At 36.0% G+C, this 89067-nt stretch carries 89 protein-coding genes, 1 tRNA gene and 1 pseudogene (1 of these 91 cut by a window edge); 16 read left to right on the forward strand and 75 right to left on the reverse strand.

The genetic code is table 11. The features are described 5' to 3' along the window. Nucleotides 1-1615 carry the 5' portion of an SH3-like domain-containing protein gene (locus tag B5E95_RS00710; RefSeq protein WP_087235405.1) on the reverse strand. The gene continues 11 nt to the left of window position 1, outside the view, so only the first 1615 of its 1626 coding nucleotides appear in the window; it begins with the start codon at nt 1613-1615; its stop codon lies beyond the left edge, outside the window. A gap of 187 nt (nt 1616-1802) precedes the next feature. Here B5E95_RS00710 and clpP point away from each other — a divergent pair, with 187 nt between their 5' ends. Then, nucleotides 1803-2387, forward strand: a complete 585-nt coding sequence (clpP, locus tag B5E95_RS00715) for an ATP-dependent Clp endopeptidase proteolytic subunit ClpP (RefSeq protein WP_005718663.1) — start codon at nt 1803-1805, stop codon at nt 2385-2387. Between the two features lie 48 nt (nt 2388-2435). Here the strand turns inward: clpP and whiA are convergent, their stop codons facing one another. From whiA to B5E95_RS00795, 16 genes are all read right to left on the reverse strand, one after another. Continuing rightward, entirely contained in the window at nt 2436-3371 is a 936-nt protein-coding gene (whiA, locus tag B5E95_RS00720; protein WP_025005150.1) for a DNA-binding protein WhiA, read from the reverse strand. Next, nucleotides 3364-4407, reverse strand: a complete 1044-nt coding sequence (locus B5E95_RS00725; RefSeq protein ID WP_025005151.1) for a gluconeogenesis factor YvcK family protein — start codon at nt 4405-4407, stop codon at nt 3364-3366. The genes whiA and B5E95_RS00725 overlap by 8 nt, the downstream gene beginning before the upstream one ends. Before the next feature lie 10 nt (nt 4408-4417). After that, nucleotides 4418-5299 carry an RNase adapter RapZ gene (rapZ, locus tag B5E95_RS00730; protein WP_025005152.1) on the reverse strand — a complete coding sequence of 294 codons (882 nt, stop codon included), beginning with the start codon at nt 5297-5299 and terminating at the stop codon, nt 4418-4420. Nucleotides 5300-5390: 91 nt separating this feature from the next. Then, on the reverse strand, nt 5391-5933 hold the full coding sequence (locus B5E95_RS00735; protein ID WP_025005153.1) for an HdeD family acid-resistance protein: 543 nt from the start codon (nt 5931-5933) through the stop codon (nt 5391-5393). A gap of 57 nt (nt 5934-5990) precedes the next feature. Further along, the gene (uvrA, locus tag B5E95_RS00740; RefSeq protein ID WP_087235406.1) at nt 5991-8837 is read right to left on the reverse strand and encodes an excinuclease ABC subunit UvrA; all 2847 of its coding nucleotides are present in this window, start codon (nt 8835-8837) and stop codon (nt 5991-5993) included. Continuing rightward, nucleotides 8827-10875 carry an excinuclease ABC subunit UvrB gene (gene uvrB / locus B5E95_RS00745; RefSeq protein ID WP_056945509.1) on the reverse strand — a complete coding sequence of 683 codons (2049 nt, stop codon included), beginning with the start codon at nt 10873-10875 and terminating at the stop codon, nt 8827-8829. The genes uvrA and uvrB overlap by 11 nt, the downstream gene beginning before the upstream one ends. Nucleotides 10876-10980: 105 nt before the next feature. Next, nucleotides 10981-12705 carry a phospho-sugar mutase gene (locus B5E95_RS00750; RefSeq protein ID WP_087175645.1) on the reverse strand — a complete coding sequence of 575 codons (1725 nt, stop codon included), beginning with the start codon at nt 12703-12705 and terminating at the stop codon, nt 10981-10983. A gap of 236 nt (nt 12706-12941) precedes the next feature. Then, nucleotides 12942-13961 carry an NAD(P)H-dependent glycerol-3-phosphate dehydrogenase gene (locus B5E95_RS00755; protein WP_025005155.1) on the reverse strand — a complete coding sequence of 340 codons (1020 nt, stop codon included), beginning with the start codon at nt 13959-13961 and terminating at the stop codon, nt 12942-12944. Between the two features lie 40 nt (nt 13962-14001). Beyond that, nucleotides 14002-14841: a prolipoprotein diacylglyceryl transferase gene (gene lgt / locus B5E95_RS00760; protein ID WP_162606860.1), complete on the reverse strand. Its 840-nt coding sequence runs from the start codon at nt 14839-14841 to the stop codon at nt 14002-14004. Continuing rightward, complete coding sequence (gene hprK / locus B5E95_RS00765; RefSeq protein ID WP_087175643.1) at nt 14834-15805, reverse strand: HPr(Ser) kinase/phosphatase; 972 nt, start codon at nt 15803-15805, stop codon at nt 14834-14836. The genes lgt and hprK overlap by 8 nt, the downstream gene beginning before the upstream one ends. A 17-nt stretch (nt 15806-15822) precedes the next feature. Continuing rightward, a complete protein-coding gene (locus tag B5E95_RS00770) occupies nt 15823-16098 on the reverse strand; it encodes a hypothetical protein (protein ID WP_025005157.1) in 276 nt (91 codons plus the stop codon). Between the two features lie 7 nt (nt 16099-16105). Then, nucleotides 16106-17222, reverse strand: a protein-coding gene (prfB, locus tag B5E95_RS00775; protein ID WP_164477382.1) for a peptide chain release factor 2 whose coding sequence is annotated in 2 segments (ribosomal slippage) — nt 16106-17149 and nt 17151-17222 — 1116 coding nt in all. Because the reading frame shifts where the segments join, the coding sequence is not laid out codon by codon here. Nucleotides 17223-17288: 66 nt separating this feature from the next. Then, nucleotides 17289-19688: a preprotein translocase subunit SecA gene (secA, locus tag B5E95_RS00780; RefSeq protein ID WP_087235407.1), complete on the reverse strand. Its 2400-nt coding sequence runs from the start codon at nt 19686-19688 to the stop codon at nt 17289-17291. 139 nt (nt 19689-19827) lie between these two features. Beyond that, nucleotides 19828-20370, reverse strand: coding sequence for a ribosome hibernation-promoting factor, HPF/YfiA family (gene hpf / locus B5E95_RS00785; RefSeq protein ID WP_087175641.1), 543 nt, complete (start codon nt 20368-20370; stop codon nt 19828-19830). 80 nt (nt 20371-20450) lie between these two features. Further along, a complete protein-coding gene (locus tag B5E95_RS00790) occupies nt 20451-21146 on the reverse strand; it encodes a ComF family protein (RefSeq protein WP_025005161.1) in 696 nt (231 codons plus the stop codon). Beyond that, nucleotides 21143-22429, reverse strand: a complete 1287-nt coding sequence (locus tag B5E95_RS00795) for an ATP-dependent helicase ComFA (RefSeq protein WP_087235408.1) — start codon at nt 22427-22429, stop codon at nt 21143-21145. Before B5E95_RS00795 ends, B5E95_RS00790 begins: the two co-directional genes overlap by 4 nt. 44 nt (nt 22430-22473) lie before the next feature. Between B5E95_RS00795 and B5E95_RS00800 the strand changes: the two genes are divergently transcribed. Continuing rightward, the gene (locus tag B5E95_RS00800) at nt 22474-23136 is read left to right on the forward strand and encodes a YigZ family protein (RefSeq protein WP_056945512.1); all 663 of its coding nucleotides are present in this window, start codon (nt 22474-22476) and stop codon (nt 23134-23136) included. Between the two features lie 25 nt (nt 23137-23161). On the opposite strand, the gene B5E95_RS00805 is transcribed toward B5E95_RS00800, so the two are convergent. The 15 genes and pseudogenes from B5E95_RS00805 to B5E95_RS00875 form a co-directional block, all read right to left on the reverse strand. Continuing rightward, a complete protein-coding gene (locus B5E95_RS00805; RefSeq protein WP_056945578.1) occupies nt 23162-24319 on the reverse strand; it encodes a glycosyltransferase family 4 protein in 1158 nt (385 codons plus the stop codon). Nucleotides 24320-24424: 105 nt separating this feature from the next. Next, a complete protein-coding gene (gene rny, locus B5E95_RS00810; RefSeq protein WP_087175639.1) occupies nt 24425-26056 on the reverse strand; it encodes a ribonuclease Y in 1632 nt (543 codons plus the stop codon). A 118-nt stretch (nt 26057-26174) separates the two neighbouring features. Beyond that, a complete protein-coding gene (recA, locus tag B5E95_RS00815) occupies nt 26175-27272 on the reverse strand; it encodes a recombinase RecA (protein WP_087175638.1) in 1098 nt (365 codons plus the stop codon). Nucleotides 27273-27456: 184 nt separating this feature from the next. Next, on the reverse strand, nt 27457-28017 hold the full coding sequence (pgsA, locus tag B5E95_RS00820) for a CDP-diacylglycerol--glycerol-3-phosphate 3-phosphatidyltransferase (protein ID WP_025005498.1): 561 nt from the start codon (nt 28015-28017) through the stop codon (nt 27457-27459). A 22-nt stretch (nt 28018-28039) separates the two neighbouring features. After that, nucleotides 28040-29155 (reverse strand): helix-turn-helix domain-containing protein, encoded by a 1116-nt coding sequence (locus B5E95_RS00825; protein ID WP_087175637.1) that lies wholly within the window; start codon nt 29153-29155, stop codon nt 28040-28042. Nucleotides 29156-29222: 67 nt separating this feature from the next. Then, nucleotides 29223-29951: an elongation factor P 5-aminopentanone reductase gene (gene ymfI / locus B5E95_RS00830; protein WP_025005496.1), complete on the reverse strand. Its 729-nt coding sequence runs from the start codon at nt 29949-29951 to the stop codon at nt 29223-29225. Further along, entirely contained in the window at nt 29952-31208 is a 1257-nt protein-coding gene (locus B5E95_RS00835) for a M16 family metallopeptidase (protein WP_087175636.1), read from the reverse strand. Further along, a complete protein-coding gene (locus B5E95_RS00840) occupies nt 31205-32419 on the reverse strand; it encodes a M16 family metallopeptidase (protein ID WP_025005495.1) in 1215 nt (404 codons plus the stop codon). Before B5E95_RS00840 ends, B5E95_RS00835 begins: the two co-directional genes overlap by 4 nt. Beyond that, nucleotides 32406-34817 (reverse strand): DNA translocase FtsK, encoded by a 2412-nt coding sequence (locus B5E95_RS00845; protein WP_087235409.1) that lies wholly within the window; start codon nt 34815-34817, stop codon nt 32406-32408. Before B5E95_RS00845 ends, B5E95_RS00840 begins: the two co-directional genes overlap by 14 nt. A 20-nt stretch (nt 34818-34837) precedes the next feature. Further along, nucleotides 34838-35227 (reverse strand): DUF1149 family protein, encoded by a 390-nt coding sequence (locus tag B5E95_RS00850; RefSeq protein ID WP_025005494.1) that lies wholly within the window; start codon nt 35225-35227, stop codon nt 34838-34840. Beyond that, nucleotides 35227-35787 carry a tRNA (cytidine(34)-2'-O)-methyltransferase gene (locus tag B5E95_RS00855; RefSeq protein ID WP_025005493.1) on the reverse strand — a complete coding sequence of 187 codons (561 nt, stop codon included), beginning with the start codon at nt 35785-35787 and terminating at the stop codon, nt 35227-35229. Before B5E95_RS00855 ends, B5E95_RS00850 begins: the two co-directional genes overlap by 1 nt. A 51-nt stretch (nt 35788-35838) precedes the next feature. Next, nucleotides 35839-37038, reverse strand: coding sequence for an AI-2E family transporter (locus tag B5E95_RS00860; protein ID WP_087175633.1), 1200 nt, complete (start codon nt 37036-37038; stop codon nt 35839-35841). A gap of 16 nt (nt 37039-37054) precedes the next feature. Next, the gene (locus tag B5E95_RS00865; RefSeq protein WP_025005491.1) at nt 37055-37435 is read right to left on the reverse strand and encodes a PTS glucitol/sorbitol transporter subunit IIA; all 381 of its coding nucleotides are present in this window, start codon (nt 37433-37435) and stop codon (nt 37055-37057) included. Nucleotides 37436-37505: 70 nt separating this feature from the next. Beyond that, nucleotides 37506-38948 (reverse strand): annotated as a pseudogene (locus tag B5E95_RS00870) (cation-translocating P-type ATPase); the annotation flags it as partial. Then, complete coding sequence (locus B5E95_RS00875; RefSeq protein WP_087175632.1) at nt 38935-39201, reverse strand: cation-transporting P-type ATPase; 267 nt, start codon at nt 39199-39201, stop codon at nt 38935-38937. The gene B5E95_RS00875 and the pseudogene B5E95_RS00870, both read right to left, overlap by 14 nt. 152 nt (nt 39202-39353) lie before the next feature. On the opposite strand from B5E95_RS00875, the gene B5E95_RS00880 reads away from it, so the two are divergent. After that, entirely contained in the window at nt 39354-40382 is a 1029-nt protein-coding gene (locus tag B5E95_RS00880; RefSeq protein WP_087175631.1) for a lactonase family protein, read from the forward strand. Between the two features lie 105 nt (nt 40383-40487). Continuing rightward, nucleotides 40488-41180, forward strand: a complete 693-nt coding sequence (locus B5E95_RS00885) for a TVP38/TMEM64 family protein (RefSeq protein WP_087175630.1) — start codon at nt 40488-40490, stop codon at nt 41178-41180. 33 nt (nt 41181-41213) lie between these two features. Here B5E95_RS00885 and B5E95_RS00890 read toward each other — a convergent pair whose 3' ends face one another. The 4 genes from B5E95_RS00890 to yjbM form a co-directional block, all read right to left on the reverse strand. After that, on the reverse strand, nt 41214-42989 hold the full coding sequence (locus tag B5E95_RS00890; RefSeq protein ID WP_087175629.1) for an oleate hydratase: 1776 nt from the start codon (nt 42987-42989) through the stop codon (nt 41214-41216). Nucleotides 42990-43106: 117 nt separating this feature from the next. After that, nucleotides 43107-44003 carry an RluA family pseudouridine synthase gene (locus tag B5E95_RS00895; RefSeq protein WP_087175628.1) on the reverse strand — a complete coding sequence of 299 codons (897 nt, stop codon included), beginning with the start codon at nt 44001-44003 and terminating at the stop codon, nt 43107-43109. Continuing rightward, nucleotides 43987-44799, reverse strand: coding sequence for an NAD kinase (locus B5E95_RS00900; protein ID WP_025005485.1), 813 nt, complete (start codon nt 44797-44799; stop codon nt 43987-43989). The genes B5E95_RS00895 and B5E95_RS00900 overlap by 17 nt, the downstream gene beginning before the upstream one ends. Next, nucleotides 44796-45428, reverse strand: a complete 633-nt coding sequence (gene yjbM / locus B5E95_RS00905) for a GTP diphosphokinase (protein ID WP_056945575.1) — start codon at nt 45426-45428, stop codon at nt 44796-44798. The genes B5E95_RS00900 and yjbM overlap by 4 nt, the downstream gene beginning before the upstream one ends. Before the next feature lie 122 nt (nt 45429-45550). Between yjbM and B5E95_RS00910 the strand changes: the two genes are divergently transcribed. Both B5E95_RS00910 and B5E95_RS00915 read left to right on the forward strand, forming a co-directional pair. Further along, entirely contained in the window at nt 45551-46159 is a 609-nt protein-coding gene (locus B5E95_RS00910; protein ID WP_087175627.1) for a CYTH domain-containing protein, read from the forward strand. 85 nt (nt 46160-46244) lie between these two features. Next, complete coding sequence (locus B5E95_RS00915) at nt 46245-46862, forward strand: DsbA family protein (protein WP_087175626.1); 618 nt, start codon at nt 46245-46247, stop codon at nt 46860-46862. 8 nt (nt 46863-46870) lie between these two features. Here the strand turns inward: B5E95_RS00915 and B5E95_RS00920 are convergent, their stop codons facing one another. The 6 genes from B5E95_RS00920 to B5E95_RS00945 form a co-directional block, all read right to left on the reverse strand. Further along, nucleotides 46871-47719: a competence protein CoiA gene (locus B5E95_RS00920; RefSeq protein ID WP_087175625.1), complete on the reverse strand. Its 849-nt coding sequence runs from the start codon at nt 47717-47719 to the stop codon at nt 46871-46873. Between the two features lie 76 nt (nt 47720-47795). Continuing rightward, nucleotides 47796-48536: an adaptor protein MecA gene (locus B5E95_RS00925; protein WP_087175624.1), complete on the reverse strand. Its 741-nt coding sequence runs from the start codon at nt 48534-48536 to the stop codon at nt 47796-47798. A 91-nt stretch (nt 48537-48627) separates the two neighbouring features. Continuing rightward, complete coding sequence (gene spx, locus B5E95_RS00930; RefSeq protein WP_012211591.1) at nt 48628-49026, reverse strand: transcriptional regulator Spx; 399 nt, start codon at nt 49024-49026, stop codon at nt 48628-48630. A gap of 230 nt (nt 49027-49256) precedes the next feature. After that, a complete protein-coding gene (gene ptsP, locus B5E95_RS00935) occupies nt 49257-50990 on the reverse strand; it encodes a phosphoenolpyruvate--protein phosphotransferase (RefSeq protein ID WP_087175623.1) in 1734 nt (577 codons plus the stop codon). Next, nucleotides 50990-51256: a phosphocarrier protein HPr gene (locus tag B5E95_RS00940; RefSeq protein WP_005718606.1), complete on the reverse strand. Its 267-nt coding sequence runs from the start codon at nt 51254-51256 to the stop codon at nt 50990-50992. Before B5E95_RS00940 ends, ptsP begins: the two co-directional genes overlap by 1 nt. A 113-nt stretch (nt 51257-51369) precedes the next feature. Beyond that, nucleotides 51370-51552, reverse strand: a complete 183-nt coding sequence (locus B5E95_RS00945) for a hypothetical protein (protein ID WP_014919161.1) — start codon at nt 51550-51552, stop codon at nt 51370-51372. Between the two features lie 191 nt (nt 51553-51743). Here B5E95_RS00945 and B5E95_RS00950 point away from each other — a divergent pair, with 191 nt between their 5' ends. Both B5E95_RS00950 and B5E95_RS00955 read left to right on the forward strand, forming a co-directional pair. Beyond that, nucleotides 51744-53930 (forward strand): ATP-dependent Clp protease ATP-binding subunit, encoded by a 2187-nt coding sequence (locus tag B5E95_RS00950; RefSeq protein ID WP_087175622.1) that lies wholly within the window; start codon nt 51744-51746, stop codon nt 53928-53930. Between the two features lie 146 nt (nt 53931-54076). Then, nucleotides 54077-54358, forward strand: coding sequence for a DUF1827 family protein (locus B5E95_RS00955; RefSeq protein ID WP_014563970.1), 282 nt, complete (start codon nt 54077-54079; stop codon nt 54356-54358). A 65-nt stretch (nt 54359-54423) separates the two neighbouring features. Here B5E95_RS00955 and B5E95_RS00960 read toward each other — a convergent pair whose 3' ends face one another. Together B5E95_RS00960 and B5E95_RS00965 are read right to left on the reverse strand one after the other, a co-directional pair. Continuing rightward, nucleotides 54424-55995 (reverse strand): peptide chain release factor 3, encoded by a 1572-nt coding sequence (locus tag B5E95_RS00960; protein ID WP_087175621.1) that lies wholly within the window; start codon nt 55993-55995, stop codon nt 54424-54426. Further along, a complete protein-coding gene (locus B5E95_RS00965) occupies nt 55995-56867 on the reverse strand; it encodes a hemolysin family protein (protein WP_087235410.1) in 873 nt (290 codons plus the stop codon). The genes B5E95_RS00960 and B5E95_RS00965 overlap by 1 nt, the downstream gene beginning before the upstream one ends. 106 nt (nt 56868-56973) lie before the next feature. Between B5E95_RS00965 and B5E95_RS00970 the strand changes: the two genes are divergently transcribed. Continuing rightward, the gene (locus tag B5E95_RS00970) at nt 56974-57435 is read left to right on the forward strand and encodes a hypothetical protein (RefSeq protein ID WP_087175619.1); all 462 of its coding nucleotides are present in this window, start codon (nt 56974-56976) and stop codon (nt 57433-57435) included. On the opposite strand, the gene B5E95_RS00975 is transcribed toward B5E95_RS00970, so the two are convergent. Further along, entirely contained in the window at nt 57436-57918 is a 483-nt protein-coding gene (locus B5E95_RS00975; protein ID WP_087175618.1) for a hypothetical protein, read from the reverse strand. Nucleotides 57919-57927: 9 nt separating this feature from the next. Beyond that, nucleotides 57928-58740 (reverse strand): recombination regulator RecX, encoded by an 813-nt coding sequence (gene recX, locus B5E95_RS00980; protein ID WP_087235411.1) that lies wholly within the window; start codon nt 58738-58740, stop codon nt 57928-57930. A 121-nt stretch (nt 58741-58861) separates the two neighbouring features. Between recX and rlmD the strand changes: the two genes are divergently transcribed. Beyond that, entirely contained in the window at nt 58862-60244 is a 1383-nt protein-coding gene (gene rlmD / locus B5E95_RS00985; protein ID WP_087175616.1) for a 23S rRNA (uracil(1939)-C(5))-methyltransferase RlmD, read from the forward strand. Between the two features lie 406 nt (nt 60245-60650). On the opposite strand, the gene B5E95_RS00990 is transcribed toward rlmD, so the two are convergent. Next, on the reverse strand, nt 60651-61571 hold the full coding sequence (locus tag B5E95_RS00990) for an alpha/beta hydrolase (RefSeq protein WP_087175615.1): 921 nt from the start codon (nt 61569-61571) through the stop codon (nt 60651-60653). Nucleotides 61572-61653: 82 nt separating this feature from the next. On the opposite strand from B5E95_RS00990, the gene B5E95_RS00995 reads away from it, so the two are divergent. Continuing rightward, complete coding sequence (locus B5E95_RS00995; protein WP_087175945.1) at nt 61654-61938, forward strand: hypothetical protein; 285 nt, start codon at nt 61654-61656, stop codon at nt 61936-61938. A gap of 37 nt (nt 61939-61975) precedes the next feature. Here the strand turns inward: B5E95_RS00995 and B5E95_RS01000 are convergent, their stop codons facing one another. The 8 genes from B5E95_RS01000 to B5E95_RS01035 form a co-directional block, all read right to left on the reverse strand. Continuing rightward, complete coding sequence (locus tag B5E95_RS01000; protein ID WP_087235412.1) at nt 61976-63139, reverse strand: hydroxymethylglutaryl-CoA synthase; 1164 nt, start codon at nt 63137-63139, stop codon at nt 61976-61978. After that, nucleotides 63139-64350 (reverse strand): hydroxymethylglutaryl-CoA reductase, degradative, encoded by a 1212-nt coding sequence (locus B5E95_RS01005; RefSeq protein WP_087235413.1) that lies wholly within the window; start codon nt 64348-64350, stop codon nt 63139-63141. The genes B5E95_RS01000 and B5E95_RS01005 overlap by 1 nt, the downstream gene beginning before the upstream one ends. Beyond that, nucleotides 64350-65510, reverse strand: coding sequence for a thiolase family protein (locus B5E95_RS01010; RefSeq protein ID WP_025005471.1), 1161 nt, complete (start codon nt 65508-65510; stop codon nt 64350-64352). The genes B5E95_RS01005 and B5E95_RS01010 overlap by 1 nt, the downstream gene beginning before the upstream one ends. Before the next feature lie 107 nt (nt 65511-65617). Continuing rightward, a complete protein-coding gene (gene galU, locus B5E95_RS01015) occupies nt 65618-66517 on the reverse strand; it encodes a UTP--glucose-1-phosphate uridylyltransferase GalU (protein ID WP_025005470.1) in 900 nt (299 codons plus the stop codon). A 62-nt stretch (nt 66518-66579) separates the two neighbouring features. Further along, entirely contained in the window at nt 66580-67503 is a 924-nt protein-coding gene (locus B5E95_RS01020; protein WP_087235414.1) for a YihY/virulence factor BrkB family protein, read from the reverse strand. Between the two features lie 8 nt (nt 67504-67511). After that, nucleotides 67512-68339 carry a type I methionyl aminopeptidase gene (gene map / locus B5E95_RS01025; protein ID WP_003633294.1) on the reverse strand — a complete coding sequence of 276 codons (828 nt, stop codon included), beginning with the start codon at nt 68337-68339 and terminating at the stop codon, nt 67512-67514. An 81-nt stretch (nt 68340-68420) separates the two neighbouring features. After that, nucleotides 68421-68939 carry a hypothetical protein gene (locus tag B5E95_RS01030; protein WP_241146301.1) on the reverse strand — a complete coding sequence of 173 codons (519 nt, stop codon included), beginning with the start codon at nt 68937-68939 and terminating at the stop codon, nt 68421-68423. 25 nt (nt 68940-68964) lie between these two features. Beyond that, nucleotides 68965-69321 carry a hypothetical protein gene (locus tag B5E95_RS01035; RefSeq protein WP_087175942.1) on the reverse strand — a complete coding sequence of 119 codons (357 nt, stop codon included), beginning with the start codon at nt 69319-69321 and terminating at the stop codon, nt 68965-68967. Nucleotides 69322-69525: 204 nt separating this feature from the next. Between B5E95_RS01035 and B5E95_RS01040 the strand changes: the two genes are divergently transcribed. Together B5E95_RS01040 and B5E95_RS01045 are read left to right on the forward strand one after the other, a co-directional pair. Continuing rightward, on the forward strand, nt 69526-69972 hold the full coding sequence (locus B5E95_RS01040; RefSeq protein ID WP_087175941.1) for a flavodoxin: 447 nt from the start codon (nt 69526-69528) through the stop codon (nt 69970-69972). Beyond that, nucleotides 69965-70504: a GtrA family protein gene (locus B5E95_RS01045; RefSeq protein WP_087175940.1), complete on the forward strand. Its 540-nt coding sequence runs from the start codon at nt 69965-69967 to the stop codon at nt 70502-70504. The genes B5E95_RS01040 and B5E95_RS01045 overlap by 8 nt, the downstream gene beginning before the upstream one ends. 24 nt (nt 70505-70528) lie before the next feature. On the opposite strand, the gene wecB is transcribed toward B5E95_RS01045, so the two are convergent. Beyond that, nucleotides 70529-71671 carry a non-hydrolyzing UDP-N-acetylglucosamine 2-epimerase gene (gene wecB / locus B5E95_RS01050; protein ID WP_087175939.1) on the reverse strand — a complete coding sequence of 381 codons (1143 nt, stop codon included), beginning with the start codon at nt 71669-71671 and terminating at the stop codon, nt 70529-70531. A 107-nt stretch (nt 71672-71778) separates the two neighbouring features. On the opposite strand from wecB, the gene B5E95_RS01055 reads away from it, so the two are divergent. Beyond that, nucleotides 71779-71967, forward strand: coding sequence for a hypothetical protein (locus B5E95_RS01055; protein WP_025005464.1), 189 nt, complete (start codon nt 71779-71781; stop codon nt 71965-71967). A 43-nt stretch (nt 71968-72010) separates the two neighbouring features. Here B5E95_RS01055 and B5E95_RS01060 read toward each other — a convergent pair. The 4 genes from B5E95_RS01060 to B5E95_RS01075 all read right to left on the reverse strand — a co-directional run bounded on the left by B5E95_RS01060 (nt 72011) and on the right by B5E95_RS01075 (nt 75399). Beyond that, a tRNA-Arg gene (locus B5E95_RS01060) sits at nt 72011-72083 on the reverse strand. Nucleotides 72084-72134: 51 nt separating this feature from the next. After that, a complete protein-coding gene (locus B5E95_RS01065) occupies nt 72135-73463 on the reverse strand; it encodes a PTS sugar transporter subunit IIC (RefSeq protein ID WP_025005463.1) in 1329 nt (442 codons plus the stop codon). Next, complete coding sequence (locus B5E95_RS01070) at nt 73460-74695, reverse strand: DEAD/DEAH box helicase (protein WP_087175938.1); 1236 nt, start codon at nt 74693-74695, stop codon at nt 73460-73462. The genes B5E95_RS01065 and B5E95_RS01070 overlap by 4 nt, the downstream gene beginning before the upstream one ends. After that, on the reverse strand, nt 74695-75399 hold the full coding sequence (locus B5E95_RS01075) for a GH25 family lysozyme (RefSeq protein WP_087175937.1): 705 nt from the start codon (nt 75397-75399) through the stop codon (nt 74695-74697). The genes B5E95_RS01070 and B5E95_RS01075 overlap by 1 nt, the downstream gene beginning before the upstream one ends. A 109-nt stretch (nt 75400-75508) precedes the next feature. Here B5E95_RS01075 and B5E95_RS01080 point away from each other — a divergent pair, with 109 nt between their 5' ends. After that, nucleotides 75509-76819, forward strand: a complete 1311-nt coding sequence (locus B5E95_RS01080; protein ID WP_025005460.1) for an APC family permease — start codon at nt 75509-75511, stop codon at nt 76817-76819. Between the two features lie 17 nt (nt 76820-76836). Here B5E95_RS01080 and hpt read toward each other — a convergent pair whose 3' ends face one another. The 8 genes from hpt to B5E95_RS01120 all read right to left on the reverse strand — a co-directional run bounded on the left by hpt (nt 76837) and on the right by B5E95_RS01120 (nt 83827). Next, complete coding sequence (hpt, locus tag B5E95_RS01085) at nt 76837-77406, reverse strand: hypoxanthine phosphoribosyltransferase (RefSeq protein WP_025005459.1); 570 nt, start codon at nt 77404-77406, stop codon at nt 76837-76839. Nucleotides 77407-77513: 107 nt separating this feature from the next. Continuing rightward, nucleotides 77514-78875: a hemolysin family protein gene (locus B5E95_RS01090; protein ID WP_087235415.1), complete on the reverse strand. Its 1362-nt coding sequence runs from the start codon at nt 78873-78875 to the stop codon at nt 77514-77516. Between the two features lie 91 nt (nt 78876-78966). After that, nucleotides 78967-79623 carry a nitroreductase gene (locus tag B5E95_RS01095; RefSeq protein ID WP_087235416.1) on the reverse strand — a complete coding sequence of 219 codons (657 nt, stop codon included), beginning with the start codon at nt 79621-79623 and terminating at the stop codon, nt 78967-78969. Nucleotides 79624-79696: 73 nt separating this feature from the next. After that, nucleotides 79697-79963 carry a hypothetical protein gene (locus tag B5E95_RS01100; protein ID WP_025005456.1) on the reverse strand — a complete coding sequence of 89 codons (267 nt, stop codon included), beginning with the start codon at nt 79961-79963 and terminating at the stop codon, nt 79697-79699. Between the two features lie 126 nt (nt 79964-80089). Then, entirely contained in the window at nt 80090-80572 is a 483-nt protein-coding gene (locus B5E95_RS01105) for a PTS sugar transporter subunit IIA (RefSeq protein WP_087235417.1), read from the reverse strand. Nucleotides 80573-80591: 19 nt separating this feature from the next. Then, nucleotides 80592-81089 (reverse strand): hypothetical protein, encoded by a 498-nt coding sequence (locus B5E95_RS01110; protein ID WP_025005454.1) that lies wholly within the window; start codon nt 81087-81089, stop codon nt 80592-80594. Then, a complete protein-coding gene (locus B5E95_RS01115) occupies nt 81076-81885 on the reverse strand; it encodes a MurR/RpiR family transcriptional regulator (protein ID WP_087175934.1) in 810 nt (269 codons plus the stop codon). The genes B5E95_RS01110 and B5E95_RS01115 overlap by 14 nt, the downstream gene beginning before the upstream one ends. Nucleotides 81886-81946: 61 nt before the next feature. Further along, entirely contained in the window at nt 81947-83827 is a 1881-nt protein-coding gene (locus B5E95_RS01120) for a PTS sugar transporter subunit IIBC (protein WP_087175933.1), read from the reverse strand. Between the two features lie 524 nt (nt 83828-84351). Between B5E95_RS01120 and B5E95_RS01125 the strand changes: the two genes are divergently transcribed. Then, nucleotides 84352-85158 carry a Cof-type HAD-IIB family hydrolase gene (locus B5E95_RS01125; RefSeq protein WP_087175932.1) on the forward strand — a complete coding sequence of 269 codons (807 nt, stop codon included), beginning with the start codon at nt 84352-84354 and terminating at the stop codon, nt 85156-85158. Between the two features lie 50 nt (nt 85159-85208). On the opposite strand, the gene B5E95_RS10805 is transcribed toward B5E95_RS01125, so the two are convergent. From B5E95_RS10805 to B5E95_RS01150, 7 genes are all read right to left on the reverse strand, one after another. After that, nucleotides 85209-85379 carry a hypothetical protein gene (locus B5E95_RS10805; protein ID WP_239460736.1) on the reverse strand — a complete coding sequence of 57 codons (171 nt, stop codon included), beginning with the start codon at nt 85377-85379 and terminating at the stop codon, nt 85209-85211. Nucleotides 85380-85383: 4 nt separating this feature from the next. Then, entirely contained in the window at nt 85384-85488 is a 105-nt protein-coding gene (locus B5E95_RS11105) for a CPBP family glutamic-type intramembrane protease (protein ID WP_341461763.1), read from the reverse strand. A gap of 12 nt (nt 85489-85500) precedes the next feature. Beyond that, nucleotides 85501-86295 (reverse strand): hypothetical protein, encoded by a 795-nt coding sequence (locus tag B5E95_RS01135; RefSeq protein ID WP_087235418.1) that lies wholly within the window; start codon nt 86293-86295, stop codon nt 85501-85503. Between the two features lie 151 nt (nt 86296-86446). Then, nucleotides 86447-87229 (reverse strand): LytR/AlgR family response regulator transcription factor, encoded by a 783-nt coding sequence (locus B5E95_RS01140; protein WP_087235419.1) that lies wholly within the window; start codon nt 87227-87229, stop codon nt 86447-86449. 8 nt (nt 87230-87237) lie between these two features. Continuing rightward, nucleotides 87238-87399, reverse strand: coding sequence for a GHKL domain-containing protein (locus tag B5E95_RS10810; protein ID WP_233186971.1), 162 nt, complete (start codon nt 87397-87399; stop codon nt 87238-87240). Nucleotides 87400-87471: 72 nt separating this feature from the next. Beyond that, the gene (locus B5E95_RS01145; protein WP_241146302.1) at nt 87472-88227 is read right to left on the reverse strand and encodes a hypothetical protein; all 756 of its coding nucleotides are present in this window, start codon (nt 88225-88227) and stop codon (nt 87472-87474) included. Between the two features lie 264 nt (nt 88228-88491). Further along, nucleotides 88492-88950 (reverse strand): CPBP family intramembrane glutamic endopeptidase, encoded by a 459-nt coding sequence (locus tag B5E95_RS01150; RefSeq protein WP_087235420.1) that lies wholly within the window; start codon nt 88948-88950, stop codon nt 88492-88494. Nucleotides 88951-89067 lie beyond the last annotated feature (117 nt).

Here is an 89067-nt window from a genome sequence, read left to right on the forward strand (position 1 = left end):
ACTTTTCTGTACTTTCAAGTAATTCAGCACGTTGAGCTAAATTCATGTAAAGTCTGTTGTTTGAAACAGCGATACCTTCAATTTCACGACCAGTGTGGAATTGATAAGTATCCTTGACTTCACCATTACGAGCAATTTTAGCAATTACATCGTTAAATGCAAGATAGAAGTTGTCATTCTTAGCATCGTATGTGAAACCTTGAGTATAAGTATTTGAAACAATACCAGTCTTAGTTGCACCTACCATAGTTGGGTACCAGTTATCACCTTTACGGTTGAATTCCCAGTATTCAGTTTGGTTCTTTTGCTTGTTGTAAAGAGTTGTGTACATCTTGTGATCACTTACAATAACACCATCGTGGAAGTAACGGCCTTCTGAGTCGCTACCATTCCAGCATTTGAATGTCCAAATCTTATTAATGCACATATCACTCTTACGGATTTGAAGCAATTCTTCTGATCTATTGCTCTTATATGATGTCTTATTATCATAGTTAACTACATAAATATACTTATCAGTTGCGCCCATAGCTTGACCGTGACCAATTGGAATATATGGACTTACCTTAATATTTTTAACGTAAGAATTGAACTTCTTTTGAGACATATCAAGCAAGTATTGACCATTAAAAGCATTAGTCAAATGGTTTAAATTATAAGCAATGATGTGACCATTAGAAATTTTAGTACTGCTGAGTAAACTAGTGTAAAGCCAGCCGTCTGACATAGCAATACCTTCTGGAATATGACCTACACGGTTAATGTAATCGTCGTCTTTAATGTCTCTAGCAACACTAAGTAAAACTGGTTGGAAGAAACGAGTCTTAAAGGTCATATTACCATTATCAGTAGTGTAACTGTGCTTTGCTTTATCTGGAGCAAAGTCAGTCTTAGTTACGTAGTTAGATGAACTACCATAGTAAGTCTTCCAAGATTTTAGGTCACCACTAAATGGTTGTGCTGAAACACTATCTGCATCAGCAACGCCTTCTTTAGTACTCTTTCTTACAGTAACTTTTACAGTAGCTTTAGCACTACCATAACTATACTTAACCTTGTAAGTACCTGGTTCAGAACAATCAATTGCATCTTCAGAAATTGTAATATCTTGGGTAGGAATAACGGTTCCCATATAGTTAGTTACATAACTAACTGCATCTTCTGGAGCAAAATCAGAATGACTATTTCTTACTAAACTTACAGTCTTAGGAACAGCAATAGTGTTTCTAGTAAACCAGTTTTGGTTAACATATCCTACTTTACGGCCATTAACATAAATGCGCCAGTAGGTACCGTTGTGAGTTTTAATTCGTTGATCAGATTGAATATGAGCATATTGATAGTCACTGGCATCTGCTAACTTCTTAACAGGCTTACCATTCTTAATGCTCTTATAAACATTGTAATGTTTATTACTACCTACTTTAACCATCAAATCGTAAGAAGTACTGGTTTGAACTGGCTCCTTTTTAGCAGTTGAACTATCTTTAGCTTTGTCTGTTTTAGTAGTTGACTTAGAATTAGCGGCAAAAACAGGATTTGAATAACCCATTAATAAACCAACACTAAGTGCAACAGCTGATGTGGCAGTTAAAATCTTATTTGTATATTTCAAGCTTGTCCTCCTACAATATTACAACAGTATTTTACATAGTTATTATAATATATAAACAATATTCTCAAAAATACAATTTGAATACAAGTAAATCTCTTTATTTGACACTTTTATTACGAAGTGATTTAATTAGCACAGTACTTAAAAGAGTGCTAATTAATACGAAATAAATTTAGGAGGCAAATATATGCTAGTACCTACAGTTATTGAACAAACTGCTCGTGGTGAACGTGCTTATGACATTTACTCACGCTTATTAAAAGATAGAATTATTATGTTGAGTGGCGAAATTAACGACCAAATGGCTAACTCAATTATTGCTCAATTGCTTTTCCTTGATGCACAAGATAACACTAAGGATATTTCACTTTACATTAATTCACCAGGTGGTGTAATTACTTCTGGTCTTGCAATTATGGACACCATGAACTTTATCAAGTCGGATGTTTCTACTATTGCAATTGGTATGGCTGCTTCAATGGCTTCCATCCTTTTGACTAGTGGTACTAAGGGTAAGCGTTTCGCATTACCTAACTCTACTGTACTTATTCACCAACCTTTAGGTGGAGCACAAGGTCAACAAACTGATATTCAAATTGCAGCTAACGAAATTTTAAAGAGTCGCAAGAAGATTAACGAAATCTTACACGAAACTACTGGTCAACCTTTGGAAAAGATTCAAAAGGATACCGAACGTGATAATTACTTAACTGCTGAAGAAGCTAAGGAATACGGTTTAATCGATGAAATTATGGTTAATAAGAAGAAGTAATCATAAATTATAATCAAAAGAGGATTTGCGTGTGCAAATCCTCTTTTTTTAATCTCTCAAATTTTCAGCCAATTCATGTAACTTTTTGAATCGATGATTAACACCAGATTTTGAAATAGGTCCATCCGGAATTTGATCCGCTACTTCTTTTAAAGTTAATTCTGGATGAGCTAATCTAAAACGTGCTAAAATCTGTAACTTTTCTGGTAAGCTGTCGATTCCTTTTTCTTTTTGAATCAACTGAATATCTTCTACCTGTTTTGCAGAAGCGGAAGCCGTCTTTTTCATATTAGCTGTATCACAATTAACCAAACGATTAACCGAATTACGCATGTCTCGCATGATTCGTAAATCTTCAAAATTTAGCATAGCATTTAATGCTCCAACTACATGCAAAAAATCTCCGATTTTAGCTGCTTCTTTAAGGTAGACAATGTAACCTCGACGACGTTTCGTCATCTTAGCATTCAAATAAAAATACTCATTCATCAACTTAGCTAAATCTTCATTATGATCTTCATAAGTTGAATAAATTTCTAAATGATATCTACTAGTCTCAGGATTATTAACGCTACCGCCAGCTAAAAAAGCACCTCTAAGATAAGACATTGCACCTTCCCGTGACTTCATAATTCTCTGTGGAATTCTGGTAACTAATCCTCGAGCAGGATCCCAAATATTTAAGTTTTCCAATATTTCTTGCACGTCACGATTAAGTCGAACTAGATACTGATTATTCTTTTTTAATTTCATCTTACGAGAAACAATCAATAATGGTTCAATTCCATATGCAACTTTAATCAGTTTAAAAATTCTTCGTGCAATAGCGGGATTTTCTGTAGTGATATCTAGACTAAATTGATGATCATGAAGATTTAAAACCCCATTCATTCGCAAAAAAGCAGCTAACTCTGCTTTAGCATGCTCTGGATGCACCTCAAGCGAAGTTAGCTCCTTTTTGACTTCACTAGCATAACTAGCCATTATTTTCCTTCATTCTTTTACGTGACATTGCCTCAAATGCCAAATTCATTATTTCCTTTGCTACTTTTTCTCCATCATGAAAGACCAACCCGTGTCGTTGATCAATAAAATCATCGGTAATAACACGACAATTTTGCGCTCTCAAACCATTAAAGTCATTCTTAACAGGTTCAAGATATGCATCATAATCCTCTGGGTGGAATTTACTCATATCAATTTTAGCTCCGTTAACTAAAGCTGTATTGATATAGTTTCCACCTAAGTGACGATTAATTACCTCCACGTGCTCTGCATCGCTAAAGTGATCAGTTTCTCCACGTTGAGTCATGATATTACAAATATAAACTACTTCGGCCGGGGTTTCTCGAACCGCTTCACCTAAATTAGAAATCATCAAATTAGGTAAAATAGAAGTAAATAAACTACCTGGACCTAAGACAACTGCATCTGCCTGCATTATCGAAGCTAAAACAGGTAAAACTGCTTTAGGTGTGGCATTCGAATTAGTATCTGTTACCCAAACACGTTTGATTCTTTTATCTTTTGAGGTAATCTCCGTTTCCCCGGCTTCCGTGGTACCATCAATAAACTCTGCGTTTAACGTTAAAGGTTCGTTAGATGCTGGAAAGACGTGGCCGTCGACCTTCATCATTTTAGATAAAGATTGAACAGCATCAAAAATATTCCCATGCATTTCATTCAAAGCTGCAATGATCAAGTTACCAATAGCGTGGCCTGAGAAGAATGCATCAGATGAATCAAACCGATATTGAAAAATGTCTTTTTCTTCTTGTGGCAAATCACTTAAAGAAACTAACACATTTCTAATATCACCCGGTGGAACAACGTTAATAAAATTTCTGATAGAACCAGATGAGCCACCATCATCGGATACCGTAACAATGGCAGTAATTTCCGCATTTTGATCTTTCAATGCATTTAGAATAACTGGTAACCCAGTACCACCACCGATAACTACCACCCGCGGACGTCTGCCTTTAATTACGCGCACAATTCGCGTTTCTCCATATGACATCGCGATATACCTACTTTCTAATGTAGCGACTTACCTCACGGTGAGTTATATCAACTGGATATTTTTTGGATAAGTCACGAGCAAGTTGTTGTGCAATTGATACACTACGATGTTGACCACCAGTACAACCAATTGCAATTGTCAATTTTTCTTTTCCTTCTTTAATATAACCAGGAATAGCGGTTTCTAATAAATCCAATAATTTTTGATAGAAAACCTGTGTCTCTTCTTTATTCATTACATAATCAAAGACACGCTTATCTAATCCTGTGAATGGACGCAACTCCGGAATATAGAATGGATTAGACAGAAAACGCACATCCATTACAATATCCGCATCAATTGGCATGCCATATTTAAAACCGAATGACATTACTTCAATTGAAAATGGCTGACGCTTACGGTCACTGAAAGTATTAATTAACTTCTGTTTTAAATCTTTAGTAGATAAATTAGACGTATTAATGATGTAATTTGAACGATTTTTGATTGGCATCAAAATACGACGTTCTTCTTGAATGCCATCTAACAAACGTCCCTTACCATTATTAGCTAGTGGTGGAAGCCGTCTAGTTTCCTTGTAACGTGCTACTAACACATCATCTGAAGCATCTAAAAAGAGAATAGTAGCTTGAACGGTGCCATTATCTTCGAGTGAATTTACCTCATCTAATAAATCTGTATAAAAAGTTTTAACACGTAAATCAATTACTACTGCTACCTTATGGAAATCATTTGAATTATTAATTAAATCCCAAAAGCTTCCCAATAATGTTGGTGGCAAGTTATCAACTACGAAGTAACCCATATCTTCTAAATCATGAGCCACAACAGTTTTGCCTGCCCCACTCATTCCTGTAACAATTAATAATTGTTTCTTATCATCAGCCATTGTTAGCCCTCCTTCTGTAAATTATATCATACCGGGTGTTCCATTATAGTGCAAAAAAAAAGAGACCATCGCAGCCTCTTTTTCATAATTATTAACGGTGCATAAATGCAACGACTATTTCATTGATACCAAATACTAACAACCAAAATGCAACTAACCATACTAAACTCAAAGCTGCAAAAAGTGGGTTAAAGATCAAGAAAATAGCAATAACTAAACTTAGAATGTTCAAAACTAAGTTAAAGATAAAGTATCCTGTTGAAAAGTCACGCAAGTGCCATGAAAAGGCAATTCCGACAGCTGAGTCGACAAAGAACCAAATTGCAAATAAATATGCAATGGTCAATCCACCAATATCATATGAGCATAAGAACAAAATACCCACAATGATATCTAAAATACCTGAAATAAGTGCTACCCAACTACGTGCAAAGAAAGCACGAAAACGTGAATAACCAGCAAGCCATACTAAACCTTGCAAAATTGACAAAATACCAAAGATTAATACAAATGCATGCAATCCCTTGGCTGGATGTCTAAGAAGCAAAAAAGCAACAACAACCATTAATACACCAGCGATAAATGCGCCCCAATCGAAGCCACGATTATCTCTAGAACTTGAAAAAATGTCCATTATTCGTCCTCCTTGGTGCCTATTTTACACTTATTCGAGGATAAAAACACTTACGCATTACTTTTTATTTTCCGCATCCCTAGTTAACTTAGTATCACGCTTTAAAACCGGCTTTAAATATTGACCAGTATAGCTTTCTTTCACCTCCGCTATTTCTTCAGGCGTTCCTGTAGCAACAACGTTACCGCCACCTTCACCGCCTTCAGGTCCTAAATCAATAATCCAGTCAGCGTTTTTAATCACATCTAAATTATGTTCAATTACTAGAACAGTGTTTCCTTCATCAACTAAACGCTGCAAAACTTCAAGCAAGCGTTTAATATCATCGGTATGCAGACCTGTCGTTGGCTCATCCAAAATATAGAAATTCTTACCAGTTGATAATTTCTGCAATTCTGCAGCCAACTTCATTCTCTGGGCTTCCCCACCTGATAAAGTTGTAGCAGATTGACCTAATTTAACATAGCCTAAACCTACATCAACAATAGTCTGCAATTTACGTGCAATTTTAGGAATATTTTCAAAGAACTTGCATGCTTCATTAATTGTCATATCAAGCACTTGAGCAATATTCTTTTCACGATAAGTTACTTCCAAGGTTTCTGAATTATAACGACTGCCATGACAAACTTCACATGGGACATACACATCTGGCAAGAAATTCATTTCGATCTTAACAATTCCGTCACCATGACATGCTTCACAGCGGCCGCCTTTAACATTAAATGAAAAACGAGCCTTAGTATAACCTCTCATTTTAGCTTCATTTGTTTGAGCAAAAAGCGTACGAATATCATCGAAAACGCTAGTATAAGTAGCCGGATTACTACGTGGGGTACGTCCAATAGGACTTTGATCAATATCGATGATTTTTTCAATATTTTTATAGCCACGAATTGACTTATATTTACCTGGCTTAGTTGAATTATGATTTAACTTTTGCGCTAATGCTCGCTTTAAAATCATATTAACTAAAGTTGACTTACCTGAACCAGAAACACCACTCACTACGACAAATTTTCCTAAAGGAAAATCAACGTTAATATTCTTTAAATTGTTTTCTTGTGCACCGGTAATAGTGATCTTCTTACCATTACCCTTGCGGCGTTTTAATGGCACAGGAACAAACTTTTTTCCCGACAAATATTGACCAGTCAAAGACTTAGGATTTTTCTCCACTTCTTCTGGTGTACCTTGAGACATTACCTTACCGCCGTAAACGCCGGCGCCTGGTCCCATATCAATCAGATAATCGGCTTGGCGCATAGTCTCATCATCGTGTTCAACCACAATCAAAGAATTGCCTAAATCACGCATTCTCTTAAGTGAAGCAATCAAACGATCATTATCACGTTGATGAAGTCCAATTGAAGGTTCATCTAAAACATACATAACTCCTGATAGGTTAGAACCAATCTGGGTAGCCAAACGAATACGTTGAGCTTCCCCACCAGATAAAGTATTAGCAGAACGAGAAAGGGTCAAATAATCTAATCCAACGCTGTCTAAGAATGAAAGACGATCACACACTTCTTTCAAAATTGGTTTAGCAATTACAGTTTCTTGTTCACTTAATTTGACGCTCTTAAAGAAATCTAAGGATTTATTGATTGAAAGTTCAGAAGCTTCAGCGATATCCTTGTCCATTACCTTTACAGCCAAAGCTTTTTCATTTAATCGCTTACCGTGACAAGTTGAACAAGTCAGCTCTGTCATATACTTGCCCATCACATCGCGCATAAATTTGGACATTGGATGTTTATAGCGTCTTTCAACATTATCCATTACCCCTTCAAAAGGCTGGGTTGTGTCATTAACGCCAAAATCCCCTGTAACATGAAATTTCACTGGCTTAGTTGAACCGTGAAGAATCGTTTCTCTTTGCTTTTTAGTTAATTTATTAAAAGGCTTGTCCATTGGAATATCAAGTGCTGCACAAGCTTGTTCTAACATTTCAGTGTAATAATTAGACGTCTTCCATGGAGCTAACGCACCTTCTGCCAAAGTTTTGGTCTTATCAGGTACAACCAAATCTTCATCAACGGCTAAATTCATCCCTAATCCATCACAATCAGGACAAGCACCAAATGGCGCATTAAATGAAAATAGTCTTGGCTCCATTTCGCCCACTGTAAAACCACACTTAGGGCAAGCATAATATTCAGAGAAGTTAAGCATCTCCCCGCCAATAACATCAACATTCATGTAGCCATCAGATAAACGAAGAGCTGATTCAATTGAGTCAAACAAACGAGATTTAATACTATCTTTCACGATTAAACGATCCACAACAATATCAATATTATGTCGCTTATTTTTAGCTAAATTAAACTCTTCTCCAATTTCGTGCATCTCACGATCAACAATAACACGAACATATCCAGCACGTTGTACTCGTTTAAAAACTTCCTTGTGTTCACCGCGTTTAGCACGAACAACGGGAGCTAACAATTGGATTTTAGTTCTTTCGGGTAAAGACATGATTCGGTCTACCATTTGATCAACCGATTGTCGTTCAATCAAAGTTCCATCATTCGGACAAATTGGATGACCTACACGAGCCCATAAAAGACGTAAATAATCATTGATTTCGGTTACTGTTCCGACAGTTGAACGTGGATTATGTGATGTGGTTTTTTGATCAATTGAAATAGCGGGATTCAACCCATCGATTGAATCAACATCTGGTTTATCCATCTGGCCCAAGAATTGTCTAGCGTAACTAGAAAGTGATTGTACATAGCGTCTTCTACCCTCTGCATACAAGGTATCAAAAGCTAAAGAACTCTTTCCAGAACCTGATAGACCAGTAACTACTACTAATTGGTTTTTAGGAATAGTTATATCAATATCCTTTAAATTATGTTCTCGTGCACCACGAATAACGATCTTATCATTTACCATTAAAAGCTTTCCCCTTTTTTGTCTTTGGTTTTCTAGATGACTTTTGTAAATCGATAATAGCATCCCGTAAGTTTGCTGCCTCTTCAAAGTCCAACTTTTTAGCGGCTTCCTTCATCTGCTCTTGCAAATTCTTAATCATCGTCTTCTTTTGACTAGCAGTCAATTCATCGAAGTTCAAATCGGCAAAACTATCAGACTTTTTATCTTTATCATCACTTGATGGCTTCGTAATAGAAATTACATCTTGAACAGGCTTGATAATTGTCTTAGGTGTAATTCCATGTTCTTTATTAAACTCTTCTTGAATCTTACGCCGTCTCTTAGTGGCATTGATTGCGGCTCTCATAGAATCAGTAATCGTATCGGCATACATAATTACTTCACCATTTGCATTACGAGCCGCACGACCCATTGTTTGAACTAGCGGACGATACGCACGCAAAAAGCCTTCTTTATCTGCATCCAAGATAGCTACCAGTGAAACTTCTGGCACATCAATACCTTCACGTAACAAGTTAATTCCGATTAACACATCAAATTTACCTAAACGTAAATCACGCAAGATTTTCATTCGCTCAAGTGTCTTAATGTCAGAGTGCAAATATTGCACTTTGATTCCCAGATCCTTTAAGTAATCTGTCAAATCCTCTGCCATCTTTTTGGTCAAAGTAGTAACAAAGACTCGTTCATTGCGATCAATTCGTTTATTAATTTCGCCAACTAGATCATCGATCTGCCCTTCAATCGGCCTTACTTCAATCTTCGGGTCTAGTAAGCCTGTTGGTCGAATAATTTGTTCAACCTTATGATCAGTTCGCTCTAATTCATAATCACCTGGCGTAGCAGAAACATACAGTATTTGATGAACATGCTTTTCAAATTCAGATAACTTAAGTGGACGGTTATCAAGCGCTGATGGTAAACGGAAACCATAATCAATCAACGTCTGCTTACGATTGCGGTCACCATTATACATCGCACGAATTTCGGGCATAGTCGCATGCGATTCATCAATTAAAATCAAGAAATCATCAGGGAAGAAATCTAGCAAAGTATAAGGCGGTTCTCCAGCTTTTCTCCCTTCCATGTGACGAGAATAATTTTCAATTCCGTTGGTATAGCCAACTTCACTCATCATTTCCATATCATATGTAGTACGTTGCTTAATTCTCTCGGCTTCAAGTAGCTTGCCTTCGCCTTCAAACTTCTTTACCTGAATTTTCATTTCTTTAGAAATCTCTTTAAGCGCGCGCCGCAATTGTTCATCATTAGTCATAAAGTGCGTAGCTGGGAATAAAGAGATACTTTCTCTTTCACCAATTACTTCTCCAGTCAAAGAGTCAATTTCAACAATGCGATCTATTTCATCCCCGAAAAATTCGATACGATAAGCATGATTCGAATTACCAGCTGGGAAAATTTCTACCACATCGCCGCGAACACGGAAACGTCCCCGTTGAAAATCGATATCGTTGCGGTCATATTGCAAGTTTACCAAATCACGCAATAATACATTACGATCATATTCTTGACCTTCATGAATCATCAAAACGCTACGGGCATATTCTTTAGGATCACCTAAACCATAAATTGACGATACAGAAGCTACGACAATAACATCGTTACGCTCCATTAAAGCTGAAGTAGTGGCGTGTCGCAACTGATCGATTTCATCATTGATAGCTGAATCCTTTTCGATATAAGTATCGGATTGAGGAACATAAGCTTCTGGCTGATAATAATCGTAGTAAGAAACAAAATACTCAACTGCATTATGAGGAAAGAAACTTTTAAACTCGCCATAAAGTTGACCTACTAAAGTTTTATTATGCGTAATTACCAAAGTGGGCTTATTCAAGTTAGCAATAATATTGGCCATAGTAAAAGTCTTACCAGTACCAGTTGCACCCTCCAAAATTTGTTCTTTATAGCCTTTTTTAAAGCCGGCAGTTAATTTATCAATAGCCTGCTCCTGGTCTCCAGCAGGTTTAAATTTAGATACTAATTCAAATTTGCGATCTTTTTGTCGTTTAATCATGGTCAAAAACTCCTCATGAAAAAAGTTGGACCAAATTGTCCAACTTTCTAATTAGTATTTATATTTTACTACCACGAACGTGTTTTCGCACGAAATATGCCCATTTTATTTAAGAAGTTCAGCTAAAGCTGCTTGGTAGCCTTGTGCAGCCTTTTCTGCAGTTGCGATATCCTTCTTATTTACACCAACATAAGCCTTGATAACTGGTTCAGTACCTGATGGACGAAGAGCAACCCAAGTTTCATCATCTAAGAAGTACTTCAATACGTTTGATTCTGGGAATTCTTCAAGTGGTGTAACATTACCATTTTCAATAGTTTCTTTCTTCAAGAAGTCTTGAATCTTGTTAACTTTGACACCATTGATTTCGCTTAAATGTTCATCACGCAACTTGCTCATGAGGGCTGCCATCTTCTTTTGACCGCCGATACCTGGCATTTCGATAGCCTTGGTAATTTCATAAGCTACACCGTACTTCTTCCAGATTTCTTGCAAGCCATCAAAAACAGTCATGCCCTTAGAAGCATAGTAACTAGCAACTTCGGCAAACATCAATGCACCTTGCATAGCATCCTTGTCTCTAGCAAATGGTTTGAATAAGTAACCATAACTTTCTTCAAAGCCCATGAGGAACTTAGCATCGCCAGCCTTCTTCATGCGGTCAACTTCTTCACCGATATACTTGAAGCCAGTCAAAACGTGTTTAGTCTTAATGCCAAAATCTTCTGCAATCTTAAATGGTAAAGCACTTGAAACAACTGAAGTAACGATTTCATAATCGCTAGTCAACTTGCCACTTTCTTTCATATGAACAAGCAAGTAGTAAGCCATCAAAGTAGCAATTTGGTTACCAGTCAAAACTTGGAAGTCGCCATCAGATTTTCTAACAGCTGCACCCATTCTATCAGCATCTGGATCAGTAGCAATGATTACGTTAGCATTAACTTCATCAGCTAATTTAAATCCAGGCTTGAAGACATCACGATATTCCGGGTTAGGCTTAATTGTAGTTGGAAATTCTGGGTCAATGATTGATTGACTAGGAACTGGAATTACATTGTCAAAGCCACCTTGTCTAAAGGCACGATCATAAAGCATCTTACCTGTACCATGAAGTGGTGTGTAAATAATCTTTAACTTATCAGCATTTGCTTTAACCATTTCAGGATCAACAGTTACTTGCTTTAATTCATTCAAATAGTCTTCATCAACATCTTCACCGATTAATTGCAAAGTACCATTTGCCCGTAATTCTTGGACAGGTGCTGCCTTTACACTAAAAATGTCAGTTACTTTTTGAGCATATGCAAATAAACGATCTGCGTTTTCTGGTGCCATTTGTGCACCATCTTCACCATAAACCTTGTAACCATTATATTGCTTAGCATTGTGAGAAGCAGTGATATTAATACCTGCAAAAGTATGCAAATGACGAACAGCATATGAAAGTTCAGGTGTTGGTCTTAAATCATCAAACAAATATACGTGAATCCCGTGTGCACCTAAAATACATGCTGCATGTTCCGCAAATTCTCTTGAGTGATATCTTGAATCAAATGAGATAGCTACACCGCGCTTTTTAGCTTCTTCACCATTTTCATCAATCAATCTTGCTAAGCCTTCAGTAACTCTGCCAACTGTAAAAAGATTGATTCTATTAGTTCCGGGTTCAAGACGACCTCTCATTCCGGCAGTTCCAAAATTGATATCTTGACCAAAGGCATCTTCAATCCATTTTTCATCTTTACCTAAAGTATCTAATTGATCCTTTAAATAATCAGGTAAATTATTAGCATTTTGCCATTCTTCAAAAACTTCTTTTGCTTTCATATTTTCCTCTATTCATCAAAATAAATACGTATCGGATTTTAAAGCTGTCTTTAACTTTTTATTATCTAGTAACAATTATAAAACTTCTGCTTTATTAATTTAACGCTTTAACTACTAAAAAGTCATTTTTTTATTCCATTTTTAGCTGGAATGACTCTGTCTTTTCTGATCTATATTATTAACAATAAAAGACATGCTCATCTGAACATGTCTTTTTATCCTTATTTTATTAAAAATTAAAGGCGAATTTCTGGCTTAGGATCTCTGCCCATCATTTGCTTAATTTCTTCAGCTACATCAGTGTTTTCGTAAAGAACACGGTAAATAGCTTCACAAATTGGCATATCGATGTTCTTTTCTTCGCTAAGTTCATGAACGGCTTTAACAGTAGTTGCACCTTCTACAACTTGACCCATGTTTTCAAGAACGTAATCTAAGCTCTTGCCTTCACCGATTTGTTTACCGGCACGCCAGTTACGTGAGTTAACTGAAGTACAAGTTACGATCAAGTCACCAATACCTGATAAACCACTAAAAGTCATTGGCTTAGCACCAAAGTAGTTAACACCTAAACGAGTAATTTCAGCTAAACCTCTAGTCATAAGTGCTGCCTTAGCATCATCGCCGTAGCCTTGTCCTACTAAAATACCAGCTGCAATGGCGATAACGTTCTTAACGGCACCACCAACTTCTACACCAACTAAATCATCATTTGTGTAGAAACGAACATAATCATTTGAGAAAATCTTTTGAACTTTCTTAGCATTTTCTTCATCAGTTGAAGCACATGCAATAGCAGTTAAATCTTTTTGAGCTACATTTTCAGCATGACTTGGACCTGAAATAGCTACGATCTTATCTTCATCATTTGGATAAACTTCTTCAGTCAAGATTTCTGAAATAAGCTTCTTAGTACCCGGTTCAATACCTTTAGTTGCAGTAACTAAAAGTGGCTTAGCACCTGTCTTGTCCAATACCTTACGTACATTCTTAGCAACAATTCTTACTGCCTTAGTTGGTAAAACAAATAAAACTAATTCTGCACCATCAAGTGCTTCTTCAAGGTCTCCAGTAGCCTTAGTAGTTTCATTTAATTTCCAATCTTTCATGTAGTGACTATTGGTATGAGTTTTATTAATTTCTTCGTTAACACTATCAATGTTACCGTAAAGAGTCACATCGTTACCGTTATCGGCTAACATTGAACCTAAAACTGAACCCCATGAACCATTACCTAAAACTGAAATCTTTGTCATTTTTTCTCTCAAACTTTCTATATTGAAATTTTTATCTAAACTAATCTCTTGTATATGGATATTTTAACCCACTGCCTTGCAAATACCACTTTGGTTTAACTACTTTACGACGATAAATCCATAAAATAATTGTTGCAATAAATAAAACCAAGCTCAGTGCCTGCGATACACGAATCATTCCAAAAGCATACAAACTATCCGTTCTCAGACCCTCGACAAAGAATCTTACTACACTATACCAAAGAAGATAAGTCATGAAAACTTCTCCTTGTTTAAAGACATGTTTTCGATGACGCAGAGCCAGAATTAAAATTAATCCTATCAAATTAAAAAAAGACTCATAAAGAAAAGTAGGTTGATAATATGTCCCACCTATTTTCATCTGCTGAATAATAAACTCAGGCAAATGAAGACTTTGTAAAAAATGAAGGGTAGTTGGACCACCATGAGCCTCTTGATTTACAAAATTACCCCACCGACCTAAAATTTGAGCGGCCATTACACCAGGTGTAATAATATCTAGCATCAAAAAAGGTGGCAACATTCTTTTGTAACAAAAAATCAAGAGTACTATTAATCCTGCAATTAATCCGCCATAGATGGCAATTCCACCATGCCAAATAGCAATAATTTGATCTGGATGTTGAGAATAATAACCCCATTCAAAAATTACGTAATATATTCTAGCACCTACATAGCCTAATGGCACGGCCCATAAGAGTAAATCAATAAAATCATCACTGATTATTTGTCTTTTCTTTCCTTCCTCAATGGACATCCACGCAGCAAGTACGATTGCTACGGCCATAATAATACCGTACCATTTTATGCTTAAATTTCCTAATTGAAATGCAACTGGATTAATTACCATATTAATCATTATGATGTGGTTCCTTGTTCGTATCCTCTTTTGAATGTTCTGAAATTAAACTGGTCAAATTATTATCAAAAGTTTGTGCAGCATCGTAACCCATTTGCTTAGCTCTAAAGTTCATCGCAGCTACTTCAATAATACTTTCAATGTTACGTCCGACCTTAACTGGAATATTAACCTGTGGAATAGGGACGTTGCAAAGCGTACGTGTATTTTCTTCAAAGCCTAAACGATCATAGTTAGCCTTAGGATCCCAGTTAACCAAGTTAATTACCAATTGAATCTCAGTTCTGCTCTTAACAGCACCGGCACCAAATAAGTTCATTACATCAATGATCCCGATACCTCTGATTTCCATCAAATGACGCAAAATCTTCGGAGCTTCACCTACAACAGTGTTGTGATCTTTTTGGAAGGCATCTACTCGGTCATCCGCAATCAAACGGTGGCCTCTTTGAACCAAACCTAAAGCCGTTTCAGATTTACCAACACCAGAAGCGCCGGTTAGCAGGACACCCATACCTTTAATTTCAACCAAAACTCCGTGAATACTAGTTCTTTTAGCTAAACGCGCACGTAAATATTCAGTCAAAATACTTGAAATATAGGTGGTTGATTCTCCAGTCCGCAAAATTGGAATCTGAGCTTCTTCTGCGGCTTCCGCTAATTCTTTAGGCACAGGTAAAGAACGTGATATCAAAAAGCATGGTGTAGCCTTAGTAGCCATTTTATTAAATACATGCATTCTAATATCGTGGTCTAATCTAGCAGCATATGAGATTTCAGTACGACCCAATAATTGAATACGTTGTGCAGGATAAAAATCAAAGTATCCCGTTAACTCCAATCCTGGACGATAAATATCAGAAACATATATTTCATCATCTTTAATATATTCATGTCCTTGATACACCTCAAGAATACTTTTATTGTCTTCAATTAATTTGCTTAATTTTACTGCATCGGCCATAGTTTTTTACCTCCCAACTATTTATCGATATCTTTTGTAGTCACATTTTTAGCTTGTTTGCGGGGACGGGATTGTGACTGAGTGGAATTAACATTTTTAAACCAATCATAGTAATTACCACTACTTGGCATATTATTCTTATTTTTTCTTCCCGTAAACCCAATCAACCAAATAATTGCGATTGCAATTAAAGCGACTGGCAACAATAGAATAAATGCTTTAAAAAAGACAAATAATAAACTTAATATGATTAACGCTATTAAAACTAACGTTACAATGCCTAAAAAACTCATCTTTCATTTACTCCGGATTTTCTTGACTAAGAAGCCATTGCAAATATGAATAAATAAATGGCTGCAGTTTTCCATCCATTACGCCATTAACATCTGCAGTTTCATATCCTGTGCGTAAATCTTTAACCAAGTTATATGGATGGAAAACGTAAGATCTAATTTGAGATCCCCAACCGATTTCTTTTTGATCACCTTTTAAAGCCTGCTTTTGCTTCCGCTTCTTCTCCTCTTCTAAGTGAAAAAGCTTTGCTCTCAATTCATTCATTGCAGTTTCACGGTTTTGAAGCTGCGAACGCTGAGCCTGAGAAGTAGTCACAATGCCTGTAGGCAAGTGAGTAATTCTTACCGCACTAGAAGTTTTGTTAATGTGCTGTCCACCAGCACCACTAGAACGATAAACATCAACTCGTAAATCTTTAGGATCAATATCAATTTGAATACTGTCATCTATTTCAGGAATCACTTCTACTGAAGCAAAAGAAGTGTGCCGTCTTTTGGCCGCATCAAAAGGTGATATTCTAACCAATCGGTGAACTCCATTTTCTGATTTGAGCATCCCATAAGCATTTTTGCCGCTTATTCTAACGCTTACGCTCTTAAGTCCAGCTTCTTCACCAGGTTCATAATCATTAATCTCAAACTTAAAACCTGCTGCATCACAATATCTTTGATACATCCGAAAAAGCATTTGACCCCAATCCATCGCTTCAGTACCACCGGCACCTGGGTGGATTTCAAGGAGTGCATTATGACTATCGTATTTACCTGATAACAATAAGTCTAATTCATAATTATGAAACGCTTCTTGCAGATTTTTTAAATCAGTTTCTACTTCTTGATGCAAATCTGGATCTGGTTCTTCACGTAAAAGTTCAAGCGCAGTGGTTTCATCTTCATAGCCCTGTTGCAATTTCAAAAACGAATCACGTTTTTCTTTTAACAGATTATTGTCACTAATTAATTTTTGCGCTTTCTCTTGATCATTCCAAAAATCCGGTTCAGCCATCTTTGCTTCATTTATTTCGATGCTTTCATCAATTGCATCTAAGTCAAAGAGACCCCCTAAAGTGATCTAGGCGTTTCTTTAATTCGTCTAGCACACTTTGAATTTCACTAATTTCCATTTAAACTCAATTCCCTTTACTAATAATTGCAAAAAAAGGGAAGCTGTTAACTCCCCTCTTTCTTTATTAACGACTAAGATTTTGTCTAATTTCAGCCTTCATGAACAAACGAGTTACATCAAATTCAATATTTGAAATCATTTCTTCAAACATTCTGTAACCAGAATCTTGATATTCAACAAGTGGATTAAGTTGTCCATAACCACGAAGTCCAATTGATTGACGCAATTGATCCATTGCATCAATGTGATCAGTCCAGCGATCATCAACAACACGTAAGATAACAACTTTTTCGAATTCAAGCATTTGACTAGGATCGCCTAATGCCTTTTCCTTATCTTCAAAGTTCTTTTCCACAATGTCGTATAACTTCTTCTTTAAGTCCTCGACACTAATAGTCTTAAAGTCAATTGAATCTGTAACTTGTTCAGAAGTTAAACTTGAAGAAATAAAGTCGCGCAATGAATCAAGACGCCATTCGCTTCTATCGCCTTGAGTAAACATATCAACTTGACTATCAATTGTACGGTGAATCATCGGAACTAAAACATTCTTTAATGATTTATCAGCATTAATTACTTGCATTCTTTCACCGTAAATAATTTCACGCTGAATACGCATAACATCATCGTATTGCAAAGTTTGCTTACGAGTATCGTAGTTGTTACCTTCAACACGCTTTTGAGCTGATTCAACTTGGCGAGTGATTAAACGACTTTCAATTACCTTATCATCATCATTGTCTGATAAACGATCCAAGAAGTCTTTAACACGGTCTCCACCGAAACGCTTCATCAAGTCATCTTCAAGTGATAAGTAGAAACGAGTGTAACCTGGGTCACCCTGACGACCAGAACGACCACGAAGCTGGTTATCAATACGACGTGATTCGTGACGTTCAGTACCAATTACGGCTAAACCGCCAAGTTCCTTAACACCAGGCCCAAGCTTAATATCAGTACCACGACCAGCCATGTTAGTAGCGATAGTAACAGCTCCACGTTGACCGGCATTCATAATAATTTGAGCTTCTTTTGCGTGATTCTTAGCGTTTAAAACAGCATGTGGAATACCTGCTTCATCAAGCAAATTACTCAATCTTTCTGAACTCTCGATGGCTACAGTACCAACTAGCACAGGTTGACCTTTAGCATGGCGCTTCTTAATTTCTTCAACTACAGCATGGAATTTTGAATCCAAAGTTGGATACAAAATATCAGGCATATCTTTTCTAGCAATTGGACGGTTAGTTGGAATTGTGATTACCTGCATATTGTAGATTTCACGAAATTCTTCTTCTTCAGTCTTAGCAGTACCAGTCATACCAGATAACTTCTTGTACATTCTGAAGAAATTCTGGTAAGTAATTGTAGCTTGCGTCTTTGATTCTTCTTGAATCTTAACGCCTTCCTTAGCTTCAATTGCTTGGTGTAAACCGTCTGAGTAACGACGTCCTTCCATTACACGACCAGTGAATGAGTCAACGATTAAAACTTCGCCGTCTTGAACAACGTAATCGATATCCTTAAGCATGATGTAGTTAGCACGAAGAGCTTGATCGATGTGGTGAACCAACTTTTGGTTTTCAACATCATATAAGTTTCTTAAACCAAAGTGCTTACATGCCTTTTCAATCCCAGTTCTAGTAAGAGAAATGGTCTTGGTTGGCCAATCGATCTTATAATCGCCATGATCTTCGTCATCATCTGCATCGTCATCGCTCTTATCTTCAGATAAAGTCTTAACAAAGCGATCTGCACGAATATAGTCACTATTTGCTTGTTCAGCTTCACCAGAAATAATCAAAGGTGTTCTAGCTTCATCAATCAAAATTGAGTCAACTTCGTCGATGATGGCGTAATTAAGTGGACGTTGTACCATTTGCTCTTTATAAACAACCATGTTGTCACGCAAATAGTCAAAGCCTAATTCTGAGTTAGTTGAATAAGTAACATCACAATTATAAGCTTCACGCTTTTCATCTGGAGACATTGAATTTAAGTTCAAGCCCACAGTTAAACCAAGCCACTTATAAAGTTGACCCATTTCTTCTTCGTCACGGCTGGAAAGATATTCGTTAACAGTAACAACGTGTACGCCTTTCCCCTCAAGGGCATTCAAATAAACAGGCATCGTAGCTGTCAAAGTCTTACCTTCACCAGTCATCATTTCGGCAATGTTACCATAGTGAAGTGCAATACCACCTAAAATCTGAACGTGGAAAGGATAAAGACCAAGCACACGCTTAGCACCTTCACGAGCAACAGCAAATGCTTCTGGCAAAAGATCATCTAAGCTTTCACCCTTCTTGAGTCGTTCACGGAACTCAGGAGTTTTAGCTTGTAATTGCTCATCAGTAAGCTTGCTCATTTCATCGGCATAGCCTTCTACCTTGTTGGCATATTTTTCGAATTTCTTAAGTTCTCTTTTATCGTCGTTATATAATTTCTTTAAAATATTTACCATTAAATCGGTCCTTATATATCGTAAAGTCTAAAAATACAGATTAATTTTAACATGATTATTTACAAATTTAAAATATTCCAAATAAAAACCTCGCGTTTATCTCACGCGAGGTTTGACACTAGTAATTATTTTACCTTAATTATTCGTTAGTTTCAATTAAACCATAACGACCATCGTTTCTGCGGTAAACAACACTAGTACCATTGGTTTCAGCATCTTCAAATACAAAGAAATCATGTTCCAACATGTCCATTTGTAAAATTGCTTCTTCTGGATCCATTGGCTTTAAGCTTACACGCTTGTTACGAACGATATCAAATTCGCTAGGCTTCTTTTCTTCTTGAGGTTGTTCCACAAAGAAATCTTGTAAACCTTTTTCACGACTCTTTCTGTTTACACGAGTCTTGTACTTTCTAATTTGACGTTCAAGTTTCTCCGAAACGAAGTCAATGCTACGATACATATCGTCCGTGGTTTCTTCTGCTCTCAAAACTAAGTATGGTAAAGGAATAGTAACTTCGACCTTAGCAGAGCGGTCACGGTAAACTCTTAAGTTTACGTGTGCGATCACGTCTTGACTTAATTCAAAATATTTTTCTAATTTATTTAACCGTTTTTCAACATAACTTCTTAAAGCGTCAGTTACTTCAATATTTTCTCCACGAACATTGTACTTTAACATATAAGATTCTCCTTTCACCGCTATGCGGTTTTTCTTTACACTTATATTATACCAAAAAATGAAAGCGTTTCATAACAAATCTAACGACAAATTGAAAAGCTTTCAATATGCATCCCTGGAAACCTTGATTTTAAGCAATCTCGTGCATGATAAAGCGTCCGTCCAGTAGTATAAATATCATCTAATAGCAACACTTTCCCTGTCTGTATATTTTCTTTTATTTTTATAGTTTTATCAATAAAAAAGCTTTGGGGCGTTTTTAGCCGCTCCTCTTTGTTTTTCTCACCTTGAGCATGACTACCTTCTTTTTTAGCTAAAAGCGGCGTAAGGGACACAATATCTCCATAAACAGCCGAAATTGTATCGAACTGTCTCTTAACCTGGTGCCCAGGTGAGGTAGGCACAGGAATATAATAATCAAACTCCGTTTTAGATAAATAGTCCCAGCTTAATTCTTGCAATACTTCCCGTAAAACATAATCTCCTCTTCGCTTATACGCCACCATCAAATCATGAAAAGCAGAATTATACCGATATAATGCAGAATTATGCAAAACTTCACCTTGATATATCTTTTGCCACTTTTTACAATCACTACAAATAATCCCTTGCTCCATCATTTTCGAACATACTGAGCAACGATTTCCCGTCAATTTTTCAAATTGATTCAAACAATGAAAGCAAATCTTAGGCTGCCTAAAATTTTTTAATGAGAAAATTTGGGCAAATTTAATTGGAGGAATAAATTCTTGCTCACATAATAGACATTGTCTCATTTATTCATCCCCTTAATTTGCTTGATACTGCTGCGAATATTTTTAGTGTAACGATGATAGCAATATAGCACTAAACCTGTTTTGTCTTCTTTCGCTCTACCCACTCGTCCCGCAATTTGCACTAAACTTGCGGCAGTATAAATAGGATCATCGGCTGCAACAATAATTACCCAAACATTTTTAAAAGTTACTCCACGTTCCAAAATCGTAGTAGTCAAAAGAATGTCATACTTTCGCTCTCTAAAAGCCGCAACTTTTTCTATTCTTTGAGAATCTTGTGCATGCACTCCAACGATTTTCACGTTATTATCTTTCAACTTCTTTTTTAAAGCTGCCAAATAGATCGGAATTTGTTCAATTCGAGGTACAAAAATTAACAAGGGATGCTCGCTTCTTACTACCTTTTTTACTTCGGCAAGCAAATTAGCGTGAATTTGTCCTTTTTTATTTAAAAACGGCTTAATAAATAATTTCTCCCTTGGTACCGGTAAAAGTCCACCATGAAATCTCCGATTGAGCTTTAAGATTTCAATTTTTCCCTGCTTAACCTCTTCTAATAAGTCTTCTGTCGGCGTGGCTGTTAAATACACGCGCACTCCATCTTTTTTTACGGCATTTTTAGCTGCAAAATGCAATTGATCATTTCCCACATAAGGAAACGAGTCTACTTCATCAATCACTAACAAATCAAAAGCTTCATAAAATTTCAATAACTGATGCGTAGTACAAATTGTCAATTGATCCAAATTTGGTTCTTGGTATTCTCGCCCGTGATATTTGCCAATCTCAATTTCCGCAAAAGCTGCTTCAAATCGTGGAAATAGTTCATTAACCACGTCGATTCTGGGTGTGGCAATACATGCACGTTTTCCATTCTTCATGCACTCCGCAATTAGCTGAAACAGCATCTCGGTCTTTCCTGCACCAGTTACTGCATGAACTAAGCTGCTTTTCTTTTGTTTAAAATTTAAAACTAAATTATCTGAATTTTTTTGTTGCAACGTAGTCAGCTGCCCATTCCAAGTCATTCCACCATTCGGTAACTTTGAAAATTGGCTCGCATTTTGACAGCGAACCAAAACATCTCCCTCATTTGCTCTTCCTAAACCAATACAAGCACGGCAGTATAATTTGCCACTTGGTAATTTACATTCGACTTTACTGCCACATCGGTTGCACAACCCATTTTCAATTACCGGAACTTTGCTACAATCTTCAAGTGTGCTAGAATCCTTTTGATTAACAATCCATTGACGACCCGATAATAGAGTTAAATCTTCCATATTTTTCACCTCTATTATCTATTACGCAAAAAGAGGCGATTTTTTTGTCAAAAGAAGAAAATTTTTTAACTATTAAAGAAAATGGCGCTGCCGAACTAGTAATCAAGAAGAGTAAATTTATTGCTAACATGGCACGAACCACTACTACAGATGAAGCAAATGAATTCATCCAGGAAATTTCAAAGAAATATCGTGACGCTACCCACAACACATTTGCCTATACTATCGGTTTAAATGATGATCAAGTAAAAGCAAGTGATAACGGTGAACCTTCAGGCACAGCTGGCATCCCCGAATTAAAAGCGCTGCAATTAATGAACTTAAAAAATATCACTGTCGTTGTAACCAGATATTTCGGTGGCATTAAGCTCGGTGCAGGTGGCTTAATTCGGGCTTATTCCAATAGCGTAACCAACGCTGTAGAAAAAATTGGCGTGGTTAAACGTGTCCTGCAACAAGAACTTATTTTCAGCGTGCCTTATAATCGGTTTGATGAAGTTGATCATTACCTTAAGACGAATAAAGTCTTCATAGCTGATACTGAATACGGTGTAGATATCAAAATTCATATTTTTTTAGATATAGATGATCAAGAACAAACAAAAAAAGATTTGACCAACCTTTTGGCTGGTCAAATCAGTTTCACTAATGGTGAAAAACGCTACAACGAACTTCCAGTTGAACAAAATAATTATCATGAACAATAAAGAGTTTGGCTAATAACCAAACTCTTTATTTTGTATTCTTTTTATTTTTTAATTGGTCAGGCTTCTCGTCGCCCAAATGCCAAACTTCAACTGTAGGATCAGTTTTGCTTTTTTGATTAATGATTTTCTGGATAACATGCATTAATGGATGATACTTTTCACCCAACAAGCCGATTGATTCCACAAAATATTCAAGTGCAACCAACAATCCCAGAATTAATAACCATGTTCCCCAAGCCGGAGAAAGCAAGAATAATAATGAGATGAAAGAAAAGACCAAAGACAATGCATAGATCGTTAAAACCGTTTGTCTATGAGTTAATCCCATTCTCATCAATTGGTGGTGCAAGTGGTGTTTATCCGCCTCTGAGATAGGTTTTTTATTTAATTTTCTCCGAATCATGGCATAAACCGTATCGGTGATTGGCACACCTAAAATTATGATCGGTACTAATAAAGAAATAAAAGTTACATTCTTTAAACCTTTCAGTGAAAGAACCGCAATCATAAATCCAATATATAATGCACCTGTATCTCCTAAAAAGATCTTAGCTGGATGGAAATTATATGGTAAAAAACCTAATAAACATGCGGCTAACATAAAACAAGCTATAGGCACATATAGCTGATGCGTGTGTAAAAAGAAATATCCTACGATTCCCATGGTCGTTAGAGAAATCATTGATACCCCATCTGCTAGCCCATCCAGTCCATCAATCAAATTGACTGCATTAGTTAAAGCTAATATCCAAAAAATGGTAATTGGAAAACTCCACCAACCAATATTAACTTCGTGCGTGACAAAAGGAATTTTTAAGACATTCATTCGAATACCTGCCAAGAAATAAATGATCAATGAGGCAATAAAAATGCCGAACATTTTTTGTCTAGGCTTTAATTCAAGAATATCATCTATCAATCCCGTCAACACAATTACACTTGAAGCTAATAAAATCGAAAAGATTTCATGGGTAGGAAATTGCTCTCGTAACAGTACAAATGCACCGATATTAAAAGTAACGAAAATTCCTAATCCCCCGATAGTAGGCATTGGCTTCTTATTAACCCTACGTGCATTAGGATTATCAACAGCTCCCAATACGAAAGCCAAACGCCGAATAAACGGCGTAATAGCCGCCGAGATAATTACCAATAAAAATAATTCAACAATGATTTTAAACATATTTGGCTACTTTCCTTATTTACTCGTTCTAATTATACAAGTAGAGTCGGTTTTGCACAAATAACAAAAAAGGTTTGAAACTTTTAATTTCAAACCTTTTTAAATTTATTTAGCGATCGCTACAACTCGTTTTTCACGGATAACAGTAATTTTAATATTACCAGGATAATCAAGTTCTTTTTCAACCTGATTACGAATATCCCGTGCCAAAATAACTGTACGATCATCTGAAATTTCATCAGGTTCTACCATCACGCGAACCTCACGTCCCGCTTGAATGGCATAAGCCTGCTTGACACCTTGATAGCTCTTAGCTATCTTTTCTAATTCGGTCAAACGCCTGATGTAATTTTCTAGACTCTCACTTCTTGCACCTGGTCGAGCTGAAGAAATCGTATCTGCTGCAACTACAAGTTCAGCAATAAACGATAACTTAGGCACATCACCATGGTGTGCAGCAATCGCGTTAACTACAACATCGGATTCATGATATTTACGGGTCAACTCTACACCAATTTCTACGTGTGAACCTTCAATATCATGATCGATGGCTTTACCAATATCGTGTAATAATCCCGCGCGAACTGCTAATTTTTCATCTAGACCTAATTCGGCAGCCATAGTACCAGCTAATTTACCAACTTCAATTGAGTGTGACAAGACATTTTGCCCATATGAAGTACGATACTTGAGTCGTCCAAGCGTCTTAACGAGTTCTGGATTCATACGGTGAATTCCAAGTTCCATTAAGGCACTTTCACCAGCTTCATAAATATCGTCATTAACTTCTTTACGAGCTTTATCAACCATTTCCTCAATTCTAGCTGGATGAATTCTCCCATCCTTAATCAAACGTTCCATTGCTCTCTTCGCAATTTCACGTCTAATTGGATCGAAGCCACTCAAAGTTACAACCTTTGGTGTATCATCAATAATTAAATCAATACCAGTTAAAGCTTCAAATGAACGAATATTGCGACCTTCACGTCCAATAATACGTCCCTTCATCTCTTCATTTGGTAGATCAACAACAGACACGGTAGTTTCTGCTACAGTATCTGCTGCACTACTCTGAATTGCATCAACTATAATTTGGTTAGCATAATGATCAGCTTTCGCTTTAACTTCTTCATTACTATTTCTAATCAATTCGGCACGTTCTTTAACAAGCTCATCAGATAATTTATTAAGCACAATCTTTTTTGCTTCTTCTTTATCCAACTTAGCTACGTCATAAAGCTTTTGCCGTCTAGCTTCAACTAATTCATCAGCTTCAGCTAATTTTGCCTTTAAGCTAGTATCTTGCTGCTTTAATTGATCTTCCTTTTGAGTGAGTCCAGCTTCTCTTTCATCTAACAAAGAATTTTTGTGATCTAAAGTATCTTCACGTTGCTTTAAACGATTTTCTTGACGAGCTAAATCATCCTTTTTTAAATTTAACTTGTCTTCAGTCTTTTGCTTATAATCACGAATTTGTTCTTGAGCTTCAAGAATTTTTTCTTTCTTAGTATTTTCAGCACTTTGCTTAACAGCTTCTGCTGCTTGCTTTTGTGCATTAACCTCTGCTTCTACCGCAGCTACTTGTGCTCGAGCATCGGCTAAAATATGATCAGCATCATTTTGTGCATTCTGAGCTTTTTGTTCCCAAGAATGTTTACGAATAGCATAGCCAATCACTGTACCCACCAAAATTGAAACAATGGCAGTTGCGACGGGAATCATAATAATTGTATTCATGATTACTATCGCCTTTTTTTAGAATTATTCACACAACTTTTATGATAAAGAACCTGTTGGTCCATGTCAATCCACAAGAAAAAACCTTGGAACATAATTCCAAGGTAAAAATCATTTTTTATTTATCATCAGTTGTATTTTTAGCTTTAGCAGACTTCTCTGCTTGAGTCTTTTCACGCTTTTCCTTTATTTTTTCAGGATCTTCACGATCAGCTACTGATTTCTCATCAATACCATATGCCTGACGAACTTGTTGTTGAATATCTTGGTAAATATCTGGATGATCTTCAAGATATTTCTTAGCATTTTCTCGTCCTTGGCCGATACGATCGCTCTTATATGAATACCATGATCCAGCCTTATCAATGATATCCTTGTCAGCAGCCATATCAAGTAATTCTCCACTTTGAGAAATACCTTTACCATACATGATATCTACTTCTGCTACCTTAAATGGTGGAGCAACCTTGTTCTTTACAACTTTAATCTTGACGCGGTTACCAATTACATCACCAGATTGCTTAATCTGTTCTGCTCTTCTTACTTCAAGTCGAATAGTTGAATAAAACTTAAGAGCACGACCACCAGGTGTAGTTTCAGGGTTACCGAACATAACCCCAACTTTTTCACGAATCTGATTAATGAAAATTGCAATAGTCTTAGTCTTGGAAATTGTTCCTGATAACTTACGCAAAGCTTGACTCATTAATCTAGCTTGAAGACCAACATGGGCATCCCCCATTTCGCCTTCAATTTCTGCACGTGGAACTAAAGCAGCAACAGAGTCGACAACCACAATATCAATAGCACCACTAGAAATTAAAGTATCAGCAATTTGTAGTCCTTCTTCACCAGTATTAGGTTGAGACAAAATAAGTGAATCAATGTCTACACCTAAAGCTTCAGCGTATGCTGGATCCATTGCGTTTTCAGCATCAATATATGCAGCTGTACCACCACGTTTTTGCACTTCAGCTACTGCATGAAGAGCAACAGTAGTCTTACCAGATGATTCAGGTCCATATACTTCAATAATACGTCCCCGAGGATAGCCACCAACACCAATAGCAGCATCTAAAGCAAGTGAACCTGTTGGAACTGTTGAAATTTGAGTATCGGCCTTCTCACCCATACGCATAACAGCACCTTTACCAAAGTTCTTTTCAATTTTCTTGAGCGCTGCATCTAAAGCAGCCTTTTTTTCATCTTTGGGCATGTTTTCCTCCTAAATTTTTGTACTCAATAATTATACTTTGATCATTATCTACTTTGCAAGCAATATACAAACTAATGTTCAAAGTATTTAGCCTACACTATTAAATACGCAAAAAAAGGTAATTTTTTTTTTGAGAAAATAAAAAAAGAAGCAATTCTATGCTTCTTTTAATTTATCTTTAATTTTACATGGATCCTTTGAATACGCCCCATGATTGGTGGAAGTAGTCGTAACCTGAGTAAATAGTAAAGATCAATGCAAGGTAAAGTAAAATTGTACCGATGTACCAGAAGTTACCGATCAATAAGAAGATGATTGATAACATTTGGCAAGTAGTCTTGATCTTACCAGGCATTTTAGCTGCCAAAACTTGTCCCTTGTTTTCAGCTAAAATCAAGCGCAAACCAGTAACTGCTAATTCACGACAAACGATGATTGCAACAACCCAAGCTGGAGCAAGCTTCAATTCAACTAAGAAAATAAATGCAGTCATAGTCAACATCTTGTCTGCCAAAGGATCAGCAAACTTACCAAAGTTGGTAACCATGTTGCGTGAACGAGCAATATGACCATCAAACCAGTCAGTAGCTGAAGCTACGGCAAAAACAATAGCTGCAATTACCCAGCTCCAAACAACAGTTGAACCAGCGGCTTCAGTATGAGCATCCCCACCGAAAATTATAATTAACATAAATACTGGAATCAAAAAGATTCTAAAAACAGTAAGTTTATTAGGTAAATTCATTCTTCTTATTTTCTCCTAAGCTTTAATTACCATTATTTTCATCACCGCTGCCACCATTATCATTTCCACCGGCATTGTTATTTTGCGTAGTGGTTGTTGATGATTGAGTAGCTGATGATTGTTGTGTTTGACTACTTTGTCTTGTTTGACTGCTTTGAGCAGCTGATGATTGTTGGTGACTAGTTTGAGTGTTGTGTCTAGTAGTAGAGCTGCTCTGAGTTTGATTTTGAGTAGTAGTATTACTGTTATTAGTATTATTATCGCTAGTCGTTCCATTTTGACTAGTATTGTCATCAGTATGATGAGTAGTAGTCTTCTTAGCCTTTCCAATTAACAAAGTAATTGTTCTGTAGCTATTATTAGGTACGTATGGGACCTTCTTGCCACCGATCTTAATCGAACTACCATTATCATTACCCAAGGTAATTACAACTCGTTCAGCGTTTGAAGGTAAAGTAAGGGTATGCTTTTGCTTAGCAATTAAAGTTCCTTGCCAGCTATTTGCATTGCCATTAATTTGTACTCCCGCAGAAGTATTTTGAGTTGAACCTGCCTTAACAACTAAACGACGATTTCTCTTAAGACCAAGGACACGGTATTCATTGTCATTAATCTTTTTAATCTTAACTGTATTTACAGCAACTGGCTTAGTCTTCTTAGAAGATGACGATGATGTCTTCTGTGATGATACAGTTACGCCGCTGTTATCAGTATCATGATGCTGACCACTTGATGAAATACGTGCATACAATACGTATACAACTAAGATTACGATAATTACACCTAATGCGATTGCGATTCTTGGCAAGTAATTCTTCCACAAATTCTTCTTGTTATTTGTAGTTTCACGAACCTCTTCGCTCTTATTATCAATTGAATTCTCTACATATTCATCAGGATCCGCTTCTGGAACATCCTCATGATAGTCACTGAGTAATTCTTTCCCATCTAATCCAACTACTTGAGCGTATTGTCGAATAAATGCCCTAACATAAAAGTCACCAGGAAGCTTATCAAATTCATCCTTTTCAATTGCTGTTAGATATCTACTTTGAATCTTAGTTGCTTTTTCGATATCTTCAATTGAAAGTCCCTTTGCCTCTCTAGCACTCCTTAATTTCTCTCCGATGTCTGCCATATTAACCTCTTCAAAATTAAATTTAACAAATTGAGTATACCATAAAATTTCGTTTACAACTTCTTAGTTATAAAAGCCAGCCTCCAGTAACATAAATTGTTTGACCAGTAAGGTAACTGCTTCGTTCATTCAGCAACACTTTGATCCAATATGAAATATCTTTTCCATCAGCCCAACGACCAACAGGAATCTCTTCTTGAACTTCCTCAATAGTATCTTCTGAAAAAATACTGTTCATATTAGTCTTTACAGCACCTGGTGCAATTACATTAACCGTCAAATTATTTGATGCTACTTCACGTGCATAAGCCTGCGCAAAACGACTTAACCCACCTTTAGTGGCACTATATACCGATTCCAGAGCACTACCGTAGCCTCCATAAACCGAACCTAAGTAAACGATTCGACTAAAACCTTGTTTCATTAGCTGCGGCTCCAGTAATTTAGTTAATTTAATGGGTACAGTCAGATTGATTTTTATTAATCTTGTAATATTATCAAGATCTTCATCCCCTAGAAAGCCGTAATTAGTGACCCCTTGAGCAAAAACTGCTGCATTAACCGGCAATAAATTTTGAACAAATTCACTTAATTGTGCATCATCAACTTCAAAATCTAACTTAATCGGCATAAAATCCTGGTCAGGATATTTAGTAAACAACTTTTGACCTAATTCTTCAGCAACTTCCTTTTTGGAATTGTAATGCAAATAAAGAGACCAGCCATCTTCAGCCAAATCACGACAAATTGCTTGTCCTATGCCACCTGTAGCACCGAATACAATTGCACGCTTCATTTATTGCTCCTCCTTATCAGAGTTTAAATAAGCCGAGCAAATAGTGCTATCTTTCATCAGCTTTTGACAAATTTGATCGAATTCTTCAAAGCCCATCGTCTGCAACTTTAATAAATTAAGTTGAAAATCTTCATGGTCAAGATTTTCTTCAATCATTTCAATTGCAAAATATGAAAGATTATTCATTGTCCGAATAGTACGGGCCAGCCATTCTTTCTTCTGCAAAACAAAATTCTCTTTAATAAAACGATATTGCTCAGAATTAGGATCTATAGGTTGGGTTAAAACGCGTTTAATCTCCTCAATTATTCTTTGATTATCTGCACTAACTCCAAAAATAGTAGCAAAATCGCCTTGTCTAGTATAGTTAACTGAAATTTGCAAAGGATTAGCCAACAGCTTTTCCTTGCGCATTTTCTCAAACCAAGGACTCATCACGCTTAATTTTGATTCTAACATTATTTCTAGCAGAATTTGAGTCAAATCAGAACTAGATAATACTTTCTTAAAGTTTTTAAATCGAATACCCAATCCAAAAGCTTTTGAATTTCCTTTAGCTTGCAAAACTTGATCTGAAAGCTCACCCACTGGTTGAGAAACCGGAGTCGAAACATCTTTACGATCAGCTAGATACTTAGTTTGCAATTTACCTACTTGACGCAAAATGGTTCGAACTTGATTATCCGAAAAATCACCACAAGCAACAAATTGCATTTTAGTAGGCACATAATTTTCAGTATAAACCTTAGTCAAATTTTGCTTGGTTACCTGATTAATCGATTCTTTAGTCCCAACTACTTCGGTCCCTAAATTGGAATTACCAAACATGCTCGTCATAATGGCATTGTTTACTTTCCACATCGGATCATCCTGGTACATTGCCAATTCTTGCTCAATTATAGGAGCCTCTTTGGCAATATTTTGTTTAGTAAAATATGGCTCGCCTACTAATCTAAACAACAGATCAATCATCTTGGGGGTGTGTTCAATCCCGCTGCAATAAAACATAGTTTCATTGAAGGAGGTAAATGCATTAACATCTGCGCCAATTTCTTCAAATTGTGAAGAAATATCTCCATCTTTTTTAGCAAATAATTTATGTTCCAAAAAGTGGGCAGAACCCGCTACTTTTTGGGGATCACTACTGCCGAAATCAATAATAATACCAAAAAAGCGTTGATAAAAATGGGGCTTCAGGATAATCTCGGCTTTAAAACCAGATTTATATTCTCTTTTAATAATTTTTGGTGTAATCATTTTAAAATATAGCTTTCATTAAAGAATAAATTTTGAACAAAACTGACTAATTGATGAGTTGTGACCTTTTTAATAGCAGTCTCTCGATCAAAATCTAAATAGTCTGAAAATAATTCTCCTCGAAAGGCTTGACCCATTTGCCAATTTTGACTGTCTAAACCAATTTTAGTATTTCTATACAAGGCCTTTTGAGCTTTCTTAAAAAGTTCTTCATCTACATTGCCAGCAGCCAAATTCTCTATTTCATTTAATATCACTCGCTTAGCAGATTCTACTTGATCGGGATCCAATCCAGCATTAATTAAAAACAGAGAATTATTAGCAAAACAGCTAGCCTCGACAGCATAAGCTGCACCTAATTCTTCACGAATTTTACTAAACAACTTAGATGATTGGTCTCCCGCTAAATATTGACTTAAAAGTAAGCCTACAATTTGTTCCTGATAATTAATTGTATGATTAATACCAAAGCCCATTAACAATTGTGCTTGCGCATTGCCTTGTTCATCAACTTTTTCAATTAAGTTTTTGTTAGCAGGAATAGTTAAGCCAGTGGTTTGGAAATTCTTTATAATACCAGCCTGGGTAAAATAAAATTTAGCTAGTTTAGTCATTAACTGGTGGTCACGTCCCATGCCAATTACGGCTACAGGGACATCACGCAGACTCTCAATGTAACGATTTACCTCATCTACAGTAGCATTTTGTATTTCATCAATTGGTCCCATAAAATTCTCAGCATAATCTGGCTGATCCCGGTACCATAATTTAAAGAATTGATCGATGGCATAATTGGCAGGCTGCTCCATTAACTCGCGATAATCATCTTCTAGTTGTCTTTTCGCATAGGCCAACATCTCCGGAGTACAATCTGGCTTAGTAATAATTTCGCTAATAGTTTGAATTATTTCTTGACATACATACTCTGGATCCAGTACTTCAGTTGGTTCAACAAAATTTGCATAATAAGTCAAAATTATTTCTTTACCAAAAAGCTGAGGCATAATATCCAATTGCAAATCATATAAATCGGCCAATCTTCGAGTCTGCTCCGCAATTTGTGGATATAACATACTGGTGTTTGACTGCAAACGTGATAGCAAGCTTGCAAAAGCTAAATTGTGACTTGTCAGCGGTAAACGCAAAAAACAGCCCAACGCGGCTGTTGTAAATTTCTTATTTTTCCTAATTGTAATATTAGTCATTAGCATTATTTCCATTACCTTCATTCTTTACTGGTGGGACTAATACTTGACGTGGCTTTGAACCTTCAGAAGGTCCCACAATTCCTTTAGCTTCCATCTCATCCACGATTCTTGCAGCCCGATTATAACCGATCCTAAAACGTCTCTGCAACATAGATACGCTTGCTGTTTGCTGACGACGAACCAAATCAACAGCTTGATTATAAAATTCATCTTCCGGTTCATCGTTTCCATTATCAGAAGCCGATGAGCTTTCGCCCTTTTTAGGAATCATAGTCTCATCATAGTCAACTTTTTGTTGCTTCTTTACCCAATCGATTACACGTTCAACTTCATCACTCGCAATATAAGCACCTTGAATACGTTCAGGTTTTGAAGCACCAATTGGCATATAAAGCATATCACCACGACCTAGAAGTTTTTCAGCTCCTGTTTGGTCCAAAATAGTTCTAGAATCTACACCACTAGATACAGCAAAAGAAATACGAGATGGAACATTGGCTTTAATTAAACCAGTAATAACATCTACACTTGGACGCTGAGTAGCTAAAATCATATGAATTCCGGCAGCTCGAGCCATTTGTCCTAGTCGAACTATTGCTCCTTCAACATCATGGCCACCAACCATCATCAGGTCACTAAGTTCGTCAACCACTACTAAAATATACGGCAATGGCTTCATTGCAGGCTTAGATTTATCCTGATTATTTTCAGCGACTTTTTGATTATATTCGCCCATGTTGCGAACGCCACCTGCCGCAAATAACTTATAGCGGCGTTCCATTTCTTTAACTACTTTGCGCAATGCATTAGAAGCCAATTTAGCATCTGTTACAACCGGAATTAACAAGTGTGGTACTCCGTTATAAACAGAAAGTTCTACCATTTTAGGATCAATTAAAACTAGCTTTACATCTTCTGGTCTGGCTTTCATCAAAATACTTGCCAAAATAGTGTTGATGGCAACAGACTTACCAGAACCAGTAGACCCAGCTATTAATAAGTGTGGCATTTTTGCCAAATTAGCGGAAATAGTACTTCCAGTAACGTCTTTGCCTAATGGCACATTCATTGGATCCTTTTTTGCCTTTGCATCTTGATGTTCCATTACATCTTTAAAAGATACAACTGAAGTTGCCCGATTAGGCACCTCAATACCAATAAAAGGTTTTCCTGGAATTGGAGCTTCAATTCTAATATCCTTGGCTGCAAGTGCCAAAGCCAAATCGTCAGCCAAATTAACAATACGACTAACTTTTACACCGACGGCAGGTTGAACCTCATACCGAGTAATAGTAGGGCCTAAAATGGCCTTTTTAATAATTACCTTTACACCAAAACTCTTAAAAGTAGATTGTAAAACCTGAGTATTTTTCTTAATTAAATCACGGTCTGTACTCTGATCAGTTGATTTAATTGGATCTAATAAACTCAAAGGAGGCTTTTTATATGACTTGTTAACTATAGTATCTGTTTTTAACTCACCATGATCCACATTGGCTAATTCTTGCACCAATTTTTGATCTTCTTGAGCAAAAGAATGCGATTTAGGTAAATCCTTGCTGTCAGGTTCTTCATGCTGTGGTGCAATTTGGATTTGTGGCTCAGGAGCCGGCTCTGGATCTGGTTCGACCATCACGTCTTCACTTGAAGGTTTAACACTAGTATCTTCCTCATTGTCATCAGAATCAAAATCTGCAACGTCTGGGAAAATATTTTTATCATCGTCATTAGCACGTTTTTGTTTTCTTTTTTCCAATACGTCGCTATATTTGTCCTTCAACTTAACACCAGCGGTTTTATTTTTTTGAATAAATAATTGACTACTGGATTGAAATTTTTCAATAATCGTCCTGAATTTCACATCAAAGAACATCAAGATTCCAATAGGAATTAGTAAGAACGCAAAAATCTTGATCCCAATTTGTCCTAATAGCGGATAGAAAATCTGATAACCTAGCGAACCAATCAGGCCGCCACCAACACTTTCTGTAACAGCGGCACGACCAAATTCTGCAGTCATCGCATGCCAGAATGAATTCAAGAAATTACTATTTACTAATTCATGCTCGTAATACAAGCTACTTTGAATCAATAAAATACCAATTAATGCTAAAGAAAGCCCAATTGTACGTTTAACTGACAAATGAACTGGCTGGTTATAAATCAAATTTACCAGCCCAAAAAGGGCTAATAAACTAGCAGCTAATAGATACGAATCACCAAAAAACAAGCGAATCAAATTAGCAATCTGTTTACCTAAAATACCAAATCTAACAAAGGCAAAAACAGCTAGCAAAATAAATACTAGCCCCAAAATACTCCAATTTAAATTTTGTTTTTTAGTTGTTTTCTTTTTAGAATATGTCTTTTTTGTCTTTCTTTTTTTCCTTTTTACAGGCATGTACTCACCCTAATTAGTGATTAAAAATTGGCTTTAAAGTTCAAGTTAACCGGTTGGTCAAAAGTTACTTGAGTTACTTCATACGTTAAAGTCTCAATATATTCAACCAATGGTCGACTTAAAAGTTGCCAATCTGCGCTACTGATATCAGAACCATCACCATGATAATCTTTTAATTGAACAACCTGATGAATAGTTCCACTTACTCTAAATTCACTTGGTGCAGGAACTACATCATAGAACACAGCTACATCATAATAGCTGCCATTTTCTTCTGAATGCTCATCATCTTGACTTACATCCAATTTTTGAATGCCAGTTCTAACATCGCTCTTTGGTTCTGTATCTTCATCAACTAAATCATAGTGAAATGCTTGTACAGTTACTGGTGTTTGTCTCTCAAAATCCATTATTCTTCACTTCCTAAATTACGTTCATATCTTTCTGGACGATCATAATCATCCTTCAATTTATCATTTTCATAATGGTGTGCAGTTTCCATATTTGGAAATCCTTGTTGACGCAATGCTTCAAGCAAGACCATTGCTACAGAATTCGACAAATTATAGCAACGAATATTATCTGACATTGGAATTCTTAAATTTCTGTCATAATATTCACGCATAAAAGTTTCAGGTAAACCTGTAGTTTCCTTACCAAAAACAAAATAATAATTTTTATTTGGGTCGGTGTAATCTACATCTACATAATTCTTTGATGAAAACTTAGAAATTAAATACATTTCGTCATTAGGCCCTAAAGTCTTTAAAAAAGCATTCAGATCATCATGACGACGTACATCAACTTTGTCCCAATAATCGAGCCCTGCTCGTTTCATTTTTTTATTATCAATTTGAAAACCCAAAGGTTCAATCAAATCTAAAACTGTATTGGTACCTGCACAGGTACGTGCAATATTACCAGTATTAGCTGGCATTAACGGCTCATATAAAACTACGTGATTTGTCATTTCAAAAACTCCTTAAACTAAAAAAGCGCAGCTTTTAAACCACGCTTTAATTTATTTAGCATTATTTGCTTTTGTATCTGCATCTCCCGTGGTCGAAGAAACAGCATCTGTTTCACTAAAAATTTCAGATTCTCTTCGATAATAATTGTACACGCGAGACACGATAATCTTCAAGACTGCATAGATCGGAATACCAAAAATTACACCCCATAGTCCCCAAACGGAACTAGCACCGATTAAAAGTAAAATAGTAGTTACGGGATGCATTTCCATTTTATTCCCCATAACTAAAGGACTTAAAATTCTAGTTTCAATTGCTTGTTCAATTAAAAAGACCACTAAAACCTTAATTAACATTGATCCTGAAGTCATAATTGCAATTACGAATACCGGAATAAGAGCCAATGGTGTCCCAAAATATGGAATCAAATTCATAAAACCGGCTAGGATAGCTAAAGCTAATCCATATGGTAGGCCAATTATTATGTAGCCAATTACAAACATGACGCCTACCCAAAAAGCAACTGTTATTTGACCACGAATATATGAAGCCAATGCATAGTTGATATCATACAACAGCTGACTAAAACTAGGTTGCCAATGCTCCGGTGCAAATTTCGTAATGTAAGGACGCAATTGATGCCCATCTTTGAGCATAAAGAATAAGATAAACGGTGCAGTAAGCAGAGTCATCACAATCATTGTAATGATACTTACCGCAGATGATATATTGCCTAAAGTAGCGTTGATAGTACTTTGCCCTGATTTAAACAAAGTTTTTTGCGTATTGTCTATCATGCCTTGTAAGCTACCTTTTACCTCATGCAAACGAGGATCACGCAAAGCATTCTGTGTTGCATTAACAGCATCGTTCCAAATATGAGGCCAGTTTTTAATCAGCGAATTAATCTGATTCTGGGCAATAGGAACCAGGATATTGATAATCCAGATTAAAGCTATTAAAACAAACAGAAACAAGACAAGAATTGTAGCAACTCTAGGTACTTTAAACTTCTTTTCAAACCAATCTACTACTGGATTCATTACATAATATTGAATAACCGCTAAAAGTAATGGCGGCAAAATCGCACTAAAAAATACCCAAGCAGGATTCAATACAAAAGAAATTTTTTTAAAAATCCAGATAATTAAAAAGAACAATAAGATGTTTAATAAAACAATACTAAACCGATTATCTAAAAACCATTTTTTAAATAAGGTTTCTTTTTTACTTTTTTGTTTATAATCCATCTACCTGTCCTAGTATTTAAATGTGTTCGTAAACAATATCATCATCCACTTTAAAGGTTGGAAGTGGTTGAGCAACATCTGGATCAAAATATACCGCATTTGCTAAAGGTGCTTTAGGAATTGGACGGTTAAAGAATAAAGTAGCGTGACCCAAAGCCTTCATATTACTTTCAACCATTGGACCTACATAATTAGCTACATAAGTTTGACCATCTACAGTAATCGTATCGCCCTTTTTAAAGACAAAGCCATTAACTGGAGTTTCATCACTAAATTTTTGAATAACTGAAACATCTTCTAAGTCTTTGTTGGCACCCTCGCCGAACAAAATTACCATGCCATCTTTATTATCGATAGCTTTTTTACCAATTTTTTTAATAGTTGAAATCCATTTCATAATCTTATATCTCCTTAAAAATAATTTTAGCATAAGAATAGCAGCTTAAAAACTTAAGCAGCCCAAATTATTAGATATTTTTGTGATGATACATCAACCATTTTCTTAGTTCATCTAATAATACTAAAGGAATTGGTAACAAGAATAGGAATAGCCAATCACTAGCAGTCAAGATAGTTGTATTGAACACCTGCTGAATGCCTGGTGTAATAGTCAAAATAACGAATAGAATGATTTCAAAAATAATGCCGTACCAAATATTTTTATTCTCAAATAATCCCTTTTTAAAAACAGAAACTGTATTAGTTCTACAATTTAATACATTTGCCACCTGAGTGAAGACAATTGCACCTAAAACCATAGTTGTAGCTCGCATATAAATTGAGCCATTAGCAGCCAAAGCTACGTTAGGCCAACCATTTTAATAGTTCACAAAGAAATAGGCAGCTGTAGAAATAATACTTGATAAAAGACCATACCAGCAAAAGGCTTTAATAATAACACCCTTGTTCAATAAATGTTCTGATCTTTTACGTGGTGGTTGCTTCATAATATCTGGATCGGCAGCTTCCGCACCTAATCCTAAGGCTGGAAGCATATCGGTACCTAGATCAACCGTTAAAATTTGCATAACTGTCATAGGAAGTGGAATTAATCCAGCCGAGAAAAGAAATAGCACTGACGGAATAGCTTCGGGTACATTAGAAGTCAAAATATATGTTAAGAACTTGCGGATATTGCTATAAACTGCACGTCCTTCTTCAATGGCAGCTACAATCGAAGCGAAGTTATCATCGGTCAAAATCATATTGGCTGCATCTTTAGCCACGTCAGTACCAGTCATTCCCATTGCAATTCCAATATCGGCTTGCTTTAAAGCCGGAGCATCATTAACTCCATCACCGGTGGAAGCTACAACTTCACCGTTAGCCTGACAATTCTTTACAATGCGGTATTTTTGTTCTGGAGCAACTCTGGCAAAGATTACCTCATCTTTTAATGCATGACGCAATTCTTCATCGCTCATTTGATCTAATTCATTACCGGAAATTACACGTGCTTGATCAGAAGTTAAACCAATTTGAACAGCCACTGACTTAGCAGTTAATTTTGAATCCCCAGTTACCATGATTATTCTAATTTTGGCCTGATGACAACGTTTAACTGCATCATAAATTTCTGGACGTGGTGGATCGCTCATTGTTGCTAAACCCACAAAGATTAAATGATTTTCCGCATACGCAATACTTATTTTATTAATATCGACACCATGATCGATTATTTTATAAGCGAGGGCCATACTGCGCAATCCGCGAGAAGCATAATCAGCGTTTGCCTTTTTAGCGCGAAGACGATCTGCTTCAGTCATCGGACGAATTTTACCATCAACCTGGATTTGATCACATTGCTTAATCGTGTCGCTATAAGAACCTTTAGTGATAACAATATAATGCGTATCATCCCAACGATGAACAGTTGACATTCTTTTACGATCAGAATCAAATGGCAATTCCTAATTCTAACGTTCCGGAAACTATTGCAATTAACCCTGATATCCAAAGCAAAATTGCCATCATACTAAAAAAGTTTTTGAAAAACGTTTTCCATTCTGATTCAGCTGCGGCTTTTTTAATAGTATTAGTACCATATTTTTTAAGTCGTTTAGCGGCTTCCTCGTCCGATAATACAGAAGAAGATTGCAAATTTGTAAAAACTTGTTGAACCTCATTCTGGGCATATAATTTACGGATTTTATTTTCATCCATCCTATACGCACCTTCTCATTTTTACAATTATTATTTTCCCTTATATTTCCTACTCTAGCACTTTTCACGAGAACAAGTCACAATCTGATTCATTATTTTCCATGCTATACTTATCTCAGTTAATACTTTTTCTAAAAAATCGGAGGCATTATATGAAAGTTTTAATCGGTGGCTATACTAAGAAGACCTCTAAAGGTATTTATGAATTGCCTTTTACTGGTGAAGATAATGGAGCTAAGTTAGGCAAGGCTGAAAATATTATTAGTGTAGGTGGCCCTACTTATTTCCAAAAAGATGGCGATTTAATTTTTACTATTAACAACGCAGGTGACGAAGGTGGTATCAGCGTCTTTAAATTAGGTGAACATGGTTCAAGTGAAGTCGATCGCTATTTAACACCTGGCGCTTCACCAGCATATGTTGGTATTGATCGCGAGCAAAAGCTTATCTATACCGCAAATTACCACACCGCCGTTTTATCTGTATTCCACTACAATAAAAGCGGCAAGTTAGAATTACTCGATCAAGTCACTCACAAGGCCGAAACATTGGGCCCACGTCCAGAACAAGTCGATGGCCCTCACCCACACTTCTTCGATGAAACACCCGCAGGTAATTTAGTTAGCTGCGATTTAGGTAATGACACTGTCGACTTCTACCGGTTAGAAAACGGCAAGTTACATCACCTAGCTCAATATAAAAATGAAGCTGGTTTTGGAACTCGCCACATCGTCTTTTCAAAAGATGGTAACTACTTCTACGTTGTTGGTGAATTATCTAGCAAAATCAACGTAGTTAAATTTAATGAAGACACTTGGGACTTCGAAAATATCGCTACATACAAGACCATTCCAGAAGATTTTACTGAACACAATGGTGCCGCAGCACTTTACATTAGTAAAGATGGTAAATATGTTTATAACTCCAACAGAGGCCACAATTCTATCACCGTCTTTAAGATTAATGATAACCACACCCTAAGCTTAGTTCAGCGCATTTCTACATTTGGTGATTTCCCTCGTGACTTCAACTGGGATGCCGATCAAAAATACGTAGTAGCTGCAAATCAAAATACAGATAACGCTACCTTGTATATCAGAAATGGCGGTAATGGAACTTTAACTCCAATTCAAACAGAAATTCCTGTTCCTGAAGGCACTCGCGTACTTTTCACCAAATAACTCATAATGAAAAATAACCATGACATGCTAGTCATGGCTTTTTCATTTCATAAATTTAAAGTAAAATAGACATAAGCAGAACTGAATTAATAAGAAGGTGACCAAGTGAAACAAAAGATTATTCGTATCATACTATTTATTCTAGGTGGAATTTTAGGATTATTGCTTTTATATAAATTATATTTAAGCTATCTACCAGAATTAAAATTACTAGTTCATTTTGATCACCATAATGAAGAATTGTTAATTAAAATGGTTCGTAGCCACGGGATCGAAGATTTAGCTTTTCTTTTTATTTTAAATGCCATTTGTGTGGCAATTCCCGGCTTATCTAATGGTATCTTCTGTGTTTTGAATGGAATCTTGTATGGTCCAGCATTTGGCTTTATTGTTAACTGGATTAGTGATATTTTAGGACAAATCGTCTTGATGCAGTTTTTGCACAAACTATATGACATTAAACATATGTCTAATAGTAAGATCTACAAATTGTTAACTACACAAAAATATCCGATGGTCGCTCTAACTATTGGCTATCTCATCCCATTTATTCCAAGTGCAACCGTTAGCTATGTCAATATTTTGATTAATAAAAATGATTTCAAAAAGCAATTGATTCCGATTGTGATCGGGGTAAGTCCATTTGCTTATCTTTATGCTTATGGTGGCGACTCAATTTTGCATCTTGACACCAGCAGAATTATTAAGGCAGCAGTCATGATTGTGGCCGTTGCCCTAATAGCTGCAGCGATTTTATTTATTATGAAGCGCGTTAAGAAGCATACAAAAAAAGCTTGATAAAAATCAAGCTTTTTTCTTTTTGCATTAAAACTACATCAAGTTAGCTTCTTTTAACAATTCTTCTACCCAAGTCTTCTTAATCTTGCGCATCCCTGTCTTAAGAGCTAATTTTTCAGGGAGTGGCATGTCTTGATCAGCCAGCTTCCTCTTGTCTGACATGTAGTACATTGCCCGCAAGAGTTGACGAATATCGTAAATTGAATCAAATACTTCAGGAACACCACGGTCAACATTCAAAAGCGTGTAAACAGCTTCCATAGCCGTTCTGACTGAATATTCAGTAGTAAATACGGTATCTCTTGTTGGCGACTCCGCAAAGTTACCAATAAAGGCGATGTTGACAGAACCATCTGGTACAACGGCTGGACGGTCACCGCTATGTCTTGGCATGAAGTAACTAGTAATGTATGGCATGTAAACAGGAACAGTATTCATGTTTTCTTCACTAGCTAATTCACTAATTTGACTTTCTGGAACACCTAAGTGATACAAAAGTTCCTCGGCAATTTCCTTACCGCTGCAGTCAACCACTCTCTTCTTAATGTAATTACCTTCAGTGTCTGAATAAAGTGCATAAATCCAAACTACAATTTCATCTGGATTTTGACTCTTGAAGTGTGGTTGACGGTGAATAGTAAAGCTAAGCTCCCAGTTAGAATCGACAATCGTGATAATACCACCAGTATTAACTTTGCCATCATAAAGACTACGTTTAGTCAAACGTTCAAAGTATGGAGCTAATTTCTTATTCTTCAAAGTAGTAGTTGCGGAAACAAACCAGCTACGTTCTGGTAAGTTTTCACAGAAGACATCTGGGTGACCAAAGTCTGGATCTTGCTTTGCCAAATTTTCCCATAACTTCCATGAACTACCTTTAGCATGTGTAATTGGAGCTGGGGTATTTTGATCACCGTAAGTTGAACTCTCAGTAATTGAACCATTAGTAATAAATACGATGTCATTTGGAGTCAATGGAACTTCTGTTTCCTTGCCATTTTGAGTCATAATGATCTTCTTAGCAATCTTTTGCTTGCCATCATGATCAACTTCTACATTTTGAACGTGACAATCATATTCAAATTTAACACCATGATCTTTTAAGTATGCCAAGAGTGGTTTTACCATTGATTCATATTGGTTATACTTGTTAAATTTCAAAGCGGTAAAGTCTGGCAAACCATCAATGTGGTGAATAAAGCGCATTGCATAACGGCGCATTTCGGCTACTGAGTGCCATTTTTCGAAAGCAAACATTGTTGACCAGTATGACCAGAAGTTAGTCTTAAAGAAGTCATCGCTAAAGAATTCCTCAATAGTTTCTCCTTCAAGTTCCTTTTCTGGTGTCATGATTAATTTAACAATTTCATTAGTACATTTGCCTAAACCGTATTGACCATCACTTGGAAGACGATCACCACGGTTATAAATCAAACGGCAATTTGAGGAGTTAGGGTCTTCTTTATCAAGCCAATAATACTCATCAAGATAAGAAGCACCTGGAATTTCCAAACTTGGAATTGAGCGATACATATCCCATAAACATTCAAAGTGATTCTCCATTTCACGTCCACCACGGACAACGAAGCCAGCGTTTGGACGTTTAGCACCGTCAAGTGAACCACCAGCTACTGGCAATTCTTCCAAGATATGAATATTCTCACCTTTCATTTGAGCATCACGAACCAAGAAGACAGCTGCAGAAAGGCCAGCTAGACCGCTACCGATAATATAAGCAGACTTATTATCTACGCCTTCAGGCTTTTTAGGATCCGCAAAAGCTTCATAATTACCATTGGAATAATACATAAAGGTATCCTCTTTTCTGTATAAGTATAGTTTTATATTACACTTATCATTCTAAAGAATGCGCTTTCTTTATGCAAGTATTTTAATAGTTTATCCTAATAATTTTGAAAATTTTTATTAATTAACTAATTTTTGCCATAACTTCGACATGTCTTGTGGATCTTTGATTTCAATTACTCGCTTTTTTTCATTATCAAATGGATCAGGGAAAGCTAAATAAAAACAATTTAATGCTTGCCGGGAAAAATCGTCATCAATGCCATATAAGGGATCACCAAAAAGTGGATGGCCTAAATAAGCCATATGAACCCTTATCTGATGCGTTCTACCTGTTAACAGGCGTAATTCTACTAGACTAGCCCCTTTAACTTGGCTAAGCACACGATAACGCGTCTGTGCTTTTTTTCCGCTTGCTACTACGGCTCTTTTTACACCGTCGCCTTCTTTACCGATCGGTTCATCAATTAATCCAGCTAACTCATCTTTCGCAAAATTCCCATGAACAATAGCGTGATACTTTTTAATAAACTGCTCTTTACCAATTTTGCTAAAACGAGCATGCGCAACAGCATTCTTTCCAACTAATACTAAACCAGAAGTATCTCGGTCCAAACGAGTAATCACATGAGGCTTTAAATCCTTTTCATTTTGACTCGAAAAATAGCCCATTAATCTATTTACAATAGCATCGTTATCTTCATATCTAGACGGGATTGATAAAACCCCAGCTGGTTTATTTAGCACAATATAATTTTTAGTCTCTAAAACTGGATCTACCGGATTATTAGATGGCTTCAAAAATTGATTTTTCTTTTCTTCACCACTAACAAAAATAACTTCATCCCCAGTCCGTAAATGAAAACTTAAATATCTTCGCTTATGATTTACCAAAATCATTCCGTGATGATGTCTTGCCTTAATCAAAACCTGATGCGAGAAACCATTCTTTAACAAAAAAGAGCCCAATTTTTTGGGATCTTTTTCTTGTACAATTAATTTAAATAAACTTGTCATTACCCTCGTTATCCTTAATAAACGCATTTTGTACACGCGCCCAAAAATGGTGATGACCAAACTGATCAAACTGAATTGAGTGCTTAGAAATACGATATTCTATTTTTTTGGCATTTTTAACATCGATTCTTGCCCCATCCACAGTCATTACAAAATGATCAGCGTTAGGCACAATCGTAATCCATTGATCGGGTGCGATTACAATTGGCGCAGATAATGTTCTAAATACACGATTATTGATTGAAGCGATCTCTGTCATTTGCAAAGCTTTTAATCGCGGATGAATTACAGCCCCGCCCAGCGATTTGCTATAAGCGGTTGAGCCCGTTGGCGTAGAAACACATAAACCATCGCCTCTAAAATTTTCAAATATTTCATCATCAATATAAACATCTGCTTCAAGCGTATGTGATATTCTTTTAACCGCTGATTCATTTACAGCCAAATGATAACGAGTATCGCCCGACTCAGTTAACATTTTAATTTCAAGCAAGGGATACTTAGCCGGTTGATCTTTGGTTAATAAAAGCGCATCAACCATTTTATCAATATCATAATTACGCCAATCAGTATAAAAACCTAAGTGTCCTGTGTGCACACCTATAAAACGTACTGAATCAACCTGATTCTCATAACGATGAAAAGCGTTGATTAAAGTACCATCTCCGCCGACTGTAATTACTACATCTGGATATTTAGCGTCAAAAATGACATTCTTCTTTTGCAATAGCTTCTTAAGATAGGCCACTGTCTCTAAAGTCTTATCATAGTTATTATGCGCTATTGTTACTTTCATGACTTTTCCTTGCCTTTATTTTTGGTAAAAATCTTTTGAGCTTCTTGGACCTCATCCTTAATAGAAGACATTTCTTCATCTAGCTTATACGCAGCTTCTGCGGTTGACTTAAGTCGTTTTGAAATATCCTCTGGATAAGCACCTTGGTATTTATAATTTAAAGTATGTTCAACAGTAGCCCAAAAATTCATTGCTAAAGTTCTAATCTGAATTTCCGCAATTAACTTTTTAGGTCCTTCTGGCAAGTAAACTGTATAGTTAATTACCATATGATATGAACGATAGCCTGAAGGTTTAGCATTTTGAATATAATCACGCTCTTCTACTACTTCCATATCATCACGTGAATGAATTAAGTCTACCACCTTATAAATATCGTCCACAAATTGTGTCACAATACGTATACCGGCAATATCTTGCATATCAGTTTCAATGACATCTGGGCTAATTACCCGTCTCGTCATTTTTTCTTTAATAGAATCTACTGTCTTCACCCTACCAATTACAAATTCAATTGGTGAATGTTCTCCCCTAGTTAAAAAGCCTTGTCTAAGGGAACGAAATTTAACCTTTAACTCGCGTACAGCTTCATTATAAGGCCACAAGAAGTTATCCCAATCTACTTCCATGAGAAAACATCCTTTCTTAGTAAACAAACACATTTTACCATGTTAAAGATTATAATCTGAACTGATTTAAATATTTTTTCCTAACTATTATAATGATTTATGGATTCGGAGGTTTTAAACTTATGAGCAAAAATCGAGAAATCGAAGCTAAAACACTTTTACACAAAGAAACTTATCAAAAAATAGTCAGTGATTTTCCTGTAAAAAGTGATTTTGTACAAGAGAATTATTATTTTGATACACCTGATAAATTATTAAAAAAGCACCATATTAGTTTGCGAATCAGAATTTATAGCGATCATGCCGAACAAACAATGAAAGTGCCTGATCCTAATCCAGTTCAAAAAAATTATCATGAAGTTATTGAAATTAACGATAATTTAACTCATGCGCAAGCTAAAGAATTGGTAGCAAAAAAGCACTTTACCTTTCACGGTAATATTGGTCAATACTTCAGTGCACATTTTGCTAAGGAACAAGACGCTGTTTCACTTTTCACCTGGAGCAAAACTAGACGTATCTTAATGAATGGACCACAAGATTGTGAATTAACATTAGATGCAACTTCTTATCCAGATGGCTATGAAGACTTTGAATTAGAAATCGAGAATGATGATCCAGTTTTAATAGCTAATGTCCTAACTAAGCTGGAAAGCGATTACAATTTTAAGCAGAATTCTAGCAATACTAATCAAAGTAAAATTGCTCGAGCAAGTATTCACAAAAAATAACATATAGAAAATAAGGCATATTTTTTGTCACTTTTTTTGTTTCTTGCTAAAGTATCAATAGTAAATCACCAAAGGGGTCGAGAGTATGTTCGAGATTTTTCTATTCATTAATCCAATAGGAATTTACTGTTATGATACGGAAAAACAAATTCGCAACACCGTTGATGAACTTGGAATTGACGTTTGTTATCACTACATTCCTATTGCTAATGTTTGTTTAGTAAATGATGACGCTATTAGGCGTCGTAAGGATGCACAAAAGCTGCCAGACATCAGTACTTTTTCTAAAGCAACTTATGATGCGCTAGAAAATTACCATGCTATTAAACTTAAATATGGTAATAAAAAAGCACGTGAATTTTTATATGAACTGCAAAAGAATTTAAGTCATGATGCTTCAGCTTACAATCCTAAATTGTTAGAAAAAATTGCTACTAAGCTTAACATTAAAGCTAATACAATTAATGCAATCAAGAAAAGCAGTTATGTACGGAGTTCAATCGAGGAAGATCAAAAATTAGCTAATCAATGGAACATTAAAGCTACACCAACAATTGTTTTGTTCAATGAGGATAATGAACAAAATGGTGTCCTTCTAGAAGGTCCCGTTGCACATGAGGATTTAGTTAATTTGCTTCTACCTGATTATCAAAATTGCTTTTCAAATTTTATGCCGCAACAAAACCACTTACGCCTTATTTAATAGGCGTTTTATTTTTGCAAAAATTTAGTGACAGAATCTACTTCACCAGGATTACGCCAAGTACTAAACACTTCATCTGGCAGACTATCCACAGTTAGCCCCTTGTAATAAAGTAACTCGCCTATTTTTAATCCGAGCTTTGTTTTCTGTGCTAACTGCCTTCTTAAATATTTTTTTTGATTATTTATATTAATTGGATAGTCTCTTTTTATAGGCTTAAAATGCCAAAACATCTTCATATCTAATTCATCTAAAGCAAAATATTTTACTTGGTAATGAAGATTATTCGTTACCGGTTCCTGTAAAACATTATATTTTAAACAAAACACATTCTTTTTAGGATTAATTTCCAGATAATAATTTCCCCACAATTTATTCTTTCTAAAAAAGATCGACTGAGTATGTTTTAGTTTCTTCTTTAAATAATGCCTTTGTCCCACAATCCAAATATCGGTTACTCCTATTTCAGAATATAATAAATGTCGATGTCTAAATTCAGTATCACTTAGCGGTGCACATTGAACTTCAAAGGCTAATTTTTCTGAAGCTAAAACGTCTGCTCTTAGCTGACCATCAGCTAACGGTATCTCAACTTGCGCGTTGAATCCGGCCGCAGTAAGCGCGGCTTTCAACAGCATCTTAGATTGATGATGCTCCTCTTTTTCTCCCATCGCATTGCTATAACTAGTTAAATGCTTAAAAAAGGCTGCCTTTTGTTCTGAAATAATTAAAATTACTTTTTTATGACAATGTGGACAACGATAATCATCTATATTTAAATTTTTTTGACCGGTATTAACCATATTCGCTTCACTAACGGCTAATACTATTTTTTTATTCAACATGGCTGCATACATATTTCTTCACCCATGTTTTATTACGCAAAAAAGAGACGTTTTTTTCTAACGTCTCTTTTTCTTTATAAAATCTTAATTATTGCTTTTGAAGAAAGTAATAGCGAATATAATCAAGAGCATCACGGTTCAACAAACATTTTCCAGTTTCCTTCACCGTCTTCATTTCTTGATCATCAATCTTGATTCCGTATTCATTAGCAATAGCCCAAGCATCAGCTGGCTTAAGTTCAGCATAATTTTCATCTAAAAATGCTAACTTCAAGTAGTATTTACCCCGTAAATAATACAAACTTGAAGCCAGATCACTTACTTTCAAACTATCCGCTAATTCAACTAGATTTCCTAACTCATCAAAGCTGTAGGAATGATGATTTTGGAATTTCCAATATTGAGTATTAACTGCGTTCTCCTGATTAGATGATTCAAGCTTTTCTTCTTTTATTGGATCAAGTTCAGTATTTACATCATCTTTCGGATCAAGGTCAAAGAAACTTCTTCTTGAATCGGGCTCTGCCTGTGTTTGATTAGTCCCACTATTCATTGGCTCTATCATTTGACGGAGATTATCAGCATCGTCAGGCTTAATCTTGGTAATCATCAAGTCAAGACCGCCATTGTTAGGCATTACCTGAAAAGTTACAGGTACTCCTTGAGTAAAGGTATGATCAGTATCTACCTCTGAAAGAATGGAGTAGAAGAATTGCTGTATTTTTTGTTTATCCCCCAATAAATCTAAAACCTTCAATCCACGATGAGCTAATTCACTTTTATTAATTCTAACTCTTATTGTATTTTCATTGATATGATCTACTTGCACAGGATATCTCCTCCACGAATTATATAACCTATTGTAGCCTATTTTTTATCTAAAATAAAAGTGTTAGCATCATTACTAACACTCTTCTATATTATAAATCTGCAATTTTTTGGGCTTCAGCCAATTCTAATCGACGAACCTTACGTGGTAAGAAACGACGAATTTCGTCTTCATTATATCCTACTTGAAGTCGACGATCATCCATAATAATTGGTCTTCTTAACAAGCTTGGATTCTTTTCTACTAAATCAAGTAACTGATCAATTGATAAATCATCCAAATTTATTTTTAATTGTTGAAAAGCTCTTGAGCGGGTAGAAATGATTTCTTCAGTACCATTTTCAGTCATACGTAGAATTTTTAATATCTCTTTTTTAGTCAAAGGCTCCGAAAAAATGTTTCTTTCCTTAAATGGAATATCATGCTTTTCAAGCCAAGCTCGTGCCTTACGACATGAAGTACAACTAGGCGAAACATATAAATCTACCATAAAAATCACGCTCCTCAGAACAAATATTTGTATACGTTCTTAATCTTACTATTAGTATAACATACTAACTTCTTTTTTGTAAGTACTCATTTTATCTTTTATGTTAACTTCTCTTTATATTCTAAAGATAAAACGTGAATTATTTGTGAAGAAATTGTATGTTTTGTTTAAAATATTTAAATATGAAAAAAGAGACCTTTCGGTCTCTTTTCTCAATTCAAAATATGAATTTATTTGTCGATCTTCTTCATTAAGTCATTAACTAACTTTTCATTTTCTTCAGCAGTTTCTGAAACGAAGCATGCCTCGTTAGCCAATTCCTTAAGATCCTTAGTATCAAACTTCTTCATTAAGCTTCTGATACGTAAGATTGAAGTTGCACTCATTGAGTATTCATCAAGTCCCATTGAAAGTAAGATTGGGAACATGGTGTTATCACCGGCAGCTTCACCACACATACCACACCAGATACCATTTTCATGAGCAGAATCAATAGTGTGCTTAATCAAACGAAGTACTGATGGGTTATATGGTTGGTACAAGTATGATAGGTTATCGTTACCACGGTCAGCAGCCATAGTGTATTGGATCAAGTCGTTAGTACCAATTGAGAAGAAGTCAACTTCCTTAGCGAATTGATCTGCTAAAACAGCGGCTGCAGGAACTTCGATCATCATACCAACTTGCAAGTCGTCACCGATCTTAACGCCCTTTTCAACAAGCTTTTGCTTTTCATCATTTAAGATAGCCTTAGCTTGACGAAGTTCAGCCAATGTACCAATCATTGGGAACATAATACCAAGCTTACCGTATGCTGATGCACGAAGCAAAGCTCTTAATTGGGTACGGAAAATCTTTTCGTTCTTAAGTGAAAGACGAATAGCACGTACACCTAAGAATGGGTTCATTTCATCTGGCAAGTCCCAGTAATCTAGGTGCTTGTCACCACCAATATCCATTGTTCTGATGATAACTTGCTTGCCGTTCATGCCTTCGATAACTTTCTTGTAAGCTTCGAATTGATCATCTTCAGTTGGGAAGTTTGATGAATCCATGTACAAGAATTCAGTTCTGTACAAACCAACAGCTTCTGCACCGTTTTCATGTACACCTGGCATATCATTAGGAGTACCGATGTTGGCTGCAATAGTAAATTGCTTACCATCGGCAGTTACTGAAGGTTCATCCTTCAATTTCTTCCATTCAGCCTTTTGCTTTAAGAAAGCTTCACCCTTCTTCTTGTAGTCAGCTACTTGATCATCACTAGGATCAATAATAGCTACACCATCAAGACCATCATCAATTAACATGTCGCCGTTCTTAACGTCCTTAGTAATTGAATCAGTACCAACTACGGCTGGTAATTCAAGTGAACGTGCCATGATTGCTGAGTGAGCAGTACGACCACCAATATCAGTAATAAAGCCCTTAACGTATTTCTTGTTAAGTTGTGCAGTATCACTTGGAGTCAAATCATGAGCAACAACGATTACTTCATGGTCAATTGAAGCTGGGTTTGGTAATTCCTTACCAAGTAAGTGAGCCATAATACGCTTAGAAACATCGCGTACATCGGCAGCACGTTCTTGCATGTAAGGATTATCAGTCATACTTTCAAAAATTTGGATGAACTTTTGTGCAGTTTCATCTAATGCAGCTTCTGCATTGATCTTTGAATCCTTAATTTCATTCTCAATGGCACCAGTAAATTCTGGATCATTCAAAATCATTAAGTGAGCTTCAAAAACTTGAGATTCTTCTTCACCCAAGCTCTTCTTGGCAACATCACGAATCTTTTCAACTTCAGTAGTTGAAGTCTTAATAGCATCCTTGTAACGAGCTACTTCAGCTTCAACATCATCAACTGAAGACTTTAAAAATGAAAGATCAGGCTCCACAAGAAGATATGCTGGAGCAATGGCAATACCATCACTAGCAGCAATTCCTTTTAAAGTCTTGGTCATTATTCAGCTAAACCTTCTTTTTTCATAGTGTCGGCAATTGCGTCCAATGCGTCTTTTTCATCGTCACCTTCAGCAGTGATAGTAACATCAGCATTTTGGCCAACACCAAGTGACATAACACCCATGATTGACTTCAAGTTTACTGACTTGCCGTTGTATTCCAAGTTAACATCTGAACCAAACTTTGAAGCAGCTTGTACTAAAAGAGTAGCTGGACGTGCATGAATACCTGTTTCTGCAATAATATGAAAATCGCGTTTTTCCATTATAAATATCTCCTTTAAATTGAAAAAATTAAACTGGTAATAAATACCCATTCAGGTATTAGATTATCATGTTTTTACAGTTTAGACAACAATAATGTAACAGTTTACATTATTCAATCGTCAGTGTTCGTAGCGGTATATACAATAGCACCGCCTCTTTCAGCTCTGCCGGTAATATATTGTCTTTTGCCATAATTTCTAATAGTTTTCTGTAAATCAAAGGCATCTTCAGGCTCTACCTTATATTCTTTAAGCTCTCCAGACACCAATTGATCTAAAATCTTTTGATAATCCAAAAATATCACCACACTTTTTAAATTTTATAATTTTTTCATTATTTATTCTACTATTTATGTTAATTTTTCAAAAATATTATTATTTTATGTTCTTCTTACATTAAGTAAGAAATGTAGAGCTTAGCACTTGACTACTAAGAGTGCTAATAATATAATTTTGTTACAACTTAAATGAAAGGCGGTCATGTATTTTGCTTTGTCAAAATTGTCATAAACGGCCAGCCTCCATTCACCTCTTTACTAAGGTAAATGGCCAAAGCCGAGAAATTGATTTATGTCAACAATGCTATCAAGAATTAAGAAATCAACAAGGAAATCTAGAAAATATGAATAATAACAATGAATTTTTTGGCGACTTTGATGATTTATTCAACGCTTTAAACGGAAATAACAACAATGCCGCAAATAATATGAACGGAAATAATCCAAGAATGCAAATGGGCGGAGGAAATGGTAACGGCAATCAAGGTGGTAAAAGTCTCCTTGACCAATACGGTACTGATTTAACTGCTCTTGCTAAAAAAGGAAAAATCGATCCAGTTATCGGACGTGATAAAGAAATCGCTCGTGTAATTGAGATTTTAAATAGAAGAACTAAAAACAACCCTGTTTTAATCGGTGAAGCAGGTGTTGGTAAAACAGCCGTAGTTGAAGGATTAGCACAAGAAATCGTTGATGGTTCTGTCCCAGCTAAATTACAAAATAAAAGAATCATATCATTAAATGTAGTTTCACTTGTTCAAGGTACTGGAATTCGTGGTCAATTTGAACAACGGATGGAGCAATTAATCAAAGAATTACAACAAAGTGATGACATCATTTTATTCATTGATGAAATTCACGAAATTGTTGGTGCGGGTAACGCTGAAGGCGGTATGGATGCTGGTAACATCATCAAACCAGCCTTAGCTCGTGGTGAACTCCAATTAGTTGGTGCTACTACTATCAAGGAATATCGCGACATTGAAAAAGATTCTGCTTTAGCACGTAGATTCCAACCCGTTGAAGTAAAAGAACCTTCTATTGATGAAACTATTAGGATTCTGAAAGGTATTCAACAACGCTACGAAGATTACCACCACGTTCATTATACAGATGATGCAATTGAAGCAGCTGCTAAATTATCAGCTCGTTACATTCAAGACAGATTTTTACCTGACAAAGCCATTGACTTGTTAGATGAAGCTGGTTCAAGAATGAACTTAACTATTCCTTATATTGATAAGGATAAAATGCAAGAAAGAATCAATGCAGCTGAGCAACTAAAAGAAGAAGCCTTAAAGAATGAAGATTACGAAAAGGCAGCCTACTACCGCGACCAAATCGAAAAATACGAAAAAGTTAAAGATCAAAAGGTAGATCCAGACAAGTCTCCAGTTATCACCAACAAGATTATGAATAAGATTGTTGAAGAAAAGACTGGCATCCCTGTTGGTGATATTCAAAAGCAAGAAGAAAATCAATTGCAAAACTTAGCCAGTGACTTAAAGGCTCATATCATTGGTCAAGATAAGGCAGTTGAAAAAGTGGCTCGTGCAATTCGTCGTAATAGAATCGGCTTTAACAAATCAGGTCGTCCAATTGGTTCCTTCTTATTCGTAGGACCTACTGGTGTTGGTAAGACTGAGCTTGCCAAACAACTTGCTAAGCAAATGTTCGGTTCAGAAGATGCCATGATTCGTTTCGATATGTCTGAATACATGGAACAATATTCTGTATCTAAGTTGATTGGTTCAGCTCCTGGTTATGTTGGCTACGAAGAAGCTGGTCAATTGACTGAACAAGTTCGTCACAACCCATACAGCTTGATTTTGCTTGACGAAATTGAAAAAGCTCACCCAGACGTTTTGAACCTCTTCTTGCAAATCTTAGATGATGGTCGTTTGACTGATTCACAAGGTAGAACTGTTTCATTCAAAGATACAATCATCATCATGACTTCTAACGCAGGTCAAGGCATCAAGAATGCTAGCGTTGGTTTCGCTGCTGAAAATGAAGACGAAAGTAATGAATCCGCTAGAAACAACATGAGTCAATTCTTCAAGCCTGAATTCCTTAACCGTCTTGATGACGTCATTGAATTCAACGAATTGACTAAACCTGACTTACTTAAGATTGTTGACTTGATGCTTGCTAACACCAACAACATGGTTAAGGATCAAGGTTTGTACATTGATGTTACCGACGCAGCTAAAGATAAATTAGTTGAAGATGGATTCAACCCTGCTTTAGGTGCTCGTCCACTTCGTCGAACAATTCAAGAAGAAATCGAAGATAACGTTGCAGACTTCAAGCTTGATCACACTGATAGCAAGAATCTTAAGGCAGATGTTGTCGATAATAAGATCGTTATTAGCGATGAAAACACAGCTGAGTAATTACGCCAATTAATAATTCAAAAAAGATTCTGCGATTAATAATCAGCAGCATCTTTTTATTTAATTTAATAAAAATAAAAAGATGCTGCTTAATTTGATGTATACTAAATTTAAGTTATAAAAACTAAAAGAAACAGGTGAAATTCATGCATTTAATCGATGTAACTAACAACTATTCTAACTTGGTTCACAGTCAGCTCAATACTACCGATGCTAATTACGTTAAAGTATATTCATTAGGAAATACTTCAGTAATTTATACCGAAAGCAAAAATGCAATCGGCATTGCACTTGAAAACCATGATCGCCGTGTCCGTGAAGATGAAATTGAATTTGTCATCAAACGATTAATCAAAGATTACGATTCTTCATATACTTTAACCGTTGACAAGAGCCGTCACGTCATTGAAATTCACGTCGACAAGTAAATTAAATAAATTTAATCACAAAAATAAGCGTCTAGAGGATTTATTTCCTAGACACTTATTTTTTATTAAAGCTTTTCCGTTAATTTAACATCCGGATACTTGTCGTGGAAGAATCGTTCTGCAAATTCATTCTCAAACAAGAACAATGGATTGCCATAACGGTCTTTTACTAGAAGATTACGGCTGTTAGACATACGAGGATCAAGTTGCTCTGGATCAATCCAACGCGCAACTCTATGTCCAATACTATTCATCTCAACTTCTGAATTATATTCATTCTTCATTCTGAATTGGAAGACTTCAAATTGCAATTGACCAACCGCACCTAAAATATATTCATCGGTTTGGTAATTACGGTAAAGCTGAATAGCACCTTCTTGAACCAACTGATTCATTCCCTTGTGGAATGACTTTTGCTTCATCACATTCTTAGCAGTTACCCGCATAAACAATTCTGGAGTAAATTCTGGAAGTGGTGGATAAACGATTTTACGTTTACCTGAATAAATACTGTCTCCAATTTGGAAGTTACCAGTATCGTACAAACCAACAATATCTCCAGCTACGGCATCTGAAACTTGCACACGTTCACTAGACATAAATTCAGTTGCATTATTCAAACGGATTGGCTTACCTGTTCTTGCTAAAGTAACATCCAATCCTTTTTTAAATTCACCACTACCAACACGGACAAATGCGATTCGATCACGGTGGTGAGGATTCATGTTAGCCTGAATCTTAAAGACAAAGCCTGAGAATTCCGGATCTTCTGGACTAAGTTCTTCATCCCCATTAACAGTATGACTTTCAGGAGCCGGTGCTAAATCAACGAAACTATTTAAGAATGTTTCTACACCAAAATTGGTTAAAGCTGAACCGAAGAAGACTGGAGTTTGATCACCCAAAGCAATTTTTTCAGGATCAAATTTATTACCAGCTTCTTTAACCAATTCAATTTCATCAAGAGTATCTTGGAATTGAGGATCTTGACTCAATGATTCGCTATCAGGCAAAGTACCATCTTCATTCAATGGTAAGAAACGGTCTGCGCCATCTTTGCGGTACAATTCAACGCGATTATTAGCAATATCATACAAGCCTTTTAAAGTTTGACCAGAACCAATCGGCCAGTCCATTGCTACACCTTCAATGCCGAGCAAATCTTCAAGTTCAGCAATCAAATCAAGTGGTGGTCGACCATCACGGTCTAACTTGTTCATAAAAGTAAAAATCGGAATACCACGTTTTTTAACAACTTTAAATAGTTTCTTAGTTTGTGGTTCGATACCCTTTGCAGAGTCAATTACCATGACAGCAGCATCCACCGCCATTAAAGTACGATAGGTATCTTCTGAGAAATCTTGGTGTCCTGGTGTATCCAAGATATTGATTCTCTTGCCCTTGTACTCAAACTGCATAACGGAACTAGTAACTGAAATACCACGCTTTTTTTCAATTTCCATCCAGTCACTTGTAGCAAAGTTACCAGTTTTACGGGCTTTAACAGTACCAGCTTTTCTAATTACCCCACCAAATAACAGCATTTGTTCCGTAATTGTTGTCTTACCTGCATCTGGGTGAGAAATAATTGCAAATGTTCTTCTTTTCTTTACTTTCTCTGCTAACTCTTTATCCATTACTCTTTTTTATCTTCTTCCTTTTTTATTTCTTGTTTATCCTTTGTCAACAAAACCGTAAGTAAACGTGACCCTTTCATTCTTCTAGTAGTCAAAGTCATCCCGTCACCAATGTCAACGGTTAACTTTTCCCCTTTAGCTGGGATCATCTTCAAGGTATTAATGACATAACCTGCTACCGTATCTACATCTTCCATTTCAAGATGCGTACCAAATTGCTCATTAAAATCATCTAACGGCATTTTTCCATAGATAATATACTTATTGGGCGCAATTTGATTATACAAAATCTCTGTATGATCAACCTCGTCGTCGATATCCCCTACGATCTCTTCGACAAGGTCTTCAATAGTAGCCAAGCCAGTTACGCCACCATACTCATCTGTTAAAATAGCTAGTTGACGCTGCGTTTGCTGCATTTCCATCAACAGATCCCCTAATTCTGCTGTTTCTGGTGCAAATAAAGGTTCAGTCATTACATCTTGATAATCAAGATTTTCAAACCCCTTAATCTTAGCCTTACGCAATACCGTTCTGATATGAATTATGCCGACGATTTTATCCTTATCTCGTTTATATACTGGAATACGCGAATACGGCTCACGCAATATTTCATCAAGATTATCTTGAAAACTCACATCCGCATCTACCATGAACGCGTCCGTTCTTGGTACCATTACTTCGCGAGCCATTTTCCCCTGAAAGTCCAGAATTCTTTCAAGCATTGAGAACTCAGTATCATTAATTTTATGATTATCATGTAAATTGATAATTTCTTTTTCTAAATGATCTTTAGTTCCTTCTTCTGTCTCACCTGACAATCTATTTTTAAGGCGAACAAAAAGATTCTTCGCTCCAGGATCACTACTCATTTTTTTACTCTCTTTCTTAAAAAAGTTATCTAAATAAAGTTATTATAGCATAGAGCAATTAACAGTATGTTAAAATAGCAAATAAGACTAAAAGGAGGAAATCCTTATGAAAAAAAGCCACGTTTTATTGGTTTTTACTTTTTTATTACTTGTTCCATATATCTGTAGCTTACTAATTATCGGTATCGGCTATAATGCACTAGTTCTCCATTCGGCAGAAATTTACCGCACAATTATTGGTGCTTTAGTCGGTTCTATCATTATGTTTGCAGTTAAAGCTACGATTCAACGACCAGTTGATCTATTAGCTATGCAAACTAATGACGGTTTGTTAAAGCAGCTTTTGCGCTTTTTCAGTATTAGACGACGCTATTTCTTATTATTTGCAAATATCGTCTTAGATTTTATTTTATGCTTTGCCGCAACTTATTTAGTACGTGCCGTGTTAACATTAGATCAAATTGTAGGTAGTTCCATCGGTTTCGTCTTATTAATCATGTTCGTATCAACTTGTCTTGGAGCTTATGTTGAATACGATAATCTATCAATCGATCCACAACAACATTAATTATTCACTGACCTTTACGTAAAATGCTTGGGTCAGTTTTTTTGTATCTAAATCTAGATCCCAGACAATATATGGAGTATCGCTATCACCTAAGTTCTCATAAACCTTAACTCCATTGGCTACTACCTTTTTTACAAAATTAGGTACAGTGCTATTTAATGGCAAGTTAAAGTAAACTAAATTTTGATTTTCTTCTACTTCTTCATCTATTTCAGCCTTAGGTAATTCAAACTTCATTAAACCTGTTGGCACCTTATCAGCTTCCACATCAGTTACTACGCCATACCAGTACATAAAGCTATCTGGGCCTGAAACAATTAAGGCTGAACGCTTATTTTCTAGATTATTATCTGCTAAAAACTTTTGAAATACTTCATCATTTTCCATTTGTTGATTAGATTCCATAAAACTCTTTTGGGCATTCATCAAACTATCTGGGAAAGGACGGCCAACAAATAACTTCTTATCAATATTCTTTTTCATTTTTTCTCCTTAATATTCTGCTAAATCATCAAAATTAATTACTTCACCATTTAAAAATGCATCAATTTCACTAGTTGAAAAACCATGGCTGAAGAGATATTTCTTCATCCGAAACTTGCATTCACTTTCATCATAGCGACGAAAACGTTTATAGGCTTTGATGCCCTGCTTTTTTAAAGCTTGCATTTGCAAATCTTCATCATCTTCAAGATCTAAAGATGCAATTATTTCACTGCTAATTCCACCGTCAAAACCATGCCTTAATAACTTAGTTTTCATCTTACGCTTTAATTCTCGCTGAGCCAGTTTACCTGCTTGATGAATCATCGATTTGATTACTCTTTGACCGACTTCAATCCAGTCTTCATCCATCACTTCGTCTAATTCTGTCTGACTGATTTCTGGATCAACACCTTTTTGCGTTAATTTACGTAGCAAACTTTTCGGTCCATCTGATCCGACACGTAAATCATTTTTAATAAATAATTTAGCATACTGACGATCATCTAAATAACCTAACTCATTTAACTGATTAACGGCACTATTAGCAGCTTCATCAGAAATTTCATGCTTTTTTAAATACTGCAAGACTTCAAAAATAGTTCGAGGTTCGTAACTCAAAAAATGTGCTGCTAGATCACTAGCTTTAGCAGCAGCATCAAATTGTCTGATTTTTTCAACTTGCTCATCATCAAGTTCTTTTCCTTTTAAAAGAACAAACTCAGCGACTGTTTTTTCACCAGCAGAAAAAGCATATTTACCATCTAGGAAAATATTATAGCGACCTGGGCGCTTTTGTGCACTAACTTTGGTTATGATCATTTTTTCACCTCGCATATTCCAAAATACATGCTAGCAAATTTTTTTAAATCTTGCTAAGAACTTTTACCAGGTAGTACAATTAAAAGCAATGTAATTAGTTTTTAGTAGAAAGAATAAGATGATGAATAAAAAATTTACAAATAAAAAACAACATCATGAAAAAGATGTAATTATCACAATTAAACGTTTGGGAATTAATGGCGAAGGAATCGGCTATTATAAAAAGAAGATTATCTTTATCCCAGGTGCTTTGCCAGATGAAGTAGTCGTAGCCAAAATTGTTAAGAGCTACCCTCACTATCTTCAAGGTGAACTTGTCCGCATTAAGGAAAAGAGTCCTGATCGAGTAGCTTTCCCAGAAGGCGTAGATCCAGAAATTGGTGGATTGGAACTAGCACATTTGTCTTATGAAAAGCAACTTGAATTCAAGCGTAATAATATGCTTGAATCACTTAGAAAGTACCATCCAAGAAACTATGCTAAATACAAGGTTAAGAAGACTATCCCTGCTCCTGATGAATGGCATTACCGCAATAAGGCACAATACCAAATCGAAAATGTTCACGGTAAAACTAAATTAGGTCTTTTTGCACCAAATTCTCACCGCTTGATCGATTTGCCTAAGATGCCTACGCAAAGTGAAGACACTCAAAAGACTGAACGTGAAATCAAAGTTTTAATTGAGAAGTTGCATGTCCCTGTTGCTAACTTCCGTCGTCATTTACCCGGCGTCAAAACTATCGTAGTGCGTCAATCTGAAGCTAGCAAAGAAATTCAAGTTACTTTGATCACCATTGGTCACAAGATCAAGAACTTGATTCCTTTAGCTAAAGAAATTATGAAGCTGGATAACGTAGTTAGTGTTTACCAAAACGAAACCGAATGGCAAAATCCACAGGTTTGGGGCAATAAAACTGAAAAATTATTGGGTAAAAACCAAATTATGGAAGAAATTTTGGGTAAGAAATTTGCTTTATCCCCACGTGCCTTCTTCCAACTCAACCCGGTTCAAACTGTCAACCTTTATTCAGAAGCATTGAAATACTTAGACTTAACCCCAGATCAAACTTTAATTGATGCCTATAGTGGTGTAGGTACATTAGGTATCTTAGCTGCTGATCGCGTCAAGCAAGTTATCGGAATCGAAACTATTCCTGAAGCCGTTAAAGATGCAGAGCACAATGTGGAACTCAATCACATCAAAAATGCAGATTACATCCAAGGCAGCGTAGAAAAGGTATTGCCTGAATTAAAGAACAGCGGCGTTTCAATCGATGCCTTAATCGTTGACCCACCTAGAACGGGCTTGGCTAAAAAATTAATCAAAACTCTTTTACAGGTAAAACCTGAAACTTTTGTTTACATTTCATGTAACCCATCTACTTTAGCCCAAGATTTAGTCTTATTAAGTGAAGTTTACGATGTCCGTGTAATCCAAAATGTGGATATGTTGCCACAAACTCCACGTTGTGAAGCAATCGCTAAATTAGTTTTAAGAAAATAAGATAAGAAAAACAACCTAGTTATCAGCTAGGTTGTTTTTGCATACAAAAAGCGACTGTCGGGCAATCCTTGTCTCTTAGCAGTCGCAATTCAAGTGGATGAGGTAGCTCATCAAATTGATAGTCACGATCTTCAACTGTTCGTTATGTATTAAAACAATGGCATCATCGTAACCAATATTAACATTCACTTGTTCGGGTCTTTACATAAAACGTAACTTTTAATGAATTGGAGTTTTGTAAACAGCCATTATTAGGGCTGATACCTCTACATATAGAGAATCTTTCAAGTTTCCAATAATAATACAATTCTGGAGATAAAAACTTACTTATATTTATACTTGTTAACTTAATTTCTACCTCTTCCACGTCCCTAATTATATCCTGTTGTGTAACCGCTTGCAATAATTAATGAATATATTTTTTCAAAAAAGCTTTGATAACTTGTCGATATTTATTTTTGTACATTGGATAAGATAGAGCGTGCCCAGCTAACGGTGCAACCCATAAAAACTTAGGTGCATTAGTTGCCGCATAATTTTGATACACCATTTCGGTAGGCACAAAGTGGTCTTTTCCACCATGGATAAACAAAAACGGCCGCGTATTCTTCCGCAATTGTTTAACAGATGATGCTCGTTTTAAGAAAAAGCCATTCTCTATTCTATTAATACCACTCATGGTCTTGATCAAAGGTTTACGAATTACTTTAGGCAAACCAAATAAATTACCTGCTTGATAATCCACTTCTTCTTTTACACTGGAATATCCACAATCTTCAATAAATGCTTTTACCTGCTTAGGTAATTTTAAGCCGGAAACCATCATCGCAGTAGCACCGCCCATGCTTTGTCCCATCACGACGATCTGAGTATCATCCCCAGTATAGCCAATCGCTTTTTTAATCCAGCGTAAAATATCGTCTTTTTCTACCCAGCCATAGCCAATATATTCGCCTGAGCTGCGTCCATGTGCCCGCGCATCAGGCAACAAGACATTATATCCCAAATCATAAAACATCTTGGCAAAACCAGCCATGCTATCTCCGTCGCTCATAAAGCCATGCAATAAAATCGTCGTCTTCTTAGAATGATTATCAAGATAGTTAGCATATAAACTTATATTAGAATCTACTCTTAAAATCCATTCTTGTTTTTCAAATTCTTTGAACCCAAGCTTGTCACGATATAGCGCATCCCTACCGGATAATTCTTTAGATTCTGGCTTTTTCTTATAAGTGGTCATCGCGTATTTAAAAAAATAGTCGCTAATTGCTAACCACCCTAGTCCAGCCAAAGTCAAAGACGATAATATTATTTTTTTCTTCATTTTGATTCTTCCATGTTAATTTACTTTATTATTCATTCTATAATTAGTTAATAACTATTACTAATTTTAATTATACTTGAAAATGCGCTTAACAGATTTACTTCAATTAATTAACGATTTAAATATTAATACCACTTTTTATCTAAAAATAGACGATAAAGTTGTTCCTTGGGGCAAACTAACTCTGGTAGATGGCCACTGTCTGCTTTATCCAGGAGAAAAAGCAATGACTAAGACTAAACTGATCCGCTTAGTAGGTCATATGCATAACCGCGGTATTCCTCTTTTAATAGCAGTTGACCAAGAAGAACATCACATTTTTGGATTACAAATCAAAGAAGACAACAATCAAATTGTTCTTATGTAAAAAGGCTACGATCATCATGATCATAGCCTTTTCCATTTTACTTAACTTTATATTGACGAATATTGCCTTTAGTACCTGCAAAATACCAAGTGCCTTTTTCATCATCACTAGTTAATTCTTCATTGTCTTCCGGATCTTCAAGCGCAGTATTAAACACATCTTCGTATTCAGGAATACTTAACTTTTGACGTCTTTCAAGCATCTTTTCATCGCTGGCTGCATTAATTTCTTTTTCATAGCCAGCTACAAGATTGCCACTGTAAAATTCACCCATGGCACCTGAGCCATATGAGAATAAACCAACTAATGAGCCAGCTGATAAATTACCGTTTTCAAGCAAACTCAACAAGCTCATATAAAGAGAGGCAGTATAAATATTACCAACTCGACGTGATAATTGTTTAGAAGCAGCAAATGAATTTTGCAATTTTTCAGTAGTGGCTTCATCTTGATCAGCAACAGCAATTCGATTAGCCTTTAACCCCATCTTAGTGAATGGCAAGTGATAAATAATAGCATCAAAATCTTTTGTTTCCAAATTCTTTTGCTTTTTATAATCCGCAAAAGTTTTGCTAAAGAAATCTAAATAGACTTGTGTTGAATATTTACCATCAACCATTGCTAATTTAGAGTTATTTGGACGCCAAAAGTCATTAATGTCCTCGCTGTATGCACTGTGACCATCATTTAAAGCTAAAATAGCTGGATCAGCCTTAATCAGCATACTTACACTACCAGCACCTTGGGTTACTTCACCCGCAGTACCAATACCGTAACGTGCAATATCACTACCAATAACCATTGCAGTTTGGTCGGGATGAACTCTAACGAAATCACGTGCAATCATTAAGGCAGCGGTTAAGCCAAAACATGCCTCTTTTACTTCAAAAGTCCGCACTTCTGGTTTTAATTTAAGTGCTGTCTTAACAAAAAGTGAAGCTGATTTAGATTGATCGATCCCGCTTTCGGTACCAAAGACCAATAAACCAATCTTATCCTTATCAATCCGGTCAATGTACTTCATCGTTGCATTAATTCCCATTGAAACAGCATCTTGGGTTTGATCTGCAACGCTCATTTCACTTTGACCAATACCGATCAAAAACTTATTTGGATCTTCATTTCTTGCATGGGCTAAATCAACCATGTCTACATATTTGTTAGAAGTAAAAAGTCCAATCTTATCAATACCTACTTGCATTATTTTCCCTCTCTTATTTGCTTTAAAACAAGTTGTGCATAACTTTCAGAATAATCTTTTTGCTCAATTATTTGTGTTAATACCTGCTTCTTTTCATCATCACTGGCATCAAGTTCAGCGACGATATTGCGTGCTTGCAGCTTCATATGTCCTGCTTGAATTCCTACAGTAGAAATCGCCAGCAGTGCTGCCAGATTATTAGCTAACCCAACACTGACAATAATTTCGGCTAACTTAGCACTGGTAATCTTCTTACCTAAAATAGCAAAACTCTGCTGTACATCTTTGCGAGCCTTAATAGAACCACCAACTACTCCAATAGCCATTGGCAAAGTTAATTCGCCAACTAGCTTGCCATCTTGCATAGTCCATTTAGACAAACTGCGATAATGTCCATCTTGGTTAGCTAAAACTGCAGTCGCACTTTCAATTGCGCGGTAATCATTTCCTGTAGCAATTAACACCGCATCAACGCCATTCATGATTCCTTTATTATTGGTTACTGCTCGATATGGATCTTCATAACCAATTTTGCTGAGCAAAGCAACACGTTCAGCTACTTTTCGGCCACCCATTGTTTTAGGATCAAGAGTAACTATAACCGTAGTCAACTGACTAGGATAATTTGATAAAATGGCAAATAATTTTTCTTCAACACCTGGGAATTGTTTTAATTTAGTTGCTAAAAATTCCAAGATAGAATTTGTCTTATTTGCTCCCATTGCTTCAGCGGGATCAACTAAAACTTTAAGATAGACTAAATCACCTTTTTGTTCAGCCTCAATTGATCTAGTTCCACCACCGTGACGAATTAAACTAGCAAATTCTGTATTAGCTAAATCGATCAAATCAGGAAATTGTTTTTTTAAGTTTACCAAAGAAAAGTCAGAATTTATCTTTAAAACGATTTGACCATAGATTCCTGTTCGCTTGCTAGTTGCCTTGACTCCACCATTTCGTGCAAAAATATGAGCACCATGATTAGCAGCTGCCACAACTGAAGGTTCTTCTACAGCCATAGGGACCATATACGATTGCTCATTTAGTAAAAGATTTTGCACTACTCCCAAAGGCAACCGTAATTGGCCCACAACATTTTCGCTTAATTTGTCTAAGCGGTTAAGAACCTGATCATCAATATCTTCTAAATTTATTCCTTCAGATTGTAAAATTTCTCGCCTTTGCTCAGGCTTTAATTGATAAAACTTCATTAAACATTCTCGATTTCATATGCGATTGCTTGACCACCGCCAATGCACAAAGTTACCAATGCACGCTGGCCTTGCTCCTTCTTTAAGCCACTAATTGCAGAACAAATTAATCTGGTTCCAGTTGCACCTAATGGATGTCCCAACGCAATGGCACCACCCATGATATTTAATTTATCATCAGGGATTTGCAAATCACGAGCTACTGCTACGCTTTGCGAAGCAAAGGCTTCGTTTAGTTCTACAATATCATAATCATTAATTGAACGTCCTGTTTTTTCAAGCAGCTTCTTCACGGCAAAATATGGTGTATATCCCATATAAGCAGGATCAAATCCAGCTTCCGCAAAAGCTCCTAGCTTAGCAATCGGCTTTAAGTTTAATTCCTTAACCTTGTCTTCTGTGGCTAATACCAACATACTTGCACCATCTGTTAATGGAGACGAATTACCGGCGGTTACGTCACCATCCTCTTTAAAGACCGGTTTTAATTGACTTAAGGCTTCCATAGAAGTATCTGGACGAATTGGTTCATCATGATCTAAAGTTTCACCATCAATTTCAATTGGCAAAATTTCGTTATCAAAAAAGCCAGATTTCGTTGCTTCTGCCGCTTTTTTATGAGAACGAAGACTAAATTCATCCATCTCTTCACGGGTAACATGATATCTTTGTGCAACGTTTTCGGCGGTAATCCCCATATGTTGTCCAGAAAAAGCATCCATCAAGCCATCATTTATCATAGTATTTACTAAATGGTCTGCAGGATTTTCTTTATTTTCTTTTTTAACCAAATATGGTGCACGGGTCATGCTTTCGCTACCACCAACTGCAACTAGATCTAAATCGCCCATTTCCATTTGACCTTGAGCTAAACGGACAGCCTTAAGGCTAGAGCCACAAACATCATTAATCGTTGCCGCGGTGGATTCTTCTTTCATCCCTGAATTAAGAGCAACCTGACGAGCCATATTTTCACCCAAGCCTGTACTCAAAACATTGCCCATAAAAAGTTCTTGGACCTTATCAGGATTAATATTTCCATCTTTTAACGCGCCCTTTAATGCCATTACGCCAAGATCAATTGCCGAAGCATCTTTAAAAAATCCACGATACTTGCCAAAAGGTGTTCTCTTGGCTGCTACAATATAAATATTTTTCATCACTTTTTCTCCATTTGTATTATTAACACTATGATCATAACAAAAAATATTTAAAAAAACATAAAAAGACTACGCTCTCGCGTAGTCTGTAAACAATTATCTGCTTTTTATTTATTATTTTTATCTTCAGCTTCAAATTGCTTAGATAGCTTCTTAATATACGCACGCAATTGATCCTTAATTTCAGGATGCTTTAGTCCATATTCAATAGAAGTTTCAAGATAGCCTTCTTTATTACCAACATCATGACGTTCACCTTTAAATACATGAGCAAACACGCGTTGTGTCTTATTCATCGTATCAATGGCATCTGTTAATTGGATTTCTCCGCCACGCCCTGGTTTTTGATGAGCCAAAATATCAAAAATTTCTGGTGTAAGCAAGTAACGTCCAATAATTGCATAATCACTTGGTGCCTTATCAATATCTGGCTTTTCTACAAAAGACTTAACGTTGATTAAACCAGGCATGATTTCATTTTCAGGTTCAATTACCCCATATTTAGAAACTTCTTCATGAGGCACTGGCATTACAGCAATAGTAGAAGCATGAGTCTTGTCATAACGATTAATCAATTGCTTAGTTAAAGGAATTTTGTCATCCATCAAATCATCCCCAAGCATTACTACAAATGGCTCATCTCCAACAAAGCTGCGAGCACGATAAATTGCATCCCCTAAGCCTGCTGGATGTGGTTGTCTAGTATAGTACAAATTGACACCTAAGTTGGTAATACCTTGGGTCAACTTAAGCAACTCGCTTTTACCCTTTTCTTCCAAGTCTTGTTCAAGTTCTGGATTAGAATCAAAATGATCTTCAATTGGTCGCTTATTTTTACCAATAACAATCAAAATATCTTCAATACCAGACTTCTTGGCTTCTTCTACGATAAATTGAATTGTTGGTTTATCAACAATTGGCAACATTTCTTTAGGTAAAGCCTTAGTTGCAGGTAAGAATCTAGTACCTAAACCGGCAGCTGGAATAACAGCTTTTCTTACTTTCATACAGACACTCTTTCTATTCTCTTAACTTTTAACAGTATCATAGCAAAATCGTGATTTTAGAGCTACTTTTGTTTTCGCCTTTTATCTTGAATATAACTTGCAATCCTACCAGCAGAATACTCAAGCTCTCCTACTCGATTACGAATAATCGTTGCATTAACAGCAACGCCAAATAAAAACAATAGTGAAGCAATGTTCAACCACAACATAAAGATAATAAACGTACCGACAATGCCGTAGTTTTTCCAAGTAATTGGAAAGTTATGCAAATAAAAACTAAATAAAAATGATAACGCCATCCATCCAAATGAAGTGACAAATACCCCCGGCCAAATTACACGTTTCTTTAGTTTAATATTTGGCAAAACATAATTTAAGTAAAATACCGCCAAAATTATAATCAAGAAAATCACGGGATAACGATAGCTAAATATTTTACCAATTTCATGAACTGGTACTTTAAAAATTGCATCCATTAAATCTAGCAATTCTTGACCAAACGCCAATATTACACCAACTGCAGTAAAGATGATAATCATCAAAGTAGTAAAGATGACTGTGATCAACCTTGTCCACAAAAAATTAAGCATTGAAAGTTTTAATTCAACTTGGTGAACACCATACAGTCGGTTCTCACCTAATCTAATTGCATTAACTAAATTAGAAAAAGACCAAATCGCTAAAATAATACCAAATGAAATATAGCCAGTAGATGTCGTCCTCAATAAAGAATTGATGATCGGCATAATAAAACTAGATACTTGATCTGGAAAAATCAAATTTAAATATTTTGCAATAGGCGCTGTATCAATATGAAACAGAGGCAGGACATTTCCGATAATAATGATAATCGGAAAGATTGAAAACAAAATATAATATGCAATTACAATTGAACTATCAATAATCTCACCTTGCGACAAAATCGTTCGCAAAGTAAGAAAGAAATCACTTATTTTTGAATTAGATTTCTTTATCTCATTTTTCATTCAAGAACCTAATCATCCATCTCATCAAAGTGAGGGATGTATTTTTCTAAACCATCATATGGTTTTTGTAAAGTTAAGATCTTAGGACCATCTTTAGTAATAGCAAAAGTGTGTTCAAATTGAGCAGCATTTGAACCATCTGGAGTTGCGTAGTAAACCCAGTCATCGTTAGGGTCATCAACTGTTCTTTGGTCAATATGCCAATCGCCACCTGCTTCAACCATTGGTTCACAGGTAATAGTCATACCTTCACGAAGACGAATGCCGTGACCAGCCTTGCCCCAGTGTGGTACTTCTGGATCTTCGTGAATTGATGGTTGAATACCGTGACCAATTAATTCGCGGACATCACCATAATGGTTTTCGTCTTCAACCCAATGTTGAATAGCGGCACCAATATCACCGATACGGTTACCTAAAACGGCTTGATCAATTCCTAAGTACATTGCCTTCTTAGTTACTTCGATTAATTTCTTATCAGCTTCTGAAATTTCACCAACTGGATAAGTAGTGCATGAATCTGACTCGTAACCATTTAAGTTGCAAGTTACATCAACCTTAACGATGTCGCCTTCCTTTAAGATACGGTCTTTTCTTGGAGTTTGGTGAGCAATTTCATCGTTAACTGAGATACAAGTACCATACTTGTAGCCTTCAAAGCCTTGTTCTGAAAGACGACCACCACGACTCTTAACAAAGTCTTGGCAGAATTCTTCAATTTCCCAGGTTGAAATTCCTGGCTTAATTACATCACGCAAGCCTTCAAACATTGTTGCAAGAAGATGGCCTGAAGCTTGCATACCTTTAAGTTCTCTAATTGATTTAATTGTAATCAAAACAAATTCTCCTTTGATAAAACTTTTTTAGTTTCAGATACCACTATTATACCGTTTTACTAAATACTTTTAAAAGGCTAATCATTTTCGTCTTTCAAAGTATTGAGTGTGACGTAAATTTCTTTGGCGATTATAATCTCTGCCATTTAAGTGGAAATGCTCGCCATATACTAAAGAAACAATCTTATATTGTCCCGACTTTGTCTTGCCGAAGATCACATAATCGCTCCATGTGTCTCTAGCAAAGCTATCCTCAAAGCCTTCATTAAATTGAACTTCTTTATCCTGACCATTGACGTTTAATTGCGTAATAATCAAATTCTCGTCTAACTTGGCATATTTGACAACTTCAATATTATTAACAACGGTATCATCAATCGTTCCCTGTGAGATCTTCAATTTAAATTCCTTAACCATGGCTTTGTAGAAATATTTATCTAAATATTTTCTAAGTAAATGCAGACTATGATGGCGGTTGACATATTTTTCGCGTAAAAGCTGACTATATAAATACTGAGCTTGAACATAAGTCTCTGTAAAACTATCATCTAATTCATTATTTTTATTTTCCACTAATTTAATTTTGGTTAACCGCAACATTTTCTCGAACTTACTAATTGTTAAATTAGGTTGAAAAAGTGTATAGGCGTTGTCGCTTTAAATGGTACGCATAATGAATCTTGCGCAGCCAATAGCGGAATCTAGAAAAAAGCATTTCTAAATATACTAATCCTCCCAGAACTAGGAAAATTAGTAATATTACTCCCCAACTATGTAAATCAAAGAAATCCGCATCACTATCTGAATCTGATGACGACCAACCACCGCCGCCGGATGAAGAACCACCACCTGTTGAAGTACTGCCTCCACCCGTTGATCCCATCGAAGCATAGGTTGGCTGATTATAACAACTTTGCCCAACTACGGTTGTCGCACTTAAGGCTAAAAACAAAATAATAAAAATTCTGAAAATTTTATGCATAAATTACCCTCTACTAAAAAAACTCTGTTATCTCTGATTTACTTTACCGTTTGTTTAATTAAAAATACAGAAAAAATTTTAAATCCTTAAATATAAGGCAAAATAATGAATTTCAATTTTAAAAATTTGATAAAACCAAACGATTTTACGATAGTTTCATGTATAATAAAATGTCGTATAATGCAGTGAAAGGTATGAAAAATCATGAAAGCAAGAATTGTCTACGCCAGTATGACTGGCAATGATGAAGACATGGCAGATATATTAGAAGAAGATCTTCAAGACTATGGCTTTGACGTTGAAACCAGCGATGTTGGTTTTACGGATGCTAACGATTACTTAGAAAGTGATCTCTGCATTTTCATTACTTACACTTATGGTGAAGGTGCAATGACCGATGAAATTGCAGACTTTTATGAAGAATTAAAGGCTTTAGATTTAAGTGGTAAATATTTTGCTGTCATGGGTTCTGGAGATAAGACCTATGGTGAACACTTCTGTGAAAATGTTTTTGACTATGAAAAGGCATTTAAAGAATGTGGTGCTACTGAGATTACTAAACCAGTCACTATTGAAAATGCGCCTGACGATGAAGCAATTGATCTAATCGACCAAGCTGCAAAGGAAATGGCTGATAAGCTACATGACTAAAAATAAAAAAGAAGTTACTGCTGTCGATCAAGCTCAAATTCGACAATTAGGGCAAAAAATACTTAAAAGACACCGTAATCTTTGGGTATACATGATTTTTGGCTTTGTAGCTGCCTTAATTAACACTTTAGTCTTTATGGTGCTTCACTCTTGGTGGCACAGCGTAATGGTGATTTCTAACACCATTGCTTTTATTGTGTCCAACCTGGCATCATTTTACTTTAACCAAAAAGCCGTTTTTATTAATAATGTCGATCATGATCACAGCACATGGCATAAATTAATAGTTTTCTTTACCTATCGTGTAATTAGTCTAATTCCAGATACTTTAATTATGCTGGTAGGATTATCTTGGCTTCATTTAAACGCCTTACTTGTTAAGATCATTGACCAAGTATTAGTTGGTGTATTCAATTATTTAACTACTAGATCAGTCTTTCAAAAGCAAGAACATACCATGATTGAACGAGCTAAGATGCGGATTCAAGAACAAAAAAATAAACGAGATAATAAAAAAAGTAGCAAAAATTAAATTTTGCTACTTTTTGTTTTGCTCTTATTCAAAATCTTTTGGCTTCTTTACTTTATCTTTATTGAAATAGTAATAAATCGCATCCATAATGCGATCACTGGCATGACCGTCACCATATGGATTCTTGGCATTCGCCATCTTGTCATATGCTTCTTTATTTTCTAAAAGTTCCAGCATACTCTCTCTAACTGAGTCGACTTGCGTGCCCACAAGCTTCAAAGTACCAGCCTTCACGCCTTCGGGACGTTCAGTTGTATCACGCAAAACAAGTACTGGCTTGCCCAAACTTGGAGCTTCTTCTTGCACGCCGCCTGAATCAGTCATGATAAAGTAGCTGCGTTTTGCTAAATTGTGGAAATCAACCACATCAAGCGGTTCGATCAAATGAATTCGAGGATCACCGCCTAAAACTTCGTTAGCAACTTCTTGCACACGTGGAGACAAGTGCACTGGATAAATAATTTCCACATCAGGATGCGAATCAATTACCCGCCGCATCACCTTGAAGACGCGGCGCATAGGTTCACCTTGGTTTTCACGTCTGTGCATAGTCACTAAGATCACCTTGTTGCCTGGCGTAATTTCATCCATAACGGCATGATGATAATCTTTTTGCACAGTTTGTTCTAATGCATCAATTGCGGTATTACCAGTTACAAAAATATTGTCTGCTTTATGATTTTCTTTAATCAAATTACTCTTAGATAATTCAGTTGGAGCAAAATATAAATCAGCCAAATCGTCGGTCATTTGGCGATTCATTTCTTCAGGAAATGGTGAATACTTATTCCAAGTTCTAAGTCCAGCTTCCACATGTCCCAACGTAGTTTGTTGATAAAAGGTAGCAAGTCCTGCCGCAAAACTAGTCGTTGTATCACCGTGAACCAGCACAACATCTGGCTTTTCTTCTTTGATAACCTTTGACAAATCGATCATAACTTTCGAAGTAATGTCTTCCAAAGTTTGATTCTTGTGCATAATATTAAAGTCGTAATCAGGTTTAATTTTAAAAATATCAAGTACCTGATCTAGCATTTCTCTATGTTGTGCACTGACTACAGTCACTTCATCAAAGCGCTCATCTTTTTTTAGTTTTAAAACAAGCGGTGCCATTTTTATCGCTTCAGGTCTTGTACCAAAGACAGTCATTACTTTAATCTTCTTCATAAAAATCCCTCCGATAAACTTATTTAACTATAACTGATTTATTCCTATCTTGCATCTTAATTCTGTGTTTTAATTGAAGATGTACTTACAGAAAGTTGGATATATTTATGAATTCTAGTTTAATTTTTTTAATTACTACAGCTCTATTTATTATCATTGGCAGTTTCTGCTTAGTATTTGGATTGGACAAGGCTAAGCCTGCTAAACTTAGACGACGCTTGCTTTACTCTGCTCTAATCTGCGTCTTTATCGTCTGGGGCCTGATTACTTACATTATGCTCAATCCATTAGGTTAATATTTACAAAAAAAGCCATCTGCATCACAGATGGCTTTTTTGATGACCCCGGTGAGATTCGAACTCACCTCTACGGTTTAGGAGACCATTGTTCTATCCAGATGAACTACGGGGTCAAACCTAAGATTAACTTTACCAAAAAATAAGGTAATAGTTAATCTTTTTTTCTAAAATTGTGTGGTAAAAAATGTTTTAGGATTATTGGTATCTGCAATTTTATCTGCCGCAATAACAAAAGGTGTCCAAATTGCTAAAGATATCAACATATCGACGATGCTTAAAACAATCGCACGCCAGTCATAATTGCAGGCTAAAAATGGACCAATAATCGGCGGCATAATACTTGGCACCGCCACTTGTACCGGATTGACTAACCCCATCACGCTCACCCAATAAGAAAACGCAACATTAACTATTGGCGCTAATACAAATGGAATTAAATAAACTGGATTTAAAACAACAGGCAATCCCAATAAGATTGGTTCTCCAATATTGAAAATACCTGGTGCAAGCGCAATTTTAGCTACCGTACGATAATCACTGCGTTTAGAGAACATTAAAATTGCAACGATTAACATTAATGTACCACCGGCACCACCAAACCAGGCAAAAACATCAAAAGATCCACGGCCCCAAAGATATGGTGAAACATGTCCATTACGTACAGCCGTAATATTGCTATTTTGGGCGGTTAGCCAGATTGAATCTAAAATTGGTGATAAAACTCCCAAGCCGTTGATTCCGAAAAACCAAAATACCTGCACCAACATTGTTACTAACAACACTGTACCAAAGCCCTGGCCCCATTTAACCAATGGCATTTGAATACTGGTTAATAGCCAATCACCAAAATACTGCCCGGTCAGAACTTGAAATACATAGTTAATTCCACCGACACTAAAGATCGCAATTATCGCAGGAATCATCGAGTCAAAGGCCGCTTGTTCAGCATGTGGCAAATTAGCTGATAAATGAATCATAATTCTTGCTTTATAACAGGCCCAATAAATAAAGAACCCAGCCGAGCCAAATAAAATCGCAGTAAATAATCCTGTTGTTGAAAATTGGCTGATATCAAAAGCATCCCTAATCAAAATACTATCGCCATGAAATTTAATTTTTGCAAAACTGGCGATACTTAAAGCAAAGGATGAAAGCGAAACAATAGCCGCCGCTAACCTATTTCCTTCAAAAGCTTTAGCTAACTGGTATCCTAATGCCAACGCAAAGAAAAATGCAAAAAGAGAAAAGGTCCCTCGCCACACCAAATTGCTAATGGACACAAAAGGCTGCATTGCAAAAGCGAATGCATTCCAACCTAAATGAACTTTAGCAGCTTCAACTAAGCTTTTAATCAAAACAGCTAGCGATCCAGCAATAGTGATTGGCATCAAAGAAACAAAAGCATCCCTTAGCGCAACTAACCATCTTATCTGTCCTAAACGATTAGCTAGCGGCAATACATAATCTTCCAGCCATCTAACTAATCGATTCATTTTTTCACCTTCAGATAATGTGGATGATATCCCTTATTTTTCTTATTACGTTTCTTGTGCTTTTTCTGTTTTTTCTTAACTACCTGCTTAACTTCTGCAGCAGCTTCTTGCTTCTTTTCTTTCTTTTTCTTAGGTTTAGCAGTAGTCAAATGATACCCAGCAAAGTAAACTCGCTCTATCTGCAATTGATCGGCTAAAAGTTTCTTCAGATCACGAAAATCATGATCATCGCCTAAAGTGACCACATAACCAGTGGCATTCATTCTTCCAGTTCTACCTGCTCTATGCAAATAAGTATTTTGTTCACTTGGAATATCAAAATTGATAACGTAGGTCACACCTGGAATATCCAAACCACGCGCAGCAAGATCCGTTGCCAAAAGCAACTTTGTTTTTCCTGTAGCAAGATCATTTAAGGCCTTTTCACGACGCTGCTTACCAAATTCATTGGCTAATAATTCGAACTTAGTCTTGGTATGACCAAAAATACCGGCAAAACGCATCATGGTCTCATTAGAATCAAAGAAAAGAATACCTTTAAAATGATCTAATTTGGTCATTCTTTGTAAAAATTCAATCTTATGTTGATTATCAACTTGCAAAAAATAATGCTTGGTAGTTGAACTCTGCTGATTCCGCACATCAACTAAAAGAAAATTACGTGCAAATAATTCTTCTGCATCTCTAGTAATCTCTGAATCAGTAGCACCAAAAAGCAAAATTTGACTATCTGAACCTAAATTTTGACCTAATGCAGACAATAGCTCTAATTTAGCAAATTCCAAAATATCATCTGCTTCATCGATAATCAAAGTTTTAATTTGAGCTACCTTAATCCGACCACTAGAAAAGAAATCAAAGAATCTTCCTGGAGTAGCTACAATTACCTCAGGATGTTTTTTCTTTAAATTATCTTCTTGTCTCTTTCTATTACCAGCCCCTACTAAGGTTGCACCCTTTACATCTAATGCATGCAAGTAAGGATTAATGGCATGCCGAATTTGAACAGCTAATTCGGTAGTCGGAGCCAAGATAACTACGCTATTAGCTTTACCTTTTTCCGTTCTTTCTAAGCTAGGCAAAGCGTAAGCTAAAGTCTTGCCTGTTCCCGTTTTAGCTAAGCCTATTAAGCTAGCTCCATTTTTGATTGCATCGTATGTTTGTTTTTGAATTATTGTTGGTTCGGTTTTATGCTCTTTGAGCAATATTTGTTTTATTTTTTCTTGATACATTATTGTGTTAATTGTCCATACTTCTGTTTATATTGACTAACGGTTCCGTTATACGCGTACATTGTAATGCCTTTTTCTAAGCCAGAAACATCCTTTACGCGTCCGTTAGTTGTATAACGCCAAAATGAATACTTTAATTTATTGGGCGCTTTTTTATCCGTCGACATAAATAACGTTGCTGAATCAAAGTAATGGCGATACTTTTGATCAAGCTCCACCATTACCGTTTTACCTCGTTGCTGCAACATCTGGGTAAATTTACTCATTGATTTCAAATACTTTTTGCTAAGTCCGGCTACCGGAATAATTAAAATAGGTAAGCTGCCTGTATTATTCCCTACTTGGTTAAAAAAGTAACGATAATGCTGCAAGGCAGTTGATTCATTACTATATGAGATTTCACTACCAAAAGCGAGCTGTGTACCCAAAATTTGATCTCGATAGGATAAATAATTTTCATCAAAATAAGATCTGCCTTGTGTTGCCTTCAAATAGACAAATGAAATGCCATTAGACTGTAACTTATGCAGATCTACATAATCTATGTCCTGATTCAGTTCGATCCCGATCGGACTAGAATTAGAATCCGGTGGCAGTGTTGTTTGCTTTTTAAAATTAAAAAAGCCAATCAAAAGAAATGCAATTGCTAAAATTAATAAAGTCAAGATTGCAGGTAAAGTATATTTATGATGATACCTTTTCATGACTTTTCCTCCCGCTAATATTTTAACCAAAAATGCGAATCATACCAACCCTTGATATTTCATGTGCTAAAATAATTTATATATTAACTTTTTTAAGGATGGTGAAAATGTGAAAAGACAAATTTCTTTTGGACAAGCTCTCGCCACAGTAATTGGTTCAGTTATCGGAGCCGGAGTTTTCTTTAAAATTGGAACAATTACGGCCCAAACTGGCAGTAGTTCAACCACAATTTTTGTATGGATATTAGCCGGAATAATTTCGATTGCGTCGGGACTAACAATTTCTGAAATTGCAGCGAGCTTAAAAATTAATGGTGCGATTAAATATTTGGATTATACCTATGGCCGCGTCTGGGGCTTTTTATTTGGCTGGGCACAAATGATTGTTTATTTCCCCGCACAAATTGGAGCATTGAGCTCGATTTTTGGTGTTCAATTTGTTTCACTATTTGGCATTAATGCCAAATATGCCAATCTAATAGCAATCTTTCTTGTATTATTTTTACTGGCTATTAACCTAATTGGCACAAAATTTTCCAGCAAAATGCAGTCAGTTATCACCATCTTAAAAGTGATTCCAATTGTTTTGATTATCATTTGGGGATTCTTCAATCAAAATAAAATTGCAGCTCCCATCTTTCCATTAACAGTTGGAAATAATATTTCTTTTCCTAATGCCATCAGTCAAGGATTACTATCTGCCCTTTTTGCTTTTGAAGGTTGGATCGTTGTCACCAACTTGGCCAATGAGGTCAAAAATCCTGAGAAAGATTTATCCCGTGCAATCATTTTGGGTTTGTCTGCCATTACTTTAATTTATGTTTTAATAAATTATACTTTTTTAACGGTCTTGCCAATTCATGACTTAGTAAACAATAATAATGCTGCCTTTGAGGCTTCGATGAAATTATTCGGTCAATTCGGCGGTAAATTAGTGACTATAGGTATTCTGATCTCCGTTTACGGTGCAGTTAATGCCTTCATGTTAACGGGGATGCGTACACCATATATTCTGGCTCAAGATAATCTTTTACCATTTTCAAATAAAATTGGTAAAGCTAACATTCACACTGGCGTGCCGGTCATGGGAGCATTGATTGTAGATGCAATTGCAATCGTGATGATTTTACTGGGTAACTTCACAGTCTTGACAGATATGCTGGTTTTCGTCATGTGGACCTTTAATACCATGTTAGCTATTGCCGTCATTATTTTAAGAAAACGTGAACCCGAATTACGGCGGCCATTTAAAGTTCCGTGGTACCCAATTATTCCAATCATTTCAATCCTAGGTGGTATCTTTATCGTAGTTTCCACTATTATTAATCAATTCATTTTATCAATCATCGGAATCGGATTAACTTTATTGGGCTTGCCAATCTACTTTTATATGCAAAAACAAAATAAGGAAGAACTTTAACGGTTCTTCCTTATTTTTTATTTATTCACATATTTTTGAATAACTTCAGGCTTTAATACTCCAACATAAGGGATGTTTCTGTACATGTTCAAGAAGTCCAAACCATAACCTACTACAAATTCATTACCAACTTTTGAACCGTAGTATTCAAGGTCAACGTCAACATTTCTGCGAGCTTCCTTATTAAGCATTGCACAACACTTAACGCTCTTCGCACCACGTTTTTTGATTAAATCCTTCATAAACTTCAAGGTCAAACCAGTATCGACAATATCTTCCACAATCAAGACGTCACGATCTTTAACATCTGTGGCTAAATCTGTCACAATCTTGACCTTACCAGTCGATTCAAAACCATCACCGTAACTAGAAACATCGATAAAATCTAATTGATGAGCGACATCCATCTGACGAGTCAAATCCGTTAAGAAATAAATAGCACCCTTTAAAGCACCAACCACTAATGGCTTCTTACCTGCATAATCTTCAGTTAGTTGCTTACCTAAACGGACACACATTTCATGAATGTCATCTTCAGAAAATAATTTATGATCAATAATATCGTTGATATTGTCGGCTTTAACCAATTTACCTACCCCTCAATCCAATTTATGTTTAAAACTCTTATTATTAAGAAATTATAACATCTTTGTACAAAAAAAGCGTCTTAAATGACGCTTCTTCTGAATAGTTTCTATTTCTTACTATTTTCTGTTTTTTCTTTGGCTTTACCTTTAGCATTAATTGGAGCCACGATAAACCAACGCATAAATCCTTGCTCAATACTATCAAGCGTAAATTTATAACCTTCTAGTTCAATCGTTTCACCCTTCTTAAGGTTAGGATAATGTTCCATCATATAACCACCAATAGTAATGATGTCACTATCTTGAAATGCCTTCAGATCTATATGGAAGTAACGTTCAAAGTCATACAAAGTAGTCTTACCAGAAACATGGACATTACCTTCTTTATCTTTGATGATGTAATCATCAGAAACATCATCAATTTCATCTTTTACAGAACCAAAGAGCTCTTCGTAAATATCCTTATCAGTAACAATACCACTTGTACCACCGTATTCATCAACAACCAAAACAATTGGAGTGTGCTTAGAAATCATCAAGTGCAAAATATATTGAATTGGCATTGATTCAGGAACAGTAATGATTGTTCTGATAATTCTAGTTACTGGAACACTGCTATCAACTTGGCTTTGTTGGACAATATCGTAAGCATAGACATATCCTACTACATCATCCTTATCATTATCCCTAACTACTGGAAAACGGCTGTAACCCTCTTCTAAGTATTTTTTAAGGGCATATTCGATAATATCAGTAGAATCAAGGACTGATAAACGTGTTCTATCAGTCATGATATCTTTAGCTACTTTATCGTTTAATTCGAAAGCCCGTTCCATGTATGTGAGGTCTTCTTTATCAAGCGAACCACCATGCACCGCATTACGTGACAACTTAATAATTTCGGATTGAGAATAAACCTCATTTTCTTCATCAGCTGGGGCAAAACCCATTAATTTCAGAATTCCATTAGAACTAGTATTAAGCAGCCATACAAATGGATAAACAACCGTGTGGAAAATATGAAGTGGTGTAACAATTGCCATCATCATCTCTACAGGTTTATCAATAGCAATATTCTTAGGAACGACTTCAGTTAATACAACTTCCAAATAGGTTAAAAGAATCACACCCAAAATCGCACTCACTGACTTAATAAGCGATTCACTCATTGGAGTTAAATGAAATGCATCCGCTAAAATAACAGCAAATGTATCAGCTGAGAACCAACCTAAAACTACTCCGACAAGAGTAGTACCTACTTGTGTGGTTGAAAGATACTCATTCAAATTATGCGTCATGTGAAGCGCACGTTGTAGTTTCTTTTTATTGCCCTGACCCTTAGCCAGCATATCTTCAAGTTTACTAGGTCTGGTTTGTACTAAAGCAAACTCTGCAGCAACAAAGAATGCAGCAACAACAAAAATTAACAAAGTTGCAACTAAATTAGTTGCGATCTGAGCTGGACTCAAAGCATTATCACCTTTTTTATAACTTAATTACTAAAACCTATTTTACCATTTATTAACTATAATAGTTCAGTTTTGCACAAGTGAAATTGGTTTATTTTGTTAACTTATAAATTTTGTCAAAATGCACACGTGCTGGAATAAATTTCGGATCATTAATTTCCGCATTTTTATCGATATAACCGATTGCAATAGCCATACCGACTGCTTCATCTTCAGGAATCTTAGCGTATTTTCTAACAAGATCTGGATAAGAAACCATTGAGTGAGCTGGCATAATCCCCAATCCGCGGTTAATAGCTAAAAGCATGATACTCTGTGCAAAAATACCCAAATCAAATACTGACCAAGCTGGTGATTTCTTAGGTACTGTTAAGAAAATAATAGCTGGGGCATTAAACATTGTTTTGTTAGCATGTGAAAATAATTGCAACTTGTTTCTAAAGAAGAAACTTTGAGATGCACCCATAGTAACCATGTTTCTACTTGGGAAAACATCCCAATCAAGTGACAACATTGAAGCAAAATCTTCATCTGGCTTAATATCATTATCATTATTTTCAATTGAAGCTTGTTTAAATTTCTCTAAGGCATCCCCTACTAACACATATGCTCTCCAAGGCTGTGAATTAAGCAATGATGGTGATTGTTGTGCCTTTTTAATTATTTCGGCAATCGCATTTTCAGGAACTTTTCTATTAGTAAATTTCCGAGTTACATGTTCTTTTTGAAAAACTTCTTTAAAATCCATTGTTATTCTACCCTTCTAAAAAATTACTCTGTTTCATTCATGCATATTATAGTTTAACCGGTCTAGGTTATCTTTACTCTTTTTTGCCCTCAGCTTTTTTTCTTTGAGCTTCAATTTCTTTTAAGTGGGCACTCATTGCTAAATCATTTTTCCTCATAGCTATAAAAGCAGTAATGGTCAGCTCTAATCCGCCTACACAGATTAGTAGCAAACCAACTGGAAATAAATATAATGCTCCTTTAGGAATAAACGAGGCTTTAATTACCCAACACAAAATTCCAATCAGCATCAAAATAATTCCTATAAGCACCGCTTTTGTATTTGGTCGATATCTTTTCATTATTTCTCCTCATCTTTTCTCTGCTTCTATCTTAACAAAAAAATCCTAGCTTCACCTTAGAAGCTAGGATTTAAAACTACTTTTTTATTAGTCTTATTAAGATTTTATTTGAGAGAGGGAAAATGACTAATTAAATTCAATAGTTTGTACTTTTTGGGAATGCTTAACAGCACCCTTTTCAATTGGAGTAACTGACTTTACAAGATCCATGTTGGTATAAACTACGATACAACTGTCATCGTAGCCTTTGTCAGTGATCATTTGGAAATCCATTGTGGCTAAAGGCTGACCCTTTTCAACTTTATCGCCTTGGTTAACACTAACTGTAAATGGAGCACCTTTTAATTCAACTGTATCAAGACCTAAGTGAATTAAGATTTCTAATCCATTAGTTGTCTTGATTCCAATGGCGTGTTTAGTTGGAAAGAGTGTAGAAATAGTACCGTCAACTGGTGCATAAATTTGATTATCTTGTGGTTTAATTGCAAAACCATCACCCAGCATCTTGGTTGAGAAAACATCATCTTTTACATCAGTAATTGGCATAATGTCGCCATCAACCACTGCATCTACTTCCATACCTTTATTCTTCTTAAAGAAATTAAACATAATTTAAACCTCTAGATTTCTAAAATTCAAGTAACAATATCAACATAAAGCATAGTACCGATAAAACGGCCGCTACCAGTGAGATAGCAATTACTACTGGACTAATATTATCTTGTGTCTTTTTTAAAGTTTTGGCTTTATACATTCCCAAGATGGCTAAAACACCACAGAGCAAGTTGCCAACCAAAATTTGACCAATGAGTTGACTTACCATCAAAAAGCGATAAGTTTGTCGATTAATCAAAAATTGCTTTTTATTTAGCAGCAAATAGTAGCCGAGAACAAAGTCAACGATTGCAATAATAGTAACGATTGCCACAGCTGGCTGCTTAATAACGATCATTTTGATCGATTGATCCGACGCACCGCTACGTAACGCTATCAATGCCCAGAATAACAGCGGAGCAATGAATAGGATGTACGAATACCAAGTAAGAATCTTTTTAGTATCCAAATTCATGCTTCTGGTCATTCGATCAAAAAAGTTTTCAACTTTTTGTTTACTAATTGCCCACATTGACTTCTATATCCTCTCCTTGGCTCTGTTGCCAAGCCACATATTCACTAACAAGCAAATCAATCAAATAATATGCTGGAGTAAAGGCTACTTTGCCACTCTTATAATCGGCATCATCAGTAAAGGCAATTGTTGGGAAATAAATATTATGCTGAACAATTGAAGCTAATTTATTCTGTTTCATATTAGTAAATGAAACATATCTAAATTTATCATTTACCAATTCAAGCTTGGTAATTTCCTCATTAATTGTCTCATTATCACCCGTAAATGAAATTACGAATAAGATATCGCCTTTTTTAGCAAAGCGGCTAACCGCCTTTAATTCATCAAGAGCTGACGGTAAAACTGTTGCATGCTTGCCAACTATAAATAGTTCGTGAGCTAGATACTGTGCAATCAGCTCCTGCTGCCAACCAGTTGAATAGATGTAGACTGTACTAGCATCGTCTAGATCATGATATAAGCTATCAAAATCACGTTGCTTAAAATACTTCAAAACGTCATCATTTACTCGACTGAGTTCTCTTGCAAAATTATTTTCAATTTTGATTGGCTTTTGCTTTGATTCAGCCAATTCTGCTAAATCAAATTTCAATTCGCTGTAGCCAGTTAAGCCTAACTTTTTACATAAACGAAATATTGCTGATTCAGATACATAGAGCTTCTTCGCTAATCTTGCAAGGCTTAACTTACTACAGTCTTTCGGATTATTTAAAACAAATTGAATTATCTGTTTTTCAGAATCGTTTAGTTTATTACTATTTTCATAGACCATCGATCTTAAATTTGCCATATTTACCTGTGTCCTTATCAATATATAATTTATATATTAATAATACCACAAGCGCTTACAGTTATAATAATTGTTTCATCTGATCAACAACTTGATCGGCATCCAATCCAACAACAATGTCAATTTCGTTGTTGTCCTTGTGTTGAACTTCATATGAATCTGCGATCTTCTTGAATTCAGAATCTGGAGCAACTTTCTTAGTGTCAAAGACGTGAGTTCTTACTCTAGTTGAGCAAGCAATTACATCCTTAATGTTTTCGCCACCACCAAGAAGGTCAACGATACCTGTAGCTCTCTCAATGTATGGATTATCTTGTTCAGTTGAAACCTTAGCGTCACTGCCGCTTTGTTGCATCAATTGAGTCATTTCGTCCAAAACTTGAGGAACGTCAAGACCAACAATAACTTGTAATGCTTTACCGTGGTGAACAACGTTAACGGCCTTGTTGGCCTTAAATTGTGAGTCTGGAGCAACCTTGCTTGGATCAGCAACAGATACACGTAATCTAGTAGCACATGATGACAATTCAGTAATGTTTGAAGCACCACCTAATAAGTCAAGGTATGCAGTAGCTCTTGCGATGTAAGGGTCGTTTGCATCCTTACCTGCTGCTTTAGCAGCCATCTTTTGCTTGTATTCTTTCTTGTTGATAAGTTTAACGTCTTCATCATCAGCTTCACGACCTGGAGTGATGTAGTTAAACTTCTCAATCATGATCTTAAATACGAAGTAAGTAATAATACCGAAGATAATACCAACGATAAATTGCATTACATATGTATGCCAGTGGTTTTCCCAAAGTGGTAACCAGTTCATTGATGCAATACCAATGGCACCGTCTGACATGAAACCTCTTAAACCAAAGGCCCACATTACAGTGTTCATAGTAGCTGACAATACTGAGTAAATTACCCAAAGTACAGGAGCTGCGAACAAGTAAGTAAAGTCGATAGGTTCAGTAATACCAGCTAATACTGAGGTTAAAGCAGCTGGGATAAGCAAAGCTGAAGTTTGCTTCTTCTTGTTCTTCTTAGCAGTTGCGTAGAAGGCAAGACAGATAAATGGTACTAAGAATACCTTTTCGTTACCGTAAAGTTGGAATCCTTCAACTGAAGCGATTTGTGAAAGTGGTTTAGTACTTGCAGCGTATTCAGCAAGGTGTTTCAACCAGTATGGTTGCAAACCGCCGGCAACAACGGCTGGACCGAATTGGAATGGAATGTATACCAAGTGGTGAAGACCAGTAGGAATCAATACACGGTTCAAGAATTGGTAAATCCAAACACCGATAAATCCACTATCTACGATGAAGTGTTGCATGCTGGTGATACCCAATTGAACTTTTGGCCAGCCCCAGCAAGTAATGAGTGCTAAAGGAATCATTACAAAGAATGCTAAAGCGTAGACATAAGTTGAACCTTGGAAAGTACCAAGCCAGTCAGGCAACTTCTTGTCGAAGTACTTGTTGTGTAACCATACAACGATCAAAGCAACAACCAAGGCACCTAAGATACTAGTGTCAAGAGTCTTGATACCAGCAATGTTAGTTAAACCGTGGTTAGTAGCGTTAGCAACAATTTGAATCTTGTCAAAGTTAGGAATGCCAAATGCTGCACCCCAGTGGGTAAGCATTGCACCGATGAAGTAGTTGTAAGTCAAGTAAGCAATAACTGCTTCCATGGCTGCTCTACCTCTAGCCTTATTAGCTAAACCGATAGGCAAACCTACAGTAAACAAAATACCCTCTTGGTTGAAGACTGTCCAACCACCAGCTGAAATTGTGTCCCAAACTGAGTTCCATGCCGTCCCTGGATTAGCAATTGAGCCAAACAGAGTTGGGTTATTGAATAAGCTTCCTAGAGCTACAACAATACCCGCAAACGAGAACAGCATAACTGGGACGAACATTGCGGCCCCAAACCGCTGAAACTTTTGCATCATAATAATTTACCCCTGAAAGAAAGAATCAAACTAAATCAATTGTTTCTTGTATTACACCTAATCTATTTCACCAAATCTAACTAGTTGCAAGGTGCTCATACAACTAGATCTTATCTAAATATTTCTCCTCTAGATAATTGATTAAGATAGAAAATCTAAGTGATATCAAATTCAGATTTATCTCTATCTCAGCAGCTAGCTTACATTCTTATTTATACCATAGTTTTTCTTTTGTGTAAGCGTTTTTAAAAAAGCTGAAAAGCTGTTTCAAGGTATTAAAATAATATTTCATCGCCTGAAATATATTTCAGATATTTTTTTAGCATATTTAATCAAATGAAATATTTTTGTGCCTTTTATAGCGTATGTTCAAGTAAAAAGTTTACATGCCAATTTAGTGTGTCAAGAAATATGCTGTTTATTTTATTATTTATATATATATTAAATGTATGCAAAATATTTCATTTTCATACGCTTCATGTTTAGGTATAATGAAAGCGATTACCAAAAATAAGGAGCTCTTTATGGCAATTAAATTTATTGCATTAGATACAGATGGAACTTTGCTTGATTCAAACGGTAAAATCTTACCTAGCACGAAAGAAGCAGTTAAAAAAGCATTAGATCAAGGAATTAAAGTCGCATTATGCTCTGGTCGTCCTATCGCAGGTTTAAAACATTTTATGGATGAATTAGGCATAGTTGGGCCTGATCAATATGCAATCACTCTAAATGGTGCAATTACTATAACTGCAGATGGTCAAGTTATGACTGAAGATTTGGTTTCAAACAAGTTTTATCGCAAAATGTACGATTTCGGTAAGAAACATCACATTCCATTCAATGTCGTATCTCCTGATTCAAAGATCATTACTGGAGATCATGACGTTGATTTGATGATCTACACACAAGCTTACGAAAATTCTGCTACATTATATATTCGCCAGCCGGATGAATTGCCTGCTGATTTTGAAATAGCTAAGGGATGCTTTGTAGGCAAAGAACAATTAATTGATCAATGGGAAGAAAAAATTAGCCAAGAATTTGAAAAGGATTTATATGTAGTTCGCGCTGATTCATGTTTTCTTGAATTATTGCATCCTGGCGTCAGCAAAGGTAACGGCTTAAAGGAATTAACTGAAAAATTAGGAATTAAGCCAGATGAAGTAATGGCAATTGGTGATGAGCGTAACGACTTAACGATGTTTGAATTTGCAGGAACAGCGGTCTGCATGGGTAACGGCAGTCCAGTCGCTAAAGAACACGCTGATTATGTTACTGCTTCAAATGATGAAGATGGTATTAGTACGGCTTTTGAAAAATTCTTATAAACGAAAAAACAGGACTTAGCATATGCTAAATCCTGTTTTTTTATATTATTCTAGCCTAACAAGCGCTCAATATTTTCATCTATGACTAATTTTCTCTTGCCCGTCATAATCCAAATCGCAATAGCTACTGGAACTACAATTGAAACAAGCGAGCTGACCCCATCACTAAGAGTGCCTGACCAAACCTGCGCTTTAATTCCACCATTAACTGCATAATTCAAAAAATCAACGCCAAAGTGATAACAGCATCGGTAACCACAATTTGCCAGTATATAAATATAGGATAGCTAGAACTAAGCCCAACGCTGCGGCATAGATTGGTCGCTGCAAAATCCTGACCGCCTAAATTAGTAAAATGCACAAGCCAAAGACAACCGCACTAACAATCACAGTGATCTGAACTCGATATTTACTGTTAGCAAAGCCAACTATCAAAGCTAAGATCGTCAAATAGCGGTTGGTTTCTTCAAAGACACCTGCTTCTAAGGCTCTACAAAACGATGCCCAAGTTGGTTTCAACGGACCAAAATCTGGTTTGAATAAGATCTCTACTAGATTATTTCCTTTTCCGCAAAACTCTGCCCAGAAGGCAAAGACAATACAGAATAGAAGTAATAAGATAAATGTCACATTCGACCAGTTACTAGACTTCTGCCATTTTAAATCAGGATTGAAGCTAAAGCCCCAACATTTTACAATCAGCATTGCTGCTAAAAATGCAGCTACTCCAGCCATCAAACCGGAAGAAATCAAGACGTTAATCCCCTGCGGCTTTAATTCAATCGCTGTCGATGACAAGAGCACCATGTCAAAGTAGCAAGCTGCAATTAAGCAGCCAAACCAATTTTGCACTTGCCCTATCGCTACCACTGCGACTGGTAAGTCCATTACTAGCAAAATAAGTCCAAATAAAACGATAATGCCTAATTTAAAACTGACATAACACAAAATATTGTGAAAAAGTATGTACCACGTCACTGATAAAATTGCAGGCATGATTATAATTGCTAACCAGCGAGTGACTGCTGACTTCTTTTTTAACCAATTAAAAGCTAAAACCAGCACTGGTAAAATACTAACCACAATACATAGTCCTGCTGTAGCTAGATGTACTTTAACAATATTGAAAATTGCCATCCCCCACCAAAGCAAGATGACGATAGCTATTTCCCATCTGAAGTAAATATTCTACTTTCTTAAGTTCATTTTCTTTCTCCTTTATCTCAAGATTATTATCTAGCTTTCTAGTAAAGGCAGAAATATAACTTCAAATCCGGTTAATTTTTAGTCAAATTCGGTAACTATTTTGTTTCAAATTATAAGTGTTTATCATACCTTTCATCACATAGGTAAAGCGACGAGAAAACTTGATTACATCCCCATTAGGAAAGCTAATCTCCTTTTTCTTTAAATTGATTTGTGCAATATTTTTCGGATTTACCAAATATGATTGTGATACTTTCTTTAAAAACTCATTTTGCTGATCAATGTTCTTAATATCGCCTGCAAACTCGGCAGTGCCATCATTACGCACCAAACACAGCTTGTGTGGTGCCCTGGTTGTTGAAATATAATAGATATCATCAATATTAACGTTGCGAATGATCCTGCCTAAACGATAAGAAAACGTCATCTTCTTGCTAAAATTAGCCTTAGCTAAATTATTTACAGCATCCCGTACCGTCTCATTCAATCGCTGCTGCAAATCAGAATTACTTTTGTTGATATAGTCAATCGACCCGATACGCCGTTGATAGGTCAACTCCATGTATTCGTCATAAGCAGTTACAAAAACAATTTGTGCTCGCTGATCTAACTTTTTAATTTCTTCAGCTAGATCCACACCGTTTATATCGTCCTGGTTATCGCCTAATTCAATATCTAAAAAATAGATTCCGCCGTCTAAGTGATGTTCATTTAGATAGTTCAAGACCTCATTTGCATTTTGAGCAGTCGTACCGATTTCAAGTTCAACTTCTTCGGGCTGCATCATTGCCGCAATTCCCAATTTCAAAGCTAAATTACTTGCTTGCGCAAGATCATCATCACAAATAATCACTTTATATTTCATTTCTATTCCTAGTCAATTACCATAGTAAAATTAAACCAATTATCTTTTTCACTATATTCAATAAACATGTTGTCATATTGATCATTTATTGCTTGAACATTAGCTAATTGCTCGCTTTCTTCAATAGCATTATCAAAGGCGATGCCAATAATCCGCACTAAATCAAACAATTTCACGTTTTTAGGTAAAACTTTAATCTCTTTTTCGCATTCAAAAGAATACTTGATTCCTAATTCATTAGCTTAGGCTAGTTTATTCACAACCAAACTTTTAAGTGCATCATTATGTAAGTGATTCAAATTTTTAAAATGCCAACTATTTTCATCATTAATCTGTTTTTCCGTATATTGTGCCAATTCTTGAACTAATTTTTGATCATGATTATTCACAGCTACTGTCCGCATCGTTGCTAGTAAATTCAAATAATCATGCTTAAATCTGCGCAAACGATCTTCACTATCTTCTAAATCATGTAAATAGAGCTTAAAGTTGCGCTGTTCCTGCTTTTTTAACAATTTTTTCTGTAGCTGTACACTTGCAATATAGACTGCCACAATACATAGAAACTGCATTTCCATGATCAAAATCCCAAAAATTTCAGCTGGTAATTTGATTTCTGGCACTCGCATAATATTGACAATTAATGCGCAAGCATAAAGATAGACTACTAGCCAGTCAGCAATCCGGCGATTTTCATTAGTTAAAAATTGATGAATCTGATAACGCCATTTTTTCAAAATTAGATACAAAATAGTTAAAACTACCGGATAAAACAAGAAAGCAAAAATTATTGGCAAATAGGAAAAAACATAATTGCTCATTAAATAAGTTAAGATTAAAACCGAGTGAATTAAGGTAATTGCTGCAACAGTTAACAACTTACCTGCTCGTTTGTAAAAGTAACAGTAATAAAGAGCAATAGTTGTAACAGGACTGATAATATTGCTCCATTCTGGGATATACTCTGCAATTACTTGATTGCAAATAAAAACGACCAATGCAAATATTAAATCTCGCTTTTTAAATTTGACATTAGTAATAGCGTAAAAAAGTATTAGCTCTAGTACTACAAGAACTACCGCTCCTGTGTAATAACCTAGATCGTATGATGAAATATTTATTTCCCTTTTCCTCCTACTATTTATTACTCTTCACTTTAGCATTATTTGCAAAGGTATAATTGTACTGATTCAAATTCGGTTATTTTTCAATCAAATTTGGGCAAAAAATAATCACTACCGAAATGATAGTGATTATTAATTCTATTTATTTGTTTGCACATAATGCCGATTAAACAACCAAAGACAAATTATTGCCAAGATCATTAATGGCAAAACTGCTAAGAAGACTTTGACAAGTGAAATGTTATGCGAGCCTGTATTAGAAGTAAGAATCACAGGTTTAAAGTCGATGAAGAAGTGTAATACCATACACCAAACGATATTATTCGATAATAAGCGCAAATATATCAAAATTATTCCGGTAGTAAAAGCGAAGATGACTTGGCCAACAGTAGATTGTAACGGTTGGGGCGCTAAGTTAATTAAGTGCATACAGCCAAATAAGATTGAACTGATCAACCCAGCTATCAAGAACCGATTCTTGTTGTGATAAAAGAAGCTTAATAAGCTATTAAAAAGCAAGCCGCGAAACAGCAATTCTTCGATTACCCCTGCCATCAACGCTATCACAAACATCGAAATAATTTTATTGATCGCCATGTTAGAAAATATTGGTTAAATATATCCACTTTATTTTATTTGAATACATTTTCCTATCTTATCTTCGTTTATTAATATCTGCTTTCAACCTTTTTAGCACACTCCCAAACTTTTGCT

It is taken from the genome of Lactobacillus gallinarum, from assembly GCF_002160635.1.
Taxonomy (GTDB): Bacteria; Bacillota; Bacilli; order Lactobacillales; family Lactobacillaceae; genus Lactobacillus; species Lactobacillus gallinarum.

Excerpts from the sequence above, each read along its gene's own strand:
- clpP (WP_005718663.1), top strand. The coding sequence starts at position 1,803 with ATGCTAGTACCTACAGTTATTGAACAAACTGCTCGTGGTGAACGTGCT.
- whiA (WP_025005150.1), bottom strand. The coding sequence starts at position 3,371 with ATGGCTAGTTATGCTAGTGAAGTCAAAAAGGAGCTAACTTCGCTTGAG.
- B5E95_RS00725 (WP_025005151.1), bottom strand. The coding sequence starts at position 4,407 with ATGTCATATGGAGAAACGCGAATTGTGCGCGTAATTAAAGGCAGACGT.
- rapZ (WP_025005152.1), bottom strand. The coding sequence starts at position 5,299 with ATGGCTGATGATAAGAAACAATTATTAATTGTTACAGGAATGAGTGGG.
- B5E95_RS00735 (WP_025005153.1), bottom strand. The coding sequence starts at position 5,933 with ATGGACATTTTTTCAAGTTCTAGAGATAATCGTGGCTTCGATTGGGGC.
- uvrA (WP_087235406.1), bottom strand. The coding sequence starts at position 8,837 with ATGGTAAATGATAAGATCGTTATTCGTGGTGCACGAGAACATAATTTA.
- uvrB (WP_056945509.1), bottom strand. The coding sequence starts at position 10,875 with ATGATTAAACGACAAAAAGATCGCAAATTTGAATTAGTATCTAAATTT.
- B5E95_RS00750 (WP_087175645.1), bottom strand. The coding sequence starts at position 12,705 with ATGAAAGCAAAAGAAGTTTTTGAAGAATGGCAAAATGCTAATAATTTA.
- B5E95_RS00755 (WP_025005155.1), bottom strand. The coding sequence starts at position 13,961 with ATGACAAAGATTTCAGTTTTAGGTAATGGTTCATGGGGTTCAGTTTTA.
- lgt (WP_162606860.1), bottom strand. The coding sequence starts at position 14,841 with ATGATTAATATGGTAATTAATCCAGTTGCATTTCAATTAGGAAATTTA.
- hprK (WP_087175643.1), bottom strand. The coding sequence starts at position 15,805 with ATGGCCGATGCAGTAAAATTAAGCAAATTAATTGAAGACAATAAAAGT.
- B5E95_RS00770 (WP_025005157.1), bottom strand. The coding sequence starts at position 16,098 with ATGAGTTTTTTAGGCATTGTAACGTTAGTTTTAATAGCGTTAATCATA.
- secA (WP_087235407.1), bottom strand. The coding sequence starts at position 19,688 with ATGGTAAATATTTTAAAGAAATTATATAACGACGATAAAAGAGAACTT.
- hpf (WP_087175641.1), bottom strand. The coding sequence starts at position 20,370 with ATGTTAAAGTACAATGTTCGTGGAGAAAATATTGAAGTAACTGACGCT.
- B5E95_RS00790 (WP_025005161.1), bottom strand. The coding sequence starts at position 21,146 with ATGAGACAATGTCTATTATGTGAGCAAGAATTTATTCCTCCAATTAAA.
- B5E95_RS00795 (WP_087235408.1), bottom strand. The coding sequence starts at position 22,429 with ATGGAAGATTTAACTCTATTATCGGGTCGTCAATGGATTGTTAATCAA.
- B5E95_RS00805 (WP_056945578.1), bottom strand. The coding sequence starts at position 24,319 with ATGTTTAAAATCATTGTTGAATTATTTTTATTGGTAATTATCTCGGCG.
- rny (WP_087175639.1), bottom strand. The coding sequence starts at position 26,056 with ATGAATACAATTATTATGATTCCCGTCGCAACTGCCATTGTTTCAATT.
- recA (WP_087175638.1), bottom strand. The coding sequence starts at position 27,272 with ATGCCCAAAGATGAAAAAAAGGCTGCTTTAGATGCAGCGCTCAAGAAA.
- pgsA (WP_025005498.1), bottom strand. The coding sequence starts at position 28,017 with ATGAATTTACCTAATAAACTTACTGTTTTTAGAATCTTTTTGATTCCA.
- B5E95_RS00825 (WP_087175637.1), bottom strand. The coding sequence starts at position 29,155 with ATGGCAGACATCGGAGAGAAATTAAGGAGTGCTAGAGAGGCAAAGGGA.
- ymfI (WP_025005496.1), bottom strand. The coding sequence starts at position 29,951 with ATGAAGCGTGCAATTGTATTCGGTGCTACAGGTGGCATAGGACAAGCA.
- B5E95_RS00835 (WP_087175636.1), bottom strand. The coding sequence starts at position 31,208 with ATGATTACACCAAAAATTATTAAAAGAGAATATAAATCTGGTTTTAAA.
- B5E95_RS00840 (WP_025005495.1), bottom strand. The coding sequence starts at position 32,419 with ATGCTAATGACTAATATTACAATTAGGAAAAATAAGAAATTTACAACA.
- B5E95_RS00845 (WP_087235409.1), bottom strand. The coding sequence starts at position 34,817 with ATGCCTGTAAAAAGGAAAAAAAGAAAGACAAAAAAGACATATTCTAAA.
- B5E95_RS00850 (WP_025005494.1), bottom strand. The coding sequence starts at position 35,227 with ATGGATTTTGAGAGACAAACACCAGTAACTGTACAAGCATTTCACTAT.
- B5E95_RS00855 (WP_025005493.1), bottom strand. The coding sequence starts at position 35,787 with ATGACAAATCACGTAGTTTTATATGAGCCGTTAATGCCAGCTAATACT.
- B5E95_RS00860 (WP_087175633.1), bottom strand. The coding sequence starts at position 37,038 with ATGGATTATAAACAAAAAAGTAAAAAAGAAACCTTATTTAAAAAATGG.
- B5E95_RS00865 (WP_025005491.1), bottom strand. The coding sequence starts at position 37,435 with ATGAAATGGATTTCAACTATTAAAAAAATTGGTAAAAAAGCTATCGAT.
- B5E95_RS00875 (WP_087175632.1), bottom strand. The coding sequence starts at position 39,201 with ATGGATGAAAATAAAATCCGTAAATTATATGCCCAGAATGAGGTTCAA.
- B5E95_RS00880 (WP_087175631.1), top strand. The coding sequence starts at position 39,354 with ATGAAAGTTTTAATCGGTGGCTATACTAAGAAGACCTCTAAAGGTATT.
- B5E95_RS00890 (WP_087175629.1), bottom strand. The coding sequence starts at position 42,989 with ATGTATTATTCCAATGGTAATTATGAAGCTTTTGCGGATCCTAAAAAG.
- B5E95_RS00895 (WP_087175628.1), bottom strand. The coding sequence starts at position 44,003 with ATGACAAGTTTATTTAAATTAATTGTACAAGAAAAAGATCCCAAAAAA.
- B5E95_RS00900 (WP_025005485.1), bottom strand. The coding sequence starts at position 44,799 with ATGAAAGTAACAATAGCGCATAATAACTATGATAAGACTTTAGAGACA.
- yjbM (WP_056945575.1), bottom strand. The coding sequence starts at position 45,428 with ATGGAAGTAGATTGGGATAACTTCTTGTGGCCTTATAATGAAGCTGTA.
- B5E95_RS00910 (WP_087175627.1), top strand. The coding sequence starts at position 45,551 with ATGAGCAAAAATCGAGAAATCGAAGCTAAAACACTTTTACACAAAGAA.
- B5E95_RS00915 (WP_087175626.1), top strand. The coding sequence starts at position 46,245 with ATGTTCGAGATTTTTCTATTCATTAATCCAATAGGAATTTACTGTTAT.
- B5E95_RS00920 (WP_087175625.1), bottom strand. The coding sequence starts at position 47,719 with ATGTATGCAGCCATGTTGAATAAAAAAATAGTATTAGCCGTTAGTGAA.
- spx (WP_012211591.1), bottom strand. The coding sequence starts at position 49,026 with ATGGTAGATTTATATGTTTCGCCTAGTTGTACTTCATGTCGTAAGGCA.
- ptsP (WP_087175623.1), bottom strand. The coding sequence starts at position 50,990 with ATGACCAAGACTTTAAAAGGAATTGCTGCTAGTGATGGTATTGCCATT.
- B5E95_RS00940 (WP_005718606.1), bottom strand. The coding sequence starts at position 51,256 with ATGGAAAAACGCGATTTTCATATTATTGCAGAAACAGGTATTCATGCA.
- B5E95_RS00955 (WP_014563970.1), top strand. The coding sequence starts at position 54,077 with ATGCATTTAATCGATGTAACTAACAACTATTCTAACTTGGTTCACAGT.
- B5E95_RS00960 (WP_087175621.1), bottom strand. The coding sequence starts at position 55,995 with ATGGATAAAGAGTTAGCAGAGAAAGTAAAGAAAAGAAGAACATTTGCA.
- B5E95_RS00965 (WP_087235410.1), bottom strand. The coding sequence starts at position 56,867 with ATGAGTAGTGATCCTGGAGCGAAGAATCTTTTTGTTCGCCTTAAAAAT.
- B5E95_RS00970 (WP_087175619.1), top strand. The coding sequence starts at position 56,974 with ATGAAAAAAAGCCACGTTTTATTGGTTTTTACTTTTTTATTACTTGTT.
- B5E95_RS00975 (WP_087175618.1), bottom strand. The coding sequence starts at position 57,918 with ATGAAAAAGAATATTGATAAGAAGTTATTTGTTGGCCGTCCTTTCCCA.
- recX (WP_087235411.1), bottom strand. The coding sequence starts at position 58,740 with ATGATCATAACCAAAGTTAGTGCACAAAAGCGCCCAGGTCGCTATAAT.
- rlmD (WP_087175616.1), top strand. The coding sequence starts at position 58,862 with ATGAATAAAAAATTTACAAATAAAAAACAACATCATGAAAAAGATGTA.
- B5E95_RS00990 (WP_087175615.1), bottom strand. The coding sequence starts at position 61,571 with ATGAAGAAAAAAATAATATTATCGTCTTTGACTTTGGCTGGACTAGGG.
- B5E95_RS00995 (WP_087175945.1), top strand. The coding sequence starts at position 61,654 with ATGCGCTTAACAGATTTACTTCAATTAATTAACGATTTAAATATTAAT.
- B5E95_RS01000 (WP_087235412.1), bottom strand. The coding sequence starts at position 63,139 with ATGCAAGTAGGTATTGATAAGATTGGACTTTTTACTTCTAACAAATAT.
- B5E95_RS01005 (WP_087235413.1), bottom strand. The coding sequence starts at position 64,350 with ATGAAGTTTTATCAATTAAAGCCTGAGCAAAGGCGAGAAATTTTACAA.
- B5E95_RS01010 (WP_025005471.1), bottom strand. The coding sequence starts at position 65,510 with ATGAAAAATATTTATATTGTAGCAGCCAAGAGAACACCTTTTGGCAAG.
- galU (WP_025005470.1), bottom strand. The coding sequence starts at position 66,517 with ATGAAAGTAAGAAAAGCTGTTATTCCAGCTGCCGGTTTAGGTACTAGA.
- B5E95_RS01020 (WP_087235414.1), bottom strand. The coding sequence starts at position 67,503 with ATGAAAAATGAGATAAAGAAATCTAATTCAAAAATAAGTGATTTCTTT.
- B5E95_RS01030 (WP_241146301.1), bottom strand. The coding sequence starts at position 68,939 with ATGTTGCGGTTAACCAAAATTAAATTAGTGGAAAATAAAAATAATGAA.
- B5E95_RS01035 (WP_087175942.1), bottom strand. The coding sequence starts at position 69,321 with ATGCATAAAATTTTCAGAATTTTTATTATTTTGTTTTTAGCCTTAAGT.
- B5E95_RS01040 (WP_087175941.1), top strand. The coding sequence starts at position 69,526 with ATGAAAGCAAGAATTGTCTACGCCAGTATGACTGGCAATGATGAAGAC.
- B5E95_RS01045 (WP_087175940.1), top strand. The coding sequence starts at position 69,965 with ATGACTAAAAATAAAAAAGAAGTTACTGCTGTCGATCAAGCTCAAATT.
- wecB (WP_087175939.1), bottom strand. The coding sequence starts at position 71,671 with ATGAAGAAGATTAAAGTAATGACTGTCTTTGGTACAAGACCTGAAGCG.
- B5E95_RS01055 (WP_025005464.1), top strand. The coding sequence starts at position 71,779 with ATGAATTCTAGTTTAATTTTTTTAATTACTACAGCTCTATTTATTATC.
- B5E95_RS01065 (WP_025005463.1), bottom strand. The coding sequence starts at position 73,463 with ATGAATCGATTAGTTAGATGGCTGGAAGATTATGTATTGCCGCTAGCT.
- B5E95_RS01070 (WP_087175938.1), bottom strand. The coding sequence starts at position 74,695 with ATGTATCAAGAAAAAATAAAACAAATATTGCTCAAAGAGCATAAAACC.
- B5E95_RS01075 (WP_087175937.1), bottom strand. The coding sequence starts at position 75,399 with ATGAAAAGGTATCATCATAAATATACTTTACCTGCAATCTTGACTTTA.
- B5E95_RS01095 (WP_087235416.1), bottom strand. The coding sequence starts at position 79,623 with ATGGATTTTAAAGAAGTTTTTCAAAAAGAACATGTAACTCGGAAATTT.
- B5E95_RS01100 (WP_025005456.1), bottom strand. The coding sequence starts at position 79,963 with ATGAAAAGATATCGACCAAATACAAAAGCGGTGCTTATAGGAATTATT.
- B5E95_RS01105 (WP_087235417.1), bottom strand. The coding sequence starts at position 80,572 with ATGTTTAATTTCTTTAAGAAGAATAAAGGTATGGAAGTAGATGCAGTG.
- B5E95_RS01110 (WP_025005454.1), bottom strand. The coding sequence starts at position 81,089 with ATGTGGGCAATTAGTAAACAAAAAGTTGAAAACTTTTTTGATCGAATG.
- B5E95_RS01115 (WP_087175934.1), bottom strand. The coding sequence starts at position 81,885 with ATGGCAAATTTAAGATCGATGGTCTATGAAAATAGTAATAAACTAAAC.
- B5E95_RS01120 (WP_087175933.1), bottom strand. The coding sequence starts at position 83,827 with ATGATGCAAAAGTTTCAGCGGTTTGGGGCCGCAATGTTCGTCCCAGTT.
- B5E95_RS01125 (WP_087175932.1), top strand. The coding sequence starts at position 84,352 with ATGGCAATTAAATTTATTGCATTAGATACAGATGGAACTTTGCTTGAT.
- B5E95_RS01135 (WP_087235418.1), bottom strand. The coding sequence starts at position 86,295 with ATGGCAATTTTCAATATTGTTAAAGTACATCTAGCTACAGCAGGACTA.
- B5E95_RS01140 (WP_087235419.1), bottom strand. The coding sequence starts at position 87,229 with ATGAAATATAAAGTGATTATTTGTGATGATGATCTTGCGCAAGCAAGT.
- B5E95_RS01150 (WP_087235420.1), bottom strand. The coding sequence starts at position 88,950 with ATGGCGATCAATAAAATTATTTCGATGTTTGTGATAGCGTTGATGGCA.